Here is a 112258-nt window from a genome sequence, read left to right on the forward strand (position 1 = left end):
GGCCACACCCTGGAGCTGGCCCAGGCCGGCATCGATCCGAATGATCTGCGCGCGCAGGCACGCCGCTACGGCGCACCACTGGCCGCTGCCGCCACCGCGATGTTCGACCATTGGCTGCAGGACCTACCGGAGATGCCGCGATGAACTACCGATTGCAGATCCACCGCGATGGCGTCTATTGGGGCCACTTCGACTGCAGCGGTCCCGATGCCCTGCGGCGCATGGACAACATCGCCGCGCAGCTGCCTGCCGATCAGGGCTTCCAGTTGCAGCGGCAGAAAGGTGTCGGCGAAGAACGCATCCTGTCCAGCAATGCCGATGGCCTGCGCGTGCTGGCTTCGCAGATCCAGTACTGCGACATCTGACGATCGTCACGGTAGTGCCGGCCGCTGGCCGGCATTCGAATCTGCCGGCCAGCGGCCGGCACTACCCGATAGCATCCCGTCATGCCACTCTTCCGCGATGTTGACCCTGCAACGCGGCAGCCACCACGGGCTGCTCATCGCCCCGCGCTGGCCCTCCACCCGCATCCAGATTGAAGCGCACGTGCTGCAGCGCCTGCTCGATGCCCAAGCGCTGCTACCTGCCGAACTGCGCCTGCTGCTCACCCGCGGCTTCGAACCCTGCCACAGCCACCTCGGCGGCTTCCGCCGCGCGGTGCGACGGCTCGGCATTGCCCTCTTCCGCACCTGCTACCCGCGGCGCCACGATGAAGTCGACGCCATCTTCGGCGCCAACGGCCACGACATCGATGGCCGCCATGTCGATGTCTCACTGGTACTGCACGGCAAGCGGCTGCGGCTGCTGCCCCTGGGCGTGTTCACCCCGCCGCGCTGGCAGCACCGCCGCGTCGCCCAGTATGCCGAGCCGGTCACGCGGGTGAAGCGCAGCCTGCAGCACTGCGGATTCGTGCTGCATCACAACCCGACCGAATCGTTGCAGATCCACTGCGATTACCCACCACGGTAACCCCACGGGCGGCCGTGCGTCGTTCACCGCCCGCACTCGCTGATGCAAATGATTCTCTTTTGCTGTAAGGTGCAGCCGCTGCCCTTGCCGCCGCGGGCTGTTCCCTTTCCCAGTTGTCGCCCGCCCCGTGTCCACGCCTGTCGAACCGACGGATGTCGCGCATCTGTGCGCGGCCCATTACCGGCCGCTGCACGCCCATGTCCGCCGCAAACTCCCGCAACACAGCGACGCCGATGACGTCGTCCAGGAAACCTGGCTGCGTGTCGTCAAGGTCGCCGCCAGCGGCCTGCTGAACAATGGCCGCGCCTATCTGTACCGCGTTGCCCACAACCTGATCGCCGACCACTACCGGCAACGCCAGCGCCGTCGCGAAGAGGCGTTGGATGACGCGCAGCTGCACGCCATCGCCGATCCTGCACCGCTGCCGGAGCAACGCCTGCTCGACGCCGAACAGCTGCGCCATCTCGATGCAATCATCGCCGCGCTGCCGCCGCGATCACGCCAGGTGTTCCTGCTGGCCCGGGTGGAGCAGATGGCACTGGCCGAGATCGGCCGCCAGCTCGGCATCAGCCGGCAGACCGCGCATGGCCATCTGCTGCGTGCACTGGTCGCCCTGCAGCAGGTACCGGGCGCATGAGCCAGGACGCGATCGCGCGCGAAGCCGCACGCTGGTGGCTGGATGGGCACGACGGTGGCCGCGACGAGAACGCGTTCGACCAGTGGTACCAGGCCGACCCCCGCCATGCTACGCAGTACCAGCATCTGCAACACCTGTGGCAGGCCGGTGCGACGCTGCCCAGCCTGCAGAGGCAACAGCAGCGCAGGCAACGCCGTCGCCTGCGCGAAGCCGGCATTGCGGTTCTGTTGCTGTGCGCGCTGGGTCTCTACAGCCGCCATGTGTCGCCGCCCGTAGCGCAGGTCCTGCGTACGGCCGCTGGCGAGATCCGCGAGGAGACCCTTCGGGATGGCTCGCATATGCTGTTGTCGCCGGGCAGCGAAGTGCATGTGCGCGTCGACGCACAGCGCCGCCAGCTGCAGCTGCAGCGAGGGCAAGCCTGGTTCAAGGTCGCCGCCGATGCCGACCGGCCATTCCAGGTACACACCCCACAGGGCACCGTCACCGCACTGGGAACCGCATTTGATCTGGCCGTGCAGGGCGACAGCAGCGTGGTCACGGTCACCGAACACAGCGTCCGCGTGGAAAGCGGCGCCAGCAGCGTGCAGGCCAGCGAGGGCCAGCAGCTTCGCTTCAATGGAAACACGCCGGCGATCGCGACAGAGGCAGACAGCAGTGTCCTGGCCTGGCGCGAACGGCGCCTGCACTGGGTGTCGGCCCCCCTGGCTGAAGTCACCAGGGGCCTGGACCGTTGGCATGGCGGGCACACGTGGGTCGTCGGCGAGCGCCTGCGCCAGCAGCCGGTCACCCTGCTCGGCAGTGCCGACGGTGCGGCCAGCAACCGCGACCAGCTGGCCACGCAGCTGCATGTGCGCGTGCTGCGTCTCGGCGCGGGCATGCAGCTGTGGTTGCCGCCACGCGGGGAACAGCACGATGCACCCTGACATCGGCCCTGCCACTGCGTCTACCCAGGATGACGACGCTCTGCGTCACCTCCTGGAGCCCCCGATGCTGTGCCACCGCCCCCTTGTCCTCGCCCTGTCGCTGGCCTGTGCCAGCGCGATTCCACTGCTGCCTGCCAGCGCCCAGGCGCAGGCTGCCAGCCGCCACTACGATCTGCCCGCACAGCCGCTGGCGGCCGCGCTGGATGCCTACAGCCGCCTGAGCGGCGTCGATCTGGTGATCGGCGCGGCGCTGCCCGCCGGCCACGCTGCCCCTGCCCTGCGTGGTGATTTCGACGACGCCCAGGCGTTGTCCCGTCTGCTTGCAGGCAGCGGCCTGCGCCCGCGCTTCATTGATGCACGCCGCGCCACCCTGGAACCGGCGCCCGCCGAACCGGGTGATGGCAGCCGTCGCACCGGGCCGCTGCGGGTGCAGGGCGATACCGCGCACGGCCATGCACCGGGCACCGGCGCCAGCCAGTACGTACCGGCCACCCGTGATGGCTTCGCGCCCACGGTCGGCAGCGAGCGCGTGGCGATGGCCGAACGCCAGGAAGGCAACAGCCTGCTGCGTTCGATGCCCGGCACCCACAGCTTCCATTCGCGCAGCCAACCTGGCCTGCAGGTCAACATCCGCGGCATGACCGGTGCCGGCCGGGTCAACACCATGATCGACGGTGTCACCCAGACCTTCCGCAACAATGCCGGGCATGGCTCGGGCGGTCCGTTCGCCTATGTCGATCCCTTCCTGCTGGCCGGTGTGGACGTGCAGCGCGGCGCGGTCGCCGGCGGAGATGGCGCCGGTACGCTGGCCGGCAGTGCCAATTTCCGCACGCTGGATATCGACGATCTGCTCGGTGAGGGGCGCGACTGGGGCCTGCGTGCGGGCTACCGCCACGGCAACAACGGCTACGGCAGTGGCCGTACCTTCGCCGGTGCCTGGCGCCACAGCGAAGAGGGTGGGGACCGCCAGTTCGGCCTGCTGGCCGCCGCCAGCAGCAGCCGCAGCAGCGAATACGCCACCGCACGCGGGCAGAAGAACAGTGCCGACCCGGGCAGCCAGCAGCCCAGCAGCTGGCTGTTGAAAGCGCGCCTGCAGCCGAGTGACCAGCATCGGCTGGACCTGAGCCACATGCGTTACGAAAACGACTTCTACCACAACTACCCGTGGCAGATTTCCGCGCGCAACCAGCGCGCCAGTTACCACTACACGCCCTATTCGCCGTGGATCGACCTGCGTGCGACCTTCGCCAGCAACAAGACCCGGCTGTTCTACCCGCCGGTGGAGGACTCCAGCTACATCGGCCGCCGCACCCACAGCAGCCTGAGCAGCTGGACCGTGGACAACACCAGCCGCTTCGACATCGGTGCACTACAGGCGCGCTGGAACACCGGCATCAAGCACCAATCGGACATCTATGTGGCCGATACGCCCATCCTGCGCGGTGCCAACCCGCAGGGTCGCAGCCAGCTGGACAGTGTGTTCAGCACGCTGGAGCTGCAGTACGACATCTATGCCCTGACCGCAGGACTGCGCCAGGACCGCTTCGGCATCCGTGGTCACATCCCGGCGTGCTCGGATGTGCCCGGCCAGTGCGCGGAGATCAATGGCGGCGACATCGACGTGCGTCGCACAGAGCGCGCACTCAGCCCGAGCCTGGCGGTTTCACTGCAGGCCACCGACTGGCTGCAGCTGTTCGCCGAGGTCTCGCGCACGTCGCGGCCGCCGCGCGTGCAGGAAATGTTCTTCGAGAAGATCCCGCTGGAGGACGCCAGCGTCGCCGACGGCATCGGCGCCAATCCGTTCCTGCGCCGCGAGCGCTCGCGCAACCTGCAGTTCGGCGCCAACCTCAGCACCAACTCGCTGCTGGTCGACGGTGACCTGGCACAACTGCGGGTCACCCGCTTCGACAACCGCATCCGCGACTACATCAAGCCGCAGTACCTGCTGATCGTGCATCCGCCGGAAGTGGAACCGTTCGTGGTGCCGATCGACAGCGATCCGCAGCTCAATGCCTGGACCGATGTGCTGGACGCCGACGACTTCAGCGCCACCACGCGCTGGATGAACCACCCCGGCGTGGTGCGCATGCGCGGCATCGAACTGGAAGCCCATTACGCCAGCGAGCACTACCACGCCACGCTGAGCTGGACCCGCTCGCGCACCAGCGCGCCGGCCATCGAGTTCGTCAACCTGGAAGACATCACTGCCCTGCCCGACCGCTACTGGACGCTGGACGTGGGCGGCCGCTGGTGGCAGCAGCGTGTGCAGGCCGGCCTGCGCGCCGAGTACTCCGGCCCGACCGAGGAAGGCTACGACTTCTTCCAGACCCGCAAGACCGGCGGCACCGGCGTGCTGCTGGACTTCTACGCCAGCTTCAAGCCGCAGGCCAATACAACCCTGTGGCTGAACATCGAAAACCTGCAGAACAAGGCCTATGACAACAATGCCTCGATCGACAGCATCTTCAGTCCGATCCTGGACCGCGGCAACGGCCGTGGCCGCACCGTCTCGATGGGCGTCAATGTGGCGTTCTAGCCGCCACTGGCTGCCGCTGTGCCTGCTCGCGCTCGCGTCGATGGCCAGCGCGCAGCCTATGCCCGGCACGGTGCTGGACCTCGCCAGCGGCCATACCCTGGACGAAGCTGCGTTCGTGAAGCGCGCAGCGAACGCCCCGCGACTGCTGCTGGGCGAACGCCACGACCTGGCCGGTGACCACGCTGCCCAGCGCTGGCTGCTGCACGCGCTGCAGCAGCAGCGTCCACAAGGCGCGCTGGTGCTGGAGATGATTGCCAGCGAACGCCAGCCGCGCCTGCAGCGGGTGCAGCGCTGGCTGGCCAAGGGCAACCCTGCCGACGGTGCGCGCCTGCAGGAGTTGCTGGGCTGGGATTCACGATGGCCGTGGACCGCCTACGGCGGGCTGGTACAGGACGCCACCGCTGCCGGCATCCCCTTGTTCGGCGGCAATCTCGCGCGCGTCGAGGTCAACGCCCGCCTGGCGTCCGCTGATGCAGTGCGGTTCCCGGTGGCCGCCGCCCGCCAACGCCTGTCGGATGTGGTACTGGCCCAGCACGCAGACGCGGCACCGATGCTGGAAGGGATGCTGGCCGTGCAACAGGCCCGCGACACGCGCATGGCACAGGTGCTGACCGCAGCACCCGCACCCGCGTTGCTGGTAGCCGGTCGCTGGCATGTGCTGCGCGGCACCGGGGTGCCGGGCTACCTGTCACCGGATACGCCTGTGCTGGTGATCGCATTGGCTTCGCCGGGTGAAACCGTCGGTGCTGCTGATGCCGATCTGCTGTGGGTGCTGGACGATGAGTGAGCGCGGCCAACACTGGCAGGCGATCGCGATCACCATCGGCCTGCATCTGTTGCCCTTGCTGCTGCTGGTGCATTGGGTCGCGACGCCACCCATGCTGCCGCCACCGGAACAGGACGTGCGCATCAGCCTGCGCCTGCTGGCACCGGCCACGCCGCCGCAGCCGGTTGAGGAACGCCAGGCCGATACCCCCAGCCAGGCACAACAGGCACGCGCATCGCAAGCCACGAAATCGCCTCCGCCGCCCACGCCCACCGCTGCACGCGAGGGTGAACTGGCTGCCAGCGAGATCGGCGGCCGTGGCCGGCAACCGCTGCCGGTCGCCCCGCCTGCGGCCGCGACCGATGCAAGTCCCGCACCGGCATCGATCACGGCCGCGCCGCCCGCTCCAGACGCGCCACCGGCGGACTTCCAGGCCGGCGCCGCCAGCGACCAGTGGGAAGCCCGCCTGATGGCGCGGCTGGAGCGATACCGCTACTACCCCGCCGCCGCACGCTCGCGCCGGCAGCAGGGCACTGCCTGGGTCAGGGCCAGCATCGACCGCGAAGGTCGCCTGCTGGCGCTGCGGCTGGAGCAGTCCAGTGGCCAGCCGATGCTCGATGACGCTGCGCTGCAGACCTTCCGTCGCGCGCAGCCGCTGCCGCCCATTCCCGATGAACTGAAGGCACCGCAGGAACTGGTGGTGCCGGTGGAGTACTACCTGCGCTAGACGGTCCACGCCTCCGCTTCGATGTCGGGGATTGCGAGGCAGTCTGCGACCTCAACTCCGGTTGAGGTCAAATGGAACTGGCGCAACAGAGTAGTCCGCCATGCGCAACGATCGCGCCCATTTGTAGAGCCGAGCCCATGCTCGGCTGCCGTTCGCGTGGAGCATCCGAGCATGGGCTCGGCTCTACAGATTCGTGGTCACGTCCACGCTGGGTCTGCCGTGAAATCAATGGTCAACCAGAACGTGCTGCCCCGCGCATCCAGCCGCACCGCAATCTCGTCACGCATCGCATCGACCTCGCCCACTGAACCCAGCGGCGTGGCCGGGTCGGCCAGCACGTGGATTTCGATGAAGCGCATCCGCCCCATCTTCGCCACATGGCTGGTGAAACCGGCATAGCCACGCTCGGCGACGAACGCCTGCATCACCCGCTGCACGCGCCGGTCCAGATCATCCGGTGCCACCTGCAGCACTTCGCGCATGGCCTTCCACGCGCTGCGCGCCGGCACCGGCAGCACCGCCAGGCTGATCAACGCCAGCACGATCGAATCCAGGTACGGCACCCAGTGGTGCCACTCGCCACCGTGCAGGACCAGCGCCAACACGAAGGCCAGCACCACCGCCAGGCTCATCAACCCACCCAGCAACCAGCCCCGTACATCCAGCCACAACAGCGCGGAGCGCAGATGCCGCGCCCGCTGCGCGACGAACGCCGCCATCGCCAGGTTGCTGGCACTCAGCAATGCCGCCCACCACAGCGCGGGCCCGAATTTCACTTCGTGCCCGCCCGTGGTCAAACCGATCACCGCGTTGGCCAGCGCGTACACGCAGGCCAGCGACAGGATCACCCCGCCCAGCGCCTCGACCATCGGCTCCAGGTGCCAGTAGCCGTACTGGAAGCGCGGGCTCTGTTCCCGCGCAACCAGCCGCAGCACCGACAACGACACCAGGGTCATGGCAACGTCGACCAGGCTGTACACGCCGTCGAACAGGATGGCCTGCGATCCCACCAGCAGGCCACCGATGAAGCCGACCGCGCTGACCGCCAGGGTGACCCCGATCGAGAACGTCAGGATGCGTTGCTCGCGCGCGGTATCCATCGTTCGCCGAACGGCCGACCGTTGCCGGTCAGGCCTTCAGCACCTCCACCTTGTACGAAACCGCATCCCCCTCCTGCTCGATGATGAGCCCGTGCACGTCCGACTCGAAGCCCGGGAAACGCGCATTCTGCTCGCGGGCGATGCGCAGCGACTGGATGATCGGCTCGTCGCTGTCACCAAAACGCTCACCCGGCATGATGGTCGGGATGCCCGGCGGGTACGGCACCAGCATGGTCGCCGCAATGCGGCCACTGATCTGCTCGATGTCGACCCGCTCGATCTCGCCCTTGACCAGGTGGTTGTAGGCATCGGCCGGGGTCATCACCGGCGTCGGCAGATCCACATACATCTCACGCATCACCTTGGCCACGGCAAATTCCTGGTTGAACGCATGCAGCGCGTCGCAGAGGTCACGCAGGCCCCAACCGGCGTAGGCATTCGGATAGTCGGCAGCCAGCGTCGGCAGTGCCTGGCTCAGCGGCGCATTGCGGTCGTAGAGTTCCTTGAACGCCATCAGCTCGGTGACCAGGGTGCTCCACTTGCCCTTGGTGATGCCCATCGAGAACAGGAACAGCACCGAGTACAGATTGGTCTTTTCCACGGTGATGCCGCGGCCCCACAGGAACTTGCTAAGCACCGCTGCCGGAATGCCAAGCTTGCCCATGCTGCCGTCCATCGCCAGGCCCGGGGTCAGCAGGGTCACCTTGATCGGGTCGATCAGCACATAGTCGTCGACCAGGTTCTCGAAGCCATGCCAGTGCGCATCCGGCTGCAGGTACCACTCCTCGCGCTTGGCCACCAGCGGCGCCGGCGTATCGCCCTTGTCCAGACTGCGCTCGACCTGGGTCGGCTGCCACACGCTGAACCACCAGTCGTCGCGACCGAGGTCATCGCGCACGTGCAGCATCGCGCGGCGGAAGGCGATGGCTTCGTCATGCATTTCCTGTACGAGCGAGCGGCCGGCATCGCCTTCCATCATCTTCGACGCCACATCACAGGCCGCGATCACCCCGTAGTGCGGGCTGGTCGAGGTGTGCATCATGAACGACTCGTTGAAGCGCTCGGCATCCAGGTTGCGCTGCGCCGAATTGCGCACGTGGATCATCGACGCCTGCGAGAACGCAGCCAGCAGCTTGTGGGTGGAATGCGTGGTGAAGATGATCGCATCCTGCTCACGCGGCTTGCCCTTGGCCATGCCGTAATGGTTCTCGTAGAACGGATGGAACGCAGCATAGGCGTACCACGCTTCGTCGAAATGCAGGAAATCGACCGCGCTGCCGATCTCGTCGGCGATCTTCTCGGCGTTGTAGCACAGGCCGTCGTAGGTCGAGTTGGTGACCACCGCAATGCGCGGCTTGGAGCCGGCCTTGTAAGCCTGGCTGGCCAGCGGGTTGGCGGCGATGCGCTGCTGCAGCGACTCCGGCGTGAACTGGTCCAGGCTGATCGGGCCGATGATGCCGTGCGCGTTGCGGCTGGGGGTGAAGTACACCGGTACCGCACCGGTCATGATCAGCGCGTGCAGCAGCGACTTGTGACAGTTGCGGTCGACGAACACCACGTCGCCGCGGGCCACCGTACCGTGCCAGACGATCTTGTTGGCAGTGGGGGTGCCGTTGGTGACGAAGAAGGTATGGTCGGCACCGAAATTGCGTGCGGCCTCGTTCTCGGCGTCCTTGATCGGGCCGGTGTGATCGAGCAGCGAACCCAGCTCCGGCACCGAGATCGACAGATCGCTGCGCAGGGTGTTCTCGCCGTAGAACTGATGGAATGCACGGCCGACCGGCGACTTGGTGAACGCCACGCCGCCGGCATGGCCGGGCGTGTGCCAGGAGTAGTTCGACTCGGCCGCATGGTGGATCAGTGCCTTGAAGAACGGCGGCAGCAGGTTCTTCATGTAGTCTTCGGCCGCGCGCATCACCTGCCGCGAGATGAAGCTCTTGGTATCTTCAAACAGGAAGATGAAGCCGTGGATGTACTTGAGCAGCTTGCTCGGCACTTTCTCGATGGTGCGGCGCTCGCCGTACAGGAACACCGGCAGGTTGGCGCGGCGCGCACTCTGCTCGCGCAGGAAGGCGGTGAGGCGCTGGAACTCGCCATCCACTTCCTCGCTGCCATCGATCGAGATCAGCACCGCGGAGGCTGCCACGTAGGTGCGGGCACCGGCGCGGGCATCATCCAGGTTCAGGCCGCACAGCACGCGCTGGTCGTTGCTGCGCAGCTCCTCCACCAGGGCGCGGATCAGGATGCCGCCGATGCGCGGCGACTCGTAGTCGTTGTCGATGACAATGACCGGATAGTCCAGGGACTTGAAGTACACGTTGATTCTCCTTGTCTAACTCATGAACGCTGGGCGCCGGCGCTGATGGCCGATGCCTCGCGGGCGCGCTGCCGCTGCTGGCGGCGCTCCTCGCTGAAGAAGGGATAGAACACGGTGATGAACAGCACGAACAGGAAGGCGTACTGCACGATGGTTCCCGACGAGCCGTAGATCGCCCACAGGCAGTACACGACGGTCAGGCTGGTCAGGGTCCAGAACGCACCGGTGTGGACGAGGGTGTGCGAACGTTCGACCACGAAGTAGCAGGCCACGCACGAGTAGATGTAGGGCAGCAGGGTCAGCACCACTGCCGCCGATGTGATCACGTCGAACTGGGCCGACGCGGTTTCCGAGGTGGAGGTGACCAGCACCGCCAGGGTCATCAGCACCGCCACGATCAGCACGCCCTTGACCGGCACGTCGTCCTTGTTGGTCTTGCTGAAGATGCTCGGGAACAGGCCATCATCGGAGGCCGCCTTGGCACTCTGTGCGGTCAGCAGGATCCAGCCGCCCAGCGAACCGGCAGCGCCGATGAAGGCGCACAGGCTCACCAGCGCACCGCCCCAGCCACCGACGGCCTTGGCGGCAGCCAGTGCGAACGGGGCATCAGAGGTCTGCAGCTCGCCATTGGGCACCATGCCCATGATCACCGAGGAGCTTGCGATGTAGGCGATGGCGGCCAGGAACACGCCGGCCAGGGTGGCGCGGGCCACGTTCTTTTCCGGGTTCTCCACCACGCCGGCGGTGACCGAAGCGGATTCGACGCCGATGAAGGCCCACAGGGTCAGTGCCGCGGCACTGGAGATCGCGCCGAAGTTCGACTCGCCGGACACGTTGTAGGCGCCCTTGAAGATGTCGGCATCGAAGAAGAACCAGCCGAAGATGGCGATGCCCAGGATCGGTACCAGGGCGAAGCTGGTGGTGACCGTCTGCACGCGGCTGACGAAGGCCGGGCCGATCATGTTGGCGAAACTCAATGCCCATACGAGGATCAGCACCGCGATGCAGCGCACCAGCGGCTCGGACAGGATCGGGAAGAAGTAACTGAAATAGCCCACCGCCGCGATCGGAATGGCGACGTTGCCGATCCAGTTGGCGAACCAGTAGATGGTGTTGGTCTGGAAGCCCATGTACGGGCCGAACCAGTCACGTGCGTAGGCATAGGGACCGCCCGCCTTGGGTGCCAGCTTGCCCAGCTTGGCGAAAACGAAGGCCAGCAGCAGCGCACCGGCGGTGGTGATCAGCCAGCCCCAGATCGAGGCGGTGCCGATCTTGGCCAGACTGGACGGCAACAGGAACACGCCTGAGCCCATCATGTTGCCGGCGACGAGGAAGGTGGCTCCGACCACCCCGATTTTCTTTGCTTCTGCCATGACAATCTCCTGTACTGGCATGAGCCCGGTACAACCGGGCGTGGGGACGGTTACGCTGGCGTACGACCGCTTGCGCCTATTTGATGAAGTTGTATTGCAGGCTGCCCTGCACCCGGACCGTGTCGCCGCGCGCGCCGCTCTGCTGTTCCAGGCGCCCGTACAGCAGCTCCATGCCCATCGTCCACGACGGTGCCGGGCTCCAGATCAGGTTGAACACGCCGTAGCGGCTCTGACGGAATGCGTCGGCCGCCAATGCGGCATTCCGCTCCAGGGTCAGCTGGCCGAAGATCAGGTTCGAACGCCACAGCTCGGACCAGTAGTGGGTGTAGCCAACGAATCCACCGTGCAGGTCCAGCGCATCAAGGCGGCCATCGGCACCGACCACCGCGTCCAGTCCGGAGCCGGTCAGGTCGGCGGTGTAACGGCTGAGGCCGCGCCCGCCGAGGGCACCGAACAGCAGCAGGTCGCGCTCGCCCACCGAGGCCGAACCGCTGAGTTGCAGGCCACCGGCCATACGCCGGTCGCGCTCGCCATCGCCGTCATAGGCCAGGCTGCGTGCCACCGCGCCCAACTGCAGGTGGCCCCAGTCGCGCTCCATGCGCGCGGTCACCGTCACGTCGGGCAGGCGGTTCACTGCCGCTCGCTCATCGCTGGCACCGGCAAGTTCGGTCTTCGGATCTTCGGCGGCGACGGTCAAGGTGTTGCCCTTGCCCATCGCGAAACTGTGGTGGATGCCTGCCACCAGCAGGTAGCCGGCACCGCCGGGACCTGCGAAATCCAATGTATCGGGCAGGCTGTCCGGATCCATGAAGCTGGAGTAGCCGTAACCGGCGTAGGTATTGCCGAGCTGACCATAGGCATGGCGCAGCCGGAATTCGTAGCCGTCACTACTGCCGAAGAAGTCGTTCTCCAGGTAGAAGCGCAGGTTGCCGTGCGTGGTCGGACGCCGCGCCTCGAAGCTGAAGCGGGTCTGCTTGGCGTGGATGTTGAAGTTCGAGACATCACGATGACTGCCGCCCACCGGCATCGACGAAGGAATGAACTGGTCCTCATCGCCCGCTGCACGCGAATCGGCGATGGCATCGAGCTTGGCGTAGCCACCGATGCGGATCACAGTATCGGTGCCGGGAATGGCGAAGAAGCCCTTCAGATCGGGATCGGTCGGACCCGCTGCGCTGTCGGGACGCGACGCAGCGGTGGATGGATCGGCCACCGATTCGCGAAGTGGCAACACCGGCGGCGCCACGCCCGGCACCTGGGTGGGGTGCAGCAGGTTGGCACTACCGGTGGGCGCGATCTCGGGCGCTGGCAGCGGTGCGCTGGCGGGTACAGCAACCCCATCATGCCGCTCGAGACGGTCCAAGCGCTGCTGCATGCCTTCAAGTGCCTGCCGCATGGCCGTGATCTCACGGCGCAAGGCCTGCGCATCCTCCCGGCCATCCTGCTGCGCATACGCCGGTGTGATCGCCAACGCGGTCAAACAGGCCAGACTCACTACCGCCAAGCGCATTGCATCCTCCCTGGACAAACACTTGCAGCGCGATGGCGGGACGCACGCATGCGCCACTCCGGCCTCACGTTGCCGTTGCTCGAAATGCGGATACCGCGTTGACGACACCAGTCAGCCTGCACATCGCAGGCCGCAGGACGATGACACTGTCCTGCCCGCACCAATGTCGACCCCAACAAGGCCGCGCTGCCAGAGAGGTGGCGACCGCAGCGGTCTGGGTAACAAGCACGGGGTGAGATTGTCGTGAATGGCTGTGCCGGCTGACCCCGATCAGGGCGTGGCGAGCGCGGCATCCATCGCGCGTTGACGCTGTATTCCATGCCTCACAGGCTAATTTGCCTGTCGTTTTTGGCCTTGATTGGAATCAAAGCGCAAGGCTTGATGTCAGTCACTATTCAGACGTGATGACGAACAAGTCATGCGCAGGCCGCAACGTCCGTTTTGATCACGAAAAGCAACAGGCCCGCATGCTGCCATGCGGGCCTGTGGGTCATTCGAGATGAGAGTCGCGACTCAGCGCGGGCCCAGCACCGTCTGCAGGTCGGCCCCCTGCGGCAGGCCCGCGCGACGCTGCACCTGACCCTGCGCATCCTGGAACAGGATGCCCGGCGTGCCCTGGAAGCCCATTTCCAGCATCAGCACCTGGTTCGCGTCGAGCTTGCCAGCGATCTCGCGACTGATGCTCGGCAGCGGCTTGATGCCGCCACGATCGAACTCATGTTCATTCTGCAGCAGCGCTGCACTCGGGTCCCGCGCAGCGAGGATGGCTGCCGCCTTGGCCGGACTGTCTTCGCGGATCACGCCGACCATGATGTGACGCAGCTGGACCTTGCCCGCATCGACCCACGGCCGCGCCGCTTCCCAGAACTTGTGGCAGTACGGGCAGTTGGCATCGCTGAAGGTGTAGACCACGCGCGGTGCATCAGCCTTGCCATCGCGCACCCATGCACTGGCCTCCAGCTTGGTCCACATCTTGGCCGACATTGGTTGCGCAACCAGCTTCTCGACGGCCTCGGCGGCCACATCGTTGCCCTCGGCATCGAACAGGCTGCCAACCAGTACGTGCTTGCCATCGGCAGTGACGTAGGCCGCGGCCGGCTGCTGGCCGCCGACCACGCCGGCAAAGCCGCGCAGGCCGCCCGGTGCGTCGAATTCGGCAACGACCTCGAAGCCATGCTTCTCGATGCCCTTCAGCACAGCCGGGCGGTCGCCCTTGACGGCGGAGACCGCAGCACTTGCTGCCGGTGCCGCGGCAGTCTTGCCCGGCGGTGTCTGTGCCTGGCTGCAGGCGGCCAACGCCAGCATGACCGGCAGCAACAGCACCGCAGGAACGGTGCGCAGGGAAGTCGACAACATGGGAACTCCGTAGTGAGATGCCCGCGCAGGCTACCGCAGCCGGCGCAGTTTGTGTTCAAGACCCGCTGCAGTCAGTTCGCCGAGGTGCAGTTCGCGCAGGCGTCCTTCGGCATCGAAGAAGAGGGTCGATGGGTAGGCCTGCACGCCGAGCACGGTGGATGCTGCAGCGTCATCGTCCAGCAACACGTTGCCGAGCATGAGTCGCTCGCCAGCGATGAAACCCTGGACCTCGCCCAGGGTTTCGCCCTGGTTGAGGAACACGAACTGCACATCCGCGTGTGCCTGCTGTGCGGCCGCCAGCACCGGCATCTCGCGCCGGCAGGGCCCGCACCAGGTCGCCCAGAGATTCAGCACCAGCGGTTTTCCCCGGAACTGCTGCAGATCAACCTTCCCGCCCTGAAGATCAGCCACCTGCAACGTCGGCAGCGGCATCTGCCGTTCCTGCCAGGCGGACAGCATCTGGCTGCCGCCCGCCCATAGCAGCACACCCATCAATGCGCCGACCAGAACAGGCGCACGCAGGGCGCGCCAACGCCGCAACCGCCACAGCCCCCACGCCAGTCCGGCAACAAGCACTACCGGCAGGTGATAGCCGCCGTCTGCGATCTGCAGAATGCTCCAGGGCGCTTCGCGATACAGGGCAAGGTTCAAGGCGACGAAACTGATGCGGCCACAAAGCAGGCCAATCAGCAACATGTCCAGCACCATGCTTGCCGCCGAGGGCAGCGGCCCCCCGTCCTTCCGGCGTGGCCATAAATGGGCCACGGCCATCGCCAGCAGCACGCACGCGAGAATCAATACCACCGGCATCGGTACCGGCCCAACACTCGACATCAGCTCACCTGCTCATTCGTCCACTGGCTGCATGGTCGAAGGGTCGCGCCCACGTTGCAAGCGCGACATCTGATCAGGTGCTAAGCCGCACTGCGTCCCAACTGCAGTGCCGAGGGGACCTGCAGGCCGCGCAGGCTGCCCGCCACCGATGGCATCAACGGCCGCTCACGCCGCTTGCTGTTGACGTGGCGGCGATAATTGGCCGGCGTCATGCCAACGATGCGCAGGAACAGGCGTCGGAAAGCACTCTGATCCGCGTAGCCCACGCCCCAGGCCACTTCATCGATACCTGCCCCCTGCTGGAGCAGGGTCTGTGCCTTGGCGATGCGCAACCGCTGGCAGTATTCGATGGGGCGCAGCCCCGTGGCCCGCAGGAATCGCCGCTGCAGCGTCCGCGGCTCCAGCCCGGCGATCTCGCAGATCGCGGCGAGAGTGGCGCCGCGTGCTGCTGTGGTGTGCAGCCAGCGCTGCGCTTTCAGCACATCACGATCGCCATGGGCGAAATTGGCGCTGAAACGCTCCAGATCCTGCTGGATCGTCGCCGGCACGGTGATCCCCAACTGCTGCGCCACCGCGCTGGCCACGCCCTGCCCGTGCAACCGATACAGCAGGCGCAGCCCCAGGAAGCGCCAGGCCTGCGAACCGCCGACGGTCAGCAGATCGCCATCATCGACCAGTGCACGTTCACTCGGCACCCAGCTGGCGGCCTGTGCCTGCAGGCCGGGGTGCCGCGCCAGATCAGGTCCGCTGACGGTACGCCCGGCCAGCAATCCGGCGCGGGCCAGTACGCTGACACCATCACTGGCGGCGGCCAGCAGGCTGCCGCCGTCGTAATGAGCCCGCAACCAGTCCAGCAGGATCTCGTCGGCACGCAGGCAGGCGCCGGGGCTGATCTGGCCCGGCACCGCGATTACCGCGGGAATGGCGGCGTCGAGCATTTCCGCACCGGCAATGCGATGCACGCCGGTCTGGCTGGCTGGCACGATCCAGCGGGTAACCAGCACGCGCTTGAACGGCCGGCGCTGCTGCTGGGCCAGGCGATTGGCCACGTGCGCCATCTCGGCCAGCACCGAGGCGGCCGAGGGATCGCCTCCCGGGTACTCGACCACCGCGACCTCGACGAATCCTTCGTTCCTGAATCCTTCCACAGACCACCTCCTCGGTTCGTTGCAGGCCATCGAATGGCCGGTTCAGGCGAAGGGTAGGAACTGGTCCAACGGCAGGGCTATGAAGAAAGTTGCAAAGTGCGCTGAATACGCGTCTCGGGACGAAGTCTTGACTCTTGACCAGACTCAAGGCTTCACAATGTCCGGCAGCACCCGCAGGAATCCGCCATGAACATTGGACAACTGGCCCGCCAGGCTGGCGTGCCCATCGATACGGTCCGCTACTACGAGCGCCAGCAGCTGCTGCCCACCGCCGCACGTTCGGCCGGTGGCTACCGCATCTTCGGTGAGCAGGACCTGCGCCGGCTGCGCTTCATCCGCCGGGCCAAATCACTGGGCTTCAGCCTGGAAGAAATCGGCGAGCTGCTCGCGCTCAGTGATCGCCACCAGCAGGACATGGGCAGCGTCCGCGACACGGCCCAGGCACGCCTGCTGGATATCGCGCAGCGGATGGCCGAACTGCAGCGCATGCACAACGCGCTGTCACAACTGGTCGATGCCTGCCCGGGGCACGGCACGCTGGATCAATGCCCGATCCTGGCCGCGCTGACCGACGACACTGCATGAGCCCAGGCGAGCGACATCCACGTCGCAATCGACGTGAAGAAAAGTGCAACAAATGCTTGCCAACCCCCTGGGGCAAGGCTATTATTTCGCTCCTCAGCGACGTGGGGCCATAGCTCAGCTGGGAGAGCGCCTGCATGGCATGCAGGAGGTCAGCGGTTCGATCCCGCTTGGCTCCACCAATCTTTCGGCATTAGGCCGTCGAAAGGTCGCTAAAGAACATTGATGAGAATTGCGTCCCCATCGTCTAGAGGCCTAGGACATCACCCTTTCACGGTGGCGACCGGGGTTCGAATCCCCGTGGGGACGCCACTCATCACGAACAACGAGGACCCGGCCGATAACCGGGTCTTTTTTGTTCACCGTCCACCGGCATTCAGGTTGTGGCGTTGCGGTTCCCCTGCCCTCGTGGCTACGGTTGATCCGGAACGAAAAAAGCTTAAAAAAAGCTTCCACAAATGTGAACACGCAGGTATGATGGGCGGCTCGGTAACACGGGGCCATAGCTCAGCTGGGAGAGCGCCTGCATGGCATGCAGGAGGTCAGCGGTTCGATCCCGCTTGGCTCCACCACTTTCGACATTAGGCCGTCGAAGGTTTTACAACTTGAAGTTTTTCGTGCGTCCCCATCGTCTAGAGGCCTAGGACATCACCCTTTCACGGTGGCGACCGGGGTTCGAATCCCCGTGGGGACGCCAGTTTCAAACGGACTCTGCTCCCAGCAGAAATCCGATGTTTCATGGGGCCATAGCTCAGCTGGGAGAGCGCCTGCATGGCATGCAGGAGGTCAGCGGTTCGATCCCGCTTGGCTCCACCACTTCGACATTAGGCCGTCGAAGAATCTACAACTTGAAGTTTTCGTGCGTCCCCATCGTCTAGAGGCCTAGGACATCACCCTTTCACGGTGGCGACCGGGGTTCGAATCCCCGTGGGGACGCCAATTCTTGAAAACCCCGGTTTCGACCGGGGTTTTTCTTTGACTGCGATCTGCTGGCGGAACGCATCCACGCATGGCGTGGATCTACCCCGACTCTGCAGTAGATCCATGCCATGTGTGGATGGAAAACGCTGGACTGCGCCTCAGAACCGCCGATACATGCCGATCGATGCCGGTGCCGTTGGTGCAAAACCGAACTGCGCGTACAGCCGATGCGCCTCGCCATCGGCCAACAGGCTTACATAGGCCGACGGCGGCAGGTTGCCCTGCATCCACTCGCTCAGGCGCCGCATCACTTCCTTGCCCAGGCCCTGCCCCTGCAGGCGCGGCAACACCGCGATATCGCAGACCTGAAGGTGGCATCCGCCATCACCAACGATCCGCCCCATCGCCACCAGCTCGTTGCCCTGGTAGGCACACACGCCGAACAGGGTATTGGGCAGCGCACGCTCCGCGGCCTCCGCGGTCTTGGCACTCAGGCCGGCCAGCACGCGCAACTGGCAGTAGCCCTCGACGGTTGGTACAGCCTCGCGGAACTGGCAAGTGGCGGAATCATTCATGCGGTATCTCCCTATAGGTCGGGCTATCCTGCCGCATCCCCGTCGCACTTGCTGCGATCCATCCCGGCAGATTCCCCATGTGCTATTCCGCCCTGATCCGCGCCGACTACGCCAAGCTGGTGCGGGAGTTCGGCGCCATCCTGTCGCTGGAAGAATTCGCGGAGCTGTACGCGCACGATCCGGGCAAGAAGCGACCGAAGACACCCAAGGCGATGGATGACGGCTTCGCTGCTGCACGCACCGAGCAGGGCCGCGACATCGTGGCGAAGATCCAGCAGTGGCATGCGCAGGAGCAGCGCGAACTGGAAGCGGATCTGACCCGCCAGCGCGAGCGGCGCGATGTCGCCAACGCCACTCTGGCGACCCGCCCTACCCAGAAAGCACGCAACGACCTGCGCGTGGCCGGCAACCGCATCGAGCGCGCGCAAGCCCGGCTTGAAGACCTGCACCGGGTGCAACTGCTGCCACGCGACAACAGGATTTTCCCTGGCACCTATGCGCCGGTGATGATCAGCGAGAACGGCAAGCGGGTGATCAAGCCGATGCGCTACCAGTGCCGGCTTCCCGACAAGCCCGCACGCAACGATGTGCTCTACCCCGGTACCTACAACGCGCGGCGCGACAGCCTGGAAGGCTACTGGCGTGGTGCGTTCGGCCTGCGCCACGGCGTGGTGGTGGTGCAGGCGTTCTACGAGCACGTGCCGCGCCATGCCATCGCGGGACGCACGCTCGGCGCAGACGAGAAGGAACAGGACGTGGTGCTGGAGTTCCGTCCCGATCCACCGCGCGACCTGCTGCTGGCCTGCCTGTGGGCGGAATGGGAGGGCCCGGAGGGCCGCCTGCTGTCATTCGCCACCATCACCGACACACCGCCCGGCGACGTTGCTGCGGCTGGCCATGATCGCGGCGTGGTACCTATCCGCAAGGAATTCCTCGATGCCTGGCTCAATCCCGATCCGGACGACCTGGCGCGGCAGTACCGAATTCTCGACGACCGCGAGGACATCCGCTACGTGTATGAGGAAGTCGCCTGAGCGGCGCGGCTCAGGCCTTCGCGCTGGAACGACCCACCGCGCGCGCCAGCGCACGGCTCAGATCCGCCGACAGGTACGGCTTGACCAGCAGCACACCGGCCAGCATCGACTCCGGCAACTGCTCGGCCAGCATTCCCGTGGCCAGCACGAACGGCACGCCGCGCGCCGTCAGCGCAGCTGCGACCGGCTCGCTGGTTTCATTGCGGGCAAGGCGATAGTCCAGCAGCGCCACGTCCGGCGCCGAATCTTCCAGCAGGCGCAGCGCTTCGGCCACGCCCGCCGCCAACCCGACCACAGTCGCGCCGGCATGCACCAGCTGCATCTGCAGCAAGGCAGCACTCATCTCGTCGTTCTCGACCACCAGCACCCTCAGGTCCTGCAACACTGTCATCGGCTACCGCTCCTGGAGGCATACATGCGGCCGCAGTATAGCCACCATGGGGTCGAAGCCGACAGGATGCGCCCCGATCGCCCCTCCCCCTATGAAAGCCCTGCCGACCTCGGTTACACTCGCACGCTGCCTGCCGGTGTGGCGGAATGGTATACGCAGCTGACTCAAAATCAGCCGGGGGTGACCCCATGAAGGTTCGAGTCCTTTCACCGGCACCACTGCATCAAAGGCCAGGTCCCCGACCTGGCCTTTTTGCATTTCCGGGTTTGGAACGCCGACACTGGCAACAATGCCCGCCCCTTTGCACCCCTCGCTTCCCGACACCCCGCCCACGCGCCTGCGCTCGTTGCGGCCGGATGATGCTGTCGCCTGGTCGCGCTATCTTTCGCAGCCCGGCGTAACCGAACACACCAGCTGGGGTGACGTTTCTCCAGAAGCACTACGCCACCTGATCAACAGCTATACAGCCTCGCCGGTCGACCGGCGCTGGGCACTGGTCGATGCAGACAACCTGCTGATCGGCACCGTAGGCCTGAACGGAATCGATCTTCAGCATCGCCGCGCCGAGCTCGCGTATGATCTCGATCCCCGCTGGCATGGACAGGGACTGGCCACGAACGCGGCGCGCGCCGTACTGGCCTGGGGCTGTACCACACTGGCGCTCGTCCGCATCCAGGCCACGGTACTGGACAGCAATACCCGTTCGATCGCCGTGCTGGAACGCATCGGCATGCAGCGCGAGGGACTGCTCCGCGCCTATCGCCAGGTCCGCGGCCAGACCGCTGACTACTGGATGTACGCACACATCGAGAACACCGCGTCATCGTGCTGAAACACAACGGCAACCACTGACAACGTTGCCAATGGACGCAGCGCACACTTTTCTTGCAAGCCTCACGTGCATCTGCCTATCTTGAGGGCAGCCGGACCTGGGGGCGGGGGAATGCATGACGTTGCGTGCTGCACTGTTTTTTCTGGTCACGCACGCGCTTGTCATTGCTCTGATCGGCCCTCAGGACCCGATAGGCTCCTTCCTGCTGTTGATGGCTGCCCCCCTTCTGGCGGCGCTGGCATGTGTGCGGCGTGCCCGCGACAGCCGGGCCGCCTGCAAGTGGCGGCTGCTCGGCTTCGCCGTCGGCCTGTTCTCGATCGCCCTGCTGGCCCAGCTGTACCGCATCGCGGATGGCGGCGGGCAGGCACAGATGCCACTGTCGTCGCTGATCCTCTACGTGTTCTACCGGATACCGCTGACCTACGTGGCGGCCAGCCCTGGGGGCGGCAACCGCTACGTGCCCGCCGTGGACCTGTCGATCATTGCCGTGCTCTGGCTGCTGTACTACGTGCACACGCGGGCGCTGGTGCACCTGGATGCAGCCCTGTGGATGCAGGGTCTGAACGCGATGAGCACCGTGCAGAACGGTCTCGTATTCTGCTTCGCGCTGATCCGCTTCCTGGCCGAAGACAATGCCGATCGGCGTGACTTCTTCCGTACCCTGACGACCTATGCGCTGGGTTATTTTCTACTCGCGTTCTACATCAATCACTACCAGCCCCAGGTGCCCGACGGCGGCTGGGGTGACCTGTTGATCAGTGGCCTGTTCGTACTGCTCGCAGTGATGGCAGGCAGCCCATGGCGGCCGCCCGCGGTAGCGGTATCGCGCAATCTGCGCCGTGTCGTCGATGCTGGTGTTCCATTGATGCTGCCCCTGTTGCTGATGATGGTGGCACTGCTGGTCTCACGCCTGCATCCAACACTGGCAATCGTCGGCTTCATCGGCGCCATGCTCGGCTATGCATTACGCAGCGTGCTGACCCAGGTCGAGATCCAGCGCCAGCGTGACGAACTGGAAGCACTGGCTCGACGCGATCCATTGACCGGGTTGGGCAACCGGCGCAACTTCGACGAATCACTCGGCAGCGCCCATCGCCGCGCACGCCGCCAAGGGCTGGGCCTGGCCGTGCTGATGATCGACATCGACCACTTCAAGCGGCTCAATGACACCTATGGCCACCCGGAAGGTGACCGCCGGCTGCGCGCGGTCGCCGGGATCCTTGATGGTTGCCTGCAACGCGGTGACGACCTGCTGGCCCGTTATGGCGGCGAAGAGTTCATCGCCGCCCTGCCCTCGCCCGATATCACCCATGCCCTGAGCCTGGGCGAACGGTTGCGCGCGGCAGTCGAAACCGCCGGCCTGCCGGCGGCCGAAGCCGTCGTCACCATCAGCATCGGCGTAGCCTGGCAGGCCGCCCGCGAGAACGGCGATCCGCGCGACCTGGTCGACCGCGCCGACCAGGCCCTGTACCGGGCCAAGCACGCCGGGCGCAACCGTGTGCACGGCGCCCCGGCCGCCACGGCCGGGAGCGAACGGCCCGACCGGCGCGCCTAGACCGCGCGCAGCACCGCTGCCCCGTGCAGATGCCCGGCCGCACCCTGCACGCGGAAACCGGCCACGGTGTGCAGCAGTTGCGCCGACTGCTCCTCCATGCTGCGCGCCGCCGCCGACGCCTCCTCGACCAGCGCTGCGTTCTGCTGGGTGCCCTGGTCAATCAGGTCGACCGCATGGTTCATCTGCTGGATGTCGTCGCTCTGCTGCTGCGCGGCGGTACTGATCTCGGTCATCAGATCGCTGACCCGACGCACGTTGACCACGATCTCGTCCATGGTCCGGCCGGCACTCTCGACCTGCGCGGTACCGGCGCCTACGTTGGCGACCGACTCGTCGATCAGATGCTTGATCTCCTTGGCCGCGCTGGCCGAACGCTGCGACAGCTCGCGGATCTCGGTGGCGACCACGGCAAAGCCACGGCCGTGCTCGCCGGCACGTGCAGCCTCCACCGCTGCATTGAGCGCCAGGATGTTGGTCTGGAAGGCGATCCCGTCGATCACGCCGATGATATCGACGATGCGCCGCGACGAGGTGTTGATCACCGCCATGGTCTCGACCACTTCATGCACCACGTTGCCGCCCTTCGCCGCGACATCGGCAGCGCCGCCGGCAAGCTGGCTGGCCTGCCGCGCATTGGTGGCAGTGCGCTGCACGGTCTCGGCCAGCCCCTTCATCGACACCGCGGTTTCCTCCAGCGAGGCCGCCTGCTGCTCGGTGCGCTGCGACAGGTCGCTGTTGCCCTGCGCGATCTCGGTCGCGCCCACCGCGATGGTGTCGGCGGCGAACTTGATCTGGCCGATGATGGCCGCCATCGCCTCGACCAGCGAGTTCACACCCTCGCACAGCTCAGCGATCGGGCCACGCTTGTCGGCCGTGGCCACGCGCTGGGTCAGATCGCCGCCCTTGGCTGCTGCCACCACTTCACGGGTCTGCGCCACCGCCCGCTGCATGGCCTGGTTTTCATGTACCTGCGCGGTGATGTCCGTAGCGTATTTGACGACCTTGAACGGCTTCCCGTTGAGGTCAAGGATCGGGTTGTAGGACGCCTGGATCCAGACCTCGCGCCCGCCCTTGCCGAGGCGCCGGTACTGCCCGGCATCGTATTCGCCGCGTCCGAGCTTCTGCCAGAACTGCCGGTACGCTTCACTGCTGCGGTGGTCGGGTTCGACGAACAACGAGTGGTGTTGTCCACGCACCTCGTCCAGGCTGTAACCGGTGGTGGCGAGGAAATTGTCGTTGGCCGAGAGGATGCGGCCATCCATGCTGAACTCGATCACCGCCTGCGACTTGCCGATCGCTGCCAGCTGCCCGGCCGAGTCCGCCGCCTGCAGTTTCTGCGCGGTGATGTCGGTAGCGAACTTGACCACCTTGTAGGGGCGTCCCTGGCGGTCCAGCACCGGGTTGTACGAGGCCTGGATCCAGATCTCACGCTGGCCCTTGCCGAAGCGCCGGTATTGCCCGGCGTCATACTCGCCGCGCCCCAGCCGCGCCCAGAAGTCGCGGTACTCGGTGCTGCCGGCGTGCTCTGGATCGACGAACAACGAATGATGCTTGCCCTGGATCTCTTCCAGCCGATACCCCATTGCCTGCAGGAAGTTGTCGTTGGCCAGCAGGATGGTGCCGTCGAGCCCGAACTCGATGACCGCCTGCACGCGGTGCAGCGCCGCGACCTGCGCCTCAAGCTCGGCGCGATCGTTCGCCGCCAGCTCGGTACTGGGCCGATGCCGGGGAGCCAACGCACCCAACAGCGCGCGCCAGGGAGACCAACGGGTATGCAGCTCGGCCGGCGCCTGCGCGCCCGCCGTGAAGCCTGGAATGAGCATTGTCTGATCCTCGGTGTCCGGTAAGCGGTTGCGATCCGACGGGCGGGATGCCCGGCGGCAACATCAGTTGCCTGGGACTACAGGTGCCGGCTGGCACCCCTCGAGCGGCTGGCAAGAACGTCTGGTGCGGGCGCGATCAGCATCTGGGAGCGGCGGAACACACGGCGCGGGCCGCCCATCGGGGGCAGCCGGGGGTCCTGCAGCGGGTGACTGGAGCGGGATCCAGAGGGGATATCGGCGATGCCGTCGGCGGCTTTAACCGGATTCCGCGACGCCCGTCGCATCTCCATGCTTTGCCGCAGGAATGCGGTAGACAATTGCCGTGTACTTCACATTCTTCCCACGCGCGACGGGCATGCCGCCAAGCGATTCGACCAGGCGCCGGCTCGGCGCGTTCTGCTCCGCCACCGGGTAGAGGAAGGCCGCGCATCGCAGGTGTGCGGAGGCCCGCGACCACACCGCCGATACGGCTTCCCGGCCGTAGCCCTGCCCATGCATCGCCTCGCTGATCCAGATGCCGAGTTCGGGCTCGGCGTCTCTGCTGCGATGCAGGCCAGCCAAGCCAAGGAAGGCGCCATCGTCACGCCGGCGGATGACGAAGGTGATGTCCGTGCCCGAAGCGATGGTTGGCAACCACGCCTGCCAGACCACAGCGAAGGCCTCCTTCGACGGCGGCGGCTCGAACGCCATGTAACGGGTCAGCCCCGGCGTGATCGCTGCAAACGCCTCATCCGCATCCCCGGCCGTGAAAGGCCGAAGGCGCAACCGCGCGCTATCGATCATCCAGTTGCCGGATGTCATTTCATGCACCACCTGTCCATGGAACACAGCCTCGCCCAGCAGGCTGATGCAACGCAAGGCAAAAGGGTTTACATGACCAACGGGAGGTTCCCGGACACAGGGAAACGGTCAGCATGCGGTGACCTGCAGGACGTTCACGGACACGGAGATCAACATGCTTCCACGCTTGGCCAGCTACCTCTTCCTGGGCCTGTGCAGTACCGGTGCCCTGGCTGCCGATGCCGGCTACCGGCCAACCTTCCATCCCGACCAGCTGAAGGGCCCACCCGCCGGACGCCCGAACGAGGTGCTGGTGTTGGGCAGCCCGCATCTGTCCAGCCTGCCGAAGACCTTCGAACCGGCGATGCTGGAGCCACTGCTGAAGCGGCTGGAGGCCTGGAAGCCGACCGCGATCGCGATCGAGAACCTCTCCGGCCTGCAGTGCGATTTCATGCGCCGCAATCCGGCCCGATACGCCGAAAGTGTCGAGGGCTACTGCATCGATCCGGCGCCGGCACAGGCCGCCACCGGCCTCGACGTTCCCAGCGCCAACGTAGAGATGGAGCGCTTGCTTGCGGATTGGCCGAAGGCGCCAACCGCTGCCCAGCGACGCCGATTGGCCGCAGTGTTCCTGGCCGCGGGCGAAAGCAGTTCGGCAGTCGTCCAATGGCTGCGGCTGCCCAAGGAAGAGCGACGTGCCTCCGACAGCCTGACACCAGAGCTGGTGCAGTTCCTCGACACGCGCATGGCCCGCCGCAACGAGGCCGGCCTGGTGGCCGGCGTCCTTGCCGCACGCCTGGGGCTGGAGCGCCTGTGGTCGGTCGACGACCACACTGCGGATTCGCCAACGCCGGCAGCCCAGCAGAAGGCTCAAGCGGCTGCCATACGAGGTGCCTGGGACAACGCCTTCGTCAAGGCGCGCAGGGCCGCTGATGAACGACTGGAAGCCAACCTTGCCCAACCAGACGGATTGCTCGCGATGTATCGCGCCTACAACACGCCTGAAACCGCGATGGTCGCCTACAACAGCGACTTCGGCGCGACGCTGGTCGAGCCCTCGCCTGAAGGCTTCGGCCGCAACTACGTGGGCTACTGGGAAACCCGCAACCTGCGCATGGTCGCCAACATGCGCGACGTACTCGGCCAACAGCCGGGTACCCGCATGCTGACCATCGTCGGTGCCTCGCACAAGGGCTACTACGAGGCCTATCTCAACCTGATGCACGACGTGCAGCTGGTCAGTTCGGATGAAGTGCTGCGTTGAAACCCGCGCGCGGATCGCATGGATGATGGCGACGCTCCCAGTCCCATCATCCTGCCTCCTTCCTGCCCGCCCGCCACAACACGATGCTGGCCCCGCCGATACAGGACAGCGTGAACACCAGCAGGGCGATGGCACCGCCCTGCAGGACCGGCAGCAATGCCTGCGCGTGCAGATCGTCGCGCACCTCTTCCAGACGCAGGCAGGCCGCCAGCGCCAGGCACCAGCCCACCATCGCCGGGGCGTAGGCCCGCATCGCAACCGGGTTCCAGACCTTCATGGGATCACCTGCATGAGTGGATGTGCGCGCAGTATTCGCGCGCGTCCTCTCACAGGCTGAGATCAGCCTTCGGCCGCATCCGCGTCGTCGCCGGGCAGCTCACTGGCCTCACCCTGCACCTGCACGTTGTTGCGTCCCATCGCCTTGGCCCGGTAGCACTGGGCGTCGGCGGCAGCCACCGCCTGGTCCACGCTCATGCCGCCAGCCAGCGGCGCGATGCCGATGCTGGCCCCGACATGCAGGCGGTCCTGGTCCCATGGAATCGACAGCGACGCCAGGGTATGCAGCAGTTCGCCGCCGATACGCGCGGCACGCCGCGGCGTACAGCCGGACAGGATCACCGCGAACTCGTCCCCCCCCAGCCGTGCCACCACATCCGAATCGCGCACGCCATGGCGCAGCACGCTGGCCACCGCCCACAGCACCGCATCGCCGGCCAGGTGGCCCCAGGTGTCGTTGACCGGCTTGAAGCGATCCAGGTCGATGTACATCAACGACGCGGCCTGGCCCGTGCGCTCGACACGGGTGATCGCCTGCTGCAGGTGCACCTCGAAGCCGCGGCGGTTGCTCAGCTCGGTCAACGGGTCGATTTCGGCCAGGTGTCGCGCCTCGCGCTGGCGTGCACGCTGCTGGGTATCGTCGCGCAGTACCCACACCGCGCCGCGCACCCGGCCTTCGTCATCGCGAAGCCAGGCGCGGGTGAGGTCCACCGGTATGGTCGCCGTGCCCAGCCGCAACAGCAGGTCGGCGTGCAGGTCCACTGCGTTGCTTTCCGGATCCAGCAGCACCGAGACATCCAGCACCGATCCAGGCGCGTACTCGGTGGTCAACGCCAGCACGTCCTGCACCTTGTGCCCAGCCAGCGACAGCGCGCCATCACCGGCCAAGGTACGCACCGCAGCCGCATTGGCATAGTCGATGCGGCCATCGAGGCTGACACTGAGCACCAGGTCGGCGACCGCATCAAGAGTGATGCGGCTGCGCTGCTCACTTTCGAACAAGCGCTGCTCGCTGCTGCGCTGGGCGCTGATGTCCTGGATCTGCGACACGAAATGCACAGGCTCGCCGCGTTCGCTGCGCACCAGCGACACCGACAGCCGCGCCCAGATCACCTTTCCATCGCGATCGAGATAACGCTTTTCCAGGTGGTAGTGACTGCGCCGCCCGGCCAGCAGGTCCTGCACCAGGGCCAGATCTGTCTGCAGGTCATCGGGATGGGTCAGGCGCTGGAAATCCACCTGCAGCAGTTCTTCGCGTGGATAGCCGAGGATCCGGCACAGCGCGTCGTTGACATCCAGCCAGCGTCCTTCCAGCGACACCAGTGCCATGCCCAGTGCAGCCGAGGTGAACGCACCGGCGAACTTCTCCGCCGACAGCCGTGCTTCGGCGCGCGCCTGCAGGATCTCGGTGATGTCGATCGCCATGCCGACGTAGCCGATGCGCGCGCCGTCGGCGCCATCCATGCGGCTGATCGACAGGCGGACCTGGCGTGACTGGCCATCCTTGCGACGCAGCGTCCATTGCCGCGAATAGGTCTGCCCATCGGCACGGGCACTGAGCGCCTCGAACACGCCAGGTACCTCGCCGTCGTCGTCCGCCAGCGGCTGCAGCCAGGCGCTCAGCTCGTCCGGGTCATGGAACGCATCCAGGCGCCGCTGGCCAACCACCTCCTCGGCGGTGTAGCCGAGCAGGCGCTGTGCGCCGGTATTGAACAGGGTGATGGTGCCGTCGATATCGGTGGCGATCACCGCAACCTCGTCGGAGGCGTCGACCACCGCCTGCAGTCGCTGCCGTGTCTCGGCCGCATCCTGGCGTGCCTGCTGCAGTTCGGTCACATCGGCATGCGCACCGGCCATCCACAGTGGCCGCCCCTGCCCATCCCACTCGAACACGCGGCCACGGTCGTGGATCCACATCCACTGGCCGTTCTTGTGGCGCATGCGCAACAGGCAGACGTAGTTGTCGCTGCGGCCTTCAAAGTGGTCCTCGAGCGCCGCATCGGACAGGGCGATATCGTCGGGATGGACCAATGTCAGGAAGGTCTTCTGGCACACCGGCTCCAGTTCTTCCAGCCGGTAGCCGACGATCTCGGCCCAGCGCGCGTTGACCCGCATCTCGCCGGTCTGCACGTTCCATTCCCAGGTGCCGGCGGCGGTGCCGTCGATGATCATCGCCAGCCGGCGGCGTTCTTCAGCCAGCTCCTGCAGGCGCCGCTCCAGCAGCCCGTTGCCGTTGCTTCCCTGGCCGGCCATCAACCCGTTCCCCGGGACGCGCAGGCAGCCTCCGGCCGCAACAGGGCGCTGCAGACGTCAACGAAGACGACGGGTCGTGCTGGCGTCATGGCCCTCCCCAGAGACAGCGGGGAGGCCACACGCCCCCCTCAGGCGCAAGTGTGCGCAATCACGGGGAAAATCGACAAGTCCCCCGCCCCGGATCAACCGTGACGGGGGACACGCTCCTCAGCTGCGCTTGGCGCGGGCGAAGGCTTCTGCCAGGGCATTGTTGGCCGGCGCCGCCGACTGGCCGCCGCGGCCGCCATTGCCCGGGCTGCGGTTGGGGCCACGGTTCTGGCCACCTGCGTCACGACGCGGCCCCTGGCCCTGACTACGTTCGTCGCGCTGGCCCGGGCGGCTGGTGGCCTGGCCGGGGGTGTCGTCCAGGCGTCGGGTCAGGGCGATGCGCTTGCGCGCCACGTCCACCTCCAGCACCTTCACCTTGACGATATCGCCGGCCTTGACCACGTCGCGCGGATCCTTCACGAACGTATCGGAGAGCGCCGAAATGTGGATCAGGCCGTCCTGGTGCACGCCGATATCGACAAAGGCGCCGAAGGCCGCGACGTTGCTGACCACGCCCTCCAGCACCATGCCCTCGCGCAGATCCTTGATGTCCTCGACGCCCTCGGCGAAGCGCGCCGCCTTGAACTCCGGACGCGGGTCACGGCCCGGCTTTTCCATTTCCTTGAGGATGTCGCGCACGGTCGGAACACCGAAGGTCGCGTCGGTGAACTGCTCGGCCTTCAGTCCACGCAGGAAGCTGCCATCGCCGATCAGCGCCTTGATCGGGCGCGCGGTGCTGGCCACGATGCGCTCGACCACCGGGTAGGCTTCCGGGTGCACCGCCGACGCGTCCAGCGGTTCGTCGCCATCGGCGATGCGCAGGAAGCCGGCGCACTGCTCGAAGGTTTTCTCGCCCAGCCGCGACACCTTCAGCAGGTCCTTGCGGCGCTTGAACGGGCCGTTGTCGTCACGATGGCGCACGATGTTCTCGGCCACCGTGGCCGACAGGCCGGACACCCGCGACAGCAGCGCGGCCGAAGCGGTGTTCACGTACACGCCAACCGCGTTCACGCAGTCCTCCACGCGTGCGTCCAGCGCCCGTGCCAGGCGGTACTGGTCCACGTCGTGCTGGTACTGGCCGACACCGATCGCCTTGGGCTCGATCTTCACCAGCTCGGCCAGCGGGTCCTGCAGGCGGCGCGCGATCGACACCGCACCGCGCAGCGACACGTCCAGGCCCGGGAACTCCTTGGCCGCGAACTCCGAGGCCGAGTACACCGAGGCACCGGCCTCGCTGACCACCACCTTCTGCAGCTTCGGGTTGGCCGCGGCCTTGATCGCCTCACCGGCCAGCTTGTCGGTTTCGCGGCTGGCGGTGCCGTTGCCGATCGCGATCAGTTCCACGTTGTGCTTGGCGCACAGCTGCTTGATGGTCTGCAGCGACTGCTCCCACTGACGGCGCGGCTCATGCGGGTAGATGGTCTCGGTGGCGACCAGCTTGCCGGTAGCATCGACCACGGCGATCTTGCAGCCGGTGCGGATGCCCGGGTCCAGCCCGAGCACGGTCTTCGGGCCGGCCGGCGCGGCCAGCAGCAGGTCCTTCAGGTTGTCACCGAACACCGCGATGGCTTCGGCCTCGGCCTTTTCGCGGGCCTGGTTGAACAGGTCCAGCAGCAGATGGGTATGCAGCTTGGCGCGCCAGGTCAGGCGACAGGCATCCAGCAGCCAGCGGTCGCCAGCGCGCCCCTGGTCGGCAATGCCGGCCTTGCGCGCCACACGGCCTTCCGCGTACTGGTGGCCAGCCTCGGCATCACTGCCCGGGTCCAGCTCCAGGAACAGGATTTCCTCGCGGCGTGCGCGGAACAGTGCCAGCAGGCGGTGCGACGGAATCTTCGCCAGCGCTTCGGCGTGTTCGAAATAATCGCGGTACTTGGCGCCTTCGGTTTCCTTGCCCTCGGCCACGCGGGCACGGATCACCCCGGTCTCGCCCAGCCACGTGCGCAGTTCACCGACCAGCGCGGCGTCTTCACCCCAGCGCTCCATCAGGATCGCGCGCGCGCCCTCCAGTGCGGCCTTGGTGTCGGCCACACCCTTGTCGGTGTCGACGAAACCAGCGGCAAAGACCTGCGGGTCCCGCGTCGGGTCGTTCAGCAGGCCATCGGCCAGCGGTTCCAGGCCGGCCTCGCGGGCAATCTGTGCACGGGTACGGCGCTTGGGCTTGTACGGCAGGTACAGGTCTTCCAGCCGGCTCTTGGTATCGGCGGCCAGGATGTCGTTGCGCAGCTCGTCGCTGAGCTTGCCCTGCTCGCCGATGCTGGACAACACGGCGGCGCGGCGGTCTTCCAGCTCACGCAGGTAGGTGAGGCGGGTTTCCAGGTTGCGCAGCTGGGTGTCGTCCAGGCCTCCGGTCACTTCCTTGCGGTAGCGGGCGATGAACGGGACGCTGGCGCCCTCGTCGAGCAGGCCGACGGCGGCACGTACCTGGGTGGACTGGGCACCGATCTCGTCGGCGATGGTCTGGGCGATCTGCTGGGCGAGCGCGCTCTGGGCGTTCTTGGCGTCGTGCATTGCTTCAGGTCTGTGCCGCGGTACGGGAAGACCCCATTCTGGCAATCCACGACGGAGCCGGACAAGGCATTGACAGGGGGCGAGGTTCAGCGGCGGGACCGGATTGGACGCCGGCATCCTGGCGAAGAGAGGGCTCGGACTGGCCCTGGGCTGGGATGCCGGCGCGGGCGCACGATGGTGGGCGCGCCCTGCCGCATGTTGCGAAGGTCAGCGGTAGTGGCGGGCGGCACGCTGCATGACGATCTCGTCACGCATGCTTTCCAGGGCCATCAGGCGGACCTTGCCGACACCCTGCAGTTCCATGAACCGCTCCGTGTAGAACTCCGGCCCCAGCGCGGTGTCGGCGCGGGATTTGCTGAAGCCGTAGGGCACCACGCCCTTCTCGCCATCCTTGCTACCACCGACATAAAGAACGATTGCCATGTGATGTCTTCCTCCAAATTGCTACTGCGTACTGCACTCGATGAGCGATGCTGCGAGCTCATCGAGGAAGAGCTTACCGCGTCGAACCTGACTGGAACGTCACGAAGGCTAATGACGATCGGTTGCATGCAGATGACTGCGGGATCGCAGCAGAATGCTTACGGATCTTTAACCTCCGGCTAACGAATCGGGGGTTTCCAGCGAACGGCGCAGCCCCTCGTGGGTGGTTTGGGATGATCGCGGAAAGCCGGTTTCCTGTGGGCTGGCCGGGTAGGTGGGGCTGGCGGGGTCGCCGTGAACCCGTCCCTGGGGGCTTAGCCGCGGCATCCATGCCGCGGATACCCCGCCAGCCCCACCCACCCGGCCGCTGACAGATTTCTGCTGCGTCTGCCACCCACGGAGAAGAAAAAAGAAGATCAAAAGCAAAAGCAGCCTGGCTGGCCGCTTTTTGTAGAGCCGAGCCCACGCTCGGCTGCTTTCAGGCCAGTCCGCGAAGCCGACCGCAGGCTCGGCTCTATACAAGCAAGCGCAGCGCGCGACCCGCTTCTGCTGTTCTTTTTCTTCTCCGTGGGTGGTGCAGGCCATCGCCATCTGTCAGAGGACGGTCGGGTTGGGTTCGCGGGGGTGTCCGCGGCATGGATGCCGCGGCCAAGCCCCCATGGACGGGTTCACGGCGTCCCCCGCGAGCCCAACCCGACCGTCCAGCGCGACGGTTTTGCATTTGGCGACCAAACATCGCCAGCCACGAGGGGCTGCGCCGTTGGCTGGAAACTACGGCCACCAGCCACGCCCGAACCGGGCGAAATGATCGGCCGCACGCTCGAACGGGTTACGCGCACTCACCCCGCCGCACAGCAGGTACACCGGCAGGTACAGCGGCCCCAGCACCATGTACTGGTAGACGTGCGCGCGTTCGTGGTCATCCAGCCGGATCAGCGGCTCCACTCCCCACCCCGCCTGGTGCGCATAGGTGCGGCAGGAAATACCCAGGTCATGGCCGGTATGCAGGATCACGTTGCCCAGGGTGATCGCCCCGCCTGGTCCCCACGGCCAGCGATCGAACACCAGCGCACAGTCACGGCTGCTCCAACGCAGCGTCGCCCCGCCAAGCATGCCGGCCAGGCCGCCGATCACGCCGAGCAGGGAATTGGGGGACGTCCACACCGCGCCCAGCACCTGCAGCGCGCGCAGCCAGATCGGCCAGGGCGTCACGGGAGTCTTCAATCGGCCTCGTTGGGAATCAGCAGCCACAGGATCAGGTAGACCAGGATGCCGGGGAAGGCCGCCGAGCCGATCGAGACCAGCACGAACACGATCCGCACCAGCGTGGGGTTCCAGCCGAAGCGGTGGGCGATGCCGCCCATCACGCCGGCAATCATGCGGTCGTTCAATGAACGCGACAGCGTGCGCGGCGTGGTGTTCATGGCGGTTCTCCTGGGCTACGGGAAAAGCAGTCGTGCGTGGCTCGACTTTACACCGCCCCTATGTCTACGGCGTGCGGTGGCGCAGGGCCTGCAGGCGTGCGCCGAACCAGGCTGCCGCGGTCTGTTCAGGCTGCCCCGGACACTGGATACGGTAGGGCTTGCCGCTCATGCTGCTCTGGCTGGCGGCGCGCTCGATGAACTGCTCGGCGCTGTCCACCATGTTCTTTTTCAGCAGGTAATCGTACTTGCGCTGCAGGTGCGACCGCGCATCGCTGCCGTCGTGCCAACTGCCATTGCGCTGGAAACGGCATTGGGAGCCGTCCAGGCTGGAAATCAGCTGCGCGATCTCCCGTTGCGCCTGCGGGCTGGGGGCAGCGTGGGCAACAGGTGCAGCCAGCAGCAGCGTAGCAAGCAGCATCGAAATCCTTTGCGACATCATCACCCTCCATGCAGTCGAGCATGGCTCGACTCTACAAAAAAAAAAGAAACCGGCTTTACGCGTCGCGCGCTTTCAACCAGCCATCGATCGTCGCCGGCACTTCGCGTTGTGCACGCCCGGAAACATAGATACCGATGTGCCCGCCGCGGAAACTGGACTCGGTGTAATCCTCGGTGCCCAGTCGGCCACGCATCGCGCGCGAGGCGTCCGGCGGCACCAGATGGTCCTGCTCGGCGTAGATGTTCAGTACCGGCAGGGTCACCTTCGACAGATCCACCGCCTCTTCGCCGATCCGCACCGTGCCGTACATCAGCCCGTTGCCCTGGTAGAACTGCTTGATGAAGTCGCGGAACGCCTCGCCCGCCAGGTCCGGTGAATCGAAGATCCACTTCTCCATGCGCAGGAAATCCTCCAGCGCCGCCTTGTCATCAAGGATGTCGAGCAGGCCGACGTACTTCTGCACGTTCAGACGGAACGGCTTGAGCATCAGGTAACTGGCATTCATCAGCTCGGCCGGGATGTTGCCCAGCGTGTCGACCAGCAGGTCCACATCCACCTGCCGCGCCCAGTGCGAGAGCATGTTGTCGGCGGTGTGGAAATCGACCGGGGTGACCATGGTGATCAGCTTGCCCAGCTTCTGCCGGCGCAGCGCGGCGTAGCAGAGTGCGAACACGCCTCCCTGGCAGATGCCCAGCATGTCCACCGGACCACCGCTGCGCGCGCGCAGCGCATCCACCGCGCCATCGATGTAGCGCAGCAGGTAGTCCTCCAGGGTCTGGAAGCGTTCGGAACGGTCCGGGTAGCCCCAGTCCAGGACGTACACGTCCTGGCCCAGCGCCAGCAGCTTCTGCACCAGCGAACGGTCGGCCTGCAGGTCAACCATGTACGGCCGATTGACCAACGCGTAGACGATCAGCAGCGGCGTGCGCCGGGTCGGCGCCTGTTCACCGACGAAGCGGTACAGCACCACCTTGCCATCGCGCCAGACCTCCTCGCGGGCGGTCACGCCGTAATCAACATCTTCGACCTGCGGCAGCAGCTTCAGCCCTTCCATCAGCTTGCGCTGCATGGCCAGGGTTTCCTGCATCAGGTCATCGGCGTTGAAGCCCAGCGGTCCCTTCATCGGTCACGCGCCCGAGTGGAGGTACGAGGTGCGGCCCTCTTCGCGGACGACTTTTTCGCAGACGCCTTCTTTGCGGGCGCCGCCTTCTTCGCGGCCTTGCGCGCGGCCGGCTTCACCTTCGCCGGCGCCGGTTGCGCCACCGGATCCACCTCGGCGGTACCGGCCAGCACCGCCACCTGTGCCTGCAGGCGGCGCAGGCTGCGCTCCAGCTCGGCGATGCGGCGGTGTGCGGCGTCCATCTCGCTCCGGGTCGGCAGGCCGATACGTTCACTCATCTGTTCCACCTCGCGCTGCAGGCCGGCGCGCAGGCGCATCTGTGCGTTGCCCAGCGAGGCGTACACCTGCTGGAACGGTTCGGACATGGCGACCTTGGCGTAGGCCTCCTCGGCCACTTCGATCCACAGGTCGAACATCGCGCGGGCGCTGGTCAGCTGGCTGCCCGGCTGCTCGTGCTCGGCCAGGCGCTGCTCGAACAGCGCAAAGGCCTCGTCCAGTGCCTGCTTGATCTGATCGACGTAGGCGCGTGAATGCTGCTGGTATTCCTCCTGCGCACGCAGCAGGGACTGCCAGCGCGCCTGGTGCTCGCGGCCGGGGCCGAACGCCGGGCTCTGCAGCCACGGGCCGGCCTGCAACTGGAACTGCTGCAGCCACGCCGCAAATTCGGGCACCGCGGCACCTGCGTGGGTACTGCCCCGGGCGCCCTGCAGCATCCACTGCAGCATGCCATCGCCCTGCCCCTGCACCGCCTCGCGCCAGGCCTGGGCCACGTCGGCGCTGCTGGCATCGCGGCCGGCGAAGCGCGCAGCCACTTCCTGCATGGTGCCGTACCAGCTGCCGGCCTGTTCGCGGAACCGGCGCACGGCATCTTCCGGCGCGCCCTGTCCCTGCTCTGGCAACAGCTGGCCCCACCAGTCGAACAGGCGCCGCCAGCTGCCGGGGTCGTCACCGGCCGGTGCACCCGGGGTGGACGCATGACGCAGGGCATCGCCCCAGGCGCCGAAGTACTGCCGGGCCAGGGTCTCGAAATCGCTGCTGCCGGGGTCGTGGGCCGAGCTGGTCATCGCAGGCCTCCGCAGGGCTGGCTCATGGCTTGGGGATGCGCAGGGTCTTGCTGATCATCAGCGACCCGGACAGGGCGAACAGCAGCACCATCGGGTGCAGCTGCCACGGCCCGATCTGCCACTGGCCGAACCAGATGTCCTGGCCGATGGCGCCGGTGCCGGCGGCGATGGCCAGCACGATCACCAGCAGCAGGCTGGTCGGGATCGGCGTGCCCTCGAAATACTTGACCTTGCCCTCGTCGCCGGCCAGTGCCTCGGCGGTGACGTTGTAGCGGGCCAGGCGGCTGACACCACAGCAGACGAAGTAGCTCAGCACCAGCCAGTCCCAGCCGCCCTGCATGCCGCAGGCATAGGCCAGCGCCGCCGGCGCCACACCGAAGGAGATCACATCGGACAGCGAGTCCAGCTCACGGCCCAGGGTGGAGCTGGACTTGCGCCAGCGCGCGATGTGCCCGTCGAGGGCATCGAAGATGAAGGCCAGCGGGATCAGCGCCATGCCGAACAGCAGATAGCCGCGCTCGCCGTCCTGCAGGAAGCGCATCGCAGCGAAGACGGCACCGGTGCCGCAGAAAGCATTGGCCAGGGTGAACCAGTCGGCCAGCTGGAATTCGCGCAGCATCGAGAAGTGACGTTTCATGGAGTCTCACGGAGCATCAAGGCCCACAGGTTACCGCGAGCACCGCTGCTGGCGACAGCGGCGGCAGGGACCATCCTTCACCGCTCCCTCACCTGCCCTCACCGGCGGTGAATTTTTCGCCACCCATCTTGACAGCCTAGGGGGGTGGCGCCTGTCGGCGCTTATCCACAAAGTTGCCCACGCGTAATCCACACCCCCTGTGGACAACCAGATCTCACCGACTGCGACGCTGGACATTTCCTCATCACCCCGAAGCGGGGTTTCCCTACTTCCCAAGCCGCAGGGTCGGCGCTATGGTCACCGGCGGACCCGCCGCCGCCACGTCCGAAACTCTGCAACGGACGATGATGATGCTGGATGCTCCTACCCTGGCCGCACAGCTGCGGCAGCCCCATGGCGAGGCTGCGCTGGAGGTGGCCGACGCGATGAACCGCAGCAACGGCGCACTCAACCAGGCCGCGATCGGGCTGCTGGCCGCCTCCGCTGGTGAACGGATCCTGGAGATCGGCCCGGGCAACGCCGCATTCGCGCCGCAGCTGCTGCAGGCCTCCGGCAGCCACTATCTGGGCATCGAGCTGTCCACGGCCATGGTCGAGGCCGGCAACCAGCGGCTGGCCAGTGCCGGACTGGCTGAGCGTGCCGCGATGCGCCATGGCGACGCCCATGCCCTGCCGGTCGCCGACGCCTCGATGGACGCCGCGCTGGCGGTCAATACCCTGTACTTCTGGCCGCACCTGGCGCCGGTGCTCGACGAGTTGGCGCGGGTGCTGCGCCGGGGTGGCCGGCTGTGCCTGGCCTTCGGTGACGCGGCCTTCATGCGTAGCCTGCCATTTGCCAGCGACTTCCAGCTGCATGAGCTGGACGCGGTGGAACTGGCCCTGCGCGTTTCCGGCTTCAGCGTTTCGGCCTGGCGCAGCCACCGGGAATCCGCGACCGGCAATGACGGGCAGGTTCGCGAGAAGCACTTCCACCTGCTGCTGGCGCAACGGCGGTAATGCACGCCGGGCATGGCCCGGCGCTGCCGGCTCCGAACGCTTCGGGTAGCGCCGGGCCATGCCCGGCGAGCCGCCTCACAGCCGGCTGTACGCCCAGCTCACCATGCGGCCGTCCTTGTACGGCATCACGCCGTGGAACGGGCGCGGGTCGGCGTCGAACACCAGCGGCAGGAAGTTGCGGTCACCCTCCCACATCGGCAGCTGGTCGAGCTTGTCCACATCCACCCATTCCAGGGTGCCCTCGTGGTTGCCGCCGTGCGGGGTGCCTTCGAAGCTGTCGATGACGAACACGAAGCCCAGCCAGTCCTCGCCATGCTTGCCAAAACCCGGCCAGCTGATGGTGCCGCGCAGGCGCATGTCCATGCAGTCGATCCCGGCTTCCTCGGCGATCTCGCGGCGCATGCCAGCGGCCACGTCTTCGGTCGGTTCGATCTTGCCACCCAGGCCGTTGTACTTGCCCAGGTGGTGGTCACCGGGACGGGTGTTGCGATGGATCATCAGCACCTGGCGACGATCCGGCGACAGCACGTAGCCCAGGGTGGCGACGATCGGGGTATACGGCATGGCAGCATCCAGCGGCAGGTCAGCCGTGGATTATGGCCGATCAGCGCACCAGCGACAGGCGGCGCTCGGCGGGCGTGCTGGCGCCGTCGGGATCGCGGCGCAGGGTGGCGACGCCGTGGCCTCGTTCGGCCAGGTATTCCAGCCACTTGCCGAGGAAGGTGTTCATCCGCATGCGGTGGCTGATCAGCTCTGCCGGCGGCGGGTACAGGCCCATCGTGTCCTGCCAGCGGCGGCCGACATAGCAGTGGGTGGTCTCGGCCTGGCGCGCATCACGGTACAGGCGTACATAGGCCGAGGGATCCGGCTCGCCGGTGACCGGATCGGCCAGGTCGTAGGTCAGGCGCAGCTCCACCGTGTAGCGGTGGCACTCGATCACGTCCAGGCGAACATCCAGGCCGTCGCCGATCGAGGAAATGTAGCTGCCCGCCACCAGCCCGGCCGGTTCGAACAGGCGCACCAGGTGCCGGTAGTTTTCCGCGTACAGGCCCATGAGCCAGCTGAGCCGGCTCAGGCGGGGAATGCGTTCGGTGCGGGGCAAGGCTCGGGCCATGGGTCGATCCTACACGTTGGTGCTTCAACGTGGGGGCGGGATCGCCCCGACCAAAGGGGCTCGGTATCGACCAACGGTCGATACCCACCGCGGAGGAGGGGCGATGCCCGCCACGGAGGTAGGCCCCGACCACGCAGGTAGGCCACGACCGTTGGTCGTGGCGCGCGGATCAATACAGCTCGCGCTGCAACCCCAGCGTGGCCAGCACCTTGCTGGAGATCTCCTCGATCGAGGTATGGGTGGTGCTCAGGGTCGGGATGCGCTCCATCTGGAACATCACCTCGGCCGCGGCCACCTCGCGCTTGCAGGTATCCAGGTTGGCATAGCGCGAATTCGGGCGGCGCTCCTGGCGGATCTGCTGCAGGCGGTCCGGGTCGATGGTCAGGCCGAACAGCTTGCGCCGGTAGTTGCGCAGGCGCGGCGGCAGGCGGTCGCTTTCCAGATCCTCGTCGGTCAGCGGGTAATTGGCCGCACGCACCCCGTAATGCAGGGCCAGGTAGATGCAGGTGGGCGTCTTGCCGGCCCGCGACACCGCCACCAGGATCACGTCGGCGTCGTCGTAATTCACCGCGATGCCGTCGTCATGGGTCAGCGCGAAGTTCATCGCGTTGATGCGGCGGTGGTAGGTGTCGAAGTCGACCATGCCATGGGCCTGCCCCACCCGGTTCACCCGCGAGCTGGACAGTTCACGCTCCAGCGGCTCGATGAACGGCGCGAACACATCGAGCATCAGGGCCCCGCTCTCGGCCAGGATCAGGCTCAGGCTCTGGTCCACGCAGGAATTCACCACGATCGGCCTGACCTGGTAACGCTCCCCCGCCGCCTGGATCCGGGAACAGGCTTCCCGGGCTTTTTCGGGGTCGTCTACAAACGACATCCGGTCGGTAATGAAGCTGAACCCGGAGAACTGGGTCAGCAGGCTATGCCCAATGGTTTCAGCGGTGATACCGGTTCCATCGGAAACGTAGAACACCGGACGGATGGTCGACATGCGCGCTTTTACCCCCTACGAAGCCTAAAAGGGCCGCCAACACAAGCTTGTGCCGACAGCGGTCTGCCCGGCATCATATCGGCTTCTTCCTACGGACGCGGCCACTCAGCCCGCCTCGGGCGATGGCCAAACGGAGCATCGCGCTTGAACGAGAACATCCTGTGGTTGCACGAACTGCGTCTGGCCGACCTGGCCCGCGTAGGCGGCAAGAATTCCTCGCTGGGCGAGATGATCGGCAATCTGGCCGGTCTGGGCGTCTCCGTTCCCGGAGGTTATGCGACCACGTCTGAAGCCTTCAAGGACTTCATCGCGCACAACGACCTGTCCAAGCGCATCTTCGACAAGCTGGCCACGCTGGACGTCGAAGACGTCAACGCGCTGACCGCCGCCGGCAAGGAGATCCGCAGCTGGGTGATCGACGCGCCGCTGCAGCCGCAGCTGGACCAGGACATCCGTACCGCCTACGCCAAGCTGAGCGCCGACAACGGCGGCGGCGACGTGGCCGTGGCCGTGCGTTCGTCGGCCACCGCCGAGGATCTGCCCGATGCCTCCTTCGCCGGCCAGCAGGAAACCTTCCTCAACGTCACCGGTGCCGACGACGTCGTGCACAAGGTCAAGGAAGTGTTCGCCTCGCTGTACAACGACCGTGCCATCGCCTACCGCGTGCACCACGGCTTCAAGCATGAAGACGTGTTCCTGTCCGCCGGCGTGCAGCTGATGGTGCGTTCGGGCGTCGGTTCCTCCGGCGTGCTGTTCACCCTGGACACCGAATCCGGCTTCCGCGACGTGGTGTTCGTCACCTCCTCGTTCGGCCTCGGCGAAATGGTCGTGCAGGGCGCGGTCAACCCGGACGAGTACTACGTCTACAAGCCCACCCTGCAGGCCGGCAAGCCGGCGATCCTGCGCCGCTCGCTCGGCAGCAAGGCGATCCGCATGGTGTATTCGGATGTCCCCGGTGAGCGCGTCAGGATCGAGGACACCCCGGCCGAACTGCGCACCACCTTCTCGATCAGCGACGAGGACGTGCAGGAACTGTCCAAGCAGGCGCTGGTCATCGAAAAGCACTACGGCCGCCCGATGGACATCGAGTGGGCCAAGGACGGTGTCAGCGGCAAGCTGTTCATCGTCCAGGCGCGCCCGGAAACGGTGAAGTCGCGCAGCCATGCCACCCAGATCGAGCGCTTCGCGCTGACCGAAAAGGGCGGCAACGTGCTGGCCGAGGGCCGTGCCGTGGGTGCCAAGATCGGCGCCGGCGTGGCCCGCGTGGTGAAGACGCTGGAAGACATGAACCGCGTGCAGCCGGGCGACGTGCTGATCGCCGACATGACCGACCCCGATTGGGAGCCGGTGATGAAGCGTGCATCGGCCATCGTCACCAATCGCGGTGGCCGTACCTGCCACGCCGCGATCATCGCGCGCGAGCTGGGCGTGCCGGCCGTGGTCGGTTCGGGCAACGCCACCAAGGTCATCGAAGATGGCCAGCTGGTCACCGTCAGCTGCGCTGAAGGCGATACCGGTTTCATCTACGAAGGCAAGCTGGGCTTCGAGCGCACCACCACCGATCTGGGCAACATGCCGCCGGCACCGTTGAAGATCATGATGAACGTGGCCAACCCGGAACGTGCCTTCGACTTCGGCCAGCTGCCGAACGCCGGCATCGGCCTGGCCCGCCTGGAAATGATCATCGCCAGCCACATCGGCATCCACCCGAACGCACTGCTGGAATACGACCGCCAGGACGCGGCGACCAAGAAGAAGATCGATGAGAAGATCGCCGGCTACGGTGATCCGGTCAGCTTCTACGTCGACCGCCTGGCCGAAGGCATCGCCACCCTCACCGCCTCGGTTGCACCGAACCCGGTGATCGTGCGCCTGTCGGACTTCAAGTCCAACGAGTACGCCAACCTGATCGGCGGCAGCAACTACGAGCCGCACGAAGAGAACCCGATGATCGGCTTCCGCGGCGCCAGCCGTTACGTCGACCCGAGCTTCTCGGCCGCCTTCGCGCTGGAGTGCAAGGCCGTGCTGCGCGTGCGCAACGAAATGGGCCTGGACAACCTGTGGGTCATGATTCCGTTCGTGCGCACCCTGGAAGAAGGCCGCAAGGTCATCGAGGTGCTGGAACAGAACGGCCTGAAGCAGGGCGAGAACGGCCTGAAGATCATCATGATGTGCGAAGTGCCGTCCAACGCACTGCTCGCCGATGAGTTCCTGGAGATCTTCGACGGCTTCTCGATCGGCTCCAACGACCTGACCCAGCTCAGCCTGGGCCTGGACCGTGACTCGTCGATCGTCGCGCACCTGTTCGATGAACGTAACCCGGCGGTGAAGAAGCTGCTGTCGATGGCGATCAAGGCAGCACGTGCCAAGGGCAAGTACGTTGGCATCTGCGGCCAGGGCCCGTCCGATCACCCGGATCTGGCCGAGTGGCTGATGCAGGAAGGCATCGAGTCGGTGTCGCTGAACCCGGACACCGTGGTCGATACCTGGCTGCGCCTGGCCAAGCTGAAGGCCAACGGCTGAGACCGTGATTGCTGAGGGCTGACGTCGCTTTCATCGGCGCCGGCCCATACTTCAGCTGCATGCAAGCCCCGCCTCTGCGGGGCTTGTTGTTTCTGGCGTCCGCGCGCGCCACCTCCCCCGCCGCAAAGGAGCCCGCATGCTCGCTACTGCCCCACCCGCCCCCGCCGCAACGCCCTGGTTCCACTCACTCGATTGGGAACGCCTGCTGGAGACCTACGGCGTGCCGTTGCTGGCCGCGATCGTGGTGCTGCTGGTCGGCATGTGGGTGGCACGACGCCTGTCCAATGCGATGCCACGCGCCACCGCGCGCATGGGCGTGGACCCAATGCTGGGCAGCTTCCTGCGCAACGTGGTCTATGCCACGTCGCTGGTGATCGTTGTGGTATTGGCCATTGGTACGCTGGGCGTGCAGATCACCCCGCTGCTGGCCGTGCTCGGCACCGCCGGCCTGGCGGTGGGCCTGGCGCTGAAGGACTCGCTGTCCAACATCGCCTCGGGCGTGATGCTGGTGACACTGCGTCCGTTCCGTGTCGGTGATGTGGTGACGGTGGCCGGGCAGACCGGCACGGTTCGCGAGGTGCGTATCTTCCAGACCGTCATCACTGGTGCCGACAACCAGCACACCACCATTCCAAACACGTTGATCACCGCTGCGCCGATCATCAACCTGACCGCCGAACCGACCCGCCGTGTCGAACTGGTGGTGGGCATCGGCTACGAAGACAACATCCAGCTGGCGCGCGACACCGCGCTGGCGCTGATGAAGGCCGACCCGCGCGTGCTACAGACACCGGCACCGGATGTGGTGGTGTATGAGCTGGGTGCGCACGCGATCAACCTCGGCATCCGCTGCTACGTGAAGTCCGCCGACTGGTTCGGCACCAAGGTCACGCTGCTGGAGCAGCTCAAGCTGGGCTTCGACAGGGCCGGGATCAACATTCCGTATCCGCAGCAGGACATGCACCTGTACCTGCATGGCAAGGATGGCGGCGTGGTCGAGGCCGACGCGCTGGTGCGCGACAAGCCCTGATCCCAAACAGAAATGCCGGCCAGCGGCCGGCACTACCCTGCCCCGCGCACCCTGGTAGTGCCGGCCGCTGGCCGGCAACCTCCGGGATCAGGCGGCAACGCTTTCTTCCAGCACCGGGTAATCGGTAAACCCGACCGCGCCACCGCCAAAGAACGTCGCGCGATCCGGCGGATTCAGCTCCGCACCCAGACGCAGGCGCTCCGGCAGATCCGGGTTGGCAATGAACGGGCGGCCGAAGCCGATCAGGTCGGCCCAGCCTTCGGCCAGTGCCTGCTCCGCGCGTTCGGCGGTGTACTTGCCGGCGTAGATCAGGGTGCCCGGGTAGACCATGCGCAGTGCCTGCTTGAACGCCACCGGCATCAGCGGTGCGTCGTCCCAGTCGGCCTCGGCGATGTGCAGGTAGCCCACGCCCAGCCCGCCCAGCAGGTGTGCCGCAGCGAGATAGGTGGCCTGCGGCGTGTCGTCCACCGCGCCCTGCAGGGTGGTCAGCGGCGCCAGGCGCACGCCAACGCGCTCACCACCGGCCACCGCCACCACCGCCTCCACTACTTCACGCAGGAAGCGCAGCCGGTTCTGCAGCGCGCCTCCGTAGCCGTCGGTGCGCTGGTTGGCCTGCGAATCGATGAACTGGTTGATCAGATAGCCATTGGCACCGTGCAGCTCGACGCCATCAAAACCCGCCGCCAGCGCGTTGCGGGTGGCCTGCGCGTAGTCGGCGATGATGCCCGGAATCTCGGCCTCGGCCAGCGCGCGCGGCATCGAGTGCTGGATCATCTCGCCCACGCCCGCTTCCGGGCCTGCGCCGGTTGGATCGACGAACACCTTCACGCCTTCGGCCAGCAGCGCCGACGACGACACCGGTGCTGCACCGCCGGGTTGCAGCGCCACGTGCGAGACCCGACCCACATGCCACAGCTGGGCGTAGATGCGACCGCCTGCCGCGTGCACGGCGTCGGTCACCTGGCGCCAGCCCTGCACCTGTTCCGGGCTGTGGATGCCCGGCGTCCAGGCATAGCCCTGGCCCTGCGGGCTGATCTGGGTACCTTCGCTGACGATCAGGCCGGCACTGGCGCGCTGCGCGTAGTAGGCGGCCATTTCCGCAGTGGCAACGTTGCCGTCGGCGGCACGCGAGCGGGTCATCGGCGGCATCACGATACGGTTGGGCAGGGCCAACAGGCCCAGACGGTGGGGAGTGAACAACATGGCGGCGATCTCTTGCGGGGGGGACTGACCGCAAGGATGGGGATGGATGCCGCAGCGCAACAGGCGGATCGTGGCAAAACAGTTGTGCCTGGCAGACAAGGGTCAGAGCCCTTCCTGCGGAAGGGCTCTGACCCTGTGCGAGGTCGGGGTCGGATCCCTTTGCAACGCAAAGGGCTCTGACCCCGAAGCGGGTTACAACGTGGGCTCGATCAACGCCCCGCCGTGCGCCACACGGTCATAGCAGGTGCGCACTACGTCTTCGCCGTACTTGCGCTCCAGCCGGCGCACGATGAAGTGGCCGCGCGCCATGTCCTGGTAGTAATCGGTGAACATCGTATTGAGTGTCGCACCGGCAGCCGCACCCACGATCGGCACCGCCTGTGCGGCGAATTTCTCGGTGACCACCACGCCGAAGCGCGCGGCCACCTTCTCCACCATCTTCGCCAGCAGCTTGCCGGCTTCCTTCGGTGCCACGCCCAGGGTAAGGTCACGGCCGGTCACCACGCGCCCGGCCAGCTCAGCCGACAGATGGCGCATCACATCGGTGGTGAAGCCCCGGGCCAGGTAATAGCCAGTCTCGCTGGCGTCATCGCGCGGCGAGTTGCCACCCAGCGCGAACACCTCCAGGCAGGCCTGGCGGGTACTGAACTCGGACAGGTCGAAGCCTTCGCTGCGAGCCACGTCGGCCACGGCGCGCATCATGATGGTGGTCGACACCGGCAACTCGATGAACAGCGCAGCAAAACCAAAAGCGCCGCCAACCGCACCGGAGGTCGCTGCGGCCAGCTTGTGCCAACGGGTGGATGCGCCCTTGCCGGGGGTGTTGTCCATGCTCCACAGCGCGGCCTGCGCCGACTTGGTCAGCGCCGCCTGCACCGCGCCGTGGATGCGGTTGGAGACCGAGCTGGGCAGCGCCTTCACCGCGAACTCCAGCGGCGTACCGACCAGATTGGCCATGCGCGCGGTCAGGGTTGGCGCTTCCAGCAGGGTCACCGCCCGCTGCAGGTCAGACCAGTCGCGGGCGTCGTGAGCAATGTCGCGAGGGAGCAGGATGGGCTCGTTCATGGCGCCGATCTTAGCGCCAGGGAGTTGAACGGAGGGTAGTGCCGGCCGCTGGCCGGCAACCTGATACACGTCACGAAGGCCGCTGAATTGCCGGCCAGCGGCCGGCACTACCAGTTCGCGAGTCATCCGGTAGCGCCGGGCCATGCCCGGCGTCGTTGTTCAGGCCGTGGGCAACCCCGACAGCGCGCCCATGAACTGGCGATAGTGACGCAGCTCGGCAATCGAATCGTGCACATCGCTCAGCGCGGTGTGGTTGCTGTTCTTGCCGACGCCGGCGGCCACGGTCGGCGCCCAGCGCTTGGCCAGTTCCTTCACCGTGGACACGTCCAGGTTGCGGTAGTGGAAGTACTTCTCCAGGCGCGGCATCTGGCGGTGCAGGAAGCGGCGATCCTGGCAGATCGAGTTGCCGCACATCGGCGACAGGCCGGCCGGAATCCACTGCGCCAGGAAATTCACCGTCTGCGCCTCAGCCTGGGCAAGGGTCACCGTGCTGTCCACCACACGCTGCCACAGGCCCGAGCGGCGGTGCTGGTTGCGGTTCCACTCGTCCATCGCTTCCAGCGTTTCCAGCGGATGGTGGATGGCGAATTCTGGACCTTCAGCCAGCACGTTAAGCTGGGCGTCGGTGACCACGGTGGCGATCTCGATGATCGAATCGTTGTCGGTATCCAACCCGGTCATTTCCAGGTCGATCCAGATCAGTCGTTCGTTGGCCGCGCCGTTGTCCGCCATGTGTCGCCTCGTTGCTGGGCAGGCGCGCGGCCTACCGGTGATGGAAAGAGGCGCCCATCATACCCTTTAGCCCCTCAGCCCTCGCCGGCGTGGTCTTCCAGCAGCAGCGGAGGCTTGCCGCGCTTGGTGCGGAAATAGTTGGTCAGGCGCATGCTGGCTTCCTTGGCCAGCACCCCACCGTGGATCTCCACCCGGTGGTTGTGGCGACCATCGCCGAGCAGGTCGAACACACTGCCGCAGGCCCCGGTCTTGGGATCGCTGGCCCCGTAGACCAGTCGTGCAACGCGCGCGTGCACGATCGCCATCGCGCACATTGCGCACGGCTCCAGGGTCACATACAGGGTGCTGCCGAGCAGGCGATGGTTGGCGAGCAGTTTTCCACCTGAACGCATGGCCACGATTTCGGCATGCGCACTGGGGTCGTGCGAAGCAATGTTGAGGTTCCAGCCCTCACCCAGCAGCTGGCCGTCGGCACTGACCAGCACCGCACCCACCGGGATCTCGTCGAACTCGCGCTGTGCGCGCTCGGCCAGCGCCAGCGCGTGGCGCATCCAGTGTTCGTCGGTGTCGTGCACCGGCACACCCAGGGCGTCGGTCATGGCGGTTCTCGCGTTTCTGCAGGGCCAGGATGGCCGCCGGGGCCGCATTGTACGCCCGCAGCCGTGCAGGCGCCGCTAACGCGCGTCGAAGCGCTCGCGAGCCGCGTCCAGGGCCGGAAAATTATGCTCGGCCCAACGGTCCAGGGCCGCAAGCGTGTCGACCAGAGTGCGTGCGATCGTGGTCAACCGGTACTCCACGTGCAGTGGCTTGCTGCCCATATCGCAGCGCTCGATCAGGCCGTTGCGCTCCAGCTGCCGCAGGGTCTGGGTCAGCACCTTCTGCGAGATGCCTTCGATCTTCCGCAGCAGCGCACCATTGCGTTGCGGCCCTTCGGCCAACGCCGGCAGCAGCAGCATCACCCACTTGCCGGAGATCAGTGCCAGCGCATCGCGCGCCGAGCAGTCGGCGACATAGACATCGCCAGGATGAGCCATGGTTACCTCAAGGTGCGTAATTGCCGGGGCATGCCGGCATCGCGAGGATGGTCGCACATTCCAATACGCCCTCCCTCATGCGCGCCCTGATCCTGCTGGCCCATCCCGAACCCCGTTCCTTCAATGCCCACCTGGCCATGCAGGCCGCCGAGCAGCTGCGGCACGACCATCTGCAGGTGGACATGGTCGACCTGTATGCAGCAGGCTTCGATCCGCTGGAAGCCGCCTGGCACCATCCACGGCGCCTGCAGCCCGAGCGCTTCGATGCCCAGCGCGAACAACGCTACAGCGCCGAACACGACCAGTTGCCCGCCGATGTGCAACGTCACCTGCAACTGCTGCGGGCCGCGGACCTGGTGATCCTGCAGTTCCCGCTGTGGTGGTTCGCGGCACCGGCCATCCTCAAGGGCTGGCTGGACCGCGTGCTGGTTTACGGACCGATGTACAACAGCCGGCAGCGCCACGAACACGGCGTGATGCGCGGCAAGCGTGCGCTGCTGAGCGTCACTACCGGCTCATCGGCACGGGCGTGCGCGCTTGATGGCCGCGAGGGTGACACCCGGTTGCTGCTGTGGCCATTGATGTACAGCCTGCGCTACGTCGGCTTCGAGGTGATGGAACCGCATGTGGTGCATGGCGTGCGTTCCGGGCTTCCAGCGGAGCGTATGCAGGCCCACGACGAGGCGCTCGCCATGGCTACGCGCAACTACCTGGAACGGCTTGCTCGGTGGAGGCAGTGGCCCCTTGTGCCCTTCAACGACAGCGAGGACTTCGAGGATGGCGTGGTGCTGCGCGCCGAGGCAACGACCCACAGCCCCTTCATCCGCCACCGCAACGATGGATGAGTCCGCGCCCGCACCTGCAGCCGGAAGGCTTCATAATGCGCGCTCATCCGAAGCACCTTGGTGAACCCATGACCACCCTGCGCTGCTCGCGCGCCGACGATGGCGCCGCCCTCGTCGACCTCTGGCGTCGCGCCGTCGACGCCACCCACGACTTCCTCAGTACCGAAGACCGCCAGGCCATCGATGCCGAAGTGGCCGCTTTCCTGCCGCAGGCGCCGATGACCGTCGCCGTCGATGCACAGGACCAGCCGCAGGGATTCATGCTGATCGACGGCACCCACATGGAAGCGCTGTTCATCGATCCGGACGTGCGCGGCACCGGTATCGGTCGGCAGCTGTTGCAGCATGCACTGGCCCTGCACCCGCAGCTGAGCACCGACGTCAACGCACAGAACGCGCAGGCCGTGGGCTTCTACCTGCGCATGGGCTTTGCCGAAACCGGTCGTTCGCCGCTGGATTCGCAGGGCCGCCCGTATCCGCTGATCCATCTTCGGCACAAGGCCTGACATCCGTCGGCAGCAGCTGCGTGCTAGCGTGGCTGCTTTCGATCAAGGAATGCCGTGCATGGATGGTGCAAAAGCCCTGTTGACCCTGTTTGCACTGGGAATCAGCCTGGTCTGGATCCTGGTGCCGTTCGCCATCTTCGCCGTGCGCAACCTGCTGCGTGAGGTACTGGTCGAGCAGCGCCGCACCAATGAACTTCTCGAGCATATCGGCGGCTACCGCATTCCGAAGCCGCAACCCGAACCGACCGTCTGGCGCGCGCCCTGAACGGGCGCCCGCCGTGGCTCAGGCTGTCGCCTCGAAGGCCGGTGAGTACTGCACCTCGCCCTGAGCCAGCGGAGGCTGCAGGCAAAGCGCCTGGAAGTACTCCGCCGGCACGCCCGGCAGCACCAGGCCCGGCTCGGCACGGAACCCGAAGCGCCCGTAATAGGCCGGCTCACCCAGCAACACGCAGCCGTACGCGCCCTGCTGACGCAAGGCTTCCAGAGCCGCGTGCATCAGGGCCGCGCCAATGCCCTGCCCCTGCCATGCGGGCAGCACCGAAATCGGGCCCAGGCCGAACCAGCCGGTGCTGCCATCGCTGACCGTCACCGGCGACAGGGCAATGTGGCCGACCACCTCGCCTTGTGCTTCGGCGACCAGCGAAATACTCAGCTCCCCACGCGAACGCAGCGCATCGACGATGAACTGCTCGGTGTGGCTGCTGTGCGGGGCTTGGCGGAAGGCGGCCTCGGTGAGTGCATGGATGGCGGCGTGGTCGGCCGTGGTTTCGGTGCGGATCTGGATGTTCATGGGTAGCTCTTCGCAGTTACTGGACACCCGGGTCCCATCGATGGCCTGAGCCGCGACGGAACACCGGATTCACTTTTGTCAGCCGCATGTTAATACGCAAAATGGGTCACGGATTAGGATACCCATCGTGGCTGGCGTCAATTTTCTGCCACTCTGACCGTGGAAACGATGGAATCACAGCGTTTCTCCGGCCCATAATGGCATCGACTGTCACCACGGAAGGAGGCACGCATGGAACGCCCATCCCTTTGCAACTGCCTGCAGGACGCACTTTGCGAATGATCTTCTACCCCCTGCTCTACCTCTGCCTGGTCGCTCCTGCGGCATGCGTGGCGCATGCAGGTGCGCAGGACTCACCGGTCGTCACGCCTCCTGCGGATGACGCCCGCTACCTGCCAGCGGGGATTCGCCTGAGGTTGCTGGGCACGGACTACGGCACCCTGTACCTGGCAAGCCTGCTGGATGAGCGCTACTACCACGGCGGATTCCGCCATTGGCTCGGCAATGCGCTGGGCAATGCGTGGCAGGCTCTGTCCAGACACCACGACGGTCGCTCGCTGCCCTCGCATCGAGAAGAGTTCTCCGATGCGCCCCTCGTGACCCAACCCGCACGGAACGTCTCGCCATGACCGACCGTTCTTCCCCCCTTTCATTACTGGAGGCCGACATTGCGCCGTAAATTCATCCCGTGCCTTGCTCTGCTTCTGTTGACCGCCTGCAATCCGGAGACCGCCATGAACCAGGAACGTGCCGCTGCTGAAGCCGATGTCGCCCAGGGTGGGCGTGGCCTCGCCAAGCTCAACCCCAGCCCACGCAAGGCCTATGAGCTTGTGCTGCGCCTTAAGGACGCCCCCGGCGACTTCGCGGTGGTCGAAGGTGTCGCGCAGTACGACGTGACCAACGAAGACCAGTGCGGGCACATCGAACCGGCCACCGGTACCGCCGCACGCATCACCAGCCAGGAGCCGGTGGAGCTGCGCAAGGTCGCCGACGGCGAGTACCGCGGCACCGTGTACCTCGACCGGATGCTGGATGAGGACTACTACGGCCGTGGCGTCTGCAAGTGGGAATTCAGCGGTGCCGGCGCGATGCTGAAGGCCACTGGTGCCGAGGGTGAGACACGCTTCCTGTCATTCATTGAGGCGTCCCCCTTCGTCAAAGGCGAGACCGAGACCCGCCACTATCCTCGTGCGGACTATCCGCGCGTGAACGAAATTCCTGACTACGGCGCAAGCGGCCAGGAAGACCCGACCAAGTTCCGCCCTGAACTGCAGAATGCGCTGTTCTCCGCTTCGCTTGAAGCCGATGAGGTCCGCCAATGAGCTTCAACAGCCAAGACTATGCTGCGCTATCCGAAGATGCATACAAGGATTACGCGGTCGGTCGTCGTGCACCTGGCCAGGATGAGATCGTCCCGATCAACGGGCACAAGTACAGGATTCTCGAGCATGTCGACAATCGACTGAACGGCTATCAGGGAACGATCTATCAACGGGTCGATACCAATGAAATCGTCGTTGCACATCGCGGCACCGAGCAGATCGCTCGTGATGCAGTCCTCACCGACGGTGGCATGGTTGTCGCCCGCACCAATGTGCAGGCCCCGGACGCCATTGCATTGACCCAGCGTGCCCTCGCCTACGCCAAGAAGGAAGGCCAGGATCTCGGACAACGTCCACCTGAGGTCACCGTCACCGGCCATTCCCTCGGCGGCGCCCTGGCCCAGATCACCTCGCACCACTTCAACGTCAAGGGCGAGACCTTCAACGCCTACGGCGCGGTCAGCCTCAGCTACCGCATTCCGGAAGGCGGCAACACCATGATCAACCACGTCATGGCTTCCGATCCGGTCAGCGCCGCCTCGCCGCACTTCGGCCAGGTCCGCATCTACGCCAAGCCCGATGAGATCAAGACGCTCGCGGCAAATGGCTTCAGCAATCACGCCCTGCGTGATCTGATTCCAGACCGTCCGATCATCGCGGCCACCAGCTCATTCGGCGCGCACAAACTGGGCAACTTCCTCAACGAAGGCTCGGTGCTGAAGCACCCGGAAACGCAGAAGCTGGCGAAAGACAACGCCAAGATGATCGAGGAGTACCGCGACGACGTCGAATCGCTGCGCCGCGGCGTTACCCGTGCGGCACGTGGCATTCCGGGCGGTGCCGTCGATCTGTACGACCACATCCGTGGCCCGCTGCAACCCGGTGAGCCGGCGCGTCGCGAGGCGGAGAAGAACGGCCATCACACCAGCATGCTGCGCATGGACGATGCCACTCATCTTGGCAACCCGCTGTTCAACGACGCGATCCGTGGCGTGCATGCGCAGGACGTTCGCGTCGGCCGCGTGCCGGATGTGATGAGTACGCAGTTGGCCGGTAGCCTGGCGGCGGAGATGCACGCTGCAGGCGGCAAGCGCATCGACGAGGTGGTGATGAATGCCGACGCCTCGCGCAGCTTCGCGGTGCAGGGCCAGGGCGGCGACCCGGCGCATCTGCGCGTATCGGTGGACACCGCCGTGGCAATGAACACCCCGCTGGAGCAGAGCAGCCAGCGCATTGATCAGCAAGCCGCGGGACAGCGTCTGGCACAGGACCGCGATCAGCAACTGGAACAACAGCAGAACCAGACCCGCAGCATGCAGGCCTGATGAACAGCGCGGGAGCCGGTCATTCCGGCTCCCGCGTCACTTCGGCCCTCTGCCTCAGGGGCTGGAGGCCGCGACCGGCGCGGACGCACCGGCGGTCACGAACAGATCCGGCCCGGAATCCGGGAAGCCACCACAGGCGCGATCGCCCGGTGCTACCGGATCACAGGGCCACTGCGCCCGCGCGACCTTTTCGCGCAGCTCGAAGCGATCCCCAGTCCAGACCACGAAGGCCAGGTGCTCGCGGTTCCAGTCACTGTAGGCACGCGGACCGCCCTTCTGAGCTGCCTCCGGGTACTGCACGAACCACCGCATGGCCGGGCCGTACTGCAGCTTGCTGTCGTCCAAGCTGATCCGGCCGTCGCGCGACAGCTGCCGCGCACGATCGGCCTCCGTCACCTGGGGCATGGCCGGCATGGCATCGGCGGTCACATCCCTCGGCGCGGCGTCCCCGCGAACCTGGTACACACGCTGGGCCACATAGGCCTCGCGGCAGTCACCCGCTGGCACACGTACCGGCTCCGCGCCGTACTCATCGCGGTTGGCGACCCGGTCGCTGCAGGTGAACGGTGCCGACACCAGGTAGAACGTGCTGTCGGCGTCGCGTCCTTCCAGCGAACGCACCCAGATGTCGCCCATCCGCGCGATGAAGTCCGGGCGCTGGCCGTAGCCCGGCACCGCCTTGAACCAAACCTTCTGTTGCACCTCACGCTCGCGCCAGCTGCGCGGCAGGTGGACGTCCTGCTGGGGCAGCGCGACCAGCAGCGCGGCCAGATGCGCCGGCATCGTGCCCTGGCAGGCGCCGATCAGCAGCTCGCCCTGGGCCGCCAGCCGCCCAGCCAGATCCACCGGGCAGCGGGCACCAAGCGCACGCTCGGTCGCCTGCTCGGGCGGCAACGGCGCGATGACCAAGGCGGGCGGCGCGGGAGCTACCGCCGGGACGGCTGGCTCGACGACAGCAGGCGGTGCAGCGACAGGCGCCGCCGCTGCGGGTGCAACGGGCACAGGCGTCGGGTCTGCAGCCGGCGCCGGCTGCGCGTCCACCACTGGTGTCGCAGGAGGTGTCACGGCAGCCGGTACATCGGGAGCCGGCGCCGCGACAACGGCTTCGGTGGCCATGGGCGCTGCAACAGGTGCCATCCCTGCAGGCGCGTCAACGATCGCCTCGGCGGCGATGGGCGCCTCCACGACGGGCGCCGCTGTCTCCTGAGCCTGAGCCTGTGCCGACGCTGCGGCAAGTCCAAGTGACAGCAGCCAGAGCGGCGGCAGGCGGCGCGCGAATGCATCGCAGCGGGCAGCGACGTGCCGGGCATTCGAGGGAACGATTCGCATGTGGTGTCCTTCCGAGTGGGTTTCCATGTCGGCGCCACAGGGCGCCACGCGTCGTACGTAAAGCGCCGGCGGGTCCCCTGCCCGCCGGCATCAGGTGTTACAGGGATCGAGAACGCTGCTCCTGCTCGCGGGCGAGCGCGGCCGCCGGGTCCTGCTGGGCGACACTGGCAGCCAACTGCTGGCTGCTCTGCGCCAGCGGCTGCTGGGCGGCCTGCTCCCGGTCAACGGACGCACGCAGCATCGCCGGATCTCCCAGCGCGCCCTGCACCGCAAACAGCGTGCGCCCGTCGTTGCCCGCCAGCAGATGATCGATACGCGACAGGCCGGCCTTCTGCGCGCTCAACGCCAGCGCGCCGGCGGCGTTGTCCAGTTCCTGCTCACTGCGCAGTCCGCTCTGCGCCCCCATCTGCTGCAGGTGCTGGCGTGCCCCCTGGAACAGGGCGTGTCCCGGCTCGCCCGGCTGCGACATGTCGCGCAGGGTGGCCTGCTGCGCCGGCGCCCCCACTTCGCCCCGCTCCAGCCGCGCCATCACATCAGGTGTCAGCTTCTGCTGCCACACATCGAACCGCTGCTGGCGGGCCTCGATGCCGTTCAGGCCACCATTGATCGCGCGTGTCGCTTCGCGCACATCCTCGCGCGCCGCCTCCGGCACGCGCGTCTGCCACTGCCACACCGCAATACGGCCCGCATGCTCAGGCTGCGCGGCCAGCTCCGGTTGATTCACCAGATCCAGATCCAGCGCCTTGCCGGCACGCTCATAGTTTTCCTTGCCGACCAGCGGCAGATAGCCGCGGCCGTGATACTTCAATGCGTCGCCGGGCGCATCATTGCCCATGCGCCCGCCATACATCAGTTCGGCCAGGCTCTCCGGCCGCCCACGCAGCGCCTCCTGGCGGGCGCTCTCCAGCGCGGCGTTGCCATTGCGCCACGCAGCTTCCACCGGGATCTGCGAGATTCCCCGGGTGAAGTTGAAACTTTCATTGAGCCGGCTCAAGCCGCGCGACTCGTGCCCTGCCTGGGCCATGAAATTGGCCAGTTCAAGCGGGGAGTCGATGCCGGCTTTGGTCGCCTGCCGCAACAGCTGCGACTCTCTATCGGTCGACACAGTGCAACTCCTGAATCTTCATCAGCGCGGATTCCCTTCCGCCGGTTGGAGCTTGGCTCATGGAAGCGACACCTCGGCGACACTGGACGGGTCGAAGTCCTCGAACCGCACCCTGCCCAGCTCCGCCACCGAGTAATCCCGGATGTTGGTCGCTTCAGTCTCGATATCCACGACCTTGCGTCTCACCCCATCCACCCAGCAGGCCTTGTCCGCAGGCGCATAGCGGAACCGGTAGGTGCTGCTCCAGCGCTCGCGGCTACCCCCGTTGGTGATCACGCTGAAGGTGCCTTCCTCGACCATTGCATACGCAAAAGGGTCGCCGGCCAGGCCACCTCGGGTAGAACACGGCACCAGCTTGTCGTTGCGCGCGGCCAGCTGCCAGCGCCCGCGTCCGTCACCGCGCAGCAACAGCAGCACCCGGTTGGGTCCGTGCTGGCCGGGCACCAGCCCTTCCGGTGTCGGCTGATCGATGACCAGCAGCTGATACTCGATGCCATCGCCGTTGAGCTCGCCCCTGACCGCTTCCAGCAGGTTCGCACCGGACGGAACAAATGCCAGGGCATCGTCCATGTGTGCGCCAACCCTGTCGTCCATCCCCTCCCACTCCTTCAATATCGTCCCGCCGATGCTCGCGTCGTAGGCGGGCGTAGTGGCGTTGCCCAGTCGCGCCAGTCACCCTGCAGATGCGGATGATAGCTCCGGGAGCACCATGGCAGCGTCGGTGGCATGCGTCACCCGTTGAGCGGAGGGACAGGGTCCTCATGGACGGGAAAGCTCCTGCAATCGGTAGCGCCGAAGCGTCATTTTTCTGACGCTAGGAGAGCTTAGCGCGAGGAGGTCGCTTGCGTCGAAGATCGAAAGCTTGAAATGGCGCTACCAGTCACAAAATTCGGTGCAGAATAGGTCTGCCCAACGTTACTGCCCCCTACTGCGGGCACGGACCACTGCGGCGCACTGGCCAAGCGTGAAAGCAGCCACCACTTTGCAGTCACCTGCTCCGCACTGACTGGCCGCGGCGTCACGTGCATCACGGTCGTTCAGCCCCAAATGGATCGCGTAGGCCTTGAGCGCACTACCAGCGGCGATCGCTTTCCAAGACTGGGCGATATTGGCCACCATGCGACTGTTCTATGCAGTTCAGCGTCTGGCTGAGAGCACTCGTGCAATCGGGCGCGCAGCCTGTCTGGCGACTGCCGATGCAGGACTGCTGCGATGCCCAGGAGATCCGTGCTCGGCTGACCGCTTGGGGCACTCAGGCAACGCATTGACTCGACCGGCGCGCGTGTCTCATGGTGCGCCATTGCTCTGATATTCCTTGCCGCACGCCCTTGGTCAGAATTCATCAAACAATGGCTTGGTACAGTTCGAGTAGAACACTTCACATCGTCCTGCGCGATCATTGCGGCACATTGCTTCCGAAGCGACATGCGCCAACTCGGGGGTAGCCCCTGTCCCAAGTCCCGCACGTCCAGCACCGGATCGTCCGCTTGGAATGACCCAGGAAATACACTGGTTGAAATAGCTCATGCTGACCGTGCAATCTCGGGCACCTGACGCTCCACACTTTGAAACTGCTTCGCGTTCGGCCTCATTCTTGGATCGCAACCCCGTTGAAACCCCAGCATCCTGAGTACTTTTCGACTCCGCAATTGCCCCCCAGGTCTTGGTCCATTTGCCAGTCGGAGTTGCGAGACGGATCTCGGAGGAGCCAGTGCTTCCAGTGGCACCTCCCGGAATCGGCGCACATCCGCGCGCGCCCTGCCCGCCAATAGGGTAATACCCGGGCGGGCAGTTTCCTTCTGCCCACGCACGATCAACACCACCCAATAGCAGCAGGCACGAGGCGAGCAACACCCAATGTGCAATCAACTTCATAGCGAACGTACCTCCACCGTCTCCAGCCAAGCGATCAAACTAGGCAATTCCTGAATTGGCGTTCCCTCTGAGGCCAGAAGACGGATGCTGAGGCTCATGTCCACCTTGCAATCTTGGCATTACCGCTTGTCCCCCGCCCAACTGAGATCCCGCAGCTGAGGAAGGTGCCTCTGGCTTGTAACTCTGACCACCTCCCGTCGAACCCGGCGGCTGACCGTTCGGGCCCAGCGATGCTGGTACTGCACTACCGCCTATCTGCGAACATGCCATGAAGCTGCCCAATGTTCCCTGGAAGAACATCGCCGCCATTGTGGCGCAGCAGAATCAGCGTGGTCAGGATCAGGCCCATGCCGCCTTGCTGCAGTGCCATTCTCGAAATACCTTCACTGAAATTCTCACCCATCAGCGTACCCGACCACGTGCGCCCCCAAAAAGGCGAACGCGACCTTGGACACCATCTTCATCGCGATGCCGGTCACATCAATGGACCGGAATATCAGGGCGCGACATAAGCCTGCAACTTAGAACTCATCAAATATCGGTTTACTGCAGTCCGAATAGATCTCTTCGCAATATCCCGGCTGATCATTTTTGCACATGGCTTGCGCGTTGAACTTGGCCCTTTCGGGCGTGGGACCAGCTCCAATCCCGGCACGGCCCGCGCCAGAACGCCCCCTTGGAATGACCCACGAGACACACTGATTTTGATACGTGAAGCTAACCGAACAATCAGCAGCACCAGCTGATCTGCATTTTGAAATTGCCTCACGAGAAGCCTCCTCCTTGGATCGCTTACCGACAGAAGTGCCCGCATCCTGAGTACTCTTCGATTCAGCAATCGCCCCCCATGTCTTGGTCCATCGCCCAGTAGGAGAGTTTGCGGGCAATTCGGAAATCCCGCCACTCGATGCGCTACTCGGTGCGCCACTTGGAATGGGGGCACAACCTCGGGCACCCTGACCTCCAATCGGATAGTACCCTGGCGGACAATTGCCTTCAGCGAACGCAACTTCGGTCAATGAGAAGAGAAGAAGGAAGAAAAGAATCACCCACTGCTTTGCTCCATTCATAAAACTGTTCTCACTCCCTTCTCCCTGGACCAGCCAGACGGTACCGCGATTGACATTTCCTTCGTCTCATAGATCGGCTCAGAACAAGCGGAGCAGGCCGCTTTACATTGCGCTCCATCAGAGCGCATGCCACGCCGGAGCCGGCGACTCCAGTCGCTCGATGACACACGCACGGCGCTGCCGCTTGGGTCGTAGCGCGGTGCAGCACCCCACGCGGAGCCCCCTCGCGCCCTATCGCTCGTAGAAGGCGAATCGCCAATAGCGCCCACCAGCGGCTATTTGGCATTGCAATTTCCTAGGCCATCAATCAACTATTGAAGAGAACTAGAACTCCTCAAAAATCGGTTTCGTGCAGTTGGCATAGAACTCCACACATTTTCCTGGCTGATCATTCCTGCACATTAACTGGGCCACAAATAGCGCTCGCTCCGGCGTGGGCCCACCACCCACTCCCGACTGCCCGCCCCCAGAACGCCCACTTGGAACGACCCAAGAAGCGCACTGATTGAAGTAAGCCAAATCGACCTCGCAGTCACGCGCGCCTCCCGATGCACACTTGGAAAGAGCCTCCTGCTCTGCCAGCTCTTTGGCTCTCTTTCCCGTCGACACTCCTGCATCTTGAGTGTTCTTGGAAGACGCTATCGCCCCCCCAGGTTCGCACCCATTTGCCAGTAGGACTGGCAAGCTGAATCTCCGCTGTGGTTCCACTTCCACTAGCAGCCCCGGGTATCGGCGCACACCCCCGTGCCCCTTGCCCTCCAATCGGGCAGTAACCAGGAGGGCAATTACCTTCAGCAAAGGCTTGATACGCCACGCCCAAGATCAAAGAACTGGCGAGAATCGCTTGCGATACAAGAATTTTCATCGCCCGCCACATCCAACTTTATCATGCATATCGAACTCGCTATGCAACGACGCCATTCGCATTTCCTCCAAGCCCAGACGATGGTGGCGGAGAGTCAAAGGCACCCTGCAATCTCGGAGTGACTGCAGAGCCTGCACCCATCGGTTGAGACTGGTGAGTCGCCGGTGCGTCGGCTTGTATTGCCCTCCGCCCGTCGAACCGGGCGGCTGACCATTCGGGCCCGGCGAGGCCGGTACCGCACTACCGCCTATCTGCGAATGTGCCATGAAGCTGTCCAATGTTCCCTGGAAGAACATCGCCACCATTGGGGGCATGATTCATTACTGCCGCGAGGCTCTCGGCTCAGCAGGATCCCCCAAGGCACTACCCATTCGATACGGTCAGAATAATGTCGCGACGGAGTTGCTTGCGCTTGTGCCTGCTCCTGCCACCCGCAGATATGACCAGCTCAATGATGCGATCCACCAATAGAGTAGATAGCTTCACACCAGCTGAGAACCGGTAGCAAGACCGGACATTCAACGCACGCCTAGTATCTCTTGAAAAGTGGAATAGTGCACGCGACGTAGACGGATCTACATTTTCCTCCGGCCGCCGCTCCGCAATCCCGTTAGGCAGTCTGGGTTACCCGGTCTACTTTAGTAGAATTAACGCATTTCGTCCCAGTGAACATCAGTTCAGGAGAGGAAACTGCTGAGACACATTCAGCCGGAAACAAGCGCGCAGAATTTTATGCCGTGACTCGCCAAGGATAACATTGTTCGAGACCATACCAGCGAGCCCACCGGCACATTTACATCAAAACTCTTCAAAAATAGGCTTGGTACAGTTTTCATACAGCACCGCGCACTTCCCGCTCACATCGTTCTTGCACTTGGAATGCGCCATTATCAGCGCCATTTCCGGCGTAGCACCACGCCCCAATGCCGACATTCCACGACCAGTCTTCCCACTTGGAATGACCCAAGCCACACACTGATTTCGATACGCCAAACTGACGGAGCAATCGGCGGCACCTGTTGAACTGCACTTCCGCAAGGCCTCTTGCTCTGCCGCTAGCTGTGACCGAAGGCCGGTCGATGCTCCTGCATCCTGAGTAGACCGAGACTCGGCGATTGCCCCCCAAGTCTTTATCCACCGCCCCGTCGGAGAGTTTGCGGGCAATTCGGAAATCCCGCCACTCGATGTACTACTCGGTGCGCCACTTGGAATGGGGGCACAACCTCGGGCGCCCTGACCACCGATCGGGTAGTAGCCGGGAGGACAGTTCCCCTCCGCCGCAGCCGTCGCAGCTGCGCCCAGAAGAGCAAGCATCGACAAGGAAATTACATAGCGTCGAAACTTCATTCTCCAACTTCCTCCAATCTCTGGACCGCAATCATCCAATTCAAGCTACACCCGTACCAGCGTTACCCCTAAGGCCTGGAGAATGTGTCGCGGAATCCGGGCCGACGTGCAACCTAGGGTTCGCTACCTGCATTCCCATGGGTGAACCTCCACCTTCTCCCGCGGGGGCTTGGGGCCTGTAACTCTGCCCGCCCGTCGAACCCGGCGGCTGACCATTCGGGCCCGGCGATGCCGGTACTGCGCTGCCGCCTATCTGCGAATATGCCATGAAGCTGCCCAATGTTCCCTGGAAGAACATCGCCGCCATTGGGGGCGCAGTCAGAATCAGCGTGGTCAGGATCAGGCCCATGCCGCCTTGCTGCAGTGCCATGCTCGACATACCTTCACTGAAATTCTGACCCATCAGCGTGCCCGTCAACGTGCTTCCCCAGAAGGCGAACGCAACCTTGGACACCATCTTCATCGCGATGCCGGTCATCGCTGCCAGAACCGCCATGGAGAACATCGTGCCTATGCCGTAGAGCAGCCACTTCTGGAACAGCTGCTTGGTCTGGTCAAACAGCAAGCACAGGATGAACAATGGCCCCAGGCCGATGAACAACGCCAGCGCGACCTCATACAGCAAAAGCATTGAGCCAGCTGTGACTGCTGGACCACCCGTGCCCATGCCAATGAACCACATGGCACGGGTCTTCGCGTTGTCCAGCGTCACGTCGCTCATCACGTCCAGCGCGTCAACGCTGGATAGCGCCAGCTGCATGTAGCCCAGGTTCTCATCGATCAGATCCTCCGGTGAGTCCTTCTTCCCGGTCACGACGTAAGTGATCTCGTTCTTCACGTCATTGATGAGAAAGCCATGCATCTCGCGACCGAACATACCCATGGTCGTGGCAACCGACACGATCAGCGCGGCCTTGGCCATGTTGGTCACGAGCACCATCATCGAATCGCGGCTGCGACCGGTGGCGATCCGGAAACCCTGAATCAGCACCCAGAGCGTCATGAGAGTCAGTGCAATGCCACCGACCCACGCCATCATGCGTCCAAGCAGCTTTACGCCGTACTCCGCGATTTCCTTATGCAGGTAATCGAGGATCAGCCGGAAGAACACAAAGTCACCAATTGAGGATGACGCGTGCAGATTCTGCAGCATGTGCAGGGGGCCTTGCCCCGACATGCCATCCATCAGCCCAAGATCCATAACTTCACCTAGAATGTGATTGCAGCTCGACCGGAGCAGCGTCTAATCAGTTGGAGAGCGCTGCCTTCAGTGCCGCGGCCTTCACTACGGTACCGAGAGGTGACTGACCGGTACCCTTCAATGCGCGCTGCGCAAGAATCTGCTGCATCTTGGTCAGCGCCTGAATCTGCTTGTCATACCCTTCAGTCTTCTTTTCCCAGGTCGCAAAATCCGCCTGCATATAGGCGTCAGAAACGACTGCATTCGCCGAGGCCTCTGCCATCGCACCCTCGCCGCTCCACAGATCGCGGATATCCTTGATCCTGTCCAGCACCTTGCGCATGTCGGGCATCGTCTTCTGCACAACTTCCACGGTCTCGTTGTACTTCTGATTCTCCATGACCTGGATTGCAGCGCAGATGTTGCGCTGCTGGGCGATGATGTCCCCACCCGGGCTCAAGTCCAACGCAGTGAGGATACCGCTCAGGCTCATGATATTGCCGGCGCCGCAGCGCTCGGCGACATTCCACTCAAGCGGAACCGGCTCCAGCTTCACGCCTTGAGGCATCAGTGGCGAGGCGATGATCTGATTGAACTTCGCCAGCTTCTGCGCCCAGTTCTGAGTTGTTTCCAGAAACCGTTGCGCCTGGGTACTGTACTCAAGCAGGGCTTCCCCCTGAGCGGCAAGCGTATGGACCTCAGTCAGCGTGCTGTTGAAGGTATTCAAGCCAACCTCAACCACCGGGATGGTGTATCCCTTCACGGGGAAGCTGAGCAATGCGGCGACGGAAATCGCCATGGCGGTGGAACGGAGCCGGGAGACTGCACTCGGCGTCTTGGCAGTACGGGCAGTGGTTTCCATGTTCTTCTCCATCGAATTCAAGGGGCTTGCTGCGTTCACGTCTGTTGCGACAGTCATGCTGCAACCTCCTTACTGTTGGATGCGGGCTTTCCGGAGCCCTTGCGGTTCTTGTAGAAATCTTCCAGCCACTGTTCCGGCGTCAGCTCATCCACCGTCACACGTGCACGCACGGCGGCGGTCTGCAGGACACGATGCATGATGTCGATGTTGTCGGTCGACGCCGAGATCACCGACAGGATGTCGTCCATGCCGCGCAGGTTGAGCTGGCAGACACTGGACGCATGACCCTGCTTGACCAGGAAGCAACGCGAGCGCTCGTCCAAGGCGGTAACCACATTGAACTCGGCCTCGGTCAACTTCAGGCCATCCATGTAGTCGCTCTTGCTGGCATTCGGGTTCGGCAGCAGGATCAGGGTAGCGGTCTGCTCGATCAGGGCGGCGGAGATATCACTCTTCAGCGCGTCCTCCGGGCTCTGTGTGGCAAAGATGCCGAGACCATTCTGCTTACGGATGGTCTTCTGCTTGTTCTTCGCGAACTCCTTCAGGCCACCCTCGCCATCCAGGATCTTCCAGAACTCGTCCATCACATAGATCAGTGGACGGCCGTCGATCAGCGACTCCAGGCGGTGCAGCAGGTAATTAATGACCGGCACGCGCACTTCAGGGTTGTCGATGATGTCGGTGTAGTCGAAGCCGATGATGTTGGCCTTGCTCAGGTCAACGGTATCCACGGGATTGTCGAACACCCAGCCCAGCGAATTGCCCGAGGTCCAACGGCGCATGCGCGCGTAGAGGCCATCGTCGCCCATGTTGGGCAGGCTCTTCTGGAAGTTGGTCATGCTGCGCAGATGCATCGGCGTATCGAGCATGCTTTCCACGGCGCGGTAGATGTCTTCTTCCTCGCGGGCGCTGTACTCGCGCTTGCCGGCCAGCACCTTGATCAGGTCGGCCAGGAACTGCACGTTGGCTTCGTTGTTCTCGCACTGGAACGGGTTGAAGCCGGTCGGCGCGCCGTTCTCCAGGGCCAGATAGTTACCTCCGCAGGCCCGCACGAAGATCTCAGCACCGCGGTCCTTGTCGAAGAAGAAGATGGTCGGCGACGGCTCGTACTTCTGCACCTGGCTGAGCAGGAAGTTGATCAGCGCGGTCTTACCGGTACCGGACTTGCCGATCACCATGGTGTTGGCGATCGCCTTCTCGCCCAGCGAGTTTTCCGACGGATGGGTCGCGTGGAAATTGAAGTAGTACGGCTGGCCGTTGGTGGTCTGCAGCGTGGTGACGCAGTCGCCCCACGGATTGTTGTGCTGCTTGCCGGTGGCGAAGTTGTGCAGCGGCGACAGGCCCAGGAAGTTCAGCGAACTGACATTGGCCAGGCGAGTGCGGTAGCGCCAGTTACCCGGCAGCTGCGAATAGAAGGACGAGGTAACCGCCAGGTCTTCCTTGGTCGACACGAATCCGGCGTTTGACAGCTCGGCACGGGTCGAGGCGACGTTCTGCGAAAGCTTGGCCTGCGTGTCGCCGTAGACCGCCATGATGAAGTGGTATTCACCCAGCACGAAGTTGCCCGACGACAGCTGATCCATGGCCTGGTCCAGCTCGACGATCTGGCTGACCGCCTTGTCGCCGGAGGAGATCATCATGCCCTTGGTGCGGTCGAGCACCTTCAGCGCATCCTGACGCCCCATCGGGCTGAACGAATGGGTGATGACGTACTCGTAATCCAGGTACTTCAGGCCGTTGAGGATGCCCGGGTAGGTCCCCTCGGCATACTCCTTGATGTTCAGGATGGCGCCAAAATGGTTGGCGCCATTGGGGGTGTTGATCGCAAAATCGCCGGTCTTGGCCGAGAACATGTGGCGGCTGACAGGCAGGTAATCCTTGATCGGCGCCGACAGCACCGGCACCGGCTCATCGATGCGATTGATCAGGTAGCCGAACAGCTCCAGCGTTTCCGAGAACACCACACCGTTCTTGGCTTCGTACATGCCCAGGCGATACGGCGCGTAGTCGCGGATCACGGCCTCGACGTTGCCGGCCAGTTCCATCAGCTTCTCGACCGCCTGCTCCTGCTCGGCGCGGAGCTTCTCCACGTTCGCCGACTTTTCGACGAAGCGTTTACCCGCCACCACCGGGCGATAGATCATGGTCAGGTACAGCTCGTTCTGCATGATGCGCTGCGAGGACAGCATGCCCATGTACTGATCTGACACGTCCTGGTTGAAGCGCTGCTTGTAGTTGCTCTTGCCCTTCAACGTGCGGCGACGACGGATGTCATGCACCCAGAAGGCAACGTTGACGAAGTCGGGTGCGCGCAATGTCTGCAGCAGACGGTTGAACGTGTTGTGACGATGCTCGAGCTCCCACTCCTCGCGGCCGACGAAAGGCAGCCCTTCCAGATGCCAGGTCAGCAGATAGTCACCGCCCGTGGTCTTGACCACGTTCGGGGCAACATGCGACGACAACGGAATGAACTCACTGATGGAGGTGTCAGGGCTGAACATACGACTGCTTCCAGAGAGGTACTGCCAAGGAGTTTCAAGAGACCTGGCGGGCGCGGATGCCCGCCAGGCCGGATCCGGACCTCAATCCATTCGGGCCGGCTTGTTGCGGTAATGGTTGGGGTTGAGCACCCACATGCCATCGTGCTCCTGCACGTTGCGCACCTTCAGCTTGAACATCAGGCGCAGGCCCAGCAGCCGGAAGATCATTTCGTCACGCTTGGCCATGTGCCGCATGATGAAGACCGCCACCGGAATGGTGAGCAGGAACCAGAAGTTCGTGTACATGCTGAGCAGCAACAGCCCGCCTGCCACCATGAAGAATGGCAGGTAGGGCACGCCCAGGAACATCGCTGGACGCGTGCAGCCGCGGAACACGACATTCTTATGCACGGTAGTACTGGATCGCGTTGTTGATCAGGTAGTAGGTGGTGCTGGTGCCAGCACCGCACTTGCCGTCGCTGCCTTCACCCAGCAGCATGCGCGCAATCTGGCCGGCGGCACCGATCAGCACGCCACCGATCAGGATCGGCGCGACGTCACCGATGCGCTTGTGCGCAAAAGCGATCTGGTAGCCGGCGAAGATCACCGCAATGGTCACCACGGCGATCGAGGCCATGTTCAGCAGGCCGTTGATGTTGGAGAAGAAACCGCAGACCTTCTTGTCGGTGCCGCCGAAGTCGGTGTTGGTGGCGAACACCTGCGGGGCGAACATGGCACCGACGAAGATCGTGGCCATCAGCAGGGTCTTCAGCGTGCGCTGGGCCTGGACGAGGTCGAGATTGGATCGCTTCATGGATTGATTTCCTTGTTGATGGACTAACACAACTGAATTGGCCTGGCAGGCGCCCGGCCGAACCACGACTTCGTCAGAACACGAAGGCCGCATCCCCTGCGGGAATCTGCTGCACCGGTGCAGCCTGCACCGGTGCGTTGAATGAATTTTCGCCACCGGCCACAGGCTGATTGCGCTCGCTCCAAGGGCGCAGCATCACGGGCCCCTCGTTGCCGGCGCCGGCAGCGCCCGGCAACTGCTGCGGCATGGCCATTGCCTGCGCCGGACCCGGCTGAGGCAGCTGCTGCGGCATGCCACCGGCCTGTTGCTGCGGATACGTGGCCCCTTGGGTGGGCTGCGGCTGTGGCTGCATCATCCGGTCCACCGAACCCAGCACTACCTTGGACAGCGCCTGGTCGGCGATGTTCAGCAGGCTGCCCCGCGCCATCGCACCGGTGGAGGGATACACGACATACGCACGTGCCGGGTCTTCCGACGGCACGTACACCGGGCCATTGGACTGCGCAACGATGCGGGCCTGCGCCGGAGAGGCCAGCTGCGGATGATGCTCGACCTTCACGCTGCGGCGTTCACCGCGACTCACCACGTCGATCGGCGCAACACCATTGGTGGCAAGCTGCTGCCCGCGGCGCATCGAGTCGTAGACCTTCTGCACATAGCCATGGCGGAAGCCGGTCTCGAAATTTCCCGAGTAGTAGCAGCTGAACGACTTGCCCCAGTCACCACCGGAGCGCTTGTAGCAATCGGCGAGGATGCGCGAACCAGCCTGCAGGTTCGGGCACTGCTGGAAGGCCTTCTCGTAGGAATCCAGCCCGTACTTGCCCAGGTTGTAACGGTTGACCTGGGCCAGGCCAATGGAGAAGTTGTAGCCCTTCTCCTCCAGCATGCGAACGGTGGCCAGCGCCTCGTCGAGGGCCTTGGGCTGGCGCACCAGGGCGCCGCCGACCACGCCGATGGCATAGGGGTTGCGCGACGATTCCACGTTGATGACGTGCTGCATCACGTCCATCGAGACGGCCATCTCCGGGCACGCCATCATTTCCAGTCCTGGCAGCATTGGTCAGCCCTCCTGCCCCTGGGCACGCCCAGGATTGAAGTCGATGCCGGTGATGTAGCGCGAGCCGGCATGCGCCTTGATATGCACGACGATGTCGATGGTCATCATCAACAGTCGCTTGATCACGTTGAACTCCAGGCCCGAACCCTCGGCCGAGGCCTTCACCATCAGCGCCAGCTGATCCCAGGTCTGCTCCGGGCTACCGGCATGGCAACTGGTGATCGAGCCCGGGTGGCCCGATGCGCAGTTGCGGATGAAGTAGAACGCCTCGTCACCGCGCAGCTCGGCCAGGATGATGCGTTCTGGCTTCATGCGCAGGCAGGCTTCCATGCAACTCTTTGCGCTGACATTGCTGGTGCTCTGCCCTCCCTTGGAGTACAGCAGGTGCACCACATTGGGTTGGGTCAGAAACAGCTCGCGTGCGTCCTCGATCGTGACCAGGCGCTCGTTGTCCGGGATATGATTGACCAGCGCTTTCATGAAGGTGGTCTTGCCGCTACCGGTCGCACCGGACACCACGATGTTCTTGCGGTACATCACCGCACGCCGGAAGAACTCGGCGTACTCGCGCTGCTGACGCAGCTCCAGCAGTTCGCGATCCTGCTCGCTGATGCTGCCATCGCTTTCCAGAATCTGGTTGAAGAACCCATCTTCGTGATACTGGCTGAGCGACTTGGTGTGCTTGGAAGGCAGGCGGATGGTGATCGACACCTTCCCTGCATCGCACGCCGGCGGAATCACGAACTGCGCACGCTGGCCGGTGGGGAACGTGAGCGAGACCACTGGATCAGCATCGGTGATGCGTTGGCCGGTGTTGCTCTCGTTCACCACCGCCGTGCAGAACTGCCGGGCCCGCTCGAAGGTCAGGCTCGGCACGTCTACCCGCTGCCACCCCGCCCGGGTTTCCAGGTACAGCTCACCGGGACGGTTGATGCAGATTTCCGTCACTTCCGGGGAAGTCATGTACTCGGCGATGCCCAGCACTTCGTACTGATAGCGCAGGAAATCGCTGGAGACGAGGGCGAGGGGTGACACTTCGGCGTCCATGATCGTTCGTTGGGTTACCGGCGGGGGTGGAGCACGTTGGTGAAGTCGACGTCCTTGGCAACGTAGACGTTCACGATCGTGCCCTGATTGATGGTGACAGTCGGCGGACGACGATTGCTGCTGAGTGCCTCGTTAGCCAGGCGCTCCATCGTGCGAGCGGTAGCGCTCTCATAGGGCGACTGCACAGTCATGCCGTTGTTGGCGATGGTGGTCGTCTCCGGACCATGCTCGGCGGCTGCGTACTTGAAGGCATCGGAAATCAGGCTGATCATCAGCGCTGAGGCGATACGGCTGCCCCAGTGCGCGCTGTACTGGCCCGGATGACCGGCGCCGCCCAGCTGATCCACGCCCGGGCTGGACATCGCAACGTCGATACCATTGGGGGTGGTGATGCGATCCCAGATCACTTCCACACGCTTGCCGATCGGACCGCCGCCGTAGGCGCCATAGATCTTGGAGCCCTTGGGCAGCAGCAGGTTGCGACCATTGATCGAGTACACCGGCTCGGTCAGCAGGCACGAGGTATAGCCGGCGAGATCGGTGATGATGCGGGTTTCCAGCACGCATCGCAGGTAGGTGCCGCGCACCAGCAGGGCATCGGGGCTTTGGATGTAGGTGGCACTGGAGACGTCTTCCACGTCCGGCCCACGGCGGATCTTCTGCTGCCCCTGCTGGTTGGGCATCATGTTCGCAAGCAGCGCCTGGCGGGTCTGCTCGTCGATCGCACTGCGCTGCGGTTGCGCGCGATTGCCTGCGGCAAGCGCGGCATCATCCACGCCAGCCATCCGGCGCTCGACCAGCGTCGGCCCACGGGGTTCCATGGCTTCCGGCCGGGATGCGATGGGCACCAGCTTCGGACCTTCGTCCTGCGACATCGGCGGAAGCATCGGAATCGGTTCGGCGGCAGTCGGCGGCGCCTGCGGAGGCGGCGCAACGTCCGGCAGTGTCGGCGTGCTGGCACGTGCGACATCCGGCACCTTCTGCACGGCGTCATCACTATCCTGGCCCTTGCGGAACAGCAGGAAGCCCATTGCCATCAGCAGCAGCACGATGCCACCGAGGAACAGCAGCGCCTTGCGGTTCAACCGCTGTTCTTCGGCCGAGCGCAGCTGCGGCGCGGCCGCATCCAGATCCGGCGCAGGCTCAGCCTGGGTCGTGCCGAAGTACGGATTCGACGGCGCGTCCGGGGCACCCTGTGCGCCGTACGGGCTCTGGCTCTCGTCGCGTCCGTTGTTCGGGTCGTTTCCGGGAGTGTTCTGCTGGCTCATTTCTTCACGTTCCTTCGCAGGCCGACGACGAAGTCGCCATGGCGGATGACCAGGTACGGGTGCGTCCCGTGCACGATCAGCGTATTGCCTTCAACCGTGGTGTTGACCACGAAGTCTTCACCGTATTCCGTTTCACGGCCGAACACGGCCGGGAATATGCCGGTCTTGTATTCCGGCGAGTTCGGCAGCTTCAGATAGGTGAAGCGGCCATCGTCGTAGGCGTTGACCGGGATCAACCACCCCATCTTTTTCGCCTTGCTGGTCGAATAGGAGTAGTTGAAGTTGTACTGGCGGTCCTTGGCCAGTTCAGAGCTCAACAGCGGCTTGGCCTCTTCCTCGACCGCCTCCTGGGCGACGCCGAACACGGTGTCGTTGGGATAGACGAAGGCAATCTTGTACTGCACGCCTGCACGACGGGCCTGTTCCAGCTGGCGCCAATCAGTGGCCACCACCTTCAGCTCGAAGATGTAGGAATGAGTCTCGGTGCGCACCATCATGTTGGTGTCGACGTCGACGTTCTTCGGCTTGATGTAGAACACGTTTTCGCGACGGGTCAGTTCCCAGCCGCTGCTGAAGCCGGTGCTGTAGTCGAGGATCTTCTCGTTCGGGCTCAGTTCGATCTGGGTGGTCAGGCCCAGGCCGGTGCGAACCGGATAGATGCGGTCCTTCTCGTACTCGTAGTGGTCCACCGCCTGCGCCATCGCCGCTGCTGAAAACAACAGCGACAACATCGACAGCAGCACCAGTGCGCTTCCCCTGATATTTCGACTACTCATCGGTTGCTTGCTCCATCAGCAGTTCCGGTGGAATTGTTCTGCGCCGGCCTCATGGCCGGCTGACCGGGCATGGCCTGCCCCGGTGTTGCTTGACCCGGCACCGGCTGCGCCGGCATCGGTTGCCCCTGTACCGGCTGGCCCTGCACGGGCTGACCCGGCACCTGGCCATTGGCCGGAACGGCGACCGGCTGGCCGGTGGCCGGATCGATCATCGTGGCTGCGGCCGGATTATTGGGATCGTAGGCCGCCTGGGCCTGCTGCGCGGCCTGTGCTGCCTGCTGCGCCTGTGCCTGCATGGCGCCGTCATCCGGCACCGGTACGCCACGCGAATAATCGTTGTCGACTCGGTACTCGGTGACCTGGAAGGCCAGCGGATTGAGGATGCGATCCTGTTCGGACAGCGCCAGGTTCTGGTTGTAGCCGAAGCGCATCGTCACCAGCTGGTTGTCCAGATAAGTGGCAACGCCGGTACGCTTGTCCAGCAGGCTGCGCTGGATACGCACCGAAGCACCGCGGAAGCTGCCATTCGGCTCAGCACCCAGCGGCGTGATGCTGAGGATCTTGACCCGGATGGCGCGCTCGCGGCCGTACATGACGAACGGGTTCTGTGGATTGTTTCCGGCATAACGCACGCGCATCGACTGCGCCACCGGATCGGTGGACATCACGAACACCAGCTCCCAATCGCGCAGGCCCATCACCGCCGAGTCGTACGACTCGCGCGCCAGCACGTACTGGGCCACATTGCTGCGATTGATCGCTTCGTTGCTGGTGATGGTCTCGCCCTGGAAGGTGCCACTCAGGCGCGCGACCGTCGCGGTACCCGTGTACGCGTCGGCCATCACCAGGAACGGCACCTTCTCCTTCAGAGGCAGCATGTAGTAGTAGCCACCGGCCAATGCCAGCGACATCAACAGCGAGCCCGTGGCGACCCACCAGGCACGACGCTCGCTGCGACGCGCCATGTCGGCCACGGTGATCTCGTAGCTGACCGCCTTGGCGACCGACTGCTCGACCTTGGGACTGTTGCCGGGATCCTTCTTGCGGAACATGGATTCTTCCGTACTGCTGAAACATCAATGGGCGTGAAGCCCCTGCGACAGGCGCGGGGAGCGGCACGTTCGATGGTTTCGAGGTGGACTCAGGTGCCGCTGTTGGAATCAGCGCCCTGCGCCGACGCGGTCGGCGTCGCGCCAGCGCTCTGCACAACGATCTGGTTGCCAACGATGGAGACGGAGATTCCCTGCGTCGCATAGGCCGCGGTGAGATCGATCACGGCCTGCTGTGCATTGGTGGTGTCGATGTTCGAGACTGCGCCGTACAGCGTGAAGTCCGAGCTGAGGCGGTAGTCCAGCGTGCGCCCGGAATCCTTGGCCCAGCGCTCGAGCATGGCTTTGAGCGTGCCATCCATCGGCGAAGCCTGGTAGACGTAGCTGGAGTACAGCGGGATCTCGGTCGTCGCCGCAGCGAAACGGTTGACCGGCTTCCAGCGCCCTCCGAAATCGGGAGCGGACTTGGTGGCACACCCTGCCACCATCAGCGCCGCGACTGCGGCGACGGATATTTTCGCGATAAACGCCTGATTCATACGGGCTTCACTTTGACGTACGAAAAAGCAGTCCCGAACATTGGCTCCCTGGTCGTCCGGCGCCGCATCACGCGCACCGGAAACGGGAAGACGCGCTGGCTCGCAGCACACCTGCCCCGGTTCCCCTGCAGCCCGAAAGCTGCCAACCAGGTGACGGGGCCGTCAGTCATTGCCGACGACACACCCGCACACATCTCCAACGTCGAAACCATCCTTGTTTCCATGGCACAAACTCCTGGCCACCCTGCTCTACAACATTTGACACCCAGCACACATTTCTGGATGACGAACACAGGGTCGCACAACCGCGCGTCAATTCCATGTCAGACAAGTCTGAATTTCTATGAACAGATGATGTTTTTTTGACTCAGCTCACGAATTCACGTCAATGAATGTGAATCCACGTCACAAATTTAGCGTCGTGAATTAGACGTTAAGCATCGGAACATCCACTTTCGGCAGCAATCGCGAGGTGAAGTAGCGATCCTTGTAGTAGCGGATCTTGTCGCACTTCACAGGATGCGGTATGCCCTCGTAGAGGAACACTTCCTTGTCCGGCCCCATCGCCTTCAGCTCCTGCGGCAGCATCAGTGCGCGCCGCTCCTCGGTGAAGCTGTGGGTCTTCTCGCGGGCATGGGTGACGTTCTTCTTGCGGATGGTGGTGTAACCCAGCATGTCCGAGTAGTCGTTGGCGTCCTGCTGCTCACGCGGCGCGTACAGGATCTGCAGCGCGTGGTTGGTGATGATCGTGCGCGACACCTCCCGCCCGTAGGTGGCATCGAGCTGGGACATGCTCTGGATGATCGGCAGCAGGCGGATGTTGTAGCCGGCCATGTAGGACACCGCCGAGGCGATGATCTCGACCTTGCCGATCGAGGTGAATTCGTCCATCAGCAGCAGGCACTGGTACTTCAGGTCCGGGTTGGACTTGGGCAGTTCCTTGGTGTTGAGGTTGATCAGCTGGCTGAAGAACAGGTTGATGATCAGGCGGCTCTCGGCCAGCTTGTTGGGCTGGATGCCGATGTAGATGGTCATCTTCTTCTTGCGGACATCGGTCAGCAGGAAGTCGTTGCTGCTGGTGGCCTTGTCCAGCACCGGGTTGATCCAGGCGTTGAGCGGTTCCTTGAAGGTACCCAGGATCGAGGCGAAGGTCTCATCGGCCTGGGACAGCATGTTGGCAAACGCCGAGCGCGCGTTGGAACTGAGGAACGACCGCTCCGACAAGGCTTTGAGGTACTTCTTCAGATCGCTGCCGTCACCCGATGACAACCGGTAGACAGCGCCCAGGGTGGGCGTGCCCGAGCCGCCCGGGAAGCCACTGCTGCGCTCGTCATCCCAGTTCTCGAACAGATACAGGGTGAAGGCCATGAACGCATTGCGCGCCTGGCTGACCCAGAATTTCTGGTCCTCGGCACCATCCGGATACAGCATCGCGGCGATGCTCATCAGGTCCGAAACGCGGAACGCCGGGTCGTCGGAGACGTAGCTGAGCGGATTCCAGCGATGCGTGCGGCGGTCTTCGGCGAAGGGATTGAACAGGTAGATCTCCTGGCCCTGGCTGGCACGCCAGCCGCTGGTCAGGTCGAAGTTCTCCTGCTTGATGTCCAGCACCACCAGCGATTCGCCGTACTCCAGCAGGTTCGGGATGACGACGCCCACGCCCTTGCCCGAGCGGGTCGGCGCGGCCAGGATCACGAACTGCTGGCCGTCCAGCCGCACCAGCTTGCCACCATGACTGCCGACCACGATGCTCTGGCCGGTCTTCTTGAACATGCCGTGCTTGGACAGGTCGGCGCTGGTGGCAAAGCGTGCGTCGCCGTGCAGCGAGCGCTTGTCCTTCTTCAGCAGCAGCACCAGGCCGGTCACCAGCAGCACCAGCAGCGGCAGGCCGAAACCGAGATAGCCGGCCCACTTGATCTTGCCCACGAAGGGCGCGACCTGTGGCTGGCCGAGCGCGTTGAAGTACTGATAGTAGGTGTTCCAGGTGAACAGCTTGGTGTCCAGCCCCAGCAACAACAGGGTCAGGTAACCGGAAAACACGAAACCAAGCAGCAGGGTCGCCAGCGTGATGATGGCGATGAGCAGATACTTCTTACTGGGCAACACCCGGATCCTCCATGATGCGCACAAGGGCGCGACGGCCTAGCGGCGGCGCCAGCGCGACGCCTTCTTCCGCAGGTGGTTTTCGTTTTCCAGCCCGGGCTCCTCGCCCTCTTCACGCACCAGTGCCTGCAGGCGTTGGCGCGCTTCGGCCAGCGACATCAGGTCGGTCAGACGATCCCCATCGTCGGCTACGACCGCATGGCCGACCACATCGCCCGGAGCGTACACCGGCGCGTAGGACACCGCTACCAGCTGATAGCGGCCTCGCGTCTCCAGCACATGCCTGAATTCCTGCATCGACATCCTCCTTGTTCCAGCACTCCACAGCCCCTGTGTTTCGCATCATGCCGACGGCCATGTCGTCATCACATGCAGGACGCCGACAACAGCGCCCCGAACCTGCCGTCGTACCGAGCCCATGCCCGGCTTGCCGCAACCCCACGGATCAAACGCTGTTTTACCGCCAGCGTGGCTGCTGCTGTTGCGGTGCAGCAGTACAATGGCCGGCTCCCCCGCCCCGCATCGCGCCCGCATGAGCCCCAACTCTTCCCTGGCTGCGCGGCTGACGCCCCGTCAGCGCACCCTGATCATCCTTGCCCTGTCACTGGGCGGCTTCGCCATCGGCACCAGTGAATTCGCCAGCATGGGCCTGATGCTGGAAATCAGCCGCGGCCTGTCGATCAGCGAAACCCAGGTCGGCCACCTGATCAGCGCCTACGCCATCGGCGTGGTGGTCGGTGCGCCGATCCTGGCCTTCGTCGGCGCCAGTTTCCCGCGCCGCAAGCTGCTGCTGGCGCTGATGGGCTTCTACGCCGTCGGCAATCTGGCCAGCGCCCTGGCCCCGAACTACGGCACGATGCTGATCGCACGTTTCGTTGCCGGCCTGCCGCATGGCGCCTACTTCGGCGTGGCGATGCTGGTGGCCGCCGCAATCAGTCCGGCCGGCCAGCGCGGCCAGGCGATGTCGCGGGTGCTGCTGGGCCTGTCGATCGCGATCCTGATCGGCAACCCGCTGACCACCTGGCTGGGCCAGCAGCTGAGCTGGCGCACCGCCTTCGCCCTGGTCAGCCTGCTGGCCATCGCCACCGTGGCGATGATCGCGCGCTTCCTGCTGCCGGACCCCGAAGAGGTGCGCACCTCGCCAATGCGCGAACTGCGTGCCTTCAACACCACCCAGGTGTGGCTGGCGCTGGCGATCGGCGCGGTCGGCTTCGCCGGCATGTTCTGCGTGTTCACCTACCTGGCGCCGACCCTGGTGCAGGTCACCGGCGTGGCCGAATCGTGGATGCCACTAGCAGTGGGCGTGTTCGGCATCGGCGCGATCATCGGCAACATCGCCGGTGGCTGGCTGGTCGACAAGTTCCACTTCAAGGCCGCTGCGGTGGTGCTGCTGTGGTCGATCGTGATGCTGCTGCTGTATCCGCTGGCCGCACAGTCGGTATGGACCATCGGCCCGATGATCATCACCGTCGGCACCATGGGTGCGCTGGCTGCGGTGCTGCAGACCCGCCTGATGGACGTGGCCGGCGAAGCACAGACCCTGGCTGCCGCTTCCAACCATGCCGCCTTCAATACCGCCAACGCGCTCGGCCCGTGGCTGGGTGGCATGGCGATCAGCGCCGGCTTCAGCCCGGCCAGCACTGGCTACGTCGGTGCAGCCACCGCGATCGGCGGCCTGCTGCTGTGGTGCGTGGCGGTGATGGTGGACAAGAAGCGCAAGATCGCCGTCACAGGCAGCCACTGAACACCGCGCCGGGTCGTCAGCCGTTGCCCATGCGGCGGCGGCGATCCGGGCGCAGCATCGCCACATCGCCGGCCGCCAGCGTCGGCCGCGCCAGCTCACCACGCTTCACCCGGTCCAGCACCCGCTGCGAATTGGCCGCGCAATCAATGCCCTCCGGCCGCGCCTGGATGTCTTGGATCAGGGCCAGCAAGTGCGCACGGCTCTCTGCCAGCCGCAGCTGCAGCGCATCGATATCGGCCACCTTCTGCTGCAGCATCGTGATCAGTGCCTCGTGCTGCCACTGGCCCATGTCCGGAGGCAACAGCGCGCGGATCTCTTCAAGGCTGAAGCCAGCGCGCTGCGCACCCGTGATCAGCTCCAGCAGCAGCACCGCCTGTTCCGGGTAATCGCGGTAGCCGTTGGCCTGGCGCTGCACAACCAGCAGCCCTGCATCCTCATAGAAGCGGATGCGCGACGCGGCAAGGCCGGTGCGTCGCGCCAGCTCACCGACCTTCATCTGCCTGAATCCTCGACATTGGAACCTGTTGACCTTCAATCAAACTTGAAGGTTAGCGTAGCGCCATTCCCCTGTCCTGGAGCTGTCCGATGTCGCTGTTCTCGCCTCTGGCACTGCCTTCCGGTACCGTCATCCGCAACCGCATCGCCAAGGCGGCGATGGAGGAAAACATGGCCGACGCCGACCACGCTCCCTCCGAAGCGCTGCTGCAGTTGTACCAGCGCTGGGCCGACGGCGGCGACGGACTGATCATTACCGGCAACGTAATGGTCGACCGCCGTGCCATGACCGGTCCCGGCGGCGTGGTGCTGGAAGACGATCGCCACCTCGATCGCTTCATCGCCTGGGCCGACACCGCTCGTTCGCGCGGTGCGCAGATGTGGATGCAGATCAACCACCCCGGGCGGCAGATGCCGGCCGCGCTCGGTCAACCGGCGTTGGCACCGTCAGCGGTAGCGATGGATCTGGGGGCCCTGTCCAAGCAGTTCGCACCGCCGCGGGCGATGACCGGAACCGACATCGAGGAAGTGATTGCCCGCTTCATCCGCAGCGCCGAACTGGCCGAACGTGCCGGTTTCAGCGGGGTGGAGATCCATGCCGCGCACGGCTACCTGCTCAGTCAGTTCCTGTCACCGCTGTCGAACCGGCGCGAGGACCACTGGGGCGGCAGCCTGGAAAACCGTGCGCGCCTGCTGCTGGAGATCGTGCAGGGTGTGCGTGCAGCGGTGTCGCCCGCCTTCGTGGTGGCAGTGAAGCTCAACTCCGCCGATTTCCAGCGCGGTGGCTTCTCGCCCGAGGAGGCGCGCGCAGTAGTGGAGATGCTGGCCCCACTGGGCGTGGATCTGGTGGAACTGTCCGGCGGCAGTTATGAAGCGCCGGCGATGACCGGCGCCGCACGCGACGGCCGCAGCGTGGCCCGAGAAGCCTACTTCCTCGAATTCGCACGCGAGATCGCCACGGTGGCAACGATGCCGCTGATGGTCACCGGCGGCATCCGTCGCCGTGTAGTGGCCGAGCAGGTGCTGGACAGCGGTGTTGCCATGGTCGGCATCGCCACCGCGCTGGCGATCGAGCCGGACCTGCCACACCACTGGCAGCAAGGCCGCGACCAGGTGCCGACCCTGCGCAACATCGACTGGCGCAGCAAGCCGCTGGCCGCCAGTGCGCACATGGCCGCAGTGAAGTATCAGCTGGGCCGGTTGAGCCGACGCCAACCAACCGCTCCCGGCGTCTCGCCGGTGTGGGCACTGTTGCTGGCACAGGCCTCGGCCACGTGCCGGACCCGCCGCTACCGACGCTGGATGGGGGAACGCGCGGCTGCGCACTGAGCCGGCAAGGCTTCTCATCGCCGGGGCAATACCCCACCATCTGCAGGATCGGCGGCACCCCGCCGCCGATCGCAACATGCAGAAGGAACCGACGTGGCAGCAGCACCCACCAAGGACCGTGAGAAACTGCTCGACGACCTGCTCTCGCTGGGGCGCAACTGGGCACTTGCCATCGCCATCGCCGGTGCCGGGGCTGCCGTGCACTACAACGAATCGGTATACGAAGCGGGACTCTGGCGCGGGCTGCTGCCCACGCTCTGCTTTCTGGTCGCGATCGTCTGGATCGTGCTCAGCATCATCCGTTTCGACCTGACCATCCAGCAGCACTTCGAGCGCAAGCTGTCGCGCTGGCTCAGCCGCCTGCTGTATGTCGTGCTGCTCGGCACCGGCGTTACTGCAGTGTTCTTCGTCACCGAACTGGCGGAAAACAACCACATCGCGCGGATGTGCGACTCGGTGGCCAACGAACCCGGCAGCCGCATCCACAGGTCGGAAGAATGCCAGCGCCTGTACCAGCACCGGGCGGCGTACCGGCAGCGGCTGGAATCGGCCGAGGGCGAGTTCGACTGAGCGCCCATGCTGCAGGCACATGGCGCACACGAAGTACACGCGGCGTGGATATGGGGTCGGGCACAGTAGCTGCGCCGCCCTTCCATGTGACCACTCCGGCCAGCATGTTCCGCCACCCTGCCCCTGCCCGCCACGATGCCGTTGCCCTGCAGGCCGGCGTGCTCGGCAGCGTGCTGGGCGTGGCCCTGTTCAAAGCGATCGCGTTGTCGTCGCTGGCGAGCGGATCACTGATGGTGATCGGCCTCTGGCTGCTGGCCTGTGCACTGCTGGGCGCCTGGGCGCTGGCGGCCTACCTGGCCTGCCTCGCATTGAGCCGGCGTGTGTTTGTGCTGATGCTGGTGCTGTGCACGGTGCTGATGATCTGCCTCGCCTGATCCGGGCAAGCGCGCGACTATTACTTAAACGTTACAAGATAACAAGTGCGATCAGTCGGATTGTGCGTGTCGGGGGTCACGGATTGGAATGCCATGGCCAGCCGGCATTACCCCCGAGACCACGCCATGACCCTGCAGCCCCTGTATCGCGCCTCCCTCACCGCCATCGCCCTGGCATCGCTCAGCGCCTGTGCCACCTATGACGACAGCAACATGCATCAGGCCTGCCAGGAGTCGCCGCATCTGAAGGACCTGCCGCGCGAAGTGGCTGCGCGGGAGAGCCGCTGCAACAAGAGCATGGAAGTGTGGTCGAGCGAGCGCAAGGGCAGTGACAGGCCGCTGGATCTGAGCGGAAAGAAGAAGGACCTCTGACCACAACTGGCGCAGCCCTTGCCGGCTGCGCCACCGCTTTGCTGGTCAGCCTGCGGCCATCGGTCCGAACCAGCGCCGCAGCGCATCGGACAGCCCGGCCCCATCACCCCCGGCATCACAGGCCCAGGCAACGATGCCATCCGGGCGCACCAGCACCGCGCCCAGGCCGAGCGTGTCATCCACCGCCTGCCTGACGAGGGCCAGGCGCCGTTGGCAACCATCGATGCTTGCGCACAACGACGTGCCCGCGTCGAACACCAGCAGCACGCCCTGCCCTGCACGCAGCAGTTCACCCATGCGACGTCCATCGGCCAGCAGGAAGTCCGGCGCGCTGCGGCCGACCAGCGGATGGCCCACGCCCAGGTCCAGCTGCTGTGCAACGCCCCAGATCCGCTCGGCCAGGTAGGTCGCACCATCACGGGTGTCGGCCAGATCGGCCATCACCGCCGCCAGCGCGCGCGAGCCAGCGCCCGGCCGCATCAACGCGACCTGCGCACGCGACCAGTCCAGCACCTTCGCGCCGATCGGATAGCGCTCGGCCTGGTAGCTGTCCAGCAGCACCTCATCGGCATCGCCACGCACCACGGCAGCCAGCTTCCAACCGAGGTTCATCGCGTCGCCGATGCCAAGGTTCAGGCCTTGCCCGCCCAGCGGCGAATGCATGTGTGCTGCATCGCCGGCCAGAAGCACGCGACCCTTGCGATAGACCGTGGCCTGGCGCGCGGCATCGGTCCAGGTGGTAGCCAGATGCACCGCGGTGATGGTTGCTTCACGTCCGGAGATCCGCCGTAGCATGGCCTGCGCGCGCTCCCGGTCCAGCGCCGTGCGATGACCGGCACCGCCGTCGAAATCCGCCAGTGCCAACACGCCTGGCGGATTGAAGTTGTACATTCCATCAGCGGTGTAATGACGCCCCGGTGTGAGCAGCGACGGATCTGCCAGCTCGACCAGCAGCGAGTGTCCGGTGAACTCCGGCTCGGTCCCGGCGAAGGTGAAACCTGATTGTTTACGCACAGTGCTGCGGGCGCCGTCGCAACCGATCAGCCAGCGGCCACGCGTTGTACCGCGAAGGGTCTCCACGGCGACCTGCTCACCTTCCATGCGCACCGCCTGCACCGCACTCCCGCGGTCTATGCGCCCCCCAAGCGCGGCCGCCCGTTCGGCCAGCACCGCTTCCAGCGCCTGCAGTTCAATCGCCATCTGGAAGCCGACCGGCGACGGCAGGTGATACAGCCAGCGCTCGCTGGCCACGTTGTCCAGCGCAAACGGAATGCCAGCGAAGTGGCCGCCCAGCGGCCGGGGCTGCGCCAGCCAGTGGGCGGTGCCGGGCGGTGGTGCGCCCTTGTCGGATTTCAGCACCTGGCGCGCGGCCACCGCCTGCAGCAAGTCGCGCCTGTCCAGCGCCTCCAGGGTGGGCGTGTTCAAGCCGCGCAGCCCAAAGGGCAGGCGCTTGAGGGGTGATTCCGGGGACTCGGCCTGCTCCAGCACCAACACCGAACAGCCGGCCAGGGCCAGCTCGCAGGACAGGAACAGGCCGACCGGGCCAGCCCCGGCAATGACGACGTCGTACAGCATCGGAATTCCTTGTGAGCACCGGGCCGGCACTCTGGCGAAGCGAATGTTACACTCGGTGTACGTTTTCACAAGTGAACCGCCCATGACCCCGCCTCCGGGCCGCCGCGAGCAGCGCAAGGCCGAGACCCGACAAGCGATTTCGGATGTCGCCACCGAGCTGATCATCCGACGTGGCTTCGAAGCCGTTTCCATGTCCGAGATCGCCGATGCCGCCGGGGTCTCGCGCAAGACGGTGTTCAACTACTTCGCCAGCAAGGAAGACCTGGTGTTCGACCGCGATGAGGAGGCCCGCGCGCTTCTGCGCGAGGGCATGGCCGCGCGCAGCGGCCTGACCCCACTGGCCGCGTTCCAGTCGCTGGTGCACGAACTGCTGGACAGCGGCCATCCCCTGCTGCGGGTCAACGCAGGCGCCGCCGCGTTCTGGGCCACCGTGGCCGCGAGCCCGGTGCTGGTGGCGCATGCAAGGCGACTGCAGGCGCAGCTGACCGACGACCTGACGCAGCTGATGGCGGCCTCAGCCGGGCGCCCGGACGGCGATGCCGAGGCGCGACTGGGTGCGTCGATGCTGCTGGCATCGATGGTGACCGCCTACGGCAAAGGACTGGCAAGCCAGCTGCTGGGCGAGGATCCGCGCGAAGCCATGGTGCAGTTGATCGTGCGCGGCGCCACCGGCGTACTGGTGGCCTTGGCAGGCACCCCCTATACCGACCCTGACGCGCGTCCATAGCGCATTCGGGGGATAGGTCACGAAGTGTTGCAAATGCTAATCTTTCTCATTTGCAGCCACATACCCCCTGCCCATGCCCCCTCTCCTGCTCCACAAACGCGCGCTGTACCTGGCACTGACCCTGCCCTTTGCACCCCTTGCCCTTGCCTCCGAGACCTCAACGACCATTCCCAAGGAGCTGGACAGGGTGGAAGTCCGCGGCCGTGCGCAGGCGCTGTACCGGGTGGACGACGCTGCGGTTGGCACCCGCACCGATACGCCACTCGAGTTGGTTCCACAGTCGATCCAGGTGATCCCGCGCGAGCTGATCGACGATCAGGCCGCGCGTCAGGTGACCGATCTCTATCGCAGCATCAGCGGCATCAGCTATTTCAGCTATGCCGGCGTGACCCTGCGCGGCTTCCGCCAGGAAAACGTGCTGTATGACGGCCTGCGCGGCGACCCGTACGCGGGCTTCTCGGTACCACAGCTGTTCAACATCGAACGCGTGGAAGTGCTGAAGGGGCCGGCCGGCGCACTCTACGGTGGTGGCGACGCCGGCGGCGTCATCAACTACGTCACGCGCAAGCCCAGGGCGGCCACTGAGCGCCGCATCGAAGTGCAGATGGGCAACCGGGATTTCCGCGCTGGCTCGATCGAAGGCACGGGTCCATTGAATGCCGCTGGCAGCGTGCGCTATCGCGCCGGCCTGTATGCCGACACCGAGCAGGGCGTGCGCTGGAACACCGACAGCGAAAGCGTGATCGGCGACGCCTCGCTGGCCTTCGATGTCGGCCGGACCGGCGAGCTGGTGCTGCAGTTCACCGACGTCACCCAGAACCTCGGCGGCAACCGCCTGCGCGGCGTGCCGGTGAATGATGCGGGCACCTTCCTGACCGATCGCCACTGGAACCACAACGAGGCCAGCGACTTCCTCGACATGCGCGCCAAAGTGGCGCTGGCGCAGTACCGCTTCGCACCGCGCGACAATCTGGATCTCGATTTTGCCGCTCGCTGGTTCAGCAACAACGAGCACCAGATGTACCACGAGCCGATGGGCCTGATCGATCGTGACCGCGATGGCGTGGCCGAGTGGATGACCCGCCAGCTGCGCAACCAGATCCGCGACAACGAAGCATTCACTGCCAACGGTAATGCAGTCTGGCGGGTGACCACCGGCACCGTCGAGCACAAGGTGTTGTTCGGTGCGGACGTGTATCAGCTGGATGCGGATTTCACTGCACAGACCGCCAGCAGCGCCGACCTTGCACGTGGTGCGGGGCCGGTGCGCGGCATCGACCTGTTCAATCCCGTGTACGGCGCCAGTACCTGGCACGACTACAACCTGGCGGCCCTGCCCTGGCGCAGCACGTCCACCCGCAGCAAGCGCTATGGCGGCTACCTGCAGGACGAACTGGCACTGGGCACACGCTGGCATGTGCTGGCCGGGTTGCGCTGGGATGGCTTCAAGGACGACGACCGCATTGCCGGCAGCAGCGTGGATGGCAACGACCTCAGCTGGCGGCTGGGCAGCACGTTCACCGTGCGCGAGGGCCTGAATGTCTATGCCAATGTGGCCAGCGGCTTCGTACCGCAGAGTGCTACCAACCAGAACCCCGCCGCTGGCGGGCCGTTCGATGCAGAACGCAGCAAGCAGTGGGAAGTGGGCATGAAGTCCCTGCTGGCCGACCGTGTGACCTTGAACATGGCCGCCTACCGGATCGACCGCAGCAATATCGTGCAGGCAACCGGCGAAGTGATCGGTGGCGTGAACCAGTTGGCCGCGCTGGGCCTGGTGCGCAGTACGGGCATGGAACTGGACCTGCTGGCCGACGTGACCGATCGCTGGGTGCTGAACCTGACCTACGCCTACAACGATGCGCGGGTGAAGGACGCAGGCCCGAATGGCATCACCAACGCTTCCGGCGACCGATTCGCCAATGCGCCGCGCAACAAGCTGGGTCTGTGGACGCGCTACGACCTGCCGTCGATCAATTCGGCCATCGGCTTTGGTGCTGACCATGTGGGTGAGCGCGTCAGTCTGGACGGGCAGACGGTGAAGGCTTACACCGTGTTCGACATGAGCTGGAAGACCACATGGAAGCAGTGGCAGTTCCAGGCCAACGTCAAGAACCTGTTCGACAAGGTATATGCAGCCAGCAGTTTCATCGCGCGCAACGGGCATTTCCCGGGTGAGCCGCGGCGGGTGTACGTGCAGGCCGCTTACAGCTTCTGACGCAGGGCTGTGGGCTGTGATGACGGGGAGGTGGCAACCCACCTCCCCTGTTGGTGTCAGTGCGAGCAGGCCACCAGCATCGAGCGGGTGGCCATCTGGGTGGAGGTGAAGCCGTTCTTGTTGCCCACCGCGATGGCGTTGCCGTCGTCGCCATCCTTGCTGAAGACTACATAGCCGCCTGGGCACATCTGTCCGGCCTTTTCGTAGCAGCCACTCCAGGAACTGGAGCCGCTGCAGTCGATGGAGACGCCGCGCCGGCCATCAGGGGTAACGGTCATCTTCGCGGTGGTACAGCCACTCAACGCGGCCACAAGCAACAACGGAACGAACAACTTCATGGGTACTCCAGGGATTGGGGGGCAGCGAGTGGGCGCCAAGGCTGGAGTGCCTGGATTGCGCGAACCTTGCGCCGCCGCCCACCGTCCTGGGTCATCACAGCCTTGCGGGACGTCCGGAAGGCACGCCATGTTCACGCAATGTTCCTGTAATACGGTGCCGGCGCGTGCCGACCCGCCCTGCCACGCCCCTTCCTGCCCAAGCCCTGCCGATGCACATCCTGCTGATCGAAGACGAAGCCGAACTGGCCGCCACCCTGAAATCCGCCCTGCAGCGCGAGCGCTACGTGGTGGACCTGGCCAACACTCTCGCGCTGGCCCGAGAAGCAGCCCTGTACGGATCGCACGACCTGGTGTTGCTGGACCGCACCCTGCCCGACGGTGACGGGCTGGGATTGATTTCCCTGCTGCGTGAGCGCAACCCCGGAGTGCCGATCATCGTATTGAGCGCGCTGGGCCAGCTGCCAGACCGCATCGCCGGGCTGGATGAGGGCGCGGACGACTATCTGGCCAAGCCCTTCGCACTTGAGGAACTGTTCGCCCGCATCCGTGCTGCAGGGCGCCGGCCGAGCGGCATGCAGGTGGAACTGGTGAGCATTGGCCGGTTGGTGTTCGACCCGGCATCGGGTGAAGCCAGCGTGGGCGGGCAACGGCTTGAGCTGCCGCGCCGCGAGATCCGTGTGCTGACCGCGCTGGCCCGGCGCCTGGGTCGCACCGTGCTGCGCGAGTCAATTGAGATGGCTGTGTATGGATTCGATGACGGCATCCATTCCAATACGCTCGACTCTCACGTCTCGCGCCTTCGCCGCAAGCTGGCCGATGCCGATGCCCGGGTGGAGATCCACGCCATCCGCGGCGTCGGCTATCTGATGCGGGAAGCCAAGTAATGGCGCGTCGTCCATCGCTGAAGCGCCCGTTGATCGTCAAGACGTTGATCTATCAGCTGCTGGCGTTGCTGGTGGCGTTCTTCGCGCTTCTGATGGTGTTGATACGTGCCGACAGCGGTGGCTATTACAGCATCCAGACCTTCGCGCCGGTGGCCGCCGATGCAGTGCACCGCGACCGCAATGGCGACCTCTACGTGCAGAAGACGCCGGAACTTGCCGAACTGCTGAAGATCGTTCCCGGCGCATGGTTCATCGCCGAGGATGAGCACGGCCACCACGTTACGTTCGGACCTGTGCCGCCGGCCTATGCCTCGCTGGTAGGCGCACTGGATGGCATCCCCTTTGGCGACCTGCGCGGGCGCGATCGCAGCGATGGCCTGGCCGTCGTGGTCCGCCAGCACAGCGGACCGGCCGGCAAGCTGACCATCATGGCCCATGGCGAAACCGATACGCTGACCTGGCAGATGGCGTTGGCGGCACACATCATCACCCTGCCGATCTTCCTGCTGCTGGGCCTGGCCACCATCGTCCTGACACCGATCATCGTGAGACGAGCCTTGGCCGGGGTGGAGCGCATCGCCCAGGAAGCCCGCAACATCTCTGCCAGTCGGCGCGGTGTCCGCCTGACAGAAACCGCGGTGCCGGTGGAGATCGCTCCGTTGGTGACGGCGGTGAATGAAGCACTGGAGCGGCTGGACGAGGGGCACGAGCGGCAACGCCGCTTCATCGCCGCCGCCGCGCATGAGCTGCGCACCCCCATCGCGATTCTGAGGGTAAAGGTCGATGCGGCCGACGACGCCACCTCGCGCAGCCTGGCCGTGGAAGTGGCGCGGCTGGCGACGCTGGCAGAGCAGTTGCTGGATCTGCACCGCATGGACGAAGACGGGCCGAAGGAAACCATCAACCTGGCGCGGGTAGCCAAACGGGTGGCCGCCGATCTGGCGCCGCTGTTGATCCAGTCGGACAAGACAGTAGCCGTGGCGGTGGAATCGCACTTCCCGGTGCTCGGCGAGACCGGCGCAGTGGAGCGGGTAATCTCCAACCTGGTACTGAATGCTGCCGAACATGGCGGACGCCAGATCATCGTGCGCGTTCAGGGCAGCTGCCTGGAGGTCGAGGACGACGGCCCCGGCATACCGGTCGACCAGCGCGAACGGGTTTTCGAACCCTTCCAGCGGCTGCGGCCGCGGCAGACAGGCGCAGGCCTGGGGTTGAACCTGGTGCGCCAGGTAATCGACCGCCACGGCGGCCACGTCACGATTCTGGATGCGCCTGGCGGTGGTGCATTGATCCGAGTCGAGTTTCCACTGCACCCGGGCGTAACCAGCGCACCACCGCTGGAGCACTGAACACACTGCATGCACCTGTGTAATTGGCACCTGTCCATGCGAAGCCGGTAGCGAGGACAGGCAAGGTTGCGGCAATGTTCGCTGGACAGCATCGGGGCGTGGCACCTGCCGTGCCACCGCGTTCCGATCTAACAGGAAGCCTGCATGTGACCCAGGGAGCTCCTCCACCGTCCTCTTCCACGCGCTCTGTGGCACCGCGGAATTCGCCGGGCCTTACCGCTGCCGCATGGAATCGCCGCCCACGCACTGGCCGCGCACTCGGCCTGGAACATTGGCCGCATTGGCTGCGGGCAGTTCCCGAACCCGAGCGCGCAGGTGTATTGATGCGGCTGTTCGGCGCCTTGTTCCTGCTGCTGCCCGGCATTGCACTGGTGGCTTCAACGTATCGGCACGCGAGCGCAGCGGCGGCGGCTGCCGTGCTCCTGTTCGTTGCCGTGCATGCAGCGCTGCATGGGTTGGCGGCATGGCGCGCGGCAACCTCGCGCCCGATGTCACCACTGCTGCGTGCTCTGGATGGTCATGCCGCTGGGACAATGATTGCCAGCGCGCTGCTGATCGCCATCGGTGCAGGAATGACGAAGCTGCCTGTTCCAGCATTCTTCTGGTTGTTGGCCGGCGCGGTGAGTCAACTCTTCGCTGCGCGATTGTCAGGTCACCGGCTGCGCAATGCACTGCTGGTTCTCGGTAGCGCCCTGCAGTTCATCGCCGTAGCATTGCTCACCCTTCTTGCCGCACGCTGACACAGCGACAGCCCCGCAAGGTTCACGCAATCCAGCGCATCGAGACTCGACGGCCAACCCCGTCTGCCCCCCCAGACGTGTGTCTCTTCTGCCGCGAGGACCCGCGATGAACTGTCTTTACTGGATGCTGCGCCGATGAGCGCCGCACCACGCAAGCGCCGCCGAGCGCTCATGATTGCTACCGCCCTGCTGTGCAGCGCACTGATTCTGTTCGCATGGTTGCGGCCGACACCACCACCGCAATTGCAGGTTGCACCCGTCGTTCGCGGCAACATCGAACAGGTGGTGGAAGCCACTGGCACGCTGAAGCCCTCGCGGCTGGTCAGCGTGGGTGCGCAGGTCTCCGGCCGCATCGACACCCTGCATGTGAAACTGGGCGACAAAGTGAAAGCCGGCGATCCCATCGCCGATATCGATTCGCGCACGCAGCGCAATGCATTGCTGAGCGCGCAGGCCGCACAGCGCACCGCGCGCGCCAACCGCGATGCACTGGCGACCGACCTGCGCCAGTTCGAGTTGACACTGCATCGGCAGCAGCAACTGGCTGCCGCGCAGCTGGTGGCCCGCGCCGACTTCGATGCAGCCAAGGCCAAGGTCGACGCCACCCGTGAACAGATCGCCGCATTGGACGGTGAAGTTGCGCGCCGGCAGACCGACGTTGATGTCGCGCAGACCAATCTGGAGTACACCCGCATCACTGCCCCCACCGACGGCACCGTACTGGCCGTGGTCGCGCGCCAGGGGCAGACCGTGAATGCGGTGCAGAGCGCACCGACCATCGTGATGCTGGGCGATCAGGACGTGATGACGGTGTACGCCGAGATCTCCGAGGCTGACGTCGTACACACCGCTGTTGGGCAGGAGGCGTTCTTCACCATTCTTGGTGATGCCGGTCGGCGCTACAGCAGCAGGCTTCGAGATATAGCGCCAGCACCGGAATCGATCACCAACGAAGACAGTTCCAGCCTCGCCGCACCGGCGGTGTCGGGTGGCAGCCGCACGGCCATGTACTACAACGGCCAGTTCGACGTGGACAACGCTGATGGCCGCCTGCGCAGCTACATGACCGCGCAGGTTCGCATCGTGCTGGGCCGCGCCAACGACGTACTGACCATTCCCTCGGCCGCATTGGGTGCGCGCGCCGCCGATGGCAGCTACAGCGTGCAGATACGCGGTGCCGACGGTCGCGCCAGTGCGCGGCGCATCACCACCGGGCTGGATGACCAGATCCAGGTGGAAGTACGCGACGGGCTGAAGGAAGGCGAACAGGTCGTGCTGGCGCAGGCCAACGTCGAAGCCGCCAGCGCACCCGCGCAACCCAAATGAGTATGACCATGACCGAGCCACTGCTGCGCGTTCGCGGCGTACGCCGTGAATTTGCCGCGGGCGAGCAGACGCTGGTGGTACTCGACGGCATTGACCTGGATATTCACGCAGGTGAACTGGTGGCCATCGTAGGCCAATCCGGTTCCGGCAAGTCCACACTGATGAACATCCTGGGTTGCCTGGATCGCCCTTCCGCCGGCGTCTATCAGATCGCCGGGCGCGAGACCTCGCAGATGTCGCCTGATGAACTGGCCGAATTACGCCGCGAGCACTTCGGCTTCATCTTCCAGCGCTATCACCTGCTGACCGATCTGACTGCACTGAGCAATGCGGAGGTGCCTGCGATCTACGCCGGCATGCCTGCCGAAGCACGCCATGCACGGGCAGCCACCTTGCTGTCGCGGCTGGGTCTGGGCGAGCGCATGCAGCATCTCCCCGGCGAGCTCTCGGGCGGCCAGCAGCAACGCGTTTCGATTGCGCGTGCGCTGATGAATGGTGGCGCGGTGATCTTCGCCGACGAACCCACGGGTGCGCTGGATACGCATTCCGGAAAAGAGGTGATGAAGATCCTCGGCGAGCTGCACGCCGAGGGCCATACTGTGGTGCTGGTCACGCATGACATGGCCGTGGCCGAGCATGCGCAGCGCATCATCGAAATCCGCGATGGGCGGATCGTGGATGATCGTGCAACCGGTACAGCTCTGGCAGCGGGCGTGGTCAGGCCAGCCGCGCCCCAATCCACGGGTAGCGGCGGCTGGCAGGTCTGGCGGGACCGGTTCGCTGAAGCCTTCCGCATGGCACTGCGCGCGATGAACGCCCACCGCATGCGCACCTTCCTGACCATGCTCGGAATCATCATCGGCATTGCTTCGGTCGTGGCGGTGGTAGCACTGGGCACCGGTGCACGGCAGGCCATCCTGTCCAACATCTCCTCGTTGGGTACCAACACGATCGAGATCTATCCCGGTTCCGGTTTTGGCGACCTGCACTCGGCGCGGGTGGAAACACTCACCCCCGGCGACAGCGTGGCCCTGGCCCGGCAGCCATTCGTGGACAGCGCCACCCCGGGTGTTGCCACCAGCGGCACCGCCCTGCGCGGCAACCGCTCTGCCAGTGTGCAGGTGCAGGGCGTCAGCGAGCAGTACTTCCGCGTGCATGGCCTGAAGCTCGGCGAGGGCGCCTTCTTCGGTCCACCCGGCGTGGCCGGCTACCAGCAGATGGTGGTGATCGACGCCAATACCCGCGAACGCTTCTTCGCCGCGACCGACAATCCGATCGGGCAGACCCTGCTGCTGGGCAATGTCCCGGTGCGCGTGGTGGGCGTGGTGAAGAAAGACGCCGGTGCAGCCGGTGATGCATCGTTGCTGCGGGTATGGCTGCCCTACACCACCGCAATGGCGCGCGTACTGGGGCAGAGCCACGTCTCCAGCATCACCGTGCGCGTCTCGGATGCGATCAGCATGGAAGCGGCTGAGCAGGCCATCGCGCGACTGCTGACTCGCCGCCACGGCAGCACCGATTTCTACATGAGCAACAACGCGCAGATCCGTAGATCCATTGAACAGACCGCCGGCATCCTGACCATGATGATCAGCTCCATCGCTGCCATCGCACTGGTGGTGGGCGGGATCGGGGTGATGAACATCATGCTGGTGTCGGTGACCGAGCGAACCCGCGAGATCGGCGTGCGCATGGCGGTGGGCGCGCGACGCAGCGACATCCTGCAGCAGTTCCTGATCGAATCGGTGCTGGTCTGCCTGCTCGGCGGCGTGCTCGGCATCGGCGTGGCACTGGCGCTGGGCGCGGTCATGGAGCTGGCCGATGCGGGCTTCAGCCTGGTGTTCTCCGTCAACTCGATTCTGGCTGCATTCGTGTGTTCCAGCCTGATCGGCGTTGGTTTCGGCTTCCTGCCGGCACGCCGTGCCGCACAGCTGGATCCTGTGGAGGCGCTGGTTCGATAGCCGCTGCACTTGCTCGCCCTGACGGCAGGTTCGCGCAATGTCTGCGGGGTGTACTACGGCTACCAACGATGTCCGCACAGGAGCTGGACGATGTTTCTGAAGACAGGAAGAACCGCGCTGATTCTAGCGGTCGCTGCGCAGCTGGTGTTGATGCCGTACGCCGGCGACGCCCATGCGCAGCGTGGCGACCGCTACAACCCGCAGTGGAACCAGGACTACCGCGATCGGGAGCGCGATGCATGGGAACGGCGCAAACGTGAGCGGGATCATGAGCGTGAACGCGAGCGCCGGCACGACGCCAAGACCGCCAGTGTCGTGGTGGGCGTGGTAGGTGCAGCGGTGGTGGCCGGCGTGATTGCCGCTGCCGCCAAACGCGAGCGCGAGACCCGGGAGCGCGCCGACTACTGCATGAACCGCTACGGCAACTACGATCGTCGCAACGACACCTATCGCGGCGCCGACGGCTACACCTATCCCTGCCGCTGATCTGCAATTTTCAAGGAGAATCACCCATGACCAGGATCACGCTGGTGATCGCACTGTGCACTGCCCCGTTGCTGGCCCAGGCCACACCCACCGACCCGAAGCAGGCTTACATCGACGCCACATTCACCGCCATGGATGCCAACAACGACGGACGCGTTGACAAGACCGAGTACGCGAAATTTCAGCAGGAACGTTTCAGCAAGCAGGCCGATTCAATCGACGCCGCGTTTTCCGCAATGGACAAGAACAAGGATGGCAGAATCAGCAAGGAGGAAGCCAACGTGGTGCCGGAGATCGCGAAGTACTTCGCGGGCCTGGACACCGATGCCGACGGCTATCTGTCGCTGAAGGAAATGCAACAGGCCATGGTTGCCGCTCAGACTGCAGACGCGCCAACAAAGTAAATCCAGGGCGGGGCGCTGAAGATGGATACCCATCCGGGCGCGGTGCGGGTTGAATACACCCTCTTCCCACGTTAGCCTCCGAGGTGCCCAAGGAGGGCTATCAACGGAGTGAAGCATGAAGATTGGATTCAAGCTGTCTGTTGCTATTGCGGCCGCTGCACTGACCCTTGGAATCGGCAGTGCCTCCGCGCAGTCCCGCTGTACCCCGTGCTACACCGCCTACGACGCCTGCCTCGCAGCGGGCAATGGCGAGAAGGTGTGCTACCCGGCGTTTGCCCGCTGCCTGCGAAACAGCGGTTGCACCATCCCGTAAGTCACGCACTGCCGTGATGTGTGCCGGCCCCCATTTCGGGGGCTGGCATTGGCTGTCAGGCATTGCCCCATGCTACTGATAAGGTTCCATACGCGATGGGCGGAGTGATTTCATCCCATCCGCATCGCGCTATTTTCGCGCGCCTGCACTTCGATATCCTGCTGGTGTTGCCCGGCGGTCTGCTGCCGCTCCAGACTGGCGGCTTCCATCTGCTGCAACGACTGCGCAACCGGCGTATGCACTGCTACATCTGTGGGCATTGAAACGCGCAGGTGGGCGGGATCGTTCATCTCGCCCTGCACCACGAACACGTTCCGCCCTGCGGGAGTGTCGGCCGTCTGGGCGCTCAGCAGCACGTGATCGGCGCGTTCAAGCTGGTTGCGGCGGGCCAAGGCCATCACGCTCGCCACAAGACGCTCGCTGTTCTCATCGTGGGTACGCCCGGCGCTGGCATCGATCGCGGCAACGCCTTCGCGCACCTGCTGCATCAGTGCGTACTCCCGATGGCCGGGGCCGATGTCCGCCAGGCGGGTCGGCGCCTGTGAGGGATCCGGCACGTCGTCCGCCGCTGCGGTCAGCGGGCTGCGGGTAATGGTCCGATACGGATCGTCCGGGTGGAACTGGGTACGTTTTTCCTGGCGTTCCAGACGAACCTCGCGCGCGTCGTTGAGTTCAGCGATACGGGCGGGATCGGTGATCTCGCGCAGCGACATGTGACCGCCGCCCGCACTGACGCTGGCCCATTTCCTGTCGGCTTCGAAGTACATCGCGTAGTAGCTGTTGCCGCCGATGACGTTCGGATCGACCGCTGAGCGCCCCTCCAGTGCCTGGGTGGCTTCCAGCACGCTCAACCGGGTCAGGTACTGCCCGCCCTTCGCCCATCCCATCTGGCTGATGGCATCAACGCTGGTGTTGCCTACGCGCGGGCCTCCGGCGTAGTCGTTGTCGAGCATGTTGGTCCAGATCTGCTCCAGCTTCGCGGGGCCGCTCTTCTGCTCGGCCGCCTCCAGCAGCACGCGCGGCGTCCAGCAGTTGGGATCAAGCTCATGCCGTTCAAATGCCCGGTCGTGGGCCAGCATCACATCCTTGCCGGGAAGATTCAGTGCCAGGTCTGGGCGGCGCTCGTTCATCCACTGCTGCCGCAATTCAAGATCTCTTTCGAGCAGGGTCTGCCCAAAGGACTCCTACTGCCGCTCGGTCAACTGTGCATTTGAGAAACGCGATCCCTCATCCTGTTGGGTCTTCGCGTAGTTCTGTGCATAGGTGTTCGCTACACGTCCCGGAAGGCTGTCATTGCGTACAACACCCAGTGCCAGCGTCCCGTAGCCATCGGCTCCCGGCAGCTGCGACAGGTAGTTCCAGTAAAGCTCGCGGTTGCCGTCTCTGGCATAGCTGCCAAGGACTCTGAGATCGCGTTCGGTCAATCCACTCATACCCTGTCCCTTCCCTTCCTTGATTCACCGATCACTGGGACCGGGTGCGCGCGATGACATCCCTGACAACCTCTTCCATACGCTTCCAGTCCTTCAGAAACGCTCTCTTGTAGTCCAGGCTGACGGACAGCTTGTTGTCGATGTCCACGAAGTAATGAACGCAGCCGGCTGCCACTTCTCCTGGCTCACTGATCACCTCGCTTCCCTCCAGCCGCACGCCGTCGCGTCGGAATTCCTTGCCGTCACATTTGATGAACGAGCTGATCCGGCCGTCGGCCTGGCGTGCGATGTACCAGTCTCTCTCGTAGGCGGGATTGCGGACAGGCGGCTTCCCGTACCGCGCCTCATACTTCTTCGCGTACACCACCATCTTCGCTTCGTCGATTGCATAGGGCGTCAGCCCCAAGGTCTCCGGCTGTGCAACGCGTTGATCGAGACGATCCCTGGGATCCTCCCTTTCCACAGAATCCTCTTCCGTGACGGCTTCATTTGACGACAGCCTTGAAAGCAGTGTTTCGACGGGAACGCGATCAACGTAGTTGATCCGAATGGGAATCTCCTTCCGGAAATCATTCGTACGCGGATTGGCCCGGGCACCTGGCAGTGTCGGCTTCATGTCCGGCCACTCGATGACCAGCGTCACGCCCTCGCCAGGCCACGGTGCGATCTGGCTGTCCAGGTAGTTGGCCTGAATGCGGAAGGTGTTCGGCCCCAGCTTCACGTCCACGGGGGCATCGGTATAGGTGTGACCGTTGATCGTGCGGCCGGTCTGGGTTGCGCCGGACATGGCGGGATTCCTTTCGTGTTCGGTGGACGGCGGACGTGCACACGCGCCGGCACTCACTACGACGGCAAGCGCGAGCGTCAGGCAACGGCCGGGAGACATCACGTGCATGGGCATTCCATTGCAGGGTTCCGGCGCCACTATAGGCAACCGGGCGTCAATGGAACAGGAATTGCTTCGCAGCCCGTCACCGAGTGAGGCGGCGCTCCACATGCGCTGCCTGCAGTACTGCGGCTATTCCCGTGGTCTCCAGGACGCTGCAGGGAGCATGGGCCATGTCGACGATGCTCGGCGCTCCGCCTCAGGTCTCAGCCGTCGCCGTCCGTGCTTCTATGGCCGCGATAGGTTTCACCCCACTCGCGCATCGCCAGCAGCACCGGCACCAGCGTGCGCCCGAACTCGGAAAGCTCGTACTCCACCTTCGGCGGCACTTCCGGGTACACGTGGCGGATCACCACGCCATCGGCTTCCAGTTCACGCAGCTGGCTGGTGAGCATGGACTGGGTGACATTGGGCACCCGCCGCGTCAGCTCCATGAAACGACGCTTGCCGGTCATCAGGTGAAAGAGGATGACAGGCTTCCACACGCCCCCCATCACCGACAGCGTGACCTCCACAGCGCAACCGCTCTTGCCGTCCCAACGCTTGCTACGCATGAATACTCCGGAAAACCATAGTACCTACGGAAAATCATCGTTCTTGTTGCGATAACGGTGCGAGCCTAGCATGGGCTCATCCACTGAACGTGAGCCCCCGCCATGAGTTTCAAGGCACTGCTGACCCGCAAAACGAACGACGGCGTATCCACGGAACTGGTCGATTTCGATGACGCCAACCTGATGGACGGCGACGTGCTGGTGCAGGTTGAATATTCAACGCTGAACTACAAGGACGCACTGGCCCTCACCAATACGCGCCCGGTCATCCGCACCTTCCCGTTGATTCCCGGCATCGACCTTTCCGGCGTGGTACTGGAGTCGAGCAATGCCGATTTCCAGCCCGGTGACCGTGTCGTGTTGAATGGCTGGGACCTGAGCATGGGCCACCATGGCGGCCTGGCACAGCATGCCCGCGTGCGTGGCGAATGGCTCAACAGGATTCCCGACAACCTGACCACCCGCGACGCCATGGCCATCGGCACCGCTGGCTATACCGCCATGCTGTGCGTACTGGCCCTGGAACAAGCCGGCGTGACGCCCGACAAGGGCGATGTGCTGGTGACCGGCGCCAACGGTGGCGTCGGCTCGATCGCGGTGGCGATCCTTTCAAAGCTGGGCTATCGCGTTGTGGCCGCCACCGGGCGCCCGGAACACGCCGAGTATCTGCACAGCCTGGGCGCCGCCGAGATCATCGATCGCGCGCAGCTTTCAGAACCGCGCGACCGTCCGGTGAGCGCCGAACGATGGGCCGGCGTCGTCGATGTGGCTGGCGGCCCTACCCTCGTCAACGCGATTGCCGAGACGAAATACCGCGGTGCCGTCGCCGCCTGTGGCCTGGCGCAGAGCGACGCGCTGCACGGCTCGGTGCTGCCCTTCATTCTCCGCAACGTGATCCTTGCAGGCGTGGATTCGGTGAATGCGCCGCAGGACGTTCGCCAGCGTGCGTGGGACCGGCTTGCCACCGACCTGGATCCGCAGAAGCTTGAAAGCACGGTGCAGCTGATTGGGCTTGCCGACGTGCTTGAGGTTTACGAGCAGATCATTCCGGGCAAGGTGCGTGGGCGGATAGTGGTGGATGTGAATGCCTGAGGAAGCCTTCGCAGCGGATTCCATCCGGCAACGAATGGTGAACACGCCGTGAAACCATGCGAGCGGCAGTGGCCGCTTGCCACTGCTGCTCGCATACGCTCAGGTTTCCGTCGACTGTGGACACCGCCATGTCAATGACTGCACTCGCACTTGCGACCGCTCTTTCCGGCCTGCCCGACATTGCCTGGGAGCGCGAGCGCGGCGAAGACGCACACCAGCTGATGCTCTGCCAGATCCATCGCGATGAGCTGATGCAGGATGACGCGAAGAGCGATGCCTACCAGCGTGCCAAGGCGGTCTGCGATCTCCTGGCGCGTGAGTACAGGAACAAATGGGATTTCGATGCGCAGGAGGCATTGGCGGCATCGACAGTGGATCTGGATGAGCTGATCCGGCGGGGAGACCTGGTTGAGGTGCCTCCAACAAGGCAGGACCGCGTCTACGAGTGATTCCGTGCTGGCAGGTGCTGGCACCTGGAGCTGCCGCAGGGCAACCAGTTCCAGTGCCGATCGGCGAGGCTAGCGGATGCGACTCCGCGCCAGTGCCAGGCGCCTGATCTCGTCTGGCAGAAGGATGACGCCGTCCTCCATCTCGATGCGCATCTGCGAGACATCACCCTCGTGCCCCTGCATTGCAGCGGTCACCAGAATCTTCAGAGCATCCGTGCGGATATCGTAGCCGCCGACGGTGTGCTTCAAGGTACCTACGCTGTTCCAGTCGTTTTCCATGATCGGCGCCCACATCCACAGGCTTCATGCTGGCAACGGCCTTCACAAACGTCAATGAAACCGGTCGCATGGCCGGCCATGAAGCGAAAAGCCACAAGCGTCGTCAACGCCCCTTATCATGGAGGGGTAAGGGCTCTGCAAGCCCAGTTGACGTACGCAAGGCAGTATCTGGATGTCTATGGAATGGCGCCCCTCGGGCTGGGGCCTGCGTGTGACCCGCTCGCCAGGCTGGCAGCTGTGGCTTGACGGCGAACATATTGAACTTTTGATTGAAGGCCGCCAGTACCGGCAACACGTAGCTGACGACGAGCGCGTGCAGGTCATCCCTGGACTCTTCTGGGCCAAAGTCATCCTACAGACCCAGGGCGACGGCGTGCTGACCATGAATGGACTGCCCAACGGCCAGGCCTCCCGGCTCGCGGCAGCGCTGCAGCAGGTGCGCTTTGCGGGTACCACGCGCGGGCGCAAGGCACTGTTCGACACGATTCTGGAGCAGATCCAGTCGTGGCTGGCCGAAGCAGATGCCCTCATCGACCGGGGCAGCACCGGCCGCCGCTGGATCACGCACGAACAACAGCAGGCACTGCTGGCCGGTCGCCCCGGCCTGCCGCTCCCGCAGCGCGAGCTGGAACAATTGTTCCTGGATGAGGATGTGCACGAGGACCTGCATTCGCCCAGCCACCGTGTAGCACTGGACGCCCTGCACGACTGGCAGCTGGACTGGCCCACGGCCTGGGCCGACGCCAACGCAACCATGGCAGCGCGCGAACGGGTACTGGCCAAGGACTTCCTGGACCGCGTCGAGAGCAAGCCGCTGACCGACGAACAGGCCCGCGCCGTCATCTGCTTCGACAACCGCGTGCAGGTCGTCGCCTCCGCTGGCTCTGGCAAGACCTCCACCATGGTCGCCAAGGCCGCTTATGCCATCGATCGCGGCTTTGTCGAACCCGAACGGATCGTGATGCTCGCCTTCAACAAGGATGCCGCCAGGGAGCTTGAAGAGCGCGCGCAGCGATGCTTCGACCGGCTCGGCATGGGCGACACCGTGGTTGAAGCCCGGACCTTCCACGCCCTCGGCCTGGCCATCGTCGCCAAGGCCACCGGACGCAAGCCCGACATCGCCGAATGGACCACCGACGCCACGCTGGGCTTCAACAAGCTGGCCGAACTGGTGGACGACCTGAAGGATCGCTCGACCCACTTCCGTACCCAATGGGACATGTTCCGCTTGGTGTTCGGGCGCGACCTGCCGCCATTCGGCACGGAAATGGAGGCCGATGGCTACGACCGCGATGGCACGCCCTACATCCGTACCCTGCAGGGGGAACGGGTGAAGAGCCTGGAAGAGTGCGTCATCGCCGACTGGCTCTTCTACAACGGCGTGACGTACGACTACGAGCGACGCTACGAGTTCGACACCGCGACAGACACCCATCGCCAGTATCGTCCGGACTTCTACTATCCGGACGCCCAGCTGTATCACGAGCACTTTGCGCTGGATGCCGATGGCCAGCCGCCGAAGCACTTTGCCAACTACAGCGAAGGGATGCACTGGAAGCGCCAGCAGCATGTGGCGCGCGGCACGGCCCTTGTCGAGACGACATCCTTTGGCCTGCGCAGCGGGCATGCCCTGCTGGACCTCGCAGAGAAGCTTGGCGAGTGTGACATCGAGCTCGACCCGAATCCGGACCGCGAGCTGCCCGATCAGGGTGCCAAGCCGATGCCCGATGCGGACCTGATCGGCTTGATGCGCACCTTCATTGCCCATGCCAAGAGCAACTGTCTGACGCTGGATGACATGGCCGCGCGCCTGCGGCAGATGCCCGAAGACCAGTTCAAGGAGCGGCACCGTCGCTTCCTGGAAATCGCCGGGCCGGTCTTCCAGGCCTGGGACAACGCGCTGGCTGACGAGCGTGGCATCGACTTCGAAGACATGCTCAATATGGCCGCTGGACTGCTGGAACAGGGCCGCTACGAATCGCCTTACGATCTGGTGATGGCCGATGAATTCCAGGACGCTTCGCGCGCCCGCGCACGCCTCTGCCGTGCATTGGTCAGCCAACCGGGCCGCCATCTGTTCGCGGTGGGCGATGACTGGCAGTCGATCAATCGCTTCGCCGGTGCCGACGTTTCGGTGATGACCGGATTCCGCGAGTGGATGGGCCATGGCCAGGTGCTGAAACTGGAACAGACGTTCCGCTGCCCACAGGCGCTCTGCGATGTGTCCGGCCGCTTCATCAGCCGCAATCCCGCGCAGATCACCAAGGAAGTTCGCTCTGCCGCACCGGCCATGGGCCCGGTGCTGCAGGCCTTCCAGATGAACCGGCGGGAGGAGGTGCAGGATGGCGTTCGCCAGTACCTCGCCAAGCTGCATCAGCAGCTGCTGTCCGGTGCCGTTCCACAGGGCCGCAACGGGCGCGTGACGGTCTTCATCCTGGGGCGCTACCGCGCCGATCGCAGCGCGATGCCTTCGGATTGGAAGACAGCCTTCGGCAGCACGATGGAGGTCGAGTTCCTGACCGCACATCGATCGAAAGGACGCGAAGCGGACTACGTAATCCTGCCGGGCATGATCAACCGCAGCTTTCCGAGCCTGCGCGCGGATGACCCGGCGCTTTCGCTGGCGATGCCGGATGGGGATACCTATCCGCTGAGCGAAGAACGGCGGTTGTTCTATGTCGCGCTGACGCGTGCGCGACGTTCGGTGTCCATGTTCACCCTGCAGGGGAAGCGTTCGCCGTTCCTGGATGAACTGGTGAAGGACGGGGCTGTGAAAGTAACCGCAATTTCAGGCGCGGCCATCAATGAAGAACGCTGCCCAGTGTGCAAGGTGGGCGTGTTTGTGGACCGCAATGGGCCGCATGGGACGTTCCGGTCGTGCTCCAGTTACCCGTTGTGCCACAACAAGCCGAAGGGTGAGCGACGCAGGTAAGCGCGTTCAGCTACACCCATATGCGCCCGCCCATACCAAGCCGTGCAAGCTGGCCTGATGGTTCAATGGCTGGACAGCAGCTGCGGAGGCAGAAAAAAAGGCCTCTGCTCCCAGGGGCCATTTCATGATTCTGGCGGAGAGAACGCCGGCCATGTAGCCGACGTCGCTGGTACCAGCGACGTCGCCAGCTGCCCAGACCGTATGGAGATCAATACACGGCTCAACCAATCAGAGAAGCTTATTGAGGTCGGTCTCTAGTTGGGCTGGAACCCCCAAGCCCTGACGCGACTGAACGGCATTCCGGTGAGCGACTTGCACTCGCCCGGCAGCGGTGTGTCCGAGCGCGCAGACTTGACAATGCCATAACCGGTGTTCTGGAAGAACATTGCAGCACCGCTGTCGCCACCACCACAGGCGAGCGAACTTCCCTCTACCTTGAACCAGACCTCATCGCATTGCATAGACTCGGTGGGCCCACAAATATTTCCAGGACTATGCGCAACCGACGTGACTATTCCACAGCTGTATCCGCTACGCGAACCACGGAAGCAGATGGTACCGTCTTTCGCTGGAACATTGTAAACGTTCGAAATAAAGCGCGTGGACACTGTTGACGACGCGTACGCCTCCAACAAAGGAATGTGTGGAGATGGAATTCGATGCCATTGCACATCGGTTTGCGCATCGTTCCTCTGATCTTGGAATATCAAAGGGAACGTAACCAAAGTCCCGTTCTGGCTACTTCCATAGTTGCCGTAGATGACGTCGTCGGGGCAATGCGCCGCCGTTATGATTCCCTTTAGACCTGTAGCCGTGTGCTTCACCGTAAATCCCGTGGTGCAGTATGAATTGTTTGACTGCAGCACGGCTCCGCCGATTGCATATATGGAATTGCTTTCAGGAACGTCCGACGTCTTGAAACGGAGCTTTACGCCATAGGCACGTTCGAGCTTGGACAGAATTCCCATATACTTCCGGGCGTCCTGTTCATCCCCACGTATTCTGACCTCGGCCTCGTTATCTCCGGCATATCCGGTCAATCCAACGAAACCCGGGATAGCTGACTGTGCTGCCAGCCGAATTTCCTTCAGTTGCCTGGTGAACTCCTCCTCGGTGAAGAGGTGCCCAGAAGAGAACTCGACACGTGCTTTACCAGCCGCCGTCGTCCATTGCCGCCCTGCAACAGAACCATCTCCCTTGAGCTTCACCGAAACATGAAAGTCAGGCGACTGCTCGATGCTGATTTCCGTCAAGCGCCCGGCATACTCTCGGCGAATGTCCTGGATGCTGGGCGCCACTTCCGCCTCCAGCTGAATCCGCCTGATTGCCTCATCAACTGATAGAGACTTGACTCTGGAAAGGAGGGAGCTGACTGCAACCGCAGTCTCCTCATCCAGCCCCTTCAGTTTCTCACTTTCGGACACATTCTTCTGTGCAAGTACAGTGGTGGGCACAACACTCCCTAAGATGAGTCCGAGCACACTCACGTAAATATCGCCTGTTTTCACTTAGCCTCCTCCAATGAATGCTGTAGGAATCTTGCGCAGCCTGTTGCAGACTGAGCATGAGTGTACGACGTGATTACGATTGCTATTGCGTAGAGTGTTCCATTTTTAACCGTCGACCTGTTGTCAGGGAGCCGCTGGCCCGGGATACGCTCGATGGAACCCACCGAGGATCGTGGCCCCGAATTTAACGTCCTGCGCACTCCCTCTGTCGCCTGTCAGCCAGCACGCCTGGCCGCATGCGTGCTCTACGCGACTGCAGCCCTTCTGCCTCTGGAACCAAGTAGCTGGATTGATCATCTGCCGAGCGGTAAGGCGAGAAAAACAAAAAAGCCCCTGTTTCCAGGGGCTCTTCTGAACATCTTGGCGGAGAGAGTGTCTGAATCTAGGGAGTTCCCTAGCTTTCGTGCGCCTCCGTGAAACCAGTCTCAACCCTTGCGCCAGCTACGTTTCACCATCCGGTCTGGTTCGTGCGCCTTCGCGGGAATCCGTGCTTGCTGGGCGGGTACATGGATGGGTAGGGAATGGGATTGAAGATCAATCGCCTGACGGCGAGACGAGTAGCGACGATCACCGAGCCAGGCTACCACCCGGACGGTGGCGGTCTATACCTCCAGGTGACCGCTTCCTGCGCCAAGAGCTGGGTGTTCAGGTATCGATTTGAAGGGAAGCGCCCGGAAATGGGCTTGGGCCCGCTACACGTGATCGGCTTGGCCGAGGCGCGGGAGGCGGCAGGAGCCGCGAGGAAGATGGTGCAGTCCGGTCAGGATCCGCTCGCGGGCAGGAGAGCTGCGGCCGTCGCCACGGCCAGCATCCCAACGTTCTGGGAAGCCGCAACCGCATACATCGCTGAGCGCGAAGCAGGATGGACCAATCCGAAGCATGCCGGCCAGTGGACCAGGACGCTGGAGACCTATGCAAAACCGGTGCTTGGGGACCTACGGGTGGACCGCATCGAGACCGAGCATGTCTTGGCCGTGCTGCGGCCAATCTGGACCACCAAAACGGAGACCGCTAGCCGAGTTCGGCAACGAATGGAGGCCGTGCTTGATGCCGTGACCGTGCAGAAGAAGCGCAGCGGGGAGAATCCCGCGCGATGGCGCGGGCACTTGGCGGTGATCTTGCCGAAACCCACCGCGGTGACCAAGGTGGAGAACTTCGCCGCCCTCCCCTATGCCGAGCTCCCTTCTTTCATGGCTGCCCTGCGGTCAAGGCACGGGGAAGCTGCGCGCGCCCTCGAGTTCACGATCCTCACAGCAGCACGAACGGGAATGACGTTGGGAGCTACGCCAGGGGAGGTCGATCTTGCCGCCGGCACGTGGACCGTACCAGGTAGCCGGATGAAGGCCAAGGTAGAGCACACGGTTCCGCTTTCTACGCCTGCGCTGGCGCTCGCGCGGCCACGCATTAAGCGGGACCTCCTCTTCCCCAATGACCTCAGCAATGAGCCTCTCAGCGAAAACGCCATGCTCGCCCTACTAAAACGTATGGGCTATGGCTACATTACGGTTCATGGGTTCCGGTCGACCTTCAAAGACTGGGCCAGCGAGATGACTGACTACCCAGACGACCTTTCCGAGGCAGCGCTGGCCCACAGGATACGCGACAAAGCAAAAGCCGCCTACAAGCGGGGAACCATGATACAAAAGCGTAGAGAATTAATGAACAGCTGGGCAGAATACTGCGCACAAGAACCATTCAAAGCGCGGTCATCCTAGATTTCCGGCTCCCACACGATAGATACCGCAAAGTGCTTCACCCGGTAATCCCGCCCACTGCGATAGTGCTTTTGGGTGGACGAAAAGGAAGATGCGGGCGGCGCGCTAGGAACGATGGCAACCTCCGCACCGTTACGCTTTGACTTTCTCGCAACCAGCTGCTTAGACCATTCCCGCATAACGTCGGGAGCATTGCCCTTTTTAAAATAAATAAGCAACCCGCCCCGATCTTGCCCCTCCTCCCCCGTGGCATACCGTGTAGTAAGCTGCAGATAGCCTTTGGCAAGCCACTTGTAACCAGTGTATATCTTGGCTTCAGCTAGCCACATGTAACGATCCCCGTAGCGAACCACTAGGTCGCAATGACCGCCAACAGTTGCATCCAAAGCTGCTTCAAACGCCATCTGCCTCAAGGATTTGACAAACTGATAAGTCAATCCATTCTCATCCAGACCTGCAAGCTCCTTCGGATTTTCCGACAACTGCGCGGCAGACCAACTTACGGCTCGCTCCACCAGATCGGAAAAGTTAGCATAAGTATGATTTCCAACGAACCTCAATCGATCCCAATCCATCATAATTAAGACTTGAGGATGAGAATCATGAAGGCGCCGAAAGTCAGCCTCAGTCATTTCCATTTCGGTGAAGCCTTCGCCTCTAAAAGCATATTCGACGCTGAGAAATAAGGGATCAAATGCTCCTCAACATCATGGACAACCGATCCATCTGAAAGAACAATTTCGCGAGACGTATATGCCTCGCGAACAACATCATCGTCTATTTTTCTAGCCTCGCCGTCGTAGTCCTTAAGAAGGTAATGCTTGACGAAAAGAGCTTTGCGACCACCTCGCAATAGGCGATGAATAGCCAGTGCGAAATACGGATCTCCTGGATCGGTCCTAGCCGCTTTAGCCAACGAGCTATAAGTGAGCATCCGGAGATTCTCCGAGCGCTGACTTTCCGCATAGTCCAATATCCGCACGCAAATAAACGATACCTGAGAGCCCTCTAGACCCTTAAGTAGATCGTTTCTAATTTTGCGCAGTTCGACCATGTTAGGCAGGATTGCTTTCCAATATGTGCGACAACCGCCGACGCAACCTTTTCAGATCCCTGACGATTATACCCGAGCCAAAGTAAGCATCATGTAAAGAAGGATTTATAGAGTGAGCCTCATACACAGACGAGTGCAAGGTGAACTCTGGCTCCCACTCCATATCCCCGTCTTTTTCCAGCCAACGAATCAAAATACTGAAAGGATGGATAATACCATCCACCGCCCCCTTACCACCCACGTGGAACGGCTCCTCCCTGAGACAGGTGAGCTTCATATGCTCGTGCTTGACGGAACCCGTGTCCGTCAAGAACCCCAATTCCACGACAGTACCCCATTGCGAATCGTACGCCGCCTGAATAGCACCAAAAAGATTAATAGGCTCCGGATAATAACCAATTCCATCCATTAATGTCTTTCGGATCTTTGCATGGGCTGCGGAAATAAACTCCGGGGGCACTCCCTTAGGACTGTCGGCTATCGAGAAAACTATATTACCCGCAAGGGGAATCCACAGAATGTCGAACAATTGACGCTCAATGATTTTGCTACCGTAAACCGCAGAAAAGCCAGCCAGCGCCGCCGGAAGCTCACCCAGCGCAGCCAGATCCAGCCGCTCCTTTATTTCGAACTTGCGAATGCTCGAGTAAACGAGAAATATTCCATCATCGTCGTTGTATTTCTCACACAACACCGACTCATCGTTGCCGAGCCGGGCACCGTCTACGGCTTTACAGGGGAACGCCAAAGAGAATGGAGACTCTGGAACCTCAATCTCACTCGCGAATGAACGCAGCTCAGCCAGATTCTCGTCCGGGATTTGATACAGCCTTAGAGCCTTGTCACCTACAAGCACATGTTCAGCAAGGCCGGACGCTAATGCATCTGCGGATTCCTGCATAACATCAGCGCCCGCATAGCGTGAAATGGTCCTGGGCCATCCTTTGCCTGCTTTCAATCCGGCGCGAACGATAATTTTCCGAGCCTCGGTCCACTGCGCGCGCTCTTTTAGCGCTTCCAAAATACCTGAGATTTCCATATCACCCCCTGAACAACAGGTGATCATGTCTTCGCTCAGCCAGCTTAGTCAATGGTTGAGCTCTCATCTCACTCCCTGTGAGAATTGCCAGCATGGGCCGAGAAACCTGACCGATGCTGTGTTCAGACTCGAGTAGAGCACCCAGGACGCAGCTGCGCATCATGTGCTTAGCGCACCGAGCGCGCCCTCCTTGGCGCGTTCGGCACATGAGCGAACTAAAGCCCGCCGCCCGCCCATGTCCTCACCTCTGCACTTGTGCCCGGTGGGCAATCCAGATCAGCCGCTCGGACACGGCCAGCGCCGAGACCTCAATCAGGCTGCTGGCCACATGCGGCACCGCCGGGCCTCGGCCGCCCCGACCTTACCACTGGCGGAGAAAGCGGCTAGAACGGATCAGATTCGGGATCGAGACAACTGGCCTCTCCTCGCCCTGACCCACGCCTTCATGGGATCCCTCGCCCTTGGCTTGGTCTCCTTCGGCGGTCGGCGCGGTTCCAGCGCTTCCTTGATTCGCGCCAGTTCCGCAGCCCCGGCCTCGGCCAGGCGCCGGGCCTGTTGCTGCTGCTCGCGAGTCGGCGGCAGGCCGGGCAGCGGTTCGAGCGGTTCGACCGGCTTGGTGTCCAGCAGGCGAGCCACGGCTGCGCGCAGGCGCAGCTCTGGGTAGAGCCTGACCGCACACCAGCGTTCGGCGTAGCGCTTGCCCTGGGCGAGGCTGGCCGCCCGTGCTTCCTTGACCTGCCACATCTTCCTGGCATCCAGGCGCACGCGCACAGCGCCATCCTTGCCGCGTCTGATGTTGGCGATCTGTCGACCGCTCCACCACAGCACCCAGCTCTCCCCCATCTGGACCCAGCCAGAGGGGATCGGGGCGGCGCGGAAGCCTTGGTAGCCGTGCGAGGGAAGCATGTCCGGGAGGATACGACTGGACGTCTCAACCGCTGCGATTCGATCAATTGTGAGGCTGAACCGCTCAGACTCGCACACGCGACGTCTCTCGCACCGCACGGTAGGGCGTCACCTACAGCGGCGTTGGTGTTTTTCCGATTGCACCCCAGTCGCACTGTTGCGACCTTGCGCGAGCAGTGCAGCACTACCCTACTCATGGAGAGATGGAAGTGAAATCGAAGCGCAACGACCGCAGAACTGCCCGCTCAGCCCTCCGCCCCCTGCTGCTGGGCGCGTCCCTTTGCCTGATGTCAGCCGGCCTCGCCCAAAATGCCTTCGCAGGCCAGTGGGTCCAAACTGGCAGGGTGCTACTGTTAGATTCGGAAGGTATAGCGCCTTACATCGTGTCGTGGACCAACACCTGCCAAGGCGGAGTGGAAGGACCTTCGGGCTTCTACACCTACGGGGACTGGGGTCCAGAGGGACTGGGCTCGTGCCCCTCTGACGCAAACACAGGCTGGGCAGCAAACTACGCCGGGAGCGTTGGCTACTGCAGGCCCGAGCCCGAACATCTTGGCGGAGGGTACTCCTGCACAGAGTACTCGCACACATTTAGTGGTCAAACCTACTCCGGAGCAATACCAGCAACATGCAGCACTCCCGGAACCTATGCAATCAGTTACATGCGACGCGCAGAGCTTGTGTATTCCGGTAACGGAAACATGCCCAATGACTACTATGACCGAGTCAACGAAGTCTCAGCCGAGTTCTACTGCCAATAGCAGGCAATGAAGGGCGTTTGATCTGTTCAGGACCAACTGCCAATAGCAGGCAATGAAGGGCGTTTGATCTGTTCAGGACCAATAGTCCCCGCGCGAGCGGGGACACTTGCCTCAAGCCCCGTCAATTTCATATGGCTCCGAGGTCCTTCACCACCGCCTGGCCCTGCTGGAGGAATCCGATCAGCAGACGGCCACCGGCCACCTGCCGGCCCATCTGCTCATTGAGGTAGTTGGCCTGGAGCCGCCCCGCCGTCATCAGGTCGGCCTGCAGCATGCTGGGCGCCACGCCCTTGAGTGGATCACCTGGTGACGCGAACTGGCCGCCGATCGGCTGCACTGTTGTAGCGTGCCGGCTGTCGCTCTTGGCGTAGACCGTGGCCATCATTCTGCCGTTTCTGGACGACCAACCGCCCAGGACAATCTCGGTCCCCAGCTGTTCGATAGGCAAGTCAGCCTCCGCTGCGGCCTTCTCGTAGTTCAGCCACAACTGGTCCACTACAGGTCCCATCTCGGCCGAAAGCTGCTCGATGGAGAAGTCGGCCCGGAAGCTGGCCTGCAGAGCCAGCTCGTAGATCTTCAGGAAGAACTGCGCTCCGCCTCTGGTGGCCAGCAGCACGTTGTGCTGCGGTATCAGGAGCACCTTGGCACCAGCAGAGTGGGCGCCAGTCAGCGCATCCTCCGCAAGCGTATCCACTGCAACAACAAGCTGGTCACGGCCGATCAGTACGTTGAGGATGCTCATGGGGCACGTCCATTGGCCAGCCATGACTATGGCCGGAGCCCTACCCACTGTCCAATTCAATTGAGCCGGCGCGGCGCTGCTCACGCGCCCCCGAGTTGAGCTGCCTGCGGCCCCGGATCCGGCACAGTCAGAATGCCAGCACCGGCAGCTGGGCACTATCGGGCAACCACCCACTGACGTTCGGGGTTCTCCCTACGCCGCCAGCTTGAGCTCGTAGAGGTGGAGCCGCTTTTCGTCGAAGATTCGATGTTGCGCTGCTAGGTTGGCCAAGGCCGGAATGAGCCACGCATCGACACGCCCAGGGCTCCCCTCGCCCATGAATGTAAACAAATGCTGAACAGAATCACATCCATATGGGGGCAGTACCGCCTCATCCCGTTTTACTCGATGTGGGATCTGCAATGTGCGCGGCACTCGGGATCACCCTGATTGGGCCCATGACGGTCCCTGTACGCGAACTACGTTCATCAGTCACGAAGGAAGGCTATGTCTCCAAGGATCAAAGTCCTAAGCCTCGCTGTACTGGCCATGTTGGCAGGAGCGGGGGTTTGGTATGGAACAACCGCATCGAACACGTTCCCAAACAAAGTCGCCTCATCGCCAGAGCTATCAGGCCCAAGCGAACAAACCACATCGGGGCCAATGGCCTCCGCGTCGCAACCGGTTGCCTCGACCTCTGCACCGGGGTCTACGGCCAACAGATCAGTTCGTGTGCGGCATCTATCTGGACGGGCCTATGCAGTAGAAGATTTCGGGCCAATCCCGACCGGGACAGTCGACGAAGTAATAGCGAAGCTATCGCCCATGGCATTGGCTGGCGATGCAACGGCGTCATACGGGATCTTCCTGAAACTCAATGAGTGCAAGGACATCAATCGACGCGCATCCCGGGGCGGCGCACTTCGCGCACCTGACAATGTCGTGGCCGCATGCCTCGAACTTTCAGCCGAGAATGAAGTGAGTTCCAGCAAGTGGCTAACGCTTGCAGCCGAGCAGGGAAACATTGGAGCCCGACTACTCTATGCCGCCGATTCAGATTCGGCTCTCGGTGGAGCTGCCGCACTCCTTCGCGATCCAGAAGGCACGAAGGAATACAAACAGAGAGCCGTTGGCTATCTAAAAGAGATGGCTTCCCAAGGGAGTGCGGACGCACTCCTTCAGCTTGGCAATGCCTACCACGCTGGTGTCCTGATCGACGGCGACCTGGTTTCGAGCCGGGCATATTTTGAAGCCGTTCGCCTAGCAGATCCGTCGATAGTTCCAACTCTGCAAGTAAACACCTTGGACAAAGCACTGAGCGCGCAACAACTATCTCAAGCTCTAAGAAAAGGAAATCAAATATATGATACGTGCTGTCGATAGGAAGTTCTTCCGCATACCCCGCCGCAAGGCCATTCTCATTCTGCTAGTCACTGCTGCGTTCGCCCTCGCAGCAAGCACTTTCGCCTTTGAACGCGGCCCCTTCTTCTGCAACGACTGTCACGTGGCATCGCCAGTCCCTGACGCAAGAACCCTGGAAGTCATCAAAGACTCGCGCGCACCAATCGACTACGTGCCACTCTTCGCGTGGGCGACTGGAACGACGTACCAAATCTGCAACGCAACGCACTGCACCGTCTACCACGAGAATTTCGAATCGAACTGGGTAGGCGAAGGTCAGACGCCGCGCGAAGGCGTCATGCCCGAGCCAATTGATGAAGGCGGCGGCGGCGGCGGCGGCGGCGATATGGGCGGCTGGGGTGGTCATGGAGGCGGTATTGGTGGCCCCGGCTTAGGCGGAGGATGTGCAGGACGATGCACTGGCTACGGAGAGGTTGGGCCGGTTCAGCAAATATGAGCTAGTTGTTATCAGCCCAGTTCTCAATGAGAGCTGGGCTTTTTATTGAACTAGCCTGGACATTGAGTCATTCGAACCTGTCTCTGGCAAGCGTCGGTGATCTGGGCGGAGTAGCACATGTCGCTATCAGGCGCTGGGCCACGTAGACGCAACGTGAGTCCGCGCGATCAGTAGTGCGTCACATCTACCGCCATGACGATCCCGACCACGGCCTGGTTTGGCGAACCGCCTGGGCCAATCTTCGGGATAGTGATCGCCTGGGAGAACAGCCCGTGCTTGCCGTTGATACCGGAGCCGTTGCCCAGGCCCATCACTGTGAAGCTGTTGATGAAGGTGCTGCACGCTGGCGAGCATATGACCCCCGCGACAGTGCGGCCGGTGAAGTCCGGGAACTTGTCCTCTTCCATACCGCCGTTGGGGAAGATACCGCCCACGCCGATCACCCGGAACGGCTTCGCGCCGAGGGCGTAGGTGAGTCGACCTTGGGCATCCCAAAGGGCCAGGTACTGCGCGTCCTCGTTGCCCGGCCGGTCGAACACGTAAGCCCAGCCCTGGATGCGCGATGGCGTGTTCGTCCAGAGCGTCAGCTTGAACTGGTTCGCTCCTATCTCCTGCAACTGCGGGAAGAACGGATAGGGGTCGCCAATGAAAGCGACCACGGGTGCCTCCGCATTGATGACCATCTCGCCATACTTCCAATACCCGTTCGGGTTGTTGCCCGGGTACACCGTCGCGGGCATGTCGATGCGAATCTTCTGCTTCATCACCAGCGACGGGGTGGACTCACTGATCAGGAGGTTCCCTGCATTGCCCTGTATCTCAACAATCGCCTGCATCAGCGCACCCCGTAGTAGAACTTGACCGGCTTGATAGTGCCGACGTACTGACCGTTGCCATTTTTGTTCAGGGCCCAGTAGACCCGCCCATTCGCGTATCCGATCACGGGGACGTACCCCATCGAATCCGAAGGGATCACAGGTATGTAGAAGAACTCTCCCGGCGGCAAGTTGGCGTTGAAACCATTGCCAGGTGTTGAGTCGGACCACGCCACTCCACACAGAAGACCAAGCCGGCTATCCATATCCCACAGCCGGTTCCCGTTCTCGTCATTGACCTCCATCACCGCCCGCACTTAGGAGCCCTCCCCATGAGAATTGGAGGGCTGGGAACCCAGCCCCCGTAGTTATGGCACTACACCCCAACGAAAGCGGAGTACGTTCTTGGCGTCATACACCCGCCAGGTCCCATCGCTGTACTCGGTTCGCGCGCCGGTGCCCGTCGGTGATGAGACACGGAACATGTCGGCCAACACATCGAACGCGGACACCTCGCCAGTAGCCGACAGCGTCACACCACCGACCTTCTTGTCGGCACGCACATCCACACCCCACTGCGCCAACGCCTCACTACCGCCCGCAGACCATAGGGAGGGCAAGGAGCCATCGGATGGGCATTGCTCCAACATCGGCTGCACGTACCACCCTGCGCAGTCTTGGCCCCCAGGGGATTCCTTGGTTGTGGCGATCTGGAACCAGACCGTACTAGCGTTTGCAGGTGCGGGATTTGTACGGACAAACAACCGCTCATAGTCACCCAGAGAACCGCTAGCCCCATACCTCCTGCCGGCAGGCGAGGCAAACTCAGACCCGATCAGGTTTCCGTTGGCGTCCACGAAGAAGACGCTGATGTTCGATCTACCCAGATACGAATTGCAGTAGACCGAGCCCATGTAGGACTTCCCTGGTTCTGCCGGGATCTGCTGAGCCGTTAGAATCTGACTGTTAGTGGGCTGGCCACCATTGGCGTAATGAACCATCGCCCTCATGCCTCGCGGAACTCGACCGTCTTGGAGGATCAGATTCGAGCGCTCCCAGCTTCCAGACGCACTTCGCGTAAACCACGCTGGATTAAGTGATCCAGTCATCGTTGCAGTCCGTAGAAGATTGCCGCCACCTCCCAACGTTTTCACCCGGGCCTCCATCGTCTGTACGACCGATGCGTCAGCCTTTCCGCCAAGCGAAGTTTGAATGCCCGAGATCTGCTGCCCTTGTGCTGCCTGCGTCTGTCCCTGTTGCGTCACCTCGGTTTTCAGCTGGTTGAAGCCGCTGGCCGATACATCCCCGACCTGAGTTTTCAGGCTTACTAGGTCCTGCGCAGTCGCATCCAGCTTGCTGCCCTGCTGGTTCGCCGTGGTCTTCAGCTGGCTGAACGCGGTGGCGTTTACGTCGCCAATCTGCGCCTTCAGGCTGGTCAAATCTTGAGCCGTCGCATCCAGTTTCTGGCCCTGTTGAGTGACTGTCGCGGTTAGCCCCTGGATTGCAATGGAATTCGAATCTGCCTTGGCATTTACCCCGTCAACGCCCGTCTGCAGCTGGATGATCTGCTGCGAGGTCGTCTCAATCTTGTCCTCGGCAGTGGTGACGCGCGTCGTCAGCTGCTGCAATGCGGTAGTGTTGGCTTCGGTACTCCCGGAAACACCGGTAAGGTCGCTGCGAAGCACCGTCAGCTGCGCAGCCTGGGACGTGACCGTGCCGTCCAGCTGGGTCACCTTCGTGCTGAGGTCCGAAATCGCCTGAGTATTCGCCAGCAGCTCGGTCACCTCCTCCATCGCAACATCGTCAACCCACAGCGTGCCCGCCGTGTTGTCGGCAAGGATGCTCAGCTTCAACCCGGTGATCGACGTGCTCTCCGGGATCGAGTAAACGGCGCTCAGGTATGTCCAGGCGGACTTGTCAGCCACGAAGAACGTCGCGCCGCCAATCAGCTCCTCGTTCTGATTCGACAGCCGCATCTTGCTGTTGCCGGGCGTGCCATTGAAGTCCGCGCTGCTGCGATACCAGCAGCTGTAGCGGTACTTCTTGCCCGGGCTCGTCGGCATCACCATTTTGCTATTGGCGTACGCGGCCTTCTGCCGGATGGTCCCCGGGTCGAAGCGCACACACATGCCACCGGCGCGCCCCTCCGTCGCCGGCCAGCTGGTCCCAGTAGCTCCGGGGTCATAGGTCCAGCCAACATCCTTGCCGGACTGCCACGAGCCGTTCAGGACCATGCTGGCGCCCTGCGAAATCATCGCCGGCAATGTGGCGTTGATCGTCGTGATCGACTGCGCCAACGCGCTGGTGGTGGTCGCGGTGGCCTCCTGCAGCGCCGTCACCGATGCCGCGGTTGCCAGCGAACCGGTGCCGACCGGCATGCGGGCTTCCATCGTGCTGATGCGCTGCACCTGCGCCGAGTCGGCAGCCACGCGGGCTTTCAGCTCCTCGTAGGCCAGCCCCGCAGTCAGCTGCAGCGGGTCCGTTCCGGTGTAGCTCCCTCGCATCTGCACGGCCAGTGCGGTGCGTTGGGTGGCCTCGGCCGCGTCTGCTGTGATCCGAGCTTGGGTTTCCTCTTGCACCAGCGCCACCGACGCACCCGGCTGAGGGCGCCCGACGGCGATGTAGTCGATCAGGTAGTAGTTGGCGACAGTCTGCGCCGCCCCCAGCTGCAGGCGAATCGCATCGACCGTGGCCGGCCACCAGGCAATGTCCTGCACGTCGACCGTGGCCACGCCATTCGCGTCCCACGCCGGTTCCGGGATAGCCGCACGCTTCTGCGTGTTCCATGCCTGGTCCGTGGCGGTGATCCACTGCAGGAACCCGCTCCACGTCGGAGACCCCACGCGCTTCACGCGCAGCTTCACGAAACGGTATGCGCTGCCGTCCACGGCCAGCGCCACCGGCGACTGTACCCACGGCGCAGTGGCATGGTTGGCAGGCCGCAGCCAGCCGTCTACGAGTGTCGGGGCACCGTTGCCCGTCCACCCTTCCGTGGTCTGGTTGAACGGCCAGAGCTTGATGCTGTCGAACTGCGTGCCGCTGCCGGCCGCAACCTCCGACACCGCGCGCGCCAACGATTCATCAGCGCTCTGTCGCAACTGCTCCTCGCGGCTGATCGCCGCCTCGCGCTCCATCTTCTCGTTCAGGAGCGCGTCGATCCGCGCTTGGGCCTCCGCACTGATCGCCTGCATGGCCTCGGTCACCCCCTGCTGCCGCAGCAGTGCCTCGGCGACCAGGTCCTGTGCAGCCTGCGCCAGCCCAGCAGCGCGTGCCGCCGCCTCGTCTGCGATCGCCTGGATCCGAGCCCTGATCTCCTCCGCCAGCCTAGCCTGCTGCTCGGCCAGGTCCTTGGATGTGGTGGGCGGAACAACCCCCACCACGGTTCCAGTGCCTGTCTTGCCGCGCACGGTCGGGGTGATCTGGAACCACCACGTCTTGCCGCTGCCGTCGCTGTAGACGTAGCGGGTGTCGGTGGTGCGGTGGATCTCCGTCCAGGGGCCGTCCTGGCTTTCGCTACGCGAGATAACGTAGATCACGCCCTCCAGATCGACGGCGTCCCATTCGAGGACAACACCGTCGGCCACCGGCGTGGGGCTGACCCCGTTCGCCGGCGGCACGTCCGGTGCCTTGTACGGCACCGGGAACCACGTGGAAAAGCGCGGGGCGACCGGAGACGCGGACGGCAGCGCGCCCACGCCGATTTCCACCAGCGTGAGTTTCCTTGCTTGCATTGCTGATTACCTCGCGTTGAGTGCTTCGCGCAGCGCCGAACTGCTGGCGTTGCGTACGCCCTGGGTGGTGGTAGACACGAGTTGGCGGAGCAGCTGGTTCTGCTCGGCGAGCAGAGCATTGCTCTTCTGTACTTCGGCAGTGGTTTGCGTCTGGGCGTCGTTGTTAACGACCAGGTCGAACACGGCCCGGCTGAAGTTCTCCGGCAGCGCCTCGATGGCATCCGCCAGCGCCCCCATGCTGGTGCCGTCCTGCTGGTCGAGGTCGCCGACCTTCATGCCGTCGATCAGGCCCGTCACCTGGCCGTAGAGGCTGTTGTAGTCCTGGCCGCTGGCGTAGAGGTTCCGGCCGAAGCCCAGCGCTGCCTGTGCGGCTGCTTGCGCGGCGCTGGTGTCCCCGCCGGACACCGCCCGCTCCAGCTCCTTCATCGCCTCGCCCAGCTTCTCCTGGTCCGTCAGCGGCGAAAGATCGCTGATCGACAGGCCGTACTGCATGGCCTTCTTGTCCTTGTCGATCTGCGCCTGCAGCTGGCCCATGTTGGTGGCACGCAGCGCCTCGATCTTGGCCAGGTCTTCCGCGCGGGCGCCGGACAAGCCGAGCGCCTTGGCGTAGTCATTGGCCGACTTCACCTGCTGGCGATACGTGCGCTCGATCGACAACGCCTGCGACTGGTACTGCGTCAGGTTGGCCGTCATCAGCTGGGTGCTCACGTCGGCCATGAGGCTGGCGTAGTTGCCGAGCAGCCCGGTCACCTTCTGCACCTGGGTGGCCAGGTCAGTGCCAGCAACGCCGGCCAGGTCCTGGAAGTAGTCGACCGCCTTGTTGACCTTGTCGACCTCCAGCCCGTTGAGGGCTCGCCCCAGCTCATCGGCGTTACCAACGGCCAGCGCGATCGACGCA

General features: G+C 64.1%; 112 protein-coding genes, 7 tRNA genes and 1 pseudogene (2 of these 120 only partly in view). 51 read left to right on the forward strand and 69 right to left on the reverse strand.

Annotation, left to right across the window (positions count from 1 at the left end):
- From SMAL_RS12115 to SMAL_RS12150, 8 genes are all read left to right on the forward strand, one after another.
- Positions 1-144 carry the final stretch of a glutamine amidotransferase gene (locus SMAL_RS12115; RefSeq protein ID WP_012511397.1) on the forward strand. 558 nt of this gene lie to the left of the window's left edge, so 144 of the gene's 702 nt are visible here — the last part of the coding sequence; the start codon falls outside the window, past its left edge; the stop codon is at positions 142-144.
- Positions 141-365, forward strand: coding sequence for a hypothetical protein (locus SMAL_RS12120; RefSeq protein ID WP_012511398.1), 225 nt, complete (start codon positions 141-143; stop codon positions 363-365). The genes SMAL_RS12115 and SMAL_RS12120 overlap by 4 nt, the downstream gene beginning before the upstream one ends.
- Positions 366-462: 97 nt before the next feature.
- Positions 463-969, forward strand: a complete 507-nt coding sequence (locus tag SMAL_RS12125; RefSeq protein WP_012511399.1) for a hypothetical protein — start codon at positions 463-465, stop codon at positions 967-969.
- 127 nt (positions 970-1096) lie between these two features.
- Positions 1097-1606 carry an RNA polymerase sigma factor gene (locus SMAL_RS12130; RefSeq protein ID WP_012511400.1) on the forward strand — a complete coding sequence of 170 codons (510 nt, stop codon included), beginning with the start codon at positions 1097-1099 and terminating at the stop codon, positions 1604-1606.
- Positions 1603-2529 carry a FecR family protein gene (locus SMAL_RS12135; protein ID WP_012511401.1) on the forward strand — a complete coding sequence of 309 codons (927 nt, stop codon included), beginning with the start codon at positions 1603-1605 and terminating at the stop codon, positions 2527-2529. Before SMAL_RS12130 ends, SMAL_RS12135 begins: the two co-directional genes overlap by 4 nt.
- Positions 2530-2593: 64 nt before the next feature.
- The gene (locus SMAL_RS12140) at positions 2594-5065 is read left to right on the forward strand and encodes a TonB-dependent receptor (protein WP_012511402.1); all 2472 of its coding nucleotides are present in this window, start codon (positions 2594-2596) and stop codon (positions 5063-5065) included.
- A complete protein-coding gene (locus SMAL_RS12145) occupies positions 5052-5852 on the forward strand; it encodes a ChaN family lipoprotein (protein ID WP_012511403.1) in 801 nt (266 codons plus the stop codon). Before SMAL_RS12140 ends, SMAL_RS12145 begins: the two co-directional genes overlap by 14 nt.
- On the forward strand, positions 5845-6558 hold the full coding sequence (locus SMAL_RS12150; protein WP_012511404.1) for an energy transducer TonB family protein: 714 nt from the start codon (positions 5845-5847) through the stop codon (positions 6556-6558). The genes SMAL_RS12145 and SMAL_RS12150 overlap by 8 nt, the downstream gene beginning before the upstream one ends.
- Positions 6559-6755: 197 nt before the next feature.
- Here SMAL_RS12150 and SMAL_RS12155 read toward each other — a convergent pair whose 3' ends face one another.
- The 7 genes from SMAL_RS12155 to SMAL_RS12185 form a co-directional block, all read right to left on the reverse strand.
- On the reverse strand, positions 6756-7658 hold the full coding sequence (locus SMAL_RS12155; RefSeq protein WP_006373742.1) for a cation diffusion facilitator family transporter: 903 nt from the start codon (positions 7656-7658) through the stop codon (positions 6756-6758).
- 28 nt (positions 7659-7686) lie between these two features.
- The gene (locus SMAL_RS12160) at positions 7687-9975 is read right to left on the reverse strand and encodes an Orn/Lys/Arg family decarboxylase (protein WP_012511405.1); all 2289 of its coding nucleotides are present in this window, start codon (positions 9973-9975) and stop codon (positions 7687-7689) included.
- A 20-nt stretch (positions 9976-9995) separates the two neighbouring features.
- The gene (adiC, locus tag SMAL_RS12165) at positions 9996-11348 is read right to left on the reverse strand and encodes an arginine/agmatine antiporter (protein ID WP_012511406.1); all 1353 of its coding nucleotides are present in this window, start codon (positions 11346-11348) and stop codon (positions 9996-9998) included.
- Between the two features lie 76 nt (positions 11349-11424).
- The gene (locus SMAL_RS12170; RefSeq protein WP_012511407.1) at positions 11425-12858 is read right to left on the reverse strand and encodes a DcaP family trimeric outer membrane transporter; all 1434 of its coding nucleotides are present in this window, start codon (positions 12856-12858) and stop codon (positions 11425-11427) included.
- Between the two features lie 513 nt (positions 12859-13371).
- A complete protein-coding gene (gene dsbG, locus SMAL_RS12175; RefSeq protein WP_012511408.1) occupies positions 13372-14214 on the reverse strand; it encodes a thiol:disulfide interchange protein DsbG in 843 nt (280 codons plus the stop codon).
- Positions 14215-14244: 30 nt separating this feature from the next.
- On the reverse strand, positions 14245-15048 hold the full coding sequence (locus SMAL_RS12180; RefSeq protein ID WP_006373780.1) for a TlpA disulfide reductase family protein: 804 nt from the start codon (positions 15046-15048) through the stop codon (positions 14245-14247).
- A gap of 80 nt (positions 15049-15128) precedes the next feature.
- Positions 15129-16196: a GlxA family transcriptional regulator gene (locus tag SMAL_RS12185; protein WP_012511409.1), complete on the reverse strand. Its 1068-nt coding sequence runs from the start codon at positions 16194-16196 to the stop codon at positions 15129-15131.
- Positions 16197-16382: 186 nt separating this feature from the next.
- Here SMAL_RS12185 and SMAL_RS12190 point away from each other — a divergent pair, with 186 nt between their 5' ends.
- The 7 genes from SMAL_RS12190 (at position 16383) to SMAL_RS12220 (ending at position 17717) form a co-directional block, all read left to right on the forward strand.
- On the forward strand, positions 16383-16781 hold the full coding sequence (locus SMAL_RS12190; RefSeq protein WP_006373782.1) for a heavy metal-responsive transcriptional regulator: 399 nt from the start codon (positions 16383-16385) through the stop codon (positions 16779-16781).
- A gap of 103 nt (positions 16782-16884) precedes the next feature.
- A tRNA-Ala gene (locus tag SMAL_RS12195) sits at positions 16885-16960 on the forward strand.
- Between the two features lie 54 nt (positions 16961-17014).
- A tRNA-Glu gene (locus SMAL_RS12200) sits at positions 17015-17090 on the forward strand.
- Positions 17091-17274: 184 nt separating this feature from the next.
- A tRNA-Ala gene (locus SMAL_RS12205) sits at positions 17275-17350 on the forward strand.
- Between the two features lie 49 nt (positions 17351-17399).
- Positions 17400-17475: transfer RNA gene (locus SMAL_RS12210), tRNA-Glu, on the forward strand.
- Between the two features lie 43 nt (positions 17476-17518).
- Positions 17519-17594, forward strand: a tRNA-Ala gene (locus tag SMAL_RS12215).
- Positions 17595-17641: 47 nt separating this feature from the next.
- Positions 17642-17717, forward strand: a tRNA-Glu gene (locus SMAL_RS12220).
- Between the two features lie 140 nt (positions 17718-17857).
- Here SMAL_RS12220 and SMAL_RS12225 read toward each other — a convergent pair.
- A complete protein-coding gene (locus SMAL_RS12225; RefSeq protein ID WP_006373806.1) occupies positions 17858-18274 on the reverse strand; it encodes a GNAT family N-acetyltransferase in 417 nt (138 codons plus the stop codon).
- 77 nt (positions 18275-18351) lie between these two features.
- Between SMAL_RS12225 and SMAL_RS12230 the strand changes: the two genes are divergently transcribed.
- Entirely contained in the window at positions 18352-19308 is a 957-nt protein-coding gene (locus tag SMAL_RS12230) for an SOS response-associated peptidase family protein (protein WP_012511410.1), read from the forward strand.
- 10 nt (positions 19309-19318) lie between these two features.
- Here SMAL_RS12230 and SMAL_RS12235 read toward each other — a convergent pair whose 3' ends face one another.
- Positions 19319-19699 carry a response regulator gene (locus SMAL_RS12235; RefSeq protein WP_012511411.1) on the reverse strand — a complete coding sequence of 127 codons (381 nt, stop codon included), beginning with the start codon at positions 19697-19699 and terminating at the stop codon, positions 19319-19321.
- A gap of 132 nt (positions 19700-19831) precedes the next feature.
- Between SMAL_RS12235 and SMAL_RS12240 the strand changes: the two genes are divergently transcribed.
- The 3 genes from SMAL_RS12240 (at position 19832) to SMAL_RS12250 (ending at position 22086) form a co-directional block, all read left to right on the forward strand.
- A tRNA-Leu gene (locus tag SMAL_RS12240) sits at positions 19832-19917 on the forward strand.
- Positions 19918-19988: 71 nt separating this feature from the next.
- Positions 19989-20531, forward strand: coding sequence for a GNAT family N-acetyltransferase (locus SMAL_RS12245; protein WP_012511412.1), 543 nt, complete (start codon positions 19989-19991; stop codon positions 20529-20531).
- A gap of 115 nt (positions 20532-20646) precedes the next feature.
- Positions 20647-22086 (forward strand): GGDEF domain-containing protein, encoded by a 1440-nt coding sequence (locus SMAL_RS12250; protein WP_012511413.1) that lies wholly within the window; start codon positions 20647-20649, stop codon positions 22084-22086.
- Here SMAL_RS12250 and SMAL_RS12255 read toward each other — a convergent pair.
- Positions 22083-23909, reverse strand: coding sequence for a methyl-accepting chemotaxis protein (locus tag SMAL_RS12255; protein ID WP_012511414.1), 1827 nt, complete (start codon positions 23907-23909; stop codon positions 22083-22085). The genes SMAL_RS12250 and SMAL_RS12255 overlap by 4 nt on opposite strands.
- Positions 23910-24164: 255 nt before the next feature.
- Complete coding sequence (locus SMAL_RS12260) at positions 24165-24710, reverse strand: GNAT family N-acetyltransferase (protein ID WP_006373934.1); 546 nt, start codon at positions 24708-24710, stop codon at positions 24165-24167.
- Between the two features lie 154 nt (positions 24711-24864).
- On the opposite strand from SMAL_RS12260, the gene SMAL_RS12265 reads away from it, so the two are divergent.
- Positions 24865-25953, forward strand: coding sequence for a DUF5694 domain-containing protein (locus SMAL_RS12265; protein WP_006373936.1), 1089 nt, complete (start codon positions 24865-24867; stop codon positions 25951-25953).
- 46 nt (positions 25954-25999) lie between these two features.
- Here the strand turns inward: SMAL_RS12265 and SMAL_RS12270 are convergent, their stop codons facing one another.
- The 10 genes from SMAL_RS12270 to SMAL_RS12315 form a co-directional block, all read right to left on the reverse strand.
- Positions 26000-26230 carry a hypothetical protein gene (locus SMAL_RS12270; protein ID WP_006373937.1) on the reverse strand — a complete coding sequence of 77 codons (231 nt, stop codon included), beginning with the start codon at positions 26228-26230 and terminating at the stop codon, positions 26000-26002.
- A gap of 62 nt (positions 26231-26292) precedes the next feature.
- The gene (locus SMAL_RS12275; RefSeq protein ID WP_012511415.1) at positions 26293-28482 is read right to left on the reverse strand and encodes a PAS domain S-box protein; all 2190 of its coding nucleotides are present in this window, start codon (positions 28480-28482) and stop codon (positions 26293-26295) included.
- A gap of 207 nt (positions 28483-28689) precedes the next feature.
- Positions 28690-31077, reverse strand: a complete 2388-nt coding sequence (locus tag SMAL_RS12280; protein WP_012511416.1) for a Tex family protein — start codon at positions 31075-31077, stop codon at positions 28690-28692.
- A 207-nt stretch (positions 31078-31284) separates the two neighbouring features.
- Positions 31285-31500, reverse strand: a complete 216-nt coding sequence (locus SMAL_RS12285; RefSeq protein ID WP_006374014.1) for a hypothetical protein — start codon at positions 31498-31500, stop codon at positions 31285-31287.
- A gap of 771 nt (positions 31501-32271) precedes the next feature.
- Complete coding sequence (locus tag SMAL_RS12290; RefSeq protein ID WP_006374015.1) at positions 32272-32724, reverse strand: hypothetical protein; 453 nt, start codon at positions 32722-32724, stop codon at positions 32272-32274.
- Positions 32721-32924, reverse strand: a complete 204-nt coding sequence (locus tag SMAL_RS12295; RefSeq protein WP_006374017.1) for a PspC domain-containing protein — start codon at positions 32922-32924, stop codon at positions 32721-32723. Before SMAL_RS12295 ends, SMAL_RS12290 begins: the two co-directional genes overlap by 4 nt.
- Before the next feature lie 64 nt (positions 32925-32988).
- Positions 32989-33360 carry a YfeK family protein gene (locus tag SMAL_RS12300; RefSeq protein WP_006374019.1) on the reverse strand — a complete coding sequence of 124 codons (372 nt, stop codon included), beginning with the start codon at positions 33358-33360 and terminating at the stop codon, positions 32989-32991.
- Between the two features lie 58 nt (positions 33361-33418).
- Complete coding sequence (gene phaC / locus SMAL_RS12305; RefSeq protein ID WP_006374020.1) at positions 33419-34486, reverse strand: class III poly(R)-hydroxyalkanoic acid synthase subunit PhaC; 1068 nt, start codon at positions 34484-34486, stop codon at positions 33419-33421.
- Positions 34483-35547, reverse strand: a complete 1065-nt coding sequence (gene phaE, locus SMAL_RS12310) for a class III poly(R)-hydroxyalkanoic acid synthase subunit PhaE (protein ID WP_012511418.1) — start codon at positions 35545-35547, stop codon at positions 34483-34485. The genes phaC and phaE overlap by 4 nt, the downstream gene beginning before the upstream one ends.
- A 22-nt stretch (positions 35548-35569) precedes the next feature.
- Positions 35570-36184, reverse strand: coding sequence for a CDP-alcohol phosphatidyltransferase family protein (locus SMAL_RS12315; RefSeq protein WP_012511419.1), 615 nt, complete (start codon positions 36182-36184; stop codon positions 35570-35572).
- A 344-nt stretch (positions 36185-36528) separates the two neighbouring features.
- Between SMAL_RS12315 and SMAL_RS12320 the strand changes: the two genes are divergently transcribed.
- Entirely contained in the window at positions 36529-37179 is a 651-nt protein-coding gene (locus SMAL_RS12320; RefSeq protein WP_012511420.1) for a class I SAM-dependent methyltransferase, read from the forward strand.
- Between the two features lie 75 nt (positions 37180-37254).
- Here the strand turns inward: SMAL_RS12320 and SMAL_RS12325 are convergent, their stop codons facing one another.
- The 3 genes from SMAL_RS12325 to ppsR form a co-directional block, all read right to left on the reverse strand.
- The gene (locus SMAL_RS12325; RefSeq protein ID WP_012511421.1) at positions 37255-37743 is read right to left on the reverse strand and encodes an NUDIX hydrolase; all 489 of its coding nucleotides are present in this window, start codon (positions 37741-37743) and stop codon (positions 37255-37257) included.
- Between the two features lie 40 nt (positions 37744-37783).
- Entirely contained in the window at positions 37784-38293 is a 510-nt protein-coding gene (locus SMAL_RS12330; protein WP_006374079.1) for a DUF1249 domain-containing protein, read from the reverse strand.
- Between the two features lie 169 nt (positions 38294-38462).
- Complete coding sequence (gene ppsR, locus SMAL_RS12335; protein ID WP_012511422.1) at positions 38463-39284, reverse strand: posphoenolpyruvate synthetase regulatory kinase/phosphorylase PpsR; 822 nt, start codon at positions 39282-39284, stop codon at positions 38463-38465.
- 144 nt (positions 39285-39428) lie between these two features.
- On the opposite strand from ppsR, the gene ppsA reads away from it, so the two are divergent.
- Both ppsA and SMAL_RS12345 read left to right on the forward strand, forming a co-directional pair.
- Positions 39429-41807 (forward strand): phosphoenolpyruvate synthase, encoded by a 2379-nt coding sequence (gene ppsA, locus SMAL_RS12340; protein WP_012511423.1) that lies wholly within the window; start codon positions 39429-39431, stop codon positions 41805-41807.
- Between the two features lie 136 nt (positions 41808-41943).
- Complete coding sequence (locus SMAL_RS12345; RefSeq protein ID WP_006374142.1) at positions 41944-42837, forward strand: mechanosensitive ion channel family protein; 894 nt, start codon at positions 41944-41946, stop codon at positions 42835-42837.
- An 87-nt stretch (positions 42838-42924) separates the two neighbouring features.
- On the opposite strand, the gene SMAL_RS12350 is transcribed toward SMAL_RS12345, so the two are convergent.
- The 5 genes from SMAL_RS12350 to SMAL_RS12370 all read right to left on the reverse strand — a co-directional run bounded on the left by SMAL_RS12350 (position 42925) and on the right by SMAL_RS12370 (position 46871).
- Complete coding sequence (locus SMAL_RS12350; RefSeq protein WP_012511424.1) at positions 42925-44040, reverse strand: alkene reductase; 1116 nt, start codon at positions 44038-44040, stop codon at positions 42925-42927.
- Positions 44041-44232: 192 nt separating this feature from the next.
- Entirely contained in the window at positions 44233-45105 is an 873-nt protein-coding gene (locus SMAL_RS12355) for an EcsC family protein (protein WP_012511425.1), read from the reverse strand.
- A 159-nt stretch (positions 45106-45264) separates the two neighbouring features.
- Positions 45265-45837 (reverse strand): oligoribonuclease, encoded by a 573-nt coding sequence (orn, locus tag SMAL_RS12360; RefSeq protein ID WP_012511426.1) that lies wholly within the window; start codon positions 45835-45837, stop codon positions 45265-45267.
- A 74-nt stretch (positions 45838-45911) separates the two neighbouring features.
- Positions 45912-46436 carry a tRNA adenosine(34) deaminase TadA gene (gene tadA / locus SMAL_RS12365; protein ID WP_012511427.1) on the reverse strand — a complete coding sequence of 175 codons (525 nt, stop codon included), beginning with the start codon at positions 46434-46436 and terminating at the stop codon, positions 45912-45914.
- 75 nt (positions 46437-46511) lie between these two features.
- Positions 46512-46871, reverse strand: coding sequence for a winged helix-turn-helix transcriptional regulator (locus tag SMAL_RS12370; RefSeq protein WP_012511428.1), 360 nt, complete (start codon positions 46869-46871; stop codon positions 46512-46514).
- Between the two features lie 77 nt (positions 46872-46948).
- Here SMAL_RS12370 and SMAL_RS12375 point away from each other — a divergent pair, with 77 nt between their 5' ends.
- From SMAL_RS12375 to SMAL_RS12385, 3 genes are all read left to right on the forward strand, one after another.
- A complete protein-coding gene (locus SMAL_RS12375) occupies positions 46949-47716 on the forward strand; it encodes an NAD(P)H-dependent oxidoreductase (RefSeq protein WP_012511429.1) in 768 nt (255 codons plus the stop codon).
- Between the two features lie 68 nt (positions 47717-47784).
- Positions 47785-48222 (forward strand): acetyltransferase, encoded by a 438-nt coding sequence (locus tag SMAL_RS12380; RefSeq protein ID WP_006374231.1) that lies wholly within the window; start codon positions 47785-47787, stop codon positions 48220-48222.
- Positions 48223-48280: 58 nt separating this feature from the next.
- A complete protein-coding gene (locus SMAL_RS12385) occupies positions 48281-48487 on the forward strand; it encodes a hypothetical protein (protein WP_005410107.1) in 207 nt (68 codons plus the stop codon).
- A gap of 18 nt (positions 48488-48505) precedes the next feature.
- Here the strand turns inward: SMAL_RS12385 and SMAL_RS12390 are convergent, their stop codons facing one another.
- Positions 48506-49012: a GNAT family N-acetyltransferase gene (locus SMAL_RS12390; protein WP_012511430.1), complete on the reverse strand. Its 507-nt coding sequence runs from the start codon at positions 49010-49012 to the stop codon at positions 48506-48508.
- A 278-nt stretch (positions 49013-49290) separates the two neighbouring features.
- Here SMAL_RS12390 and SMAL_RS12395 point away from each other — a divergent pair, with 278 nt between their 5' ends.
- From SMAL_RS12395 to SMAL_RS12405, 3 genes are read left to right on the forward strand one after another with little or no spacing between them, the layout of a single operon-like run.
- Positions 49291-49641, forward strand: a complete 351-nt coding sequence (locus SMAL_RS12395; RefSeq protein WP_006374288.1) for a hypothetical protein — start codon at positions 49291-49293, stop codon at positions 49639-49641.
- Between the two features lie 39 nt (positions 49642-49680).
- Entirely contained in the window at positions 49681-50334 is a 654-nt protein-coding gene (locus SMAL_RS12400) for a hypothetical protein (RefSeq protein ID WP_006374290.1), read from the forward strand.
- Entirely contained in the window at positions 50331-51659 is a 1329-nt protein-coding gene (locus SMAL_RS12405; RefSeq protein WP_012511431.1) for an XVIPCD domain-containing protein, read from the forward strand. Before SMAL_RS12400 ends, SMAL_RS12405 begins: the two co-directional genes overlap by 4 nt.
- Before the next feature lie 54 nt (positions 51660-51713).
- On the opposite strand, the gene SMAL_RS12410 is transcribed toward SMAL_RS12405, so the two are convergent.
- From SMAL_RS12410 to SMAL_RS21230, 8 genes are all read right to left on the reverse strand, one after another.
- Positions 51714-52988 carry a hypothetical protein gene (locus SMAL_RS12410; RefSeq protein WP_012511432.1) on the reverse strand — a complete coding sequence of 425 codons (1275 nt, stop codon included), beginning with the start codon at positions 52986-52988 and terminating at the stop codon, positions 51714-51716.
- A 97-nt stretch (positions 52989-53085) separates the two neighbouring features.
- Complete coding sequence (locus SMAL_RS12415) at positions 53086-54093, reverse strand: XVIPCD domain-containing protein (RefSeq protein ID WP_012511433.1); 1008 nt, start codon at positions 54091-54093, stop codon at positions 53086-53088.
- Between the two features lie 57 nt (positions 54094-54150).
- Entirely contained in the window at positions 54151-54687 is a 537-nt protein-coding gene (locus SMAL_RS12420; RefSeq protein WP_012511434.1) for a hypothetical protein, read from the reverse strand.
- A 321-nt stretch (positions 54688-55008) separates the two neighbouring features.
- Positions 55009-55212 carry a DUF4189 domain-containing protein gene (locus SMAL_RS21330; protein WP_041864544.1) on the reverse strand — a complete coding sequence of 68 codons (204 nt, stop codon included), beginning with the start codon at positions 55210-55212 and terminating at the stop codon, positions 55009-55011.
- 213 nt (positions 55213-55425) lie between these two features.
- The gene (locus SMAL_RS20805; RefSeq protein WP_079993545.1) at positions 55426-55968 is read right to left on the reverse strand and encodes a DUF4189 domain-containing protein; all 543 of its coding nucleotides are present in this window, start codon (positions 55966-55968) and stop codon (positions 55426-55428) included.
- Positions 55969-56212: 244 nt separating this feature from the next.
- Complete coding sequence (locus SMAL_RS21310; RefSeq protein WP_332250367.1) at positions 56213-56371, reverse strand: hypothetical protein; 159 nt, start codon at positions 56369-56371, stop codon at positions 56213-56215.
- Between the two features lie 118 nt (positions 56372-56489).
- Complete coding sequence (locus SMAL_RS20815) at positions 56490-57038, reverse strand: DUF4189 domain-containing protein (RefSeq protein ID WP_079993546.1); 549 nt, start codon at positions 57036-57038, stop codon at positions 56490-56492.
- A gap of 324 nt (positions 57039-57362) precedes the next feature.
- Positions 57363-57776, reverse strand: a complete 414-nt coding sequence (locus SMAL_RS21230) for a DUF4189 domain-containing protein (RefSeq protein ID WP_332250441.1) — start codon at positions 57774-57776, stop codon at positions 57363-57365.
- 391 nt (positions 57777-58167) lie between these two features.
- Between SMAL_RS21230 and SMAL_RS21030 the strand changes: the two genes are divergently transcribed.
- The gene (locus tag SMAL_RS21030) at positions 58168-58374 is read left to right on the forward strand and encodes a hypothetical protein (RefSeq protein WP_157628465.1); all 207 of its coding nucleotides are present in this window, start codon (positions 58168-58170) and stop codon (positions 58372-58374) included.
- A 327-nt stretch (positions 58375-58701) separates the two neighbouring features.
- Here SMAL_RS21030 and SMAL_RS20830 read toward each other — a convergent pair whose 3' ends face one another.
- From SMAL_RS20830 to SMAL_RS12495, 14 genes are all read right to left on the reverse strand, one after another.
- Positions 58702-59250, reverse strand: coding sequence for a DUF4189 domain-containing protein (locus SMAL_RS20830; protein ID WP_332250368.1), 549 nt, complete (start codon positions 59248-59250; stop codon positions 58702-58704).
- 40 nt (positions 59251-59290) lie between these two features.
- Entirely contained in the window at positions 59291-60436 is a 1146-nt protein-coding gene (locus SMAL_RS12430) for a TrbL/VirB6 family protein (RefSeq protein ID WP_041864545.1), read from the reverse strand.
- A gap of 61 nt (positions 60437-60497) precedes the next feature.
- Positions 60498-61349 (reverse strand): hypothetical protein, encoded by an 852-nt coding sequence (locus tag SMAL_RS12435; protein ID WP_010484866.1) that lies wholly within the window; start codon positions 61347-61349, stop codon positions 60498-60500.
- Positions 61346-63793: a VirB4 family type IV secretion/conjugal transfer ATPase gene (locus SMAL_RS12440; RefSeq protein ID WP_012511436.1), complete on the reverse strand. Its 2448-nt coding sequence runs from the start codon at positions 63791-63793 to the stop codon at positions 61346-61348. Before SMAL_RS12440 ends, SMAL_RS12435 begins: the two co-directional genes overlap by 4 nt.
- Before the next feature lie 81 nt (positions 63794-63874).
- On the reverse strand, positions 63875-64183 hold the full coding sequence (locus SMAL_RS12445) for a VirB3 family type IV secretion system protein (RefSeq protein WP_006374695.1): 309 nt from the start codon (positions 64181-64183) through the stop codon (positions 63875-63877).
- Positions 64176-64586: a TrbC/VirB2 family protein gene (locus SMAL_RS12450; protein ID WP_012511437.1), complete on the reverse strand. Its 411-nt coding sequence runs from the start codon at positions 64584-64586 to the stop codon at positions 64176-64178. The genes SMAL_RS12445 and SMAL_RS12450 overlap by 8 nt, the downstream gene beginning before the upstream one ends.
- A gap of 73 nt (positions 64587-64659) precedes the next feature.
- Positions 64660-65643, reverse strand: coding sequence for a lytic transglycosylase domain-containing protein (locus tag SMAL_RS21335; protein ID WP_012511438.1), 984 nt, complete (start codon positions 65641-65643; stop codon positions 64660-64662).
- 3 nt (positions 65644-65646) lie between these two features.
- Complete coding sequence (gene virB11, locus SMAL_RS12460; RefSeq protein WP_012511439.1) at positions 65647-66690, reverse strand: P-type DNA transfer ATPase VirB11; 1044 nt, start codon at positions 66688-66690, stop codon at positions 65647-65649.
- A 14-nt stretch (positions 66691-66704) separates the two neighbouring features.
- On the reverse strand, positions 66705-67958 hold the full coding sequence (locus tag SMAL_RS12465; RefSeq protein ID WP_012511440.1) for a TrbI/VirB10 family protein: 1254 nt from the start codon (positions 67956-67958) through the stop codon (positions 66705-66707).
- Positions 67955-68734, reverse strand: a complete 780-nt coding sequence (locus SMAL_RS12470; protein WP_012511441.1) for a TrbG/VirB9 family P-type conjugative transfer protein — start codon at positions 68732-68734, stop codon at positions 67955-67957. The genes SMAL_RS12465 and SMAL_RS12470 overlap by 4 nt, the downstream gene beginning before the upstream one ends.
- Positions 68731-69786, reverse strand: coding sequence for a VirB8 family type IV secretion system protein (locus SMAL_RS12475; protein ID WP_012511442.1), 1056 nt, complete (start codon positions 69784-69786; stop codon positions 68731-68733). The genes SMAL_RS12470 and SMAL_RS12475 overlap by 4 nt, the downstream gene beginning before the upstream one ends.
- 89 nt (positions 69787-69875) lie before the next feature.
- Positions 69876-70322: a hypothetical protein gene (locus SMAL_RS12480; RefSeq protein WP_006374753.1), complete on the reverse strand. Its 447-nt coding sequence runs from the start codon at positions 70320-70322 to the stop codon at positions 69876-69878.
- Between the two features lie 426 nt (positions 70323-70748).
- Positions 70749-72428, reverse strand: coding sequence for a type IV secretory system conjugative DNA transfer family protein (locus SMAL_RS12490; protein WP_012511444.1), 1680 nt, complete (start codon positions 72426-72428; stop codon positions 70749-70751).
- A gap of 36 nt (positions 72429-72464) precedes the next feature.
- A complete protein-coding gene (locus SMAL_RS12495; protein WP_006374755.1) occupies positions 72465-72722 on the reverse strand; it encodes a hypothetical protein in 258 nt (85 codons plus the stop codon).
- 235 nt (positions 72723-72957) lie between these two features.
- On the opposite strand from SMAL_RS12495, the gene SMAL_RS12500 reads away from it, so the two are divergent.
- Positions 72958-74169 carry an MFS transporter gene (locus tag SMAL_RS12500; RefSeq protein ID WP_041864546.1) on the forward strand — a complete coding sequence of 404 codons (1212 nt, stop codon included), beginning with the start codon at positions 72958-72960 and terminating at the stop codon, positions 74167-74169.
- A 16-nt stretch (positions 74170-74185) separates the two neighbouring features.
- On the opposite strand, the gene SMAL_RS12505 is transcribed toward SMAL_RS12500, so the two are convergent.
- Complete coding sequence (locus SMAL_RS12505) at positions 74186-74665, reverse strand: MerR family transcriptional regulator (RefSeq protein ID WP_012511446.1); 480 nt, start codon at positions 74663-74665, stop codon at positions 74186-74188.
- An 89-nt stretch (positions 74666-74754) separates the two neighbouring features.
- On the opposite strand from SMAL_RS12505, the gene SMAL_RS12510 reads away from it, so the two are divergent.
- From SMAL_RS12510 to SMAL_RS12525, 4 genes are all read left to right on the forward strand, one after another.
- Positions 74755-75993 carry an NADH:flavin oxidoreductase/NADH oxidase family protein gene (locus SMAL_RS12510; protein ID WP_012511447.1) on the forward strand — a complete coding sequence of 413 codons (1239 nt, stop codon included), beginning with the start codon at positions 74755-74757 and terminating at the stop codon, positions 75991-75993.
- Positions 75994-76086: 93 nt separating this feature from the next.
- Entirely contained in the window at positions 76087-76563 is a 477-nt protein-coding gene (locus SMAL_RS12515; protein WP_006374924.1) for a hypothetical protein, read from the forward strand.
- Positions 76564-76667: 104 nt separating this feature from the next.
- Positions 76668-76937 carry a hypothetical protein gene (locus tag SMAL_RS12520; RefSeq protein WP_041864662.1) on the forward strand — a complete coding sequence of 90 codons (270 nt, stop codon included), beginning with the start codon at positions 76668-76670 and terminating at the stop codon, positions 76935-76937.
- A 126-nt stretch (positions 76938-77063) separates the two neighbouring features.
- A complete protein-coding gene (locus SMAL_RS12525; protein ID WP_012511449.1) occupies positions 77064-77309 on the forward strand; it encodes a hypothetical protein in 246 nt (81 codons plus the stop codon).
- Between the two features lie 45 nt (positions 77310-77354).
- Here the strand turns inward: SMAL_RS12525 and SMAL_RS12530 are convergent, their stop codons facing one another.
- Positions 77355-78884: an FAD-dependent monooxygenase gene (locus SMAL_RS12530; protein WP_012511450.1), complete on the reverse strand. Its 1530-nt coding sequence runs from the start codon at positions 78882-78884 to the stop codon at positions 77355-77357.
- Positions 78885-78966: 82 nt separating this feature from the next.
- Here SMAL_RS12530 and SMAL_RS12535 point away from each other — a divergent pair, with 82 nt between their 5' ends.
- Positions 78967-79611 carry a TetR/AcrR family transcriptional regulator gene (locus SMAL_RS12535; RefSeq protein ID WP_006375107.1) on the forward strand — a complete coding sequence of 215 codons (645 nt, stop codon included), beginning with the start codon at positions 78967-78969 and terminating at the stop codon, positions 79609-79611.
- A 73-nt stretch (positions 79612-79684) separates the two neighbouring features.
- Positions 79685-81826 carry a TonB-dependent siderophore receptor gene (locus tag SMAL_RS12540; RefSeq protein WP_012511451.1) on the forward strand — a complete coding sequence of 714 codons (2142 nt, stop codon included), beginning with the start codon at positions 79685-79687 and terminating at the stop codon, positions 81824-81826.
- Positions 81827-81882: 56 nt separating this feature from the next.
- Here the strand turns inward: SMAL_RS12540 and SMAL_RS12545 are convergent, their stop codons facing one another.
- Entirely contained in the window at positions 81883-82164 is a 282-nt protein-coding gene (locus SMAL_RS12545; protein ID WP_012511452.1) for a hypothetical protein, read from the reverse strand.
- Positions 82165-82373: 209 nt separating this feature from the next.
- On the opposite strand from SMAL_RS12545, the gene SMAL_RS12550 reads away from it, so the two are divergent.
- The 8 genes from SMAL_RS12550 (at position 82374) to SMAL_RS12585 (ending at position 89627) form a co-directional block, all read left to right on the forward strand.
- Entirely contained in the window at positions 82374-83048 is a 675-nt protein-coding gene (locus tag SMAL_RS12550) for a response regulator transcription factor (protein WP_012511453.1), read from the forward strand.
- Positions 83048-84397: a sensor histidine kinase gene (locus tag SMAL_RS12555; RefSeq protein WP_012511454.1), complete on the forward strand. Its 1350-nt coding sequence runs from the start codon at positions 83048-83050 to the stop codon at positions 84395-84397. The genes SMAL_RS12550 and SMAL_RS12555 overlap by 1 nt, the downstream gene beginning before the upstream one ends.
- A gap of 323 nt (positions 84398-84720) precedes the next feature.
- Positions 84721-85137 (forward strand): hypothetical protein, encoded by a 417-nt coding sequence (locus SMAL_RS12560; RefSeq protein ID WP_041864547.1) that lies wholly within the window; start codon positions 84721-84723, stop codon positions 85135-85137.
- A 135-nt stretch (positions 85138-85272) separates the two neighbouring features.
- The gene (locus SMAL_RS12565; RefSeq protein ID WP_006375116.1) at positions 85273-86463 is read left to right on the forward strand and encodes an efflux RND transporter periplasmic adaptor subunit; all 1191 of its coding nucleotides are present in this window, start codon (positions 85273-85275) and stop codon (positions 86461-86463) included.
- 2 nt (positions 86464-86465) lie between these two features.
- Positions 86466-88424, forward strand: coding sequence for a MacB family efflux pump subunit (locus tag SMAL_RS12570; protein ID WP_041864548.1), 1959 nt, complete (start codon positions 86466-86468; stop codon positions 88422-88424).
- Between the two features lie 90 nt (positions 88425-88514).
- Positions 88515-88910: a hypothetical protein gene (locus SMAL_RS12575; RefSeq protein WP_012511457.1), complete on the forward strand. Its 396-nt coding sequence runs from the start codon at positions 88515-88517 to the stop codon at positions 88908-88910.
- 26 nt (positions 88911-88936) lie between these two features.
- Positions 88937-89314, forward strand: coding sequence for an EF-hand domain-containing protein (locus tag SMAL_RS12580; RefSeq protein WP_012511458.1), 378 nt, complete (start codon positions 88937-88939; stop codon positions 89312-89314).
- 115 nt (positions 89315-89429) lie between these two features.
- Positions 89430-89627 carry a hypothetical protein gene (locus SMAL_RS12585; RefSeq protein ID WP_005410142.1) on the forward strand — a complete coding sequence of 66 codons (198 nt, stop codon included), beginning with the start codon at positions 89430-89432 and terminating at the stop codon, positions 89625-89627.
- 110 nt (positions 89628-89737) lie between these two features.
- On the opposite strand, the pseudogene SMAL_RS12590 reads toward SMAL_RS12585, so the two are convergent.
- The 3 genes and pseudogenes from SMAL_RS12590 to SMAL_RS12600 all read right to left on the reverse strand — a co-directional run bounded on the left by SMAL_RS12590 (position 89738) and on the right by SMAL_RS12600 (position 92500).
- A pseudogene (locus tag SMAL_RS12590) lies at positions 89738-91060 on the reverse strand (Smlt3024 family type IV secretion system effector).
- Positions 91061-91091: 31 nt separating this feature from the next.
- On the reverse strand, positions 91092-91955 hold the full coding sequence (locus tag SMAL_RS12595; RefSeq protein WP_012511459.1) for a Smlt3025 familytype IV secretion system inhibitor: 864 nt from the start codon (positions 91953-91955) through the stop codon (positions 91092-91094).
- Between the two features lie 197 nt (positions 91956-92152).
- Positions 92153-92500: a winged helix-turn-helix transcriptional regulator gene (locus tag SMAL_RS12600; protein WP_006375128.1), complete on the reverse strand. Its 348-nt coding sequence runs from the start codon at positions 92498-92500 to the stop codon at positions 92153-92155.
- A gap of 102 nt (positions 92501-92602) precedes the next feature.
- Here SMAL_RS12600 and acuI point away from each other — a divergent pair, with 102 nt between their 5' ends.
- Positions 92603-93592: an acrylyl-CoA reductase (NADPH) gene (gene acuI / locus SMAL_RS12605; RefSeq protein WP_006375129.1), complete on the forward strand. Its 990-nt coding sequence runs from the start codon at positions 92603-92605 to the stop codon at positions 93590-93592.
- A 128-nt stretch (positions 93593-93720) separates the two neighbouring features.
- Positions 93721-94041: a hypothetical protein gene (locus tag SMAL_RS12610; RefSeq protein ID WP_032971059.1), complete on the forward strand. Its 321-nt coding sequence runs from the start codon at positions 93721-93723 to the stop codon at positions 94039-94041.
- Between the two features lie 69 nt (positions 94042-94110).
- Here SMAL_RS12610 and SMAL_RS12615 read toward each other — a convergent pair whose 3' ends face one another.
- A complete protein-coding gene (locus tag SMAL_RS12615) occupies positions 94111-94335 on the reverse strand; it encodes a hypothetical protein (RefSeq protein WP_006375131.1) in 225 nt (74 codons plus the stop codon).
- Between the two features lie 163 nt (positions 94336-94498).
- Between SMAL_RS12615 and SMAL_RS12620 the strand changes: the two genes are divergently transcribed.
- The gene (locus SMAL_RS12620; RefSeq protein WP_012511460.1) at positions 94499-97252 is read left to right on the forward strand and encodes a UvrD-helicase domain-containing protein; all 2754 of its coding nucleotides are present in this window, start codon (positions 94499-94501) and stop codon (positions 97250-97252) included.
- Between the two features lie 254 nt (positions 97253-97506).
- Here the strand turns inward: SMAL_RS12620 and SMAL_RS12625 are convergent, their stop codons facing one another.
- Positions 97507-98760 carry a chymotrypsin family serine protease gene (locus tag SMAL_RS12625; RefSeq protein WP_012511461.1) on the reverse strand — a complete coding sequence of 418 codons (1254 nt, stop codon included), beginning with the start codon at positions 98758-98760 and terminating at the stop codon, positions 97507-97509.
- Between the two features lie 521 nt (positions 98761-99281).
- Between SMAL_RS12625 and SMAL_RS12630 the strand changes: the two genes are divergently transcribed.
- The gene (locus tag SMAL_RS12630) at positions 99282-100475 is read left to right on the forward strand and encodes a tyrosine-type recombinase/integrase (RefSeq protein WP_012511462.1); all 1194 of its coding nucleotides are present in this window, start codon (positions 99282-99284) and stop codon (positions 100473-100475) included.
- On the opposite strand, the gene SMAL_RS20615 is transcribed toward SMAL_RS12630, so the two are convergent.
- From SMAL_RS20615 to SMAL_RS12650, 5 genes are all read right to left on the reverse strand, one after another.
- Positions 100472-101107: a hypothetical protein gene (locus tag SMAL_RS20615; protein ID WP_157628466.1), complete on the reverse strand. Its 636-nt coding sequence runs from the start codon at positions 101105-101107 to the stop codon at positions 100472-100474. The two genes, SMAL_RS12630 and SMAL_RS20615, sit on opposite strands and share 4 nt — an antisense overlap.
- On the reverse strand, positions 101104-101529 hold the full coding sequence (locus SMAL_RS21035; RefSeq protein WP_157628467.1) for a hypothetical protein: 426 nt from the start codon (positions 101527-101529) through the stop codon (positions 101104-101106). Before SMAL_RS21035 ends, SMAL_RS20615 begins: the two co-directional genes overlap by 4 nt.
- Before the next feature lies 1 nt (position 101530).
- Entirely contained in the window at positions 101531-102568 is a 1038-nt protein-coding gene (locus tag SMAL_RS12640) for a hypothetical protein (RefSeq protein WP_012511464.1), read from the reverse strand.
- A 393-nt stretch (positions 102569-102961) separates the two neighbouring features.
- On the reverse strand, positions 102962-103474 hold the full coding sequence (locus SMAL_RS12645) for a hypothetical protein (RefSeq protein WP_041864550.1): 513 nt from the start codon (positions 103472-103474) through the stop codon (positions 102962-102964).
- Positions 103475-104362: 888 nt separating this feature from the next.
- Positions 104363-104977: a hypothetical protein gene (locus SMAL_RS12650; RefSeq protein ID WP_012511466.1), complete on the reverse strand. Its 615-nt coding sequence runs from the start codon at positions 104975-104977 to the stop codon at positions 104363-104365.
- A gap of 804 nt (positions 104978-105781) precedes the next feature.
- On the opposite strand from SMAL_RS12650, the gene SMAL_RS21040 reads away from it, so the two are divergent.
- A complete protein-coding gene (locus SMAL_RS21040; protein WP_157628468.1) occupies positions 105782-106339 on the forward strand; it encodes an SEL1-like repeat protein in 558 nt (185 codons plus the stop codon).
- Positions 106320-106814 (forward strand): hypothetical protein, encoded by a 495-nt coding sequence (locus tag SMAL_RS21115; protein ID WP_079993550.1) that lies wholly within the window; start codon positions 106320-106322, stop codon positions 106812-106814. Before SMAL_RS21040 ends, SMAL_RS21115 begins: the two co-directional genes overlap by 20 nt.
- A 167-nt stretch (positions 106815-106981) precedes the next feature.
- Here SMAL_RS21115 and SMAL_RS12655 read toward each other — a convergent pair whose 3' ends face one another.
- The 4 genes from SMAL_RS12655 to SMAL_RS12670 all read right to left on the reverse strand — a co-directional run.
- The gene (locus SMAL_RS12655; protein WP_012511468.1) at positions 106982-107650 is read right to left on the reverse strand and encodes a hypothetical protein; all 669 of its coding nucleotides are present in this window, start codon (positions 107648-107650) and stop codon (positions 106982-106984) included.
- Positions 107650-107934: a hypothetical protein gene (locus tag SMAL_RS12660; protein ID WP_232273986.1), complete on the reverse strand. Its 285-nt coding sequence runs from the start codon at positions 107932-107934 to the stop codon at positions 107650-107652. The genes SMAL_RS12655 and SMAL_RS12660 overlap by 1 nt, the downstream gene beginning before the upstream one ends.
- 63 nt (positions 107935-107997) lie before the next feature.
- Positions 107998-111360 (reverse strand): carbohydrate-binding CenC domain-containing protein, encoded by a 3363-nt coding sequence (locus tag SMAL_RS12665; RefSeq protein WP_012511470.1) that lies wholly within the window; start codon positions 111358-111360, stop codon positions 107998-108000.
- 6 nt (positions 111361-111366) lie between these two features.
- Positions 111367-112258 carry the end of a tape measure protein gene (locus tag SMAL_RS12670; protein ID WP_012511471.1) on the reverse strand. It continues 3692 nt past the right edge of the window, so 892 of the gene's 4584 nt are visible here — the last part of the coding sequence; its start codon lies beyond the right edge, outside the window; its stop codon occupies positions 111367-111369.

The organism is Stenotrophomonas maltophilia R551-3 (assembly GCF_000020665.1).
GTDB lineage: Bacteria > Pseudomonadota > Gammaproteobacteria > Xanthomonadales > Xanthomonadaceae > Stenotrophomonas > Stenotrophomonas maltophilia_L.

Bases quoted from the DNA above. Each gene is read 5' to 3' on its own strand.
- SMAL_RS12580 (WP_012511458.1), top strand. From the start codon at position 88,937: ATGACCAGGATCACGCTGGTGATCGCACTGTGCACTGCCCCGTTGCTG.
- SMAL_RS12510 (WP_012511447.1), top strand. From the start codon at position 74,755: ATGTCGCTGTTCTCGCCTCTGGCACTGCCTTCCGGTACCGTCATCCGC.
- SMAL_RS12430 (WP_041864545.1), bottom strand. From the start codon at position 60,436: ATGGATGGCATGTCGGGGCAAGGCCCCCTGCACATGCTGCAGAATCTG.
- SMAL_RS12600 (WP_006375128.1), bottom strand. From the start codon at position 92,500: ATGCGTAGCAAGCGTTGGGACGGCAAGAGCGGTTGCGCTGTGGAGGTC.
- SMAL_RS12465 (WP_012511440.1), bottom strand. From the start codon at position 67,958: ATGAGCCAGCAGAACACTCCCGGAAACGACCCGAACAACGGACGCGAC.
- SMAL_RS12275 (WP_012511415.1), bottom strand. From the start codon at position 28,482: ATGGCCGGCCAGGGAAGCAACGGCAACGGGCTGCTGGAGCGGCGCCTG.
- SMAL_RS21335 (WP_012511438.1), bottom strand. From the start codon at position 65,643: ATGCTGCCAGGACTGGAAATGATGGCGTGCCCGGAGATGGCCGTCTCG.
- SMAL_RS12610 (WP_032971059.1), top strand. From the start codon at position 93,721: ATGTCAATGACTGCACTCGCACTTGCGACCGCTCTTTCCGGCCTGCCC.
- SMAL_RS12375 (WP_012511429.1), top strand. From the start codon at position 46,949: ATGCGCGCCCTGATCCTGCTGGCCCATCCCGAACCCCGTTCCTTCAAT.
- SMAL_RS12560 (WP_041864547.1), top strand. From the start codon at position 84,721: ATGCGGCTGTTCGGCGCCTTGTTCCTGCTGCTGCCCGGCATTGCACTG.
- SMAL_RS12260 (WP_006373934.1), bottom strand. From the start codon at position 24,710: ATGACATCCGGCAACTGGATGATCGATAGCGCGCGGTTGCGCCTTCGG.
- SMAL_RS12555 (WP_012511454.1), top strand. From the start codon at position 83,048: ATGGCGCGTCGTCCATCGCTGAAGCGCCCGTTGATCGTCAAGACGTTG.
- SMAL_RS12150 (WP_012511404.1), top strand. From the start codon at position 5,845: ATGAGTGAGCGCGGCCAACACTGGCAGGCGATCGCGATCACCATCGGC.
- SMAL_RS12620 (WP_012511460.1), top strand. From the start codon at position 94,499: ATGGAATGGCGCCCCTCGGGCTGGGGCCTGCGTGTGACCCGCTCGCCA.
- phaC (WP_006374020.1), bottom strand. From the start codon at position 34,486: ATGAAGGGACCGCTGGGCTTCAACGCCGATGACCTGATGCAGGAAACC.
- SMAL_RS12540 (WP_012511451.1), top strand. From the start codon at position 79,685: ATGCCCCCTCTCCTGCTCCACAAACGCGCGCTGTACCTGGCACTGACC.
- adiC (WP_012511406.1), bottom strand. From the start codon at position 11,348: ATGGCAGAAGCAAAGAAAATCGGGGTGGTCGGAGCCACCTTCCTCGTC.
- SMAL_RS20815 (WP_079993546.1), bottom strand. From the start codon at position 57,038: ATGAATGGAGCAAAGCAGTGGGTGATTCTTTTCTTCCTTCTTCTCTTC.
- ppsR (WP_012511422.1), bottom strand. From the start codon at position 39,284: ATGTCGACCATCCGTCCGGTGTTCTACGTTTCCGATGGAACCGGTATC.
- SMAL_RS12345 (WP_006374142.1), top strand. From the start codon at position 41,944: ATGCTCGCTACTGCCCCACCCGCCCCCGCCGCAACGCCCTGGTTCCAC.
- SMAL_RS21030 (WP_157628465.1), top strand. From the start codon at position 58,168: ATGAAGCTGTCCAATGTTCCCTGGAAGAACATCGCCACCATTGGGGGC.
- SMAL_RS12235 (WP_012511411.1), bottom strand. From the start codon at position 19,699: ATGACAGTGTTGCAGGACCTGAGGGTGCTGGTGGTCGAGAACGACGAG.
- SMAL_RS12565 (WP_006375116.1), top strand. From the start codon at position 85,273: ATGAGCGCCGCACCACGCAAGCGCCGCCGAGCGCTCATGATTGCTACC.
- SMAL_RS12245 (WP_012511412.1), top strand. From the start codon at position 19,989: ATGCCCGCCCCTTTGCACCCCTCGCTTCCCGACACCCCGCCCACGCGC.
- SMAL_RS12525 (WP_012511449.1), top strand. From the start codon at position 77,064: ATGACCCTGCAGCCCCTGTATCGCGCCTCCCTCACCGCCATCGCCCTG.
- SMAL_RS12270 (WP_006373937.1), bottom strand. From the start codon at position 26,230: ATGAAGGTCTGGAACCCGGTTGCGATGCGGGCCTACGCCCCGGCGATG.
- SMAL_RS12170 (WP_012511407.1), bottom strand. From the start codon at position 12,858: ATGCGCTTGGCGGTAGTGAGTCTGGCCTGTTTGACCGCGTTGGCGATC.
- SMAL_RS12385 (WP_005410107.1), top strand. From the start codon at position 48,281: ATGGATGGTGCAAAAGCCCTGTTGACCCTGTTTGCACTGGGAATCAGC.
- SMAL_RS12530 (WP_012511450.1), bottom strand. From the start codon at position 78,884: ATGCTGTACGACGTCGTCATTGCCGGGGCTGGCCCGGTCGGCCTGTTC.
- SMAL_RS12665 (WP_012511470.1), bottom strand. From the start codon at position 111,360: ATGCAAGCAAGGAAACTCACGCTGGTGGAAATCGGCGTGGGCGCGCTG.
- SMAL_RS21040 (WP_157628468.1), top strand. From the start codon at position 105,782: ATGGCATTGGCTGGCGATGCAACGGCGTCATACGGGATCTTCCTGAAA.
- SMAL_RS12225 (WP_006373806.1), bottom strand. From the start codon at position 18,274: ATGAATGATTCCGCCACTTGCCAGTTCCGCGAGGCTGTACCAACCGTC.
- SMAL_RS21115 (WP_079993550.1), top strand. From the start codon at position 106,320: ATGATACGTGCTGTCGATAGGAAGTTCTTCCGCATACCCCGCCGCAAG.
- SMAL_RS12480 (WP_006374753.1), bottom strand. From the start codon at position 70,322: ATGAATCAGGCGTTTATCGCGAAAATATCCGTCGCCGCAGTCGCGGCG.
- SMAL_RS12325 (WP_012511421.1), bottom strand. From the start codon at position 37,743: ATGCCGTATACCCCGATCGTCGCCACCCTGGGCTACGTGCTGTCGCCG.
- SMAL_RS12190 (WP_006373782.1), top strand. From the start codon at position 16,383: ATGAACATTGGACAACTGGCCCGCCAGGCTGGCGTGCCCATCGATACG.
- SMAL_RS12355 (WP_012511425.1), bottom strand. From the start codon at position 45,105: ATGAACGAGCCCATCCTGCTCCCTCGCGACATTGCTCACGACGCCCGC.
- SMAL_RS12120 (WP_012511398.1), top strand. From the start codon at position 141: ATGAACTACCGATTGCAGATCCACCGCGATGGCGTCTATTGGGGCCAC.
- SMAL_RS12475 (WP_012511442.1), bottom strand. From the start codon at position 69,786: ATGTTCCGCAAGAAGGATCCCGGCAACAGTCCCAAGGTCGAGCAGTCG.
- SMAL_RS12420 (WP_012511434.1), bottom strand. From the start codon at position 54,687: ATGGACGACAGGGTTGGCGCACACATGGACGATGCCCTGGCATTTGTT.
- SMAL_RS12550 (WP_012511453.1), top strand. From the start codon at position 82,374: ATGCACATCCTGCTGATCGAAGACGAAGCCGAACTGGCCGCCACCCTG.
- SMAL_RS12315 (WP_012511419.1), bottom strand. From the start codon at position 36,184: ATGAAACGTCACTTCTCGATGCTGCGCGAATTCCAGCTGGCCGACTGG.
- SMAL_RS20615 (WP_157628466.1), bottom strand. From the start codon at position 101,107: ATGACTGAGGCTGACTTTCGGCGCCTTCATGATTCTCATCCTCAAGTC.
- SMAL_RS12300 (WP_006374019.1), bottom strand. From the start codon at position 33,360: ATGTCGCAAAGGATTTCGATGCTGCTTGCTACGCTGCTGCTGGCTGCA.
- SMAL_RS12615 (WP_006375131.1), bottom strand. From the start codon at position 94,335: ATGTGGGCGCCGATCATGGAAAACGACTGGAACAGCGTAGGTACCTTG.
- SMAL_RS21310 (WP_332250367.1), bottom strand. From the start codon at position 56,371: ATGGGTGAGAATTTCAGTGAAGGTATTTCGAGAATGGCACTGCAGCAA.
- SMAL_RS12350 (WP_012511424.1), bottom strand. From the start codon at position 44,040: ATGTTGTTCACTCCCCACCGTCTGGGCCTGTTGGCCCTGCCCAACCGT.
- SMAL_RS12330 (WP_006374079.1), bottom strand. From the start codon at position 38,293: ATGGCCCGAGCCTTGCCCCGCACCGAACGCATTCCCCGCCTGAGCCGG.
- SMAL_RS12280 (WP_012511416.1), bottom strand. From the start codon at position 31,077: ATGCACGACGCCAAGAACGCCCAGAGCGCGCTCGCCCAGCAGATCGCC.
- SMAL_RS12250 (WP_012511413.1), top strand. From the start codon at position 20,647: ATGACGTTGCGTGCTGCACTGTTTTTTCTGGTCACGCACGCGCTTGTC.
- SMAL_RS12575 (WP_012511457.1), top strand. From the start codon at position 88,515: ATGTTTCTGAAGACAGGAAGAACCGCGCTGATTCTAGCGGTCGCTGCG.
- SMAL_RS12145 (WP_012511403.1), top strand. From the start codon at position 5,052: ATGTGGCGTTCTAGCCGCCACTGGCTGCCGCTGTGCCTGCTCGCGCTC.
- SMAL_RS12390 (WP_012511430.1), bottom strand. From the start codon at position 49,012: ATGAACATCCAGATCCGCACCGAAACCACGGCCGACCACGCCGCCATC.
- SMAL_RS12450 (WP_012511437.1), bottom strand. From the start codon at position 64,586: ATGAAGCGATCCAATCTCGACCTCGTCCAGGCCCAGCGCACGCTGAAG.
- SMAL_RS12180 (WP_006373780.1), bottom strand. From the start codon at position 15,048: ATGTCGAGTGTTGGGCCGGTACCGATGCCGGTGGTATTGATTCTCGCG.
- SMAL_RS12230 (WP_012511410.1), top strand. From the start codon at position 18,352: ATGTGCTATTCCGCCCTGATCCGCGCCGACTACGCCAAGCTGGTGCGG.
- SMAL_RS12595 (WP_012511459.1), bottom strand. From the start codon at position 91,955: ATGCACGTGATGTCTCCCGGCCGTTGCCTGACGCTCGCGCTTGCCGTC.
- SMAL_RS12655 (WP_012511468.1), bottom strand. From the start codon at position 107,650: ATGCAGGCGATTGTTGAGATACAGGGCAATGCAGGGAACCTCCTGATC.
- tadA (WP_012511427.1), bottom strand. From the start codon at position 46,436: ATGACCGACGCCCTGGGTGTGCCGGTGCACGACACCGACGAACACTGG.
- SMAL_RS21035 (WP_157628467.1), bottom strand. From the start codon at position 101,529: ATGGTCGAACTGCGCAAAATTAGAAACGATCTACTTAAGGGTCTAGAG.
- SMAL_RS12395 (WP_006374288.1), top strand. From the start codon at position 49,291: ATGATCTTCTACCCCCTGCTCTACCTCTGCCTGGTCGCTCCTGCGGCA.
- virB11 (WP_012511439.1), bottom strand. From the start codon at position 66,690: ATGGACGCCGAAGTGTCACCCCTCGCCCTCGTCTCCAGCGATTTCCTG.
- SMAL_RS12125 (WP_012511399.1), top strand. From the start codon at position 463: ATGTTGACCCTGCAACGCGGCAGCCACCACGGGCTGCTCATCGCCCCG.
- SMAL_RS12545 (WP_012511452.1), bottom strand. From the start codon at position 82,164: ATGAAGTTGTTCGTTCCGTTGTTGCTTGTGGCCGCGTTGAGTGGCTGT.
- SMAL_RS12135 (WP_012511401.1), top strand. From the start codon at position 1,603: ATGAGCCAGGACGCGATCGCGCGCGAAGCCGCACGCTGGTGGCTGGAT.
- SMAL_RS12570 (WP_041864548.1), top strand. From the start codon at position 86,466: ATGACCATGACCGAGCCACTGCTGCGCGTTCGCGGCGTACGCCGTGAA.
- SMAL_RS12500 (WP_041864546.1), top strand. From the start codon at position 72,958: ATGAGCCCCAACTCTTCCCTGGCTGCGCGGCTGACGCCCCGTCAGCGC.
- SMAL_RS20830 (WP_332250368.1), bottom strand. From the start codon at position 59,250: ATGAAGTTTCGACGCTATGTAATTTCCTTGTCGATGCTTGCTCTTCTG.
- SMAL_RS12265 (WP_006373936.1), top strand. From the start codon at position 24,865: ATGCTTCCACGCTTGGCCAGCTACCTCTTCCTGGGCCTGTGCAGTACC.
- SMAL_RS12535 (WP_006375107.1), top strand. From the start codon at position 78,967: ATGACCCCGCCTCCGGGCCGCCGCGAGCAGCGCAAGGCCGAGACCCGA.
- orn (WP_012511426.1), bottom strand. From the start codon at position 45,837: ATGGCGGACAACGGCGCGGCCAACGAACGACTGATCTGGATCGACCTG.
- SMAL_RS12505 (WP_012511446.1), bottom strand. From the start codon at position 74,665: ATGAAGGTCGGTGAGCTGGCGCGACGCACCGGCCTTGCCGCGTCGCGC.
- SMAL_RS12140 (WP_012511402.1), top strand. From the start codon at position 2,594: ATGCTGTGCCACCGCCCCCTTGTCCTCGCCCTGTCGCTGGCCTGTGCC.
- phaE (WP_012511418.1), bottom strand. From the start codon at position 35,547: ATGACCAGCTCGGCCCACGACCCCGGCAGCAGCGATTTCGAGACCCTG.
- dsbG (WP_012511408.1), bottom strand. From the start codon at position 14,214: ATGTTGTCGACTTCCCTGCGCACCGTTCCTGCGGTGCTGTTGCTGCCG.
- SMAL_RS12435 (WP_010484866.1), bottom strand. From the start codon at position 61,349: ATGACTGTCGCAACAGACGTGAACGCAGCAAGCCCCTTGAATTCGATG.
- SMAL_RS12405 (WP_012511431.1), top strand. From the start codon at position 50,331: ATGAGCTTCAACAGCCAAGACTATGCTGCGCTATCCGAAGATGCATAC.
- SMAL_RS21330 (WP_041864544.1), bottom strand. From the start codon at position 55,212: ATGGTGGCCAATATCGCCCAGTCTTGGAAAGCGATCGCCGCTGGTAGT.
- SMAL_RS12380 (WP_006374231.1), top strand. From the start codon at position 47,785: ATGACCACCCTGCGCTGCTCGCGCGCCGACGATGGCGCCGCCCTCGTC.
- SMAL_RS20805 (WP_079993545.1), bottom strand. From the start codon at position 55,968: ATGAAGTTGATTGCACATTGGGTGTTGCTCGCCTCGTGCCTGCTGCTA.
- SMAL_RS12155 (WP_006373742.1), bottom strand. From the start codon at position 7,658: ATGGATACCGCGCGCGAGCAACGCATCCTGACGTTCTCGATCGGGGTC.
- SMAL_RS12495 (WP_006374755.1), bottom strand. From the start codon at position 72,722: ATGCAGGAATTCAGGCATGTGCTGGAGACGCGAGGCCGCTATCAGCTG.
- SMAL_RS12585 (WP_005410142.1), top strand. From the start codon at position 89,430: ATGAAGATTGGATTCAAGCTGTCTGTTGCTATTGCGGCCGCTGCACTG.
- SMAL_RS12640 (WP_012511464.1), bottom strand. From the start codon at position 102,568: ATGGAAATCTCAGGTATTTTGGAAGCGCTAAAAGAGCGCGCGCAGTGG.
- SMAL_RS12660 (WP_232273986.1), bottom strand. From the start codon at position 107,934: ATGGAGGTCAATGACGAGAACGGGAACCGGCTGTGGGATATGGATAGC.
- acuI (WP_006375129.1), top strand. From the start codon at position 92,603: ATGAGTTTCAAGGCACTGCTGACCCGCAAAACGAACGACGGCGTATCC.
- SMAL_RS12410 (WP_012511432.1), bottom strand. From the start codon at position 52,988: ATGCGAATCGTTCCCTCGAATGCCCGGCACGTCGCTGCCCGCTGCGAT.
- SMAL_RS12650 (WP_012511466.1), bottom strand. From the start codon at position 104,977: ATGAGCATCCTCAACGTACTGATCGGCCGTGACCAGCTTGTTGTTGCA.
- SMAL_RS12470 (WP_012511441.1), bottom strand. From the start codon at position 68,734: ATGAGTAGTCGAAATATCAGGGGAAGCGCACTGGTGCTGCTGTCGATG.
- SMAL_RS12295 (WP_006374017.1), bottom strand. From the start codon at position 32,924: ATGAACACCACGCCGCGCACGCTGTCGCGTTCATTGAACGACCGCATG.
- SMAL_RS12645 (WP_041864550.1), bottom strand. From the start codon at position 103,474: ATGCTTCCCTCGCACGGCTACCAAGGCTTCCGCGCCGCCCCGATCCCC.
- SMAL_RS12320 (WP_012511420.1), top strand. From the start codon at position 36,529: ATGATGATGCTGGATGCTCCTACCCTGGCCGCACAGCTGCGGCAGCCC.
- SMAL_RS12285 (WP_006374014.1), bottom strand. From the start codon at position 31,500: ATGGCAATCGTTCTTTATGTCGGTGGTAGCAAGGATGGCGAGAAGGGC.
- SMAL_RS12370 (WP_012511428.1), bottom strand. From the start codon at position 46,871: ATGGCTCATCCTGGCGATGTCTATGTCGCCGACTGCTCGGCGCGCGAT.
- SMAL_RS12630 (WP_012511462.1), top strand. From the start codon at position 99,282: ATGGGATTGAAGATCAATCGCCTGACGGCGAGACGAGTAGCGACGATC.
- SMAL_RS12440 (WP_012511436.1), bottom strand. From the start codon at position 63,793: ATGTTCAGCCCTGACACCTCCATCAGTGAGTTCATTCCGTTGTCGTCG.
- SMAL_RS12520 (WP_041864662.1), top strand. From the start codon at position 76,668: ATGTTCCGCCACCCTGCCCCTGCCCGCCACGATGCCGTTGCCCTGCAG.
- SMAL_RS12255 (WP_012511414.1), bottom strand. From the start codon at position 23,909: ATGCTCATTCCAGGCTTCACGGCGGGCGCGCAGGCGCCGGCCGAGCTG.